Source organism: Phytopseudomonas straminea, assembly GCF_900112645.1.
GTDB lineage: Bacteria > Pseudomonadota > Gammaproteobacteria > Pseudomonadales > Pseudomonadaceae > Aquipseudomonas > Aquipseudomonas straminea.
In genome coordinates this window covers 115028-217057 of sequence record NZ_FOMO01000007.1, presented here as the reverse complement: position 1 = coordinate 217057, position 102030 = coordinate 115028, and the positions used below count along the sequence as shown (strand labels likewise).

At 63.0% G+C, this 102030-nt stretch carries 98 protein-coding genes (1 of these 98 running past the window's edge); 43 read left to right on the top strand and 55 right to left on the bottom strand.

Features of this window, described 5'->3' with window-relative positions; all coding sequences use genetic code 11:
• The 4 genes from BM279_RS17850 to eutC all read left to right on the top strand — a co-directional run.
• The coding region (locus BM279_RS17850; protein WP_143103613.1) for an aldehyde dehydrogenase family protein at nt 1-672 on the top strand (672 nt) is incomplete at its 5' end.
• 79 nt (nt 673-751) lie between these two features.
• The gene (gene eat, locus BM279_RS17845; protein WP_093505904.1) at nt 752-2197 is read left to right on the top strand and encodes an ethanolamine permease; all 1446 of its coding nucleotides are present in this window, start codon (nt 752-754) and stop codon (nt 2195-2197) included.
• 48 nt (nt 2198-2245) lie between these two features.
• Entirely contained in the window at nt 2246-3640 is a 1395-nt protein-coding gene (locus tag BM279_RS17840) for an ethanolamine ammonia-lyase subunit EutB (protein WP_013790186.1), read from the top strand.
• A 9-nt stretch (nt 3641-3649) separates the two neighbouring features.
• Nucleotides 3650-4459 carry an ethanolamine ammonia-lyase subunit EutC gene (gene eutC, locus BM279_RS17835; RefSeq protein WP_093505902.1) on the top strand — a complete coding sequence of 270 codons (810 nt, stop codon included), beginning with the start codon at nt 3650-3652 and terminating at the stop codon, nt 4457-4459.
• Nucleotides 4460-4645: 186 nt separating this feature from the next.
• Here the strand turns inward: eutC and BM279_RS17830 are convergent, their stop codons facing one another.
• From BM279_RS17830 to BM279_RS17810, 5 genes are all read right to left on the bottom strand, one after another.
• The gene (locus tag BM279_RS17830) at nt 4646-5581 is read right to left on the bottom strand and encodes a glutathione S-transferase family protein (RefSeq protein ID WP_093505899.1); all 936 of its coding nucleotides are present in this window, start codon (nt 5579-5581) and stop codon (nt 4646-4648) included.
• A gap of 52 nt (nt 5582-5633) precedes the next feature.
• Nucleotides 5634-5948: a GIY-YIG nuclease family protein gene (locus tag BM279_RS17825; protein WP_013790183.1), complete on the bottom strand. Its 315-nt coding sequence runs from the start codon at nt 5946-5948 to the stop codon at nt 5634-5636.
• 7 nt (nt 5949-5955) lie between these two features.
• Nucleotides 5956-6666, bottom strand: a complete 711-nt coding sequence (gene pcsA / locus BM279_RS17820) for a phosphatidylcholine synthase (RefSeq protein ID WP_013790182.1) — start codon at nt 6664-6666, stop codon at nt 5956-5958.
• 104 nt (nt 6667-6770) lie between these two features.
• Nucleotides 6771-7277 (bottom strand): nuclear transport factor 2 family protein, encoded by a 507-nt coding sequence (locus tag BM279_RS17815; RefSeq protein ID WP_013790181.1) that lies wholly within the window; start codon nt 7275-7277, stop codon nt 6771-6773.
• A gap of 67 nt (nt 7278-7344) precedes the next feature.
• Complete coding sequence (locus BM279_RS17810) at nt 7345-8289, bottom strand: LysR family transcriptional regulator (RefSeq protein WP_093505897.1); 945 nt, start codon at nt 8287-8289, stop codon at nt 7345-7347.
• A gap of 121 nt (nt 8290-8410) precedes the next feature.
• On the opposite strand from BM279_RS17810, the gene BM279_RS17805 reads away from it, so the two are divergent.
• From BM279_RS17805 to mmsB, 3 genes are read left to right on the top strand one after another with little or no spacing between them, the layout of a single operon-like run.
• Complete coding sequence (locus tag BM279_RS17805; RefSeq protein ID WP_093505895.1) at nt 8411-9763, top strand: MFS transporter; 1353 nt, start codon at nt 8411-8413, stop codon at nt 9761-9763.
• Nucleotides 9764-9782: 19 nt separating this feature from the next.
• Nucleotides 9783-11279: a CoA-acylating methylmalonate-semialdehyde dehydrogenase gene (locus BM279_RS17800; protein ID WP_093505893.1), complete on the top strand. Its 1497-nt coding sequence runs from the start codon at nt 9783-9785 to the stop codon at nt 11277-11279.
• Between the two features lie 10 nt (nt 11280-11289).
• The gene (gene mmsB, locus BM279_RS17795; RefSeq protein WP_093505890.1) at nt 11290-12186 is read left to right on the top strand and encodes a 3-hydroxyisobutyrate dehydrogenase; all 897 of its coding nucleotides are present in this window, start codon (nt 11290-11292) and stop codon (nt 12184-12186) included.
• Nucleotides 12187-12314: 128 nt separating this feature from the next.
• On the opposite strand, the gene BM279_RS17790 is transcribed toward mmsB, so the two are convergent.
• The 4 genes from BM279_RS17790 to BM279_RS17775 all read right to left on the bottom strand — a co-directional run bounded on the left by BM279_RS17790 (nt 12315) and on the right by BM279_RS17775 (nt 16457).
• Nucleotides 12315-13076, bottom strand: a complete 762-nt coding sequence (locus BM279_RS17790) for an amino acid ABC transporter ATP-binding protein (RefSeq protein WP_013790176.1) — start codon at nt 13074-13076, stop codon at nt 12315-12317.
• An 11-nt stretch (nt 13077-13087) separates the two neighbouring features.
• Nucleotides 13088-14185 (bottom strand): amino acid ABC transporter permease, encoded by a 1098-nt coding sequence (locus BM279_RS17785; protein ID WP_093505889.1) that lies wholly within the window; start codon nt 14183-14185, stop codon nt 13088-13090.
• 12 nt (nt 14186-14197) lie between these two features.
• On the bottom strand, nt 14198-15364 hold the full coding sequence (locus BM279_RS17780; RefSeq protein ID WP_093505887.1) for an amino acid ABC transporter permease: 1167 nt from the start codon (nt 15362-15364) through the stop codon (nt 14198-14200).
• Nucleotides 15365-15428: 64 nt separating this feature from the next.
• Nucleotides 15429-16457, bottom strand: coding sequence for an amino acid ABC transporter substrate-binding protein (locus BM279_RS17775; protein WP_093505885.1), 1029 nt, complete (start codon nt 16455-16457; stop codon nt 15429-15431).
• A 481-nt stretch (nt 16458-16938) separates the two neighbouring features.
• Between BM279_RS17775 and BM279_RS17770 the strand changes: the two genes are divergently transcribed.
• The 5 genes from BM279_RS17770 (at nt 16939) to BM279_RS17750 (ending at nt 22599) form a co-directional block, all read left to right on the top strand.
• Nucleotides 16939-17592 carry an alpha/beta hydrolase gene (locus BM279_RS17770; protein WP_093505883.1) on the top strand — a complete coding sequence of 218 codons (654 nt, stop codon included), beginning with the start codon at nt 16939-16941 and terminating at the stop codon, nt 17590-17592.
• A 206-nt stretch (nt 17593-17798) separates the two neighbouring features.
• A complete protein-coding gene (locus BM279_RS17765; RefSeq protein ID WP_093505881.1) occupies nt 17799-18737 on the top strand; it encodes a GGDEF domain-containing protein in 939 nt (312 codons plus the stop codon).
• A gap of 54 nt (nt 18738-18791) precedes the next feature.
• The gene (locus BM279_RS17760; RefSeq protein ID WP_093505879.1) at nt 18792-19955 is read left to right on the top strand and encodes a dipeptidase; all 1164 of its coding nucleotides are present in this window, start codon (nt 18792-18794) and stop codon (nt 19953-19955) included.
• Between the two features lie 101 nt (nt 19956-20056).
• Nucleotides 20057-21481: an ATP-dependent RNA helicase RhlB gene (rhlB, locus tag BM279_RS17755; protein ID WP_093505919.1), complete on the top strand. Its 1425-nt coding sequence runs from the start codon at nt 20057-20059 to the stop codon at nt 21479-21481.
• A 77-nt stretch (nt 21482-21558) separates the two neighbouring features.
• Nucleotides 21559-22599, top strand: coding sequence for a DUF2157 domain-containing protein (locus BM279_RS17750; RefSeq protein WP_093505877.1), 1041 nt, complete (start codon nt 21559-21561; stop codon nt 22597-22599).
• Nucleotides 22600-22883: 284 nt separating this feature from the next.
• Here the strand turns inward: BM279_RS17750 and BM279_RS17745 are convergent, their stop codons facing one another.
• The 8 genes from BM279_RS17745 to bacA form a co-directional block, all read right to left on the bottom strand.
• On the bottom strand, nt 22884-23570 hold the full coding sequence (locus BM279_RS17745) for a phospholipase D-like domain-containing protein (RefSeq protein WP_093505875.1): 687 nt from the start codon (nt 23568-23570) through the stop codon (nt 22884-22886).
• Nucleotides 23571-23572: 2 nt separating this feature from the next.
• Entirely contained in the window at nt 23573-24151 is a 579-nt protein-coding gene (locus tag BM279_RS17740) for a rhomboid family intramembrane serine protease (RefSeq protein WP_244154181.1), read from the bottom strand.
• Nucleotides 24148-29382, bottom strand: a complete 5235-nt coding sequence (locus tag BM279_RS17735) for a DNA repair ATPase (RefSeq protein ID WP_093505873.1) — start codon at nt 29380-29382, stop codon at nt 24148-24150. The genes BM279_RS17740 and BM279_RS17735 overlap by 4 nt, the downstream gene beginning before the upstream one ends.
• Before the next feature lie 75 nt (nt 29383-29457).
• Nucleotides 29458-29697 carry a hypothetical protein gene (locus tag BM279_RS17730; RefSeq protein WP_027905948.1) on the bottom strand — a complete coding sequence of 80 codons (240 nt, stop codon included), beginning with the start codon at nt 29695-29697 and terminating at the stop codon, nt 29458-29460.
• Nucleotides 29698-29808: 111 nt separating this feature from the next.
• Complete coding sequence (locus BM279_RS17725) at nt 29809-31860, bottom strand: flotillin family protein (RefSeq protein WP_093505871.1); 2052 nt, start codon at nt 31858-31860, stop codon at nt 29809-29811.
• Between the two features lie 38 nt (nt 31861-31898).
• Nucleotides 31899-32525 carry an OB-fold-containig protein gene (locus BM279_RS17720; RefSeq protein ID WP_093505869.1) on the bottom strand — a complete coding sequence of 209 codons (627 nt, stop codon included), beginning with the start codon at nt 32523-32525 and terminating at the stop codon, nt 31899-31901.
• A gap of 72 nt (nt 32526-32597) precedes the next feature.
• A complete protein-coding gene (locus BM279_RS17715; RefSeq protein ID WP_093505867.1) occupies nt 32598-33293 on the bottom strand; it encodes a PspA/IM30 family protein in 696 nt (231 codons plus the stop codon).
• A 12-nt stretch (nt 33294-33305) separates the two neighbouring features.
• Nucleotides 33306-33920 carry a biofilm formation regulator BacA gene (bacA, locus tag BM279_RS17710; RefSeq protein ID WP_093505865.1) on the bottom strand — a complete coding sequence of 205 codons (615 nt, stop codon included), beginning with the start codon at nt 33918-33920 and terminating at the stop codon, nt 33306-33308.
• A gap of 263 nt (nt 33921-34183) precedes the next feature.
• On the opposite strand from bacA, the gene BM279_RS17705 reads away from it, so the two are divergent.
• Nucleotides 34184-34906 carry an endonuclease gene (locus tag BM279_RS17705; protein WP_093505862.1) on the top strand — a complete coding sequence of 241 codons (723 nt, stop codon included), beginning with the start codon at nt 34184-34186 and terminating at the stop codon, nt 34904-34906.
• A 196-nt stretch (nt 34907-35102) separates the two neighbouring features.
• Here the strand turns inward: BM279_RS17705 and thrC are convergent, their stop codons facing one another.
• From thrC to ffh, 9 genes are all read right to left on the bottom strand, one after another.
• Entirely contained in the window at nt 35103-36512 is a 1410-nt protein-coding gene (gene thrC / locus BM279_RS17700; protein WP_093505860.1) for a threonine synthase, read from the bottom strand.
• A 60-nt stretch (nt 36513-36572) separates the two neighbouring features.
• On the bottom strand, nt 36573-37877 hold the full coding sequence (locus BM279_RS17695) for a homoserine dehydrogenase (protein ID WP_093505858.1): 1305 nt from the start codon (nt 37875-37877) through the stop codon (nt 36573-36575).
• Between the two features lie 114 nt (nt 37878-37991).
• Nucleotides 37992-38717, bottom strand: coding sequence for a thioredoxin fold domain-containing protein (locus BM279_RS17690; protein WP_093505856.1), 726 nt, complete (start codon nt 38715-38717; stop codon nt 37992-37994).
• Between the two features lie 108 nt (nt 38718-38825).
• The gene (gene xerD, locus BM279_RS17685) at nt 38826-39722 is read right to left on the bottom strand and encodes a site-specific tyrosine recombinase XerD (protein ID WP_093505854.1); all 897 of its coding nucleotides are present in this window, start codon (nt 39720-39722) and stop codon (nt 38826-38828) included.
• A gap of 162 nt (nt 39723-39884) precedes the next feature.
• Nucleotides 39885-40235, bottom strand: coding sequence for a 50S ribosomal protein L19 (gene rplS, locus BM279_RS17680; protein ID WP_013790154.1), 351 nt, complete (start codon nt 40233-40235; stop codon nt 39885-39887).
• A 40-nt stretch (nt 40236-40275) separates the two neighbouring features.
• The gene (trmD, locus tag BM279_RS17675) at nt 40276-41028 is read right to left on the bottom strand and encodes a tRNA (guanosine(37)-N1)-methyltransferase TrmD (RefSeq protein WP_093505851.1); all 753 of its coding nucleotides are present in this window, start codon (nt 41026-41028) and stop codon (nt 40276-40278) included.
• Between the two features lie 4 nt (nt 41029-41032).
• Nucleotides 41033-41569, bottom strand: a complete 537-nt coding sequence (gene rimM / locus BM279_RS17670) for a ribosome maturation factor RimM (RefSeq protein WP_093505849.1) — start codon at nt 41567-41569, stop codon at nt 41033-41035.
• A gap of 9 nt (nt 41570-41578) precedes the next feature.
• Nucleotides 41579-41830 (bottom strand): 30S ribosomal protein S16, encoded by a 252-nt coding sequence (rpsP, locus tag BM279_RS17665; RefSeq protein WP_009403592.1) that lies wholly within the window; start codon nt 41828-41830, stop codon nt 41579-41581.
• A 143-nt stretch (nt 41831-41973) separates the two neighbouring features.
• Nucleotides 41974-43350, bottom strand: a complete 1377-nt coding sequence (ffh, locus tag BM279_RS17660) for a signal recognition particle protein (protein ID WP_093505847.1) — start codon at nt 43348-43350, stop codon at nt 41974-41976.
• 193 nt (nt 43351-43543) lie between these two features.
• On the opposite strand from ffh, the gene BM279_RS17655 reads away from it, so the two are divergent.
• Both BM279_RS17655 and BM279_RS17650 read left to right on the top strand, forming a co-directional pair.
• The gene (locus BM279_RS17655; RefSeq protein WP_013790150.1) at nt 43544-44344 is read left to right on the top strand and encodes a cytochrome C assembly family protein; all 801 of its coding nucleotides are present in this window, start codon (nt 43544-43546) and stop codon (nt 44342-44344) included.
• A gap of 3 nt (nt 44345-44347) precedes the next feature.
• Nucleotides 44348-45601, top strand: coding sequence for an HlyC/CorC family transporter (locus BM279_RS17650; protein ID WP_093505845.1), 1254 nt, complete (start codon nt 44348-44350; stop codon nt 45599-45601).
• Nucleotides 45602-45836: 235 nt separating this feature from the next.
• Here BM279_RS17650 and purT read toward each other — a convergent pair whose 3' ends face one another.
• On the bottom strand, nt 45837-47018 hold the full coding sequence (purT, locus tag BM279_RS17640) for a formate-dependent phosphoribosylglycinamide formyltransferase (protein WP_093505842.1): 1182 nt from the start codon (nt 47016-47018) through the stop codon (nt 45837-45839).
• A 235-nt stretch (nt 47019-47253) separates the two neighbouring features.
• Here purT and BM279_RS23435 point away from each other — a divergent pair, with 235 nt between their 5' ends.
• Nucleotides 47254-47418 (top strand): hypothetical protein, encoded by a 165-nt coding sequence (locus tag BM279_RS23435; protein ID WP_167363165.1) that lies wholly within the window; start codon nt 47254-47256, stop codon nt 47416-47418.
• A 7-nt stretch (nt 47419-47425) separates the two neighbouring features.
• Here the strand turns inward: BM279_RS23435 and moaE are convergent, their stop codons facing one another.
• The 4 genes from moaE to BM279_RS17620 all read right to left on the bottom strand — a co-directional run bounded on the left by moaE (nt 47426) and on the right by BM279_RS17620 (nt 50107).
• Nucleotides 47426-47884, bottom strand: a complete 459-nt coding sequence (gene moaE, locus BM279_RS17635) for a molybdopterin synthase catalytic subunit MoaE (protein ID WP_093505840.1) — start codon at nt 47882-47884, stop codon at nt 47426-47428.
• 1 nt (nt 47885) lies between these two features.
• On the bottom strand, nt 47886-48128 hold the full coding sequence (locus BM279_RS17630) for a MoaD/ThiS family protein (RefSeq protein WP_093505838.1): 243 nt from the start codon (nt 48126-48128) through the stop codon (nt 47886-47888).
• Entirely contained in the window at nt 48125-48604 is a 480-nt protein-coding gene (moaC, locus tag BM279_RS17625; protein ID WP_075931723.1) for a cyclic pyranopterin monophosphate synthase MoaC, read from the bottom strand. Before moaC ends, BM279_RS17630 begins: the two co-directional genes overlap by 4 nt.
• Before the next feature lie 111 nt (nt 48605-48715).
• Nucleotides 48716-50107, bottom strand: a complete 1392-nt coding sequence (locus BM279_RS17620; RefSeq protein ID WP_027905963.1) for a PhoH family protein — start codon at nt 50105-50107, stop codon at nt 48716-48718.
• A gap of 386 nt (nt 50108-50493) precedes the next feature.
• Here BM279_RS17620 and yaaA point away from each other — a divergent pair, with 386 nt between their 5' ends.
• From yaaA to BM279_RS17585, 7 genes are all read left to right on the top strand, one after another.
• The gene (gene yaaA / locus BM279_RS17615) at nt 50494-51273 is read left to right on the top strand and encodes a peroxide stress protein YaaA (protein WP_093505836.1); all 780 of its coding nucleotides are present in this window, start codon (nt 50494-50496) and stop codon (nt 51271-51273) included.
• 136 nt (nt 51274-51409) lie between these two features.
• Nucleotides 51410-51874 (top strand): multidrug transporter, encoded by a 465-nt coding sequence (locus BM279_RS17610; RefSeq protein ID WP_093505834.1) that lies wholly within the window; start codon nt 51410-51412, stop codon nt 51872-51874.
• Nucleotides 51875-51918: 44 nt separating this feature from the next.
• Nucleotides 51919-52749, top strand: coding sequence for an SDR family oxidoreductase (locus tag BM279_RS17605; RefSeq protein WP_093505832.1), 831 nt, complete (start codon nt 51919-51921; stop codon nt 52747-52749).
• Between the two features lie 57 nt (nt 52750-52806).
• On the top strand, nt 52807-53193 hold the full coding sequence (locus BM279_RS17600) for an ABZJ_00895 family protein (protein ID WP_093505830.1): 387 nt from the start codon (nt 52807-52809) through the stop codon (nt 53191-53193).
• 66 nt (nt 53194-53259) lie between these two features.
• Entirely contained in the window at nt 53260-54672 is a 1413-nt protein-coding gene (locus BM279_RS17595; RefSeq protein ID WP_093505828.1) for a GGDEF domain-containing protein, read from the top strand.
• A 63-nt stretch (nt 54673-54735) separates the two neighbouring features.
• The gene (locus tag BM279_RS17590) at nt 54736-54981 is read left to right on the top strand and encodes a hypothetical protein (RefSeq protein ID WP_093505826.1); all 246 of its coding nucleotides are present in this window, start codon (nt 54736-54738) and stop codon (nt 54979-54981) included.
• Between the two features lie 108 nt (nt 54982-55089).
• Nucleotides 55090-57723, top strand: coding sequence for a DEAD/DEAH box helicase (locus BM279_RS17585; RefSeq protein WP_093505824.1), 2634 nt, complete (start codon nt 55090-55092; stop codon nt 57721-57723).
• Between the two features lie 6 nt (nt 57724-57729).
• Here the strand turns inward: BM279_RS17585 and BM279_RS17580 are convergent, their stop codons facing one another.
• On the bottom strand, nt 57730-58203 hold the full coding sequence (locus tag BM279_RS17580; RefSeq protein WP_093505822.1) for a phosphate-starvation-inducible protein PsiE: 474 nt from the start codon (nt 58201-58203) through the stop codon (nt 57730-57732).
• Between the two features lie 252 nt (nt 58204-58455).
• Between BM279_RS17580 and BM279_RS17575 the strand changes: the two genes are divergently transcribed.
• The 5 genes from BM279_RS17575 to gcvT all read left to right on the top strand — a co-directional run bounded on the left by BM279_RS17575 (nt 58456) and on the right by gcvT (nt 64374).
• Nucleotides 58456-58719: a YebG family protein gene (locus BM279_RS17575; RefSeq protein ID WP_093505820.1), complete on the top strand. Its 264-nt coding sequence runs from the start codon at nt 58456-58458 to the stop codon at nt 58717-58719.
• A gap of 94 nt (nt 58720-58813) precedes the next feature.
• Nucleotides 58814-59617, top strand: coding sequence for a SirB1 family protein (locus BM279_RS17570; protein WP_093505818.1), 804 nt, complete (start codon nt 58814-58816; stop codon nt 59615-59617).
• Between the two features lie 292 nt (nt 59618-59909).
• The gene (gene gcvH / locus BM279_RS17565; RefSeq protein ID WP_013790132.1) at nt 59910-60293 is read left to right on the top strand and encodes a glycine cleavage system protein GcvH; all 384 of its coding nucleotides are present in this window, start codon (nt 59910-59912) and stop codon (nt 60291-60293) included.
• Nucleotides 60294-60302: 9 nt separating this feature from the next.
• The gene (gene gcvP, locus BM279_RS17560; protein ID WP_093505816.1) at nt 60303-63155 is read left to right on the top strand and encodes an aminomethyl-transferring glycine dehydrogenase; all 2853 of its coding nucleotides are present in this window, start codon (nt 60303-60305) and stop codon (nt 63153-63155) included.
• A gap of 97 nt (nt 63156-63252) precedes the next feature.
• Nucleotides 63253-64374 (top strand): glycine cleavage system aminomethyltransferase GcvT, encoded by a 1122-nt coding sequence (gcvT, locus tag BM279_RS17555; RefSeq protein ID WP_093505814.1) that lies wholly within the window; start codon nt 63253-63255, stop codon nt 64372-64374.
• A gap of 32 nt (nt 64375-64406) precedes the next feature.
• Here the strand turns inward: gcvT and BM279_RS17550 are convergent, their stop codons facing one another.
• Nucleotides 64407-64763, bottom strand: a complete 357-nt coding sequence (locus BM279_RS17550) for a 5-carboxymethyl-2-hydroxymuconate Delta-isomerase (protein ID WP_093505812.1) — start codon at nt 64761-64763, stop codon at nt 64407-64409.
• A 531-nt stretch (nt 64764-65294) separates the two neighbouring features.
• On the opposite strand from BM279_RS17550, the gene BM279_RS17545 reads away from it, so the two are divergent.
• The gene (locus tag BM279_RS17545; protein ID WP_093505810.1) at nt 65295-66572 is read left to right on the top strand and encodes an OprD family porin; all 1278 of its coding nucleotides are present in this window, start codon (nt 65295-65297) and stop codon (nt 66570-66572) included.
• A gap of 148 nt (nt 66573-66720) precedes the next feature.
• On the top strand, nt 66721-67659 hold the full coding sequence (locus BM279_RS17540; protein ID WP_093505808.1) for a class I SAM-dependent methyltransferase: 939 nt from the start codon (nt 66721-66723) through the stop codon (nt 67657-67659).
• Here the strand turns inward: BM279_RS17540 and BM279_RS17535 are convergent.
• The 8 genes from BM279_RS17535 to BM279_RS17500 all read right to left on the bottom strand — a co-directional run bounded on the left by BM279_RS17535 (nt 67646) and on the right by BM279_RS17500 (nt 74299).
• A complete protein-coding gene (locus BM279_RS17535) occupies nt 67646-68038 on the bottom strand; it encodes a 3-phosphoshikimate 1-carboxyvinyltransferase (RefSeq protein WP_093505806.1) in 393 nt (130 codons plus the stop codon). The two genes, BM279_RS17540 and BM279_RS17535, sit on opposite strands and share 14 nt — an antisense overlap.
• Before the next feature lie 103 nt (nt 68039-68141).
• Nucleotides 68142-69086 carry a heme o synthase gene (gene cyoE, locus BM279_RS17530; protein WP_208604546.1) on the bottom strand — a complete coding sequence of 315 codons (945 nt, stop codon included), beginning with the start codon at nt 69084-69086 and terminating at the stop codon, nt 68142-68144.
• Nucleotides 69087-69097: 11 nt separating this feature from the next.
• Nucleotides 69098-69430, bottom strand: coding sequence for a cytochrome o ubiquinol oxidase subunit IV (locus tag BM279_RS17525; protein ID WP_013790124.1), 333 nt, complete (start codon nt 69428-69430; stop codon nt 69098-69100).
• Nucleotides 69430-70053 carry a cytochrome o ubiquinol oxidase subunit III gene (gene cyoC / locus BM279_RS17520; protein ID WP_093505804.1) on the bottom strand — a complete coding sequence of 208 codons (624 nt, stop codon included), beginning with the start codon at nt 70051-70053 and terminating at the stop codon, nt 69430-69432. Before cyoC ends, BM279_RS17525 begins: the two co-directional genes overlap by 1 nt.
• Before the next feature lie 3 nt (nt 70054-70056).
• Nucleotides 70057-72030, bottom strand: coding sequence for a cytochrome o ubiquinol oxidase subunit I (cyoB, locus tag BM279_RS17515; protein WP_093505802.1), 1974 nt, complete (start codon nt 72028-72030; stop codon nt 70057-70059).
• Between the two features lie 3 nt (nt 72031-72033).
• Nucleotides 72034-72930 (bottom strand): ubiquinol oxidase subunit II, encoded by an 897-nt coding sequence (cyoA, locus tag BM279_RS17510; protein ID WP_093505800.1) that lies wholly within the window; start codon nt 72928-72930, stop codon nt 72034-72036.
• A gap of 455 nt (nt 72931-73385) precedes the next feature.
• Nucleotides 73386-73997, bottom strand: a complete 612-nt coding sequence (locus BM279_RS17505; RefSeq protein WP_093505798.1) for a DUF6436 domain-containing protein — start codon at nt 73995-73997, stop codon at nt 73386-73388.
• Nucleotides 73994-74299, bottom strand: coding sequence for a hypothetical protein (locus BM279_RS17500; RefSeq protein ID WP_093505796.1), 306 nt, complete (start codon nt 74297-74299; stop codon nt 73994-73996). Before BM279_RS17500 ends, BM279_RS17505 begins: the two co-directional genes overlap by 4 nt.
• Nucleotides 74300-74730: 431 nt before the next feature.
• On the opposite strand from BM279_RS17500, the gene BM279_RS17495 reads away from it, so the two are divergent.
• Nucleotides 74731-75342 (top strand): Yip1 family protein, encoded by a 612-nt coding sequence (locus BM279_RS17495; protein ID WP_178109882.1) that lies wholly within the window; start codon nt 74731-74733, stop codon nt 75340-75342.
• Nucleotides 75343-75399: 57 nt separating this feature from the next.
• Here BM279_RS17495 and BM279_RS17490 read toward each other — a convergent pair whose 3' ends face one another.
• From BM279_RS17490 to BM279_RS17480, 3 genes are read right to left on the bottom strand one after another with little or no spacing between them, the layout of a single operon-like run.
• Nucleotides 75400-76740: a glutamine synthetase family protein gene (locus BM279_RS17490; protein WP_093505794.1), complete on the bottom strand. Its 1341-nt coding sequence runs from the start codon at nt 76738-76740 to the stop codon at nt 75400-75402.
• Nucleotides 76741-76760: 20 nt separating this feature from the next.
• Nucleotides 76761-77318, bottom strand: a complete 558-nt coding sequence (locus BM279_RS17485) for a helix-turn-helix domain-containing protein (RefSeq protein WP_093505912.1) — start codon at nt 77316-77318, stop codon at nt 76761-76763.
• 14 nt (nt 77319-77332) lie between these two features.
• The gene (locus BM279_RS17480; protein WP_093505792.1) at nt 77333-78622 is read right to left on the bottom strand and encodes an NAD(P)/FAD-dependent oxidoreductase; all 1290 of its coding nucleotides are present in this window, start codon (nt 78620-78622) and stop codon (nt 77333-77335) included.
• Nucleotides 78623-78801: 179 nt separating this feature from the next.
• Between BM279_RS17480 and BM279_RS17475 the strand changes: the two genes are divergently transcribed.
• Together BM279_RS17475 and BM279_RS17470 are read left to right on the top strand one after the other, a co-directional pair.
• Complete coding sequence (locus BM279_RS17475; protein WP_093505790.1) at nt 78802-79359, top strand: tetratricopeptide repeat protein; 558 nt, start codon at nt 78802-78804, stop codon at nt 79357-79359.
• A gap of 32 nt (nt 79360-79391) precedes the next feature.
• Nucleotides 79392-79931, top strand: coding sequence for an RNA 2'-phosphotransferase (locus BM279_RS17470; RefSeq protein ID WP_093505788.1), 540 nt, complete (start codon nt 79392-79394; stop codon nt 79929-79931).
• Nucleotides 79932-79936: 5 nt separating this feature from the next.
• Here the strand turns inward: BM279_RS17470 and BM279_RS17465 are convergent, their stop codons facing one another.
• The 3 genes from BM279_RS17465 to BM279_RS17455 form a co-directional block, all read right to left on the bottom strand.
• Nucleotides 79937-81253: an aspartate aminotransferase family protein gene (locus BM279_RS17465; protein WP_093505786.1), complete on the bottom strand. Its 1317-nt coding sequence runs from the start codon at nt 81251-81253 to the stop codon at nt 79937-79939.
• Nucleotides 81250-82317: a phosphotransferase gene (locus BM279_RS17460; protein WP_093505784.1), complete on the bottom strand. Its 1068-nt coding sequence runs from the start codon at nt 82315-82317 to the stop codon at nt 81250-81252. Before BM279_RS17460 ends, BM279_RS17465 begins: the two co-directional genes overlap by 4 nt.
• Before the next feature lie 140 nt (nt 82318-82457).
• Nucleotides 82458-83489 carry an ABC transporter substrate-binding protein gene (locus BM279_RS17455; RefSeq protein ID WP_093505782.1) on the bottom strand — a complete coding sequence of 344 codons (1032 nt, stop codon included), beginning with the start codon at nt 83487-83489 and terminating at the stop codon, nt 82458-82460.
• Between the two features lie 261 nt (nt 83490-83750).
• On the opposite strand from BM279_RS17455, the gene BM279_RS17450 reads away from it, so the two are divergent.
• Together BM279_RS17450 and BM279_RS17445 are read left to right on the top strand one after the other, a co-directional pair.
• On the top strand, nt 83751-84485 hold the full coding sequence (locus tag BM279_RS17450) for an SDR family NAD(P)-dependent oxidoreductase (protein WP_093505780.1): 735 nt from the start codon (nt 83751-83753) through the stop codon (nt 84483-84485).
• Between the two features lie 48 nt (nt 84486-84533).
• Nucleotides 84534-85211 carry a GntR family transcriptional regulator gene (locus BM279_RS17445; RefSeq protein WP_093505778.1) on the top strand — a complete coding sequence of 226 codons (678 nt, stop codon included), beginning with the start codon at nt 84534-84536 and terminating at the stop codon, nt 85209-85211.
• A gap of 111 nt (nt 85212-85322) precedes the next feature.
• Here BM279_RS17445 and BM279_RS17440 read toward each other — a convergent pair whose 3' ends face one another.
• From BM279_RS17440 to kdgD (BM279_RS17415), 6 genes are all read right to left on the bottom strand, one after another.
• Nucleotides 85323-86252, bottom strand: a complete 930-nt coding sequence (locus tag BM279_RS17440) for a 2-hydroxyacid dehydrogenase (RefSeq protein ID WP_093505776.1) — start codon at nt 86250-86252, stop codon at nt 85323-85325.
• Between the two features lie 91 nt (nt 86253-86343).
• Nucleotides 86344-87900, bottom strand: a complete 1557-nt coding sequence (garD, locus tag BM279_RS17435) for a galactarate dehydratase (RefSeq protein WP_093505774.1) — start codon at nt 87898-87900, stop codon at nt 86344-86346.
• A 71-nt stretch (nt 87901-87971) separates the two neighbouring features.
• The gene (locus BM279_RS17430) at nt 87972-89324 is read right to left on the bottom strand and encodes an MFS transporter (RefSeq protein WP_093505772.1); all 1353 of its coding nucleotides are present in this window, start codon (nt 89322-89324) and stop codon (nt 87972-87974) included.
• Nucleotides 89325-89722: 398 nt separating this feature from the next.
• Nucleotides 89723-90763, bottom strand: coding sequence for a LacI family DNA-binding transcriptional regulator (locus BM279_RS17425; protein WP_093505770.1), 1041 nt, complete (start codon nt 90761-90763; stop codon nt 89723-89725).
• 232 nt (nt 90764-90995) lie between these two features.
• Nucleotides 90996-91907 carry a 5-dehydro-4-deoxyglucarate dehydratase gene (gene kdgD, locus BM279_RS17420; protein ID WP_093505768.1) on the bottom strand — a complete coding sequence of 304 codons (912 nt, stop codon included), beginning with the start codon at nt 91905-91907 and terminating at the stop codon, nt 90996-90998.
• A 443-nt stretch (nt 91908-92350) separates the two neighbouring features.
• A complete protein-coding gene (gene kdgD, locus BM279_RS17415) occupies nt 92351-93262 on the bottom strand; it encodes a 5-dehydro-4-deoxyglucarate dehydratase (RefSeq protein WP_093505766.1) in 912 nt (303 codons plus the stop codon).
• Between the two features lie 370 nt (nt 93263-93632).
• Between kdgD (BM279_RS17415) and BM279_RS17410 the strand changes: the two genes are divergently transcribed.
• From BM279_RS17410 to BM279_RS17385, 6 genes are all read left to right on the top strand, one after another.
• Entirely contained in the window at nt 93633-94460 is an 828-nt protein-coding gene (locus BM279_RS17410) for an NAD-dependent epimerase/dehydratase family protein (RefSeq protein ID WP_093505764.1), read from the top strand.
• 47 nt (nt 94461-94507) lie between these two features.
• Nucleotides 94508-95395 carry an SMP-30/gluconolactonase/LRE family protein gene (locus BM279_RS17405; RefSeq protein ID WP_093505910.1) on the top strand — a complete coding sequence of 296 codons (888 nt, stop codon included), beginning with the start codon at nt 94508-94510 and terminating at the stop codon, nt 95393-95395.
• A gap of 80 nt (nt 95396-95475) precedes the next feature.
• Complete coding sequence (locus tag BM279_RS17400; protein ID WP_093505762.1) at nt 95476-96450, top strand: TRAP transporter substrate-binding protein; 975 nt, start codon at nt 95476-95478, stop codon at nt 96448-96450.
• A 68-nt stretch (nt 96451-96518) separates the two neighbouring features.
• Nucleotides 96519-97046: a TRAP transporter small permease gene (locus tag BM279_RS17395; protein ID WP_093505760.1), complete on the top strand. Its 528-nt coding sequence runs from the start codon at nt 96519-96521 to the stop codon at nt 97044-97046.
• The gene (locus BM279_RS17390; RefSeq protein WP_093505757.1) at nt 97046-98326 is read left to right on the top strand and encodes a TRAP transporter large permease; all 1281 of its coding nucleotides are present in this window, start codon (nt 97046-97048) and stop codon (nt 98324-98326) included. The genes BM279_RS17395 and BM279_RS17390 overlap by 1 nt, the downstream gene beginning before the upstream one ends.
• Nucleotides 98327-98444: 118 nt before the next feature.
• A complete protein-coding gene (locus BM279_RS17385; RefSeq protein ID WP_093505755.1) occupies nt 98445-99356 on the top strand; it encodes an EamA family transporter in 912 nt (303 codons plus the stop codon).
• A 110-nt stretch (nt 99357-99466) separates the two neighbouring features.
• Here the strand turns inward: BM279_RS17385 and BM279_RS17380 are convergent, their stop codons facing one another.
• Nucleotides 99467-100222, bottom strand: coding sequence for a FadR/GntR family transcriptional regulator (locus tag BM279_RS17380; protein WP_093505753.1), 756 nt, complete (start codon nt 100220-100222; stop codon nt 99467-99469).
• 115 nt (nt 100223-100337) lie between these two features.
• Between BM279_RS17380 and BM279_RS17375 the strand changes: the two genes are divergently transcribed.
• Complete coding sequence (locus BM279_RS17375) at nt 100338-101207, top strand: aldose 1-epimerase (RefSeq protein ID WP_093505751.1); 870 nt, start codon at nt 100338-100340, stop codon at nt 101205-101207.
• 209 nt (nt 101208-101416) lie between these two features.
• The gene (locus BM279_RS17370; RefSeq protein WP_027906000.1) at nt 101417-101635 is read left to right on the top strand and encodes a hypothetical protein; all 219 of its coding nucleotides are present in this window, start codon (nt 101417-101419) and stop codon (nt 101633-101635) included.
• Between the two features lie 51 nt (nt 101636-101686).
• Here the strand turns inward: BM279_RS17370 and BM279_RS17365 are convergent, their stop codons facing one another.
• On the bottom strand, nt 101687-102030 hold the end of the coding sequence (locus BM279_RS17365) for a helicase HerA-like domain-containing protein (protein WP_093505749.1). The gene runs 1138 nt beyond the window's last position; only the last 344 of its 1482 coding nucleotides appear in the window; its start codon lies beyond the right edge, outside the window; the stop codon is at nt 101687-101689.

The following is a 102030-nucleotide window of genomic DNA, read 5'->3' as shown; positions in this document are numbered from 1 at the left end:
GAGAAGGCGGCCGAAGGCCTGGTGCTGGCCTTCTTCAACCAGGGAGAGGTGTGCACCTGCCCGTCGCGGGCGCTGGTGCAGGAGTCGATCTTCGAGCCGTTCATGAACGAGGTGATGAAGAAGATCAAATCGATCAAGCGCGGCAACCCGCTGGACACCGACACCATGGTCGGCGCCCAGGCCTCGCAGCAGCAGTACGACAAGATCCTCAGCTACCTGGAGATCGCCCAGCAGGAAGGCGCCGAGCTGCTCGCCGGCGGCGCCACCGAGAAGCTGGAGGGCGACCTGGCAGGCGGTTATTACATCCAGCCGACCCTGCTCAAGGGCACCAACAAAATGCGCGTATTCCAGGAAGAAATCTTCGGCCCGGTGGTGGGCGTGACCACCTTCAAGGACGAAGCCGAAGCCCTGGCCATCGCCAACGACACCGAGTTCGGCCTGGGCGCCGGCGTGTGGACGCGCGACATCAACCGCGCCTACCGTATGGGCCGCGGCATCAAGGCCGGGCGCGTGTGGACCAACTGCTACCACCTGTACCCGGCGCACGCTGCCTTTGGCGGCTATAAAAAGTCCGGGGTCGGGCGCGAAACCCACAAGATGATGCTCGACCACTACCAGCAGACCAAGAACCTGCTGATCAGCTACGACATCAACCCGCTGGGCTTCTTCTGAAACTGCCAATTTGCCAATTGAACGCAGCCAACTAAAACGACGCCCCGCCGCCTGCGGCGGGGCGTGAAGGAGTCCCAACATGTCCAAAGAGACAATCGCCACACCCTCGCACGGCGGTGTGGAAACCGAAGCGGTCAGCGCCGACTACTTCGCCAACCGGCAACTGAAACAGGGCGCCGCCGGCTGGATCCTGTTGATCGGCCTGGGCGTGGCCTACGTGATCTCCGGTGACTACGCCGGCTGGAACTTCGGCCTAGCCCAGGGCGGCTGGGGCGGCATGTTCATCGCCACGCTGCTGATGGCGACCATGTACCTGTGCATGTGTTTCTCGCTGGCCGAACTGTCGTCGATGATCCCCACCGCCGGCGGTGGCTACGGTTTCACCCGCACCGCCTTCGGACCCTGGGGCGGCTTTTTGACCGGTACGGCGATCCTCATCGAGTACGCCATCGCGCCGGCGGCCATCGCCTGTTTTATCGGTGCCTACTGCGAGTCGCTGTTCGGCGTCGGCGGCTGGATCATCTACCTGGTGTTCTACGTGGTGTTCATCGGCATCCACATCCTCGGTGCCGGCGAGGCGCTGAAGCTGATGTTCGCCATCACCGCCGTCGCCGCCATCGCCCTGGGCGTGTACATCGTCGCCATGGCGCCGCACTTCCAGGTCGCCAACCTGTTCGACATTCCCGCCACCGACGCCAAGGGCGCCAGCAGCTTCCTGCCCTTCGGCTACCTGGGCATCTGGGCCGCCCTGCCCTACGGCATCTGGTTCTTCCTGGCGGTCGAAGGCGTGCCGCTGGCTGCCGAGGAAACCAAGGATCCCAAGCGCGACCTGCCACGCGGCCTGATCGGCGCGGTGCTGGTGCTGCTGGTGTTCGCCGGGCTGATTCTGCTGGTCGGCCCAGGCGCCGCCGGTGCCCAGTCGCTGGTGGCCTCGGGTAACCCGCTGGTGGAATCGCTGGTCAAGGTCTACGGCGGCTCCACCTGGATGAGCCAGTTCGTCAATCTGGTTGGCCTGGCCGGTCTGATCGCCAGCTTCTTCTCGATCATCTACGCCTACTCGCGGCAGATCTTCGCCCTGTCGCGCGCCGGCTACCTGCCACGCAGTCTGTCGCTGACCAACCGCAACAAGGCGCCGGTCATGGCCCTGATCGTCCCGGGCATCATCGGCTTCGGCCTGTCGCTGACCGGCCAGGGTGACCTGCTGATTCTGGTCGCGGTATTCGGCGCCACGCTGTCCTACGTACTGATGATGGCGGCGCACATCACCCTGCGCAGCCGTCGTCCCGACATGCCGCGCCCCTATCGCACTCCCGGTGGCGTGCTGACCTCGTCGGTGGCTCTGGTGCTGGCAGCGGTAGCGCTGGTGGCCTGCTTCCTAGTCGACCTGCGGGTCGTGATCGGCGCGGCAGTCATCTACGCTCTGTTCATTGCCTACTTCGCGCTGTACAGCCGCCACCACCTGGTGTCCGGCACGCCGGAGGAAGAGTTCGCGGCAATTCAGGCTGCCGAGCAGTCACTGCGTTAACCCCTTGCAGCGGCCGCTGAAAAGCGGCCGCGACAGGAGACATGATTCATGGCTGGATTCACTCACACCATCGCCCACATGACCTGGCGCTTCGACAGCCTGCGCGAGCTGATGGCCAAGGCCAGCCCGGCCCGCTCCGGTGATTACCTGGCCGAGGTCGCCGCGCAGAGCGACGCCGAGCGTGCCGCGGCGCAGATGGCCCTGGCTGACGTGCCGCTGGAGCACTTCCTGCAGGAAGCGGTGATTCCCTATGAACAGGACGAAGTCACCCGGCTGATCGTCGACACCCATGATGCCGACGCCTTCGCCCCGGTCAGCCACCTGACGGTGGGCGGGCTGCGCGACTGGCTGCTCAGCGATGCCGCCGACGAAACCAGCCTGACCGCCCTGGCACCGGGGCTGACCCCGGAAATGGCCGCGGCGGTATCGAAGATCATGCGCGTGCAAGATCTGGTGCTGGTTGCCCAGAAGACCCGAGTGGTCACCAAATTCCGCAACACCATGGGCCTGCGCGGGCGGATGTCCACGCGCCTGCAGCCCAACCACCCGACCGACGATCCGGCGGGCATCGCCGCCAGCATCCTCGACGGCCTGCTCTACGGTAACGGCGATGCGATGATCGGCATCAACCCGGCCACCGATAGCGCCAGCTCGATCCGCGCGCTGGTGGACATGCTCGACGCGATCATCCAGCGCTACGAGATCCCCACCCAATCCTGCGTGCTGACCCACGTCACCAGCTCCATCGCCGCCATCGAGCGCGGTGCTCCGCTGGACCTGGTGTTCCAGTCGATCGCCGGCACCGAGGCGGCCAACGCCAGCTTCGGCGTGACCCTCAAGGTGCTGCAGGAAGGCTACGAAGCCGGCCTGAGCCTCAAGCGCGGCACCCTGGGCAACAACCTCATGTATTTCGAGACCGGCCAGGGCAGCGCGCTGTCGGCCAACGCCAACCATGGCGTCGACCAGCAGACCTGCGAAACCCGCGCCTACGCCGTGGCCCGGCACTTCAACCCGTTTCTGGTCAACACCGTGGTCGGCTTCATCGGCCCGGAATACCTCTACAACGGCAAGCAGATCATCCGCGCCGGCCTGGAAGATCACTTCTGCGGCAAGCTGCTCGGCGTGCCCATGGGCTGCGACATCTGCTACACCAACCACGCCGAGGCCGATCAGGACGACATGGACACCCTGCTGACCCTGCTCGGCACGGCCGGCATCAACTTCATCATGGGCATCCCCGGCTCGGATGACGTGATGCTCAACTACCAGACCACGTCGTTCCACGACGCCCTGTACGCGCGCAAGGTGCTCGGCCTGCATGCGGCGCCGGAGTTCGAAGCCTGGCTGGCGCGCATGGGCATCTTCCAGCAACAGGGCGGCCGCCTGCATATGGGTAACGAGCTGCCGCCGGCATTTCGCCAGGCCCTGGCGCAACTGGCTTGAGAGGTCGCCATGTCCGATAAATCCCCCGCTACGCCCAACCCCTGGCAGCATCTGCGCCAGCTGACCCCGGCGCGTATCGCCCTGGGCCGCGCCGGCACCAGCCTGCCTACCGCCGCGCAACTGGATTTCCAGTTCGCCCACGCCCAGGCCCGCGATGCCGTGCACCTGCCCTTCGACCATGAAGGCCTGTGTGAAGAACTGCAGGGCCGCGGCCTGGATACCCTGCTACTGCACAGCGCCGCGGCGGACCGGCACACCTACCTGCAGCGCCCGGACCTTGGCCGGCGCCTGGACGAAGAATCCGCCAACGCCCTGGACGACTACGCCAAGGAAAACGGCCGCGGCTATGACCTGGCCATCGTCATCGCCGATGGCCTGTCTTCCCTGGCCGTGCGCCGTCACAGCCTGCCATTTCTGGAAAAGCTGCTGGAGCAAATCACCGAGGAAGGTTGGAAACTGGCGCCTATCAGCCTGGTACAACAGGGCCGGGTCGCCGTCGCCGACGAGGTGGGCGAACGGCTGGGCGCCAAGATGACGGTGATCCTGATCGGCGAACGCCCAGGGCTCAGCTCACCGGACAGCCTGGGCCTGTACTTCACCTATGCACCGCGGGTCGGCCTCAATGACGCCTACCGCAACTGCATCTCCAACGTGCGGCTGGAAGGCCTGAGCTACGGCATGGCGACCTTCCGATTGCTGTACCTGATGCGCGAGGCCTGCCGCCGCCAGCTGTCGGGCGTGGATCTGAAGGACGAAGCCGAAGTGCCGACTCTGGAAGACGCAGGGCCGGGGAATTTTTTGTTGCCGGATCAGCGATGAAGCAATAGGTCGTAGCCGTAGGATGGGTCGGGCCGCGTAGGTGAAACCCATCGGCGATTGATGGGTTTCACCCATCCTACGCGGCCCGCCCCATCCTACGGCCTGTCCCCAAACCTCTCGCGGCTAAAGCCGCTCCCACGCCTGGTGCCTTTGTGGGAGCGGCTTTAGCCGCGATCTTTATCGAACTCAATGTGCCTCGATACGAAAGCCCAGCCTCGGAAAGTGCACATGCACGACGCCGGCGCGATCATCTTCGCGGCGCAGGATCAGCTCCTCGGCGCCGGCGAATAGCAGCTCACCCTCGACTGCCTCTAGGCCATAATCGATAGCCGAAACGGCCACCCGCTGTCCGGCCTTGAAACCGTTCGGATCGGCGAACGCTTCTTCGGGCAGCGCCGCAGGTGTGGCGGCGCGCGCGACCTCGACGGCTGCTTCACTGCTCAGGTCCTGCGGGTTGCCGTGCCCGAACGAGAGCACGCGCTCCAGCCAGGCGACTACCGCCGGGTAGCCATCGACCAGCGGTGATGTCACCGGGGTGGCGCGCAGGAACCATAGTGGATGCGCCATGGCGATATCGGCCAGGCTCGCCTCGCCAAACAGGAAATCACCGCCGCTGGCCTCCAGTTGCGCCTGCAGGCGGGTCATGAAGCCAGGCCACTGGTGCTTGGCCTGCTCGGCCGGCAGGCGGGTAGCCTGGCCGCCCGAGAACAGCTTGCTGCGGTCGGCGATGAAGGTCTGCAAGAATTCCGGCGGCGCCTTGGCGAACCGCACAGCGATGGATTCGGGCTGGAACACCAGGCTGACCGCATGCTGGAACACCACCGAGTCGGCCCACTGGGCGAAGGCGGCGACGGCGAAGGCCTGCTTGCCGGGCAGCAATGCCGGCTGCGGCTGGTGCGCCTCGAGGCGGCGGGCGATCAGGGCGGTATCGCAGTAGATATCGGCGCCGATCTGCAGCACCGGTGTCTTGCGGTAGCCGCCAGTGAGGGCGGTGAGGTCCGGCTTGGGCATCACCGGCGGAATCTGCACCGAGCGCCAGGCCAGGTTCTTGAAGCCCATCAGCAGACGCGCCTTCTCGGCGAAGGGCGATGTGGGGTAATGGTGCAGGATCAGATCAGACATGGAAGCCTCCGGGAACGGATGAGCGCCCAGCTTAACTCAGCTCCCCACAGCGTTAGATAGATTCCAGCGGGGCTGATGGCAGCTCATCAAGCACATGCATCAGGCTGCCGGTGGCCACCAGGGCCTCCTTGGCGCCCTTGCCGAGACGCTTGATCGCCCGTTCGCGGCGCAGGGCGTCGCCCTTGCCCGGGCAGCTTTCGCTGTAGACCAGGGCCACCGCCGGGCTGGAGAAGAAGAACCGCGCGCCCTTGCCGCTCTGATGCTGGGCGAAGCGCCGCTGTGGATCATCACTGATGCCGCAGTAGAGCGCGCCATTGGCGGCGCGCACGAGGTAGACGAACCAGGGTTTATCGGCGCTGACGCTCATCACGCGGTCAGGCGAACCACTCGCGGGCCGAACGCCACACGCACATGCCCACGAAGTAGGCCGAGGACAGGCCCCACAGCACCAGCAGCCACACCGGCTGAGCGGGGAACTGCATGATCAGGCCAGCGCAGGCGAACATCCACACCATGGTCACGGCGATGTTGATGGGCATGAACTGCTTGACCCGGAACGGGTGCAGGAACTTCATGCGGGTCAGGGTCAGGCCGGCCAGCACCATGATCACCGCAAAGGTGACCCAGGGCTCGAAGTCCAGCAGGTAGAGATACACCACCACCACGTTCCAGGCGGCAGGGAAGCCGACGAAGTAGTTGTCCTTGCTCTTCATGTTGACGTTACAGAAGCAGAACAGCGACGACAGCAGGATCACGCCCACCGACAGCAGCAGCGTGTACTCGGGCAGCGGAATAAAGCGATAGACGAAGATCGCCGGGATGAATACGTAGGTGAGGTAGTCGATCACCAGGTCGAGGGTGGAACCATCGAAATGCGGCAGCACCACCTTCACGTCGTACTTGCGCGCCAGGGTGCCGTCCAGGCCGTCGACCAGCAGCGCCAGCCCCAGCCACAGCAGGCAGCTTTCCGCCCGCCCCTCGATCAGCGCGAGCAGCGCCAGCATACCGAGGATGACTCCGCTCGCGGTTACCGCGTGCACGCTCCAGGCCTTGGCTTTACGGGGGGATACGGACATAACACTCATGATCGAAATACTCTGGCGGACGGGCTTTCACACGATGAATCAGGCCTTTACATGCACCTTGCCATTCATCGCTGAAGTTCTGACCGGAGAGCGTACCACTCCGTTCAGCCGCGCGCTGCTCCGCCGTGCTGCCCGTCGGACGCACGGGCGGCCTGGAACTGCCGCAAGCCGCCTCGCGCCTGCTTGCGCACGGTGTTCTTGAGCAGCGGCGTCCAGCCAATCAGCATGCCCTGAAAGCCCAGCGCCTGAGCGGCCCAGCGCCACATGTCGAAGCGGTCGCGGTGCTCGACGATAAGCCCATCGCGAATCACGAACGATGCGTCGATGCGATTGACCACGGTGCGCCCAGTCTGGGTGAACAGGTAGGTGGCCACCCATTTGGCGCTGCCGCCAGTGGCGTCGCCCTGCACGTCGCTGAAGGTCAGGGAGAATTTCTTGGCCCGTGAGGTGAGCATGCGCCACATGTCGCGGGCATCCTCGCCGTTCAGCTCGCCAAAAGCCGGATCGCTGAAACGTACGTCCGGCGCGTAGCAACGCGCCATCTCCTCGGCATCGAGGCGCTGGAACGCCTGGTAGAAACGGGTGATCAGTTGGGCATTTTCTGTGGACATGGCATGGCCTCCTGGCAGTGGGCGCAAGTATCGCCCGAGCCGCACGTGACTGCCATGGGCAAATGAGTCACACAAACACCATCTCGCCAGCATCACCAAGCAGAAACGCGCGGTTGCGCTCGGCGCAGGCACGCAGGTAATCGGCCACCAGGGTGATGCGTTTGAGCTTGCGCAGGTCCTCCCGGTAGTACAGCCAGAACTGGCGGATCACCTTCACCTCATCCGGCAGCACCTCGACCAGCCGTGCATCCGGGCCTGCCAGAAAGCACGGCAGAATCGCCAGCGCCCGCCCCTGCAAGGCGGCCTGATACTGGGCCACGACACTGGTGCTGCGCAGCGTGCTGCTGGCATTGGGCACGATGCCTTCCAGGTAGAGCAGCTCCGGACTGAATGCCAGGTCATCGACGTAGGTGATGAACGAATGCTGGCCCAGATCCTCCACCTGTCGGATCGGCGGGAGGCGCTGCAGGTATTCGGGCGTTGCGTAGAGCTTCAGGGCGTAGTCGCACAGCCGGGAGCAGACGTAGGGCCCGCGTTCGGGGCGCTCCAGGGTGATGGCGATGTCCGCCTCACGGCGCGACAGGCTGATGAAATGCGGCACCGGCAACAGGTCGATGGCGATGTTCGGATAGATGTCCTGAAAGCCGCCAAGCTGCGGCGCCACGAAATAGCTGCCGAAGCCCTCGGTCGAGCCGATGCGCACGTGGCCCGAGAGCGCCAGGCTGGCGCCCGACACCTGTTCGCAGGCCGTCTGCAGGGTGCTTTCCAGGGTCTCGGCATAGCCCAGCAAGTGCTGCCCCTCCGTAGTCAGCACGAAACCACTGGCACGCGAGCGCTCGAACAACAGGGTGCCGAGGGCCTTTTCCAGCGCGCCGATACGCCTCGACACCGTGGTGTAGTCCACGCCCAGGCGCCGTGCGGCGCTGCTGGCGGTTCGGGTACGGGCGACTTCGAGAAAGAACTTGAGGTCGTCCCAGTTCATCTGGCCGGCCGACATCATGCTTTTTTGCATAACGAACCTGTCTTTTTAGGTGCTGAAACAGAAAGTTTGCATACCTATACTCCAGACACGCAGCGCCCACCAGCTGCTCACAGTTCCAAGTTCCTACGACAAAAACAAAAGCAGGCAACTCATGAACGACTCACATGCTCAAGGGCCGGCTGCCGGCCGCAAGCACTACCGTATCGCTGGTCTGGCCAGCATGGCGGGTACCACCATCGAGTGGTACGACTTCTTTCTCTACGGCACCGCCGCCGCGCTGGTCTTCAACAAGCTGTTCTTCCCCACCCTCGACCCGATCACCGGCGTACTGGCGGCCTTCGCCACCTATGCCGTCGGTTTCATCGGTCGGCCCCTGGGCGGCATTCTGTTCGGCCACTTCGGTGACCGCATCGGCCGCAAGTCGATGCTCATGCTCACCCTGATGATGATGGGCATCCCGACCATCGCCATCGGCCTCTTGCCCACTTACGAGCAGATCGGCTACTGGGCCGCGGCGCTGCTGGTGGTCATGCGCTTTCTGCAGGGCATGGCCGTGGGTGGCGAATGGGGCGGCGCGGTGCTGATGGCCGTCGAGCATGCGCCAGAAGGCAAGAAGGGCTTCTACGGCAGCCTGCCACAGACCGGCGTCGGCGCCGGCCTGGTGCTCTCCACCCTGGCCATGGGCGCGGTCGCCACGCTGCCCGAAGAGCAGATGCTCGCCTGGGGCTGGCGCCTGCCGTTCCTGGCCAGCGTGTTGCTGCTGGCGCTGGGCTGGCTGATTCGCGTCAAGGTCGCCGAGTCGCCGGACTTCGAGAAGCTCAAGCAGCAGGACCGCCGCGTACGTCTGCCGCTGCTGGAAGTGGTGCGCAATCACCCGCGTGCCACCCTGACCATCATCGGCGCGCGCACGGCCGAGAACGCCTGGTTCTACATGGCGGTCACCTTCGCCCTCGCCTACGCCGCCAACCAGTTGCAGATTCCCCGGGCCGACGTGCTGCATGCCATTACCGCCGGCGCCGCGCTGTCACTGGCGACCATGCCGTTCTGCGGCTGGCTGTCCGATCGCGTCGGCCAGAAGCGCCTGTACTTCACCGGGCTCTTGTTGCTGTGCGCCTTCGTCTACCCGTTCTTCGCCATGCTCGGTACCCGTGAGCCGCTGCTGGTGTGGTGGGCGATGGTGCTGGCGGTGGGCGTGGTGTTCCCGATCCTCTACGCACCGGAATCCCTATTGTTCGCTCGCCAGTTCCCGGCGGAAATCCGCTACAGCGGCATCTCGCTGTCGGTGCAGTTGGCCGGCGTGCTCGGCGGGGGCTTCGCGCCGATGATCGCCACCAGCCTGCTGGCCGCTGCCGATGGCAGCCCGCGCTACGTGATCGCCTACCTGATCGGCATGGGCCTGGTCGCACTGGGCTGCACCGCCCTGATGCGCAGCGACCCGCCCCGCCAACCTATCGCCAGCGCCGCGCTGGATACCGCACGTCCCGCGCCTTTGCGCGCCCGTTGATTGAAGAAAGGACTGAACCATGACCGATACCGTGAAACTGCTCATCAACGGCGAATTCGTCGAGTCACGCACCCAGCAGTGGCGCGACGTCATCAACCCGGCCACCCAGGAAGTGCTGGCTCGGGTGCCCCTGGCCACCGCCGAGGAGATCGACGCCGCGGTGGCCAGCGCCAGCCAGGCCTTCAAGACCTGGCGCAAGACGCCGGTCGGCGCCCGCGCGCGGATCTTCCTCAAGTACCAGCAACTGATCCGCGAAAACATGAAAGAGCTGGCGGCCATTCTCACCGCAGAACAGGGCAAGACCCTCGCCGACGCCGAGGGCGACGTGTTCCGCGGCCTGGAAGTGGTCGAACACGCCGCTGGCATCGGTAACCTGCAACTCGGCGAGCTGGCCAACAACGTGGCCGGCGGCGTCGATACCTACACCCTGCTGCAGCCGTTGGGCGTGTGCGCCGGCATCACCCCGTTCAACTTCCCGGCGATGATCCCGCTGTGGATGTTCCCGATGGCCATCGCCACCGGTAACACCTTCGTGCTCAAGCCCTCCGAGCAGGACCCGATGGTGACCATGCGCCTGTGCGAACTGGCCCTGGAAGCCGGGGTGCCGCCGGGCGTGCTCAACGTGGTGCACGGCGCCGAGGACGCAGTGAACGCGATCTGCGATCACCCGGACATCAAGGCGGTGTCCTTCGTCGGCTCGACCCGCGTCGGCACCCACGTCTACAACCGCGCCAGCCAGGCCGGCAAGCGCGTGCAGTGCATGATGGGCGCCAAGAACCACGCCATCGTGCTGCCCGATGCGCACAAGGAACAGACCCTCAACAACCTCGCCGGCGCCGCATTCGGCGCCGCCGGGCAACGCTGCATGGCCCTGTCGGTGGTGATTCTGGTCGGTGAAGCCCAGGGCTGGCTGCCGGACCTGGTGGCCAAGGCCGAATCGCTCAAGGTCGGCAGCGGTGTGGAAAACGGCACCGATGTCGGCCCGCTGATTTCCTGCGCGGCGCTGGACCGGGTCAGCAGCCTGATCGAACGCGGCGCCAGCGAAGGCGCGCGCCTGGTGCTCGACGGCCGTAACCCGGCAGTGACGGGCTTCGAGCGCGGCAACTTCGTCGGCCCGACCATCTTCGACGCGGTAACGCCGCAGATGAGCATCTACCGAGAGGAAATCTTCGGCCCGGTGCTGTGCGTGATGCACGCCGCAACCCTGGATGAGGCCATCGCGCTGATCAATGCCAACCCCAATGGCAACGGCACGGCGATCTTCACCCGCTCCGGCGCCGCCGCCCGGCACTTCCAGGAGGAGATCGACGTTGGCCAGGTAGGCATCAACGTGCCGATTCCAGTGCCGGTGCCGATGTTTTCCTTCACCGGTTCGCGGGCGTCCAAGCTCGGCGACTTGGGCCCGTACGGCAAGCAGGTGGTGCAGTTCTATACCCAGACCAAAACCGTGACCCAGCGCTGGTTCGACGAGAGCGATGTCGGCGGCGCAGTAAACACCACCATCACCCTGAAGTGAGGCGACGACCATGAATATCGGATTCATCGGCCTGGGCAACATGGGCGCACCCATGGCCCACAACCTGCTCAAGGCAGGCCATGCGTTGCGCGTCTTCGACCTGTCTACCGGCGCCGTCGCGGCCCTGGTGGACGCAGGTGCCAAGGGTGCCGACAGCGCCAGCGGCGTGCTGCAGGATGCCGAGATCGTCATCACCATGCTGCCGGCCTCGGCCCATGTGAAAGCGGTCTACCTCGGCGATGACGGCCTGCTGGCCAACGTGAAGCCCGGGGTGCTGCTGATCGACTCCTCGACCATCGACCCGCTGTCTGCACGGGAGGTCGCCGAGGCAGCGGTTGCCCACGGTAACCCGATGCTCGATGCGCCGGTGTCTGGCGGCACGGGTGGCGCGGCTGCCGGCACCCTGACCTTCATGGTCGGCGGCGCCGAGACGGACTTCGCCAAGGCCCAGCCGATCCTCGCAGCCATGGGCCGCAACATCGTGCACTGTGGCGGCAGCAGTAACGGACAGGTGGCCAAGGTGGCCAACAACATGCTCCTCGGCATTTCCATGATCGGCGTCGCCGAAGCGATGGCGCTGGGGGTGTCACTGGGCATCGACGCCAAGGTACTGGCGAACATCATCAATACCTCCAGCGGGCGCTGCTGGAGCTCGGACACCAACAACCCCTACCCCGGCGTGCTCGACAACGTGCCGGCCTCGCGGGGTTACAGCGGCGGCTTCGGCACCGACCTGATGCTCAAGGACCTGGGCCTGGCCACCGAGGCGGCGCGGCAGATCAAACAGCCGGTGATACTCGGCGCCCTCGCTCAACAGCTCTATCAACGCTTCAGTAGCGACGGGCACGGCGGGCTGGATTTCTCGGCGATCATCACCAGCTATCTGAAGCCCCAGGACAAATCGTGAGGCTCAGGAGCCAACAAGCAAAACCTGCTTCTCACCCATAAAAAAACGCCGGGGCTGATGCCCCGGCGTTCTTTCATCGGCGTTTCGGTCATTGCGCAGACAAATGCCCGCGCCCTGCCCGCCCGTTCTCAGTGCAGGATCTGCCCCAGGAACAGCTTGGTACGCTCGTTCTGCGGGTTGTCGAAGAAGGCGTTCGGCTCGGCCTGTTCGACGATCTCACCCTTGTCCATGAAAATCACGCGGTCGGCCACGGTGCGGGCGAAGCCCATTTCGTGGGTTACGCAGAGCATGGTCATGCCGTCCTGAGCCAGACCGATCATGGTGTCGAGTACTTCCTTGACCATTTCCGGGTCGAGTGCCGACGTCGGCTCGTCAAACAGCATGATCTTGGGCTTCATGCACAGGGCGCGGGCGATGGCCACACGCTGCTGCTGACCACCGGACAGCTGACCCGGGTACTTGTGGGCCTGCTCTGGAATGCGTACGCGCTCCAGGTAGTGCATGGCGATTTCCTCGGCCTTGCGCTTGGGCATCTTGCGAACCCACATCGGCGCCAGGATGCAGTTCTGCAGCACGGTCAGGTGCGGGAACAGGTTGAAGTGCTGGAACACCATGCCCACTTCGCGGCGCACGGTCTCGATGTCCTTCAGATCACGGGTCAGCTCGGTGCCATCGACCACGATGCGACCGGCCTGGTGTTCTTCCAGGCGGTTGATGCAGCGGATGGTGGTCGACTTGCCCGAACCCGACGGGCCGCACAGCACGATACGCTCGCCCTGACGCACATCCAGGTTGATGTCCTTGAGAACGTGGAACTGGCCGTACCACTTGTTCACGCCCTGCAGCTGAATAATCGGCTCAGCGCTGGGTTGCTTGTTTGCTTCGCTCATCTAAGTGACTCCTAACGCTTGTGGCCAGTGTCCAGCTTCCGCTCCAGATGGAGGGAATAGCGGGACATACCGAAACAGAAAATCCAGAAAATCAGGGCGGCGAACACATAGCCCTCGGTCGCCATACCCAGCCACGCCGGGTCGGCAGCCGCCTGTTTGACGCTGTTGAGCAGGTCGAACAGGCCGATGATGATCACCAGGCTAGTGTCCTTGAACAGGGCGATGAAGGTGTTGACGATACCCGGGATCACAAGCTTGAGCGCTTGCGGCAGGATCACCAGACCCATCATCCGCCAGTAGCCCAGGCCCATGGCGCCGGCCGCTTCGTATTGCCCCTTGGGAATCGCCTGCAGGCCACCGCGTACCACTTCGGCGATATAGGCCGACTGGAACAGGATGACGCCGATCAGCGCACGCATCAGCTTGTCGAAGCTCATGCCTTCGGGCAGGAACAGCGGCAGCATCACCGAGGACATGAACAGCACGGTGATCAGCGGCACACCACGCCAGAACTCGATGAAGGTCACGCAGACCACCTTCACCGCCGGCAGGTTGGAACGACGCCCCAGCGCCAGCAGGATACCCAGCGGCAACGCACCGGCGATGCCGACGGCAGCGATCACCAGGGTCAGCATCAGGCCGCCCCAACGGCTTGTCGGCACGGTATCCAGGCCGAACACACCACCGTGCAGCAGGCACCAGGCAACGATCGGGTAGATAACCAGGAAGGCGATGCCGTAGACAGCCTTGCGCGGGAACTTGGAGATGAACAGCGGCGCGGCGCCAACGATAGCCAGCACGGCGGTCAGGTCCACGCGCCAGCGCAGTTCGCTGGGGTAGAAGCCGTACATGAACTGGCTGAAGCGCGACTGGATAAACACCCAGCAGGCGCCCTCCTTAGTGCAGTCGGCTCGGGTGGTGCCGACCCAGTTGGCGTCGAAGATCGCCCACTTGAGCAGCGGCGGCACCATCAGCCAGACGAGGTAGATCGCGAACAGGGTCAGCAGCGTGTTGAGCCAGCTGGAGAACAGATTGCTGCGCATCCAGGCGACCGCGCCAACGCTGGCGCTGGGTGGCGGCAGATCCGGTTTGAAAGTATGAGTGCTCATTGCGCTAGGTCCTCACCGCTCGATCAGCGCGATGCGCTTGTTGTACCAGTTCATCAGCAGGGAAATGCTGATACTGATCGCCAGGTAGACGCTCATGGTGATGGCGATCACCTCGATGGCCTGGCCTGTCTGGTTGAGTACGGTACCGGCAAACAGCGACACCATGTCCGGGTAGCCGATACCTGCGGCCAGGGACGAGTTCTTCGCCAGGTTCAGGTACTGGCTAGTCAGCGGCGGAATGATCACGCGCATGGCTTGCGGGATGATCACTTTGCGCAGCGTCGGGCCTGGGCGCAGGCCCAGGGAGCGGGCAGCTTCGGTCTGGCCGTGGCTGACCGAGTTGATCCCGGAACGCACGTTTTCGGCGATGAAGGCGGCAGTGTAGACAGTCAGCGCCAGCAGTTCGGGAATCATCACCCAGCCGCCGACGAAGTTGAAGCCTTTGAGCTCCGGCACCGTCCAGTGCAGCGGGCTGCCGAAGATCAGCGCAACCAGGGTGGGGATGACGATAGCCATGCCCAGGCCGACCCAGAACTTGTGGAACGGCTGGCCGGTGGCTTCGAAGCGCTTGTTGGCCCAGCGGGTCATCATCACGATGGCCACGATGGTAACGACCACGCCGACCACGAATGGCCAGAATGCACCGGTCGCCTCGGCTGCCGGCATGTTCAGACCGCGGTTGCTGAGGAAGAAGCTGTCGCCCAGGTTGATGCTGGCACGCGGGCCGGGCAGCGGCAGCAGCACGGCGAAGTACCAGAAGAGAATCTGCAGCAACGGTGGAATGTTGCGGAAGACTTCGATGTAGACGGTCGCCAGCTTGTTGATCATCCAGTTCGGCGACAGGCGCGCGACACCGATGATGAAGCCGAGGATGGTGGCCAGCACGATGCCGATGAACGAAACCAGCAGGGTGTTGAGCAGGCCGATGACGAAGACGCGGGCATAGCTGTCCGCTTCGGTGTAGCTGATCAGGTGTTGGGCGATGCCGAAGCCGGCACTGCGCTCGAGGAAGTCGAAACCCGAGGTGATACCCCGGTGTTGCAGGTTGGTCTGTGTATTGCTGAACAAGAACCAGCCCATTGCGACCACGGCCACAACGGTAATGATCTGGAATAGCCAGGCACGCACACGTGGATCGCTAAGGGAGAACCCCTGCGGTGCGCCAATGTTTTTCTGCATGGGAATGCCCCAGGTATAACGGAACGAAAATCGCCCGGCAGTGCACTGCCGGGCGACAGGTCAATCAACGCACTGGAGGAGCGTAGTGCAGACCGCCTTTGTTCCACAGAGCGTTGAGGCCACGCTCGATTTTCAGCTCGCTGCCCTTGCCGATGTTGCGCTCGAACACTTCGCCGTAGTTACCGACCTGCTTGACGATCTGGACGACCCAGTCTTTCGGCAGCTTCAGGTCTTTACCGTACTCACCGTCGGCACCCAGCATACGGGCAACGTCAGGGTTCTTGGTTTCCTTGGCCAGGGCTTCGACGTTCTTGGAGTCGACACCCAGCTCTTCGGCGTTGAGCATGGCGAACAGGGTCCACTTGACGATAGCCATCCAGTCTTCGTCGCCACGACGAACCAGCGGGCCCAGCGGCTCCTTGGAGATCACTTCCGGCAATACAACCCAGTCATCCGGGGAGCCCAGCTTGATGCGCTGTGCGTACAGCTGCGACTGGTCGGAGGTCAGCACGTCGCAACGGCCGGCTTCCAGCGACTTGGCGCTCTCGTCGGAGGTGTCGAAGGTGATCGGGGTGTATTTCAGGCCGTTCGAACGGAAGTAGTCGGAGACGTTCAGCTCGGTGGTGGTGCCTGCCTGGATACAGATGGTCGCGCCATCCAGTTCCTTGGCGCTGGCAACGCCCAGCTTCTTGTTCACCAGGAAGCCGATGCCGTCGTAGTAGGTCACGCCGGTGAACACCAGGCCCATGCCGCCGTCGCGGGAGCTGGTCCAGGTGGTGTTGCGCGACAGGACGTCGACTTCGCCGGACTGAATGGCGGTGAAACGCTCTTTGGCGGTCAGCGGGCTGTATTTGACCTTGCTGGCGTCGCCCAGAACTGCTGCGGCCACACCGCGGCAGATGTCGACGTCGATGCCCTGGTAGTTACCCTTTGCATCCGGCACCGAGAAACCCGGCAGGCCGTCACTGACGCCACACTGTACAAAGCCCTTCTTTTTCACTGCGTCCAGGGTAGCACCGGCGTGAGCCATGCCTGCTGCGCCCAGAACGGCGGCGGCGGTCAACATCGCCAGGGTGGTTTTAACCATCTTCATTGAACATTCTCCGGTTCTTGTGTTGTGTTGGAGTCTCAGCCTGATCGCCGTACCCTTTTGGGGCATGTCGTCACTATTGGCAGCAACAGTGTAGACCGGTGGTCAGACCTGGGCGCCAGTACCGTGACCCATTCGAGAGCAGGTCAACGATGCTTGCACCAGTCCGTTGGTGAACGGGCCCGAGACGGATCGCAAATTTGCATATCGACGAGCATGCAGCGCCCGACGAACCTTTTGGAAACCCCATCAAATTGGCTTTCCCCGTCTGCTCCGCGGCCCAGCGCGGTGTTACCACACTGGCCCGACGACATCAGTCCAATGCTCTATAGCAAAGGCCATACCAGCCACCGTTTTTCGCCGCGAGTTAGGCAGGTCAAGGGGGCAAAGTTGTAATCTTGCGACATCTAGTTCATGGATCAGTACAGTGACAAAAAACAGTCACGCACCAAAGTAACGCACTAGCCCCAAATTGGAGCACCACATGGATACCACATTGATACTGCAGCCCCCACTTCCCGCCGACGCCTGTGTCATATGGCTGCACGGTCTGGGTGCAGACCGTTTCGACTTCCAGCCGGTCGCCGAGGCTCTGCAACGCTCGCTGCGCACCACCCGCTTCGTGCTCCCCCAGGCCCCCACCCGCCCGGTAACCATCAACGGTGGCTGGGAGATGCCCAGCTGGTACGACATTCTGGCCATGAGCCCTGCAAGGGCCATCGACCGCGAGCAGCTCGAGCAGTCGGCCCAGCAGGTCATCGATCTGATCGAGGCACAGCGCGGTGACGGCATCGACCCGGCGCGCATCTTTCTGGCTGGTTTTTCCCAGGGCGGCGCCGTGGTGCTGCACACCGCCTTCCTACGCTGGCAAGGTCCGCTGGGCGGCGTGCTAGCGCTTTCGACCTATTCGCCGACCTTCTCAGACGAGGTGCAATTGAGTGAAATCCAGCGCGACATTCCAGTCTATTGTCTGCACGGCAATCAGGACGGCGTGGTACTGCCGAGTATGGGTCGTGCAGCCCACGACTGGCTGCGAAGCCAAGGTGTCAGAGTGGCCTGGCAGGAATACCCCATGGCCCATGAAGTGTTACCGCAAGAGGTGCGGGATATCGGCGCCTGGCTCGCCGAGCGTCTATAAAGAGGGTTCTGGCGGCGCGGCTGTGATGCCCTTCACAGTCCCCGCGCCGCCGGTCGTCGGCACGACGCAAGACGATTGTCAGCCTGCCTGGCGGCGGATACTGTCTGGGAAATGAGGCTCGTTCGTCGATCACGAACGCGGTCATCGACCCATGGGAGCGTTGGCGATGTCGATCGTTAAGCGTTTCACGCAAGGATGCTGATGCCATGAAGGCGGCACACTGGCAAACCGACCTGCAGCAGCTTCGCCAGCTGCGCCTGTTCGACAATGTCGCACTGGGCAGCCTCAATCGCTTGCTTGATGCCTTCCGCCCGTGCGAGCTGGAGGCGGCCGAAGTGCTGCTCTCGCCGTTCGACCGCAACCAGTACCTTTATATAGTCGTCACTGGCAGCCTCAAGGTGTACCTGGGTTCGCTCGACAACCAACCGGTCACCACCCTGGGGCCGGGCGACTGCGCCGGCGAGATCAGCTTTCTCGACAACGAACACCCCAGCGCCTACGTGGTGGCCAACGAGCCCAGCAGCGTACTGCGCCTGCACCGCGACGCGGTCACCTCGCTCTTCCAGCAATCGCCACAGATGATGCACAACCTGCTCAAGGTGCTCTGCGACCGCGTGCGCCAGGGCAACCGGCAGCTGATCAACAGTGAACAGAACGCCAATGTCGACAAACTCACCGGCGCCTTCAACCGCCGCTGGCTGGAGCACGTGTTCGAGCGCGAGCGTGCCCGCTGCCTGATCGACAAGCAGCCGCTTTGCCTGCTGATGCTCGATGTCGACCACTTCAAGGACTACAACGACCAGCACGGCCATCTGGCCGGTGACTACGCGCTGTGCCTGGTCGCCCACACCCTGCGCCGCCAGCTACGGGCCCGCGACAGCCTGGTGCGTTATGGCGGCGAGGAGTTCGTGGTGCTGCTGCCCGAGCTGGCGCTGCAGCAGGCCGCCGATGTGGCCGAGCGCCTGCGTGAGAGCCTGGAGCGTATCGGCTCCTTCTATTCACCGCTGGGCGCCCAGCCGGGTGTGACCATTTCCCTGGGCCTGGCGCAGATGAATGCCCGCGATGGCCTGGCCGGCCTGATCGCCCGGGCCGACAAGGCCCTGTACAAGGCCAAGAACAGTGGCCGTAACCGGCTCTGTCATTGAACTGCCGTGAGCGCGTGACAAGCTGACGGTAACGTTTTTTTCTGGAAAGCACCTATGCGCAAGCGCCTGCTTATCGTCCCGATTGTTCTGGGCCTTGTCGCCGCGGTGTTCTTCACCCTGCCCAGGGTGCTCGACCGGCGCATGAACAGCGTCGAATCCCCGGCCCCTTATCCGGCCGGTGAAGCAGCCACGCGCCTGCACCACACACTGTTCATCGCCGACCTGCACGATGATGCCCTGCTCTGGGAACGCGACCTACTCAAGCGCTACAGCTACGGCCACTCGGACCTGCCGCGCATGCTCGACGGGCGCGTCGGGTTGCAGGTGTTTTCCACCGTCACCAAATCGCCCCGCGGGCTGAACTACGAAAGCAACGGCGCCGACAGCGACACCATCACCCTGCTCGCCATGGCCCAGCGCTGGCCACGGGCGACCTGGAACAGCCTGCTCGAGCGCGCGTTGTACCAGGCTGAAAAACTTCACGAGGCGGCTGCCGGCAGCGACGGCCGGATGCTACAGATCCGCACGCGCAAGGATCTGAGGAATTTTCTGCAGGCCTGGAAGCAGGACCCGCAGCGCGTCGCCACGTTGCTTGCTACCGAAGGCCTGCACCCGCTGGAAGGCAAGCTGGAAAACCTGGATCGCCTCTACGATGCCGGCTTTCGCATGGCTGGCCTGACCCACTTCTTCGACAACGAGGTCGGCGGCTCGGCCCATGGCCTGAGCAAGGGCGGGCTGACGCCGTTCGGCCGTCAGGTCATCGCGCGTCTGGAAGAGAAGTCCATGCTGATCGACCTGGCCCACGCCTCGCGCCCGCTGATGGACGACGTGCTGGCCATGGCCACTCGCCCAGTGCTGGTGTCCCACGGCGGCGTCGAAGGCACCTGCCCGGGCACCCGCAACCTCAGCGACCGGCATATACGCGCTATTGCCACCACCGGCGGGGTGATCGGCATCGGTTACTGGGACACGGCGGTGTGCGCCACCTCGGTGGCGGCCATCGTCAAGGCGATCCGCTACACGGCCGACCTGGTGGGCGTCGAGCACGTGGCCCTGGGGTCGGACTTCAACGGCACTATTCATGCGCCCTTCGACGTCACCGGCCTGGCCCAGCTGACCGAAGGCCTGCTCGGCGCCGGTTTCAGCCGCGCCGACATCGCCGCGATCATGGGCGGCAACGTCCAGCGCCTGCTGCTCGCCAGCCTGCCCGCGAACTGATCGACAGCCGCGCATGACGCCAGTGGCAGAGTACTTCGCCCTGCCCGCGTCTTGCTTTACACTGGCTGGCGTTCATTCCTTAATCAATCGACGAGATGACCGTGCTCAAAGCACTCAAAAAAATATTCGGTAAAGCCGAAAATGAGCCACACAGCTCAGTCTCCCCGAGCCTCGAGGCCACTGCGCCTCCCGCCGCCGCTCCCCGCGAGGAGCGCCAGCCGCGCCCGCCGCAAGAAGCCGCCAGCGCCGAGCAGAAGCCCCAGAGCAAACCCGCCAAGCCGCGCCGTGAACGTGCGCCCAAGCCGGTCGATACCTGGAAGCTCGAGGATTTCCATGTCGAACCGGCGCCCGGCAAGACCCGCTTCCACGATTTCAAGCTGTCTCCGGAACTGATGCACGCCATCCACGACCTGGGCTTTCCGTACTGCACGCCGATCCAGGCCGGTGTACTGGGCTATACGCTCAAGGGCCAGGACGCCATTGGCCGCGCCCAGACCGGCACCGGCAAGACCGCCGCCTTCCTGATATCGATCATCACTCAGCTGCAGCAGACCCCGCCGCCCAAGGATCGCTACATGGGCGAGCCGCGCGCGCTGATCATCGCGCCGACCCGCGAGCTGGTGGTGCAGATCGCCAACGACGCCAAGGAGCTGACCAAGTACAGCGGCCTCAACGTGATGAGCTTCGTCGGCGGCATGGACTTCGACAAGCAGCTCAAGCAGCTGGAATCGCGCTTCTGCGACATCCTGGTAGCCACACCAGGCCGCCTGCTGGACTTCAACCAGCGCGGTGAAGTGCACTTGGACATGGTCGAGGTGATGGTGCTCGACGAAGCCGACCGCATGCTCGACATGGGCTTCATCCCCCAGGTTCGCCAGATCATCCGCCAGACCCCGATGAAGGGCGAGCGCCAGACCCTGCTGTTCTCCGCCACCTTCACCGAAGACGTGATGAACCTGGCCAAGCAGTGGACCACCAACCCGGCCATCGTCGAGATCGAGCCGGAAAACGTCGCCAGCGACACCGTCGAACAGCACGTTTACGCCGTCGCCTCGGCGGACAAGTACAAGCTGCTCTACAACCTGATCGCCCAGAACGACTGGACTCGCGTGATGGTGTTCGCCAACCGCAAGGACGAGGTGCGCCGTATCGAAGAACGCCTGACCCGTGACGGCATCAGCGCGGTGCAGATGTCCGGCGACATTCCCCAACACAAGCGTATTCGCGCCCTGGAAGGTTTTCGCGAAGGCAAGATCCGCGTCATGGTCGCCACCGACGTGGCCGGCCGCGGCATCCATGTCGACGGTATCAGCCACGTGATCAACTTCACCCTGCCGGAAGACCCGGACGACTACGTGCACCGCATCGGCCGTACCGGCCGCGCCGGCACCAGTGGCACCTCGATCAGTTTTGCCGGCGAGGACGACGCCTTCGCCCTGCCACCGATCGAAGAGCTGATCGGCCGCAAGATCCAGTGCGAGATGCCACCGGACGAGCTGCTCAAGGCCGTACCGCGCAAGCATTGATCGACTACGCCCAGGCGCAACGCCTGGGCGCGCCGCTGCGACTTCAAGCAGCGGCACCAAGACAGGACGTCCACCCCATGAAGCTGACCATAGATTCCAATGACCTCAGCCGCGCCGTACAAGCCGGCGTCCTGCAACCCGGCCAGGATCAGGCCCTGCTGGCCTTTCTGCAGCAGACGCCCACTGAGCGCCCCAACTTCCAGCTCTCCCATATCGCCTATTACTTCGGCGCCCTGCTGATCATGGGCGCCATGGGCTGGCTGCTCACAGAAGCCTGGATGAACATCGGGGACCTGGCGCTGCTGGTGATCAGCACGGCTTACCTGCTGCTGTTCCTGCTCTGCGGGCGCAGCCTATGGCGCCGCGGCCAGCCGATTCCCGGCGGCCTGCTCGGTGCCGTGGCAGTGAGCCTCACGCCACTGGTGGTGTTCGCCGGGCAACGGCTGTTCAGCATCTGGCCCCTGGACGACACACAGTCGGACTACGTCGACTACTACCGCTACGTGCAGGGCGGCTGGCTGGTCATGGAAGTGGCGACGGTGCTGGTCGGTCTGCTGGTACTGCGCCTGCTGCCCTTCCCGTTCATCGTCATGCCGATTGCCGTGGCGCTGTGGTTCATGTCCATGGACCTGAGCGAGCTGCTGCATGGCGAATACTTCAGCTGGGAGCAGCGCCGCGAGGTGTCGCTGTGGTTCGGCCTGGTGATTCTGCTCGCCAGCCTGCTGGTGGACGGCCGCAGCAAGCGTGATTACGCCTTCTGGGGTTACCTGGCCGGGCTGACAGCGTTCTGGGGCGGCCTGAGCCTGATGGACAGCGGCAGCGAACTGGGCAAGGCGCTGTACTGCCTGATCAACCTGGGCCTGATCGGTCTGTCGATATTGCTGCGACGCCCGCTGTTCATGGTCTTCGGCGCGCTGGGCGTGGCCGGCTATCTGGGCTACCTGGCCCACGACGTGTTCGAGGATTCGCTGCTGTTCCCGGTGGTGGTCAGCCTGATCGGCCTTGGCGTAATGGGCCTCGGCCTGCTCTACCAGAAGCGCCGAGAGGCGATGAGCGAGGCGTTGCGCCGGCAGCTACCAGCGAGTCTCCTGGCATTTCTGCCGGCGCTGCGGCGCTAGGGTCTGTTACCGTTTCAGCGCGAGCCGCGTTGCCGCGAGAAATGGCCTCCGGTTAGGCGCAGGACGCAGGGAATGGTTGCTCCCTTGCCAAGTCCTGCAACGACAGCGGAGGCCATTTCCCGCGCAACCTAGGCGGCCCCACCCGAAGGGCCGGGCCAGTTTTGTGCGATGCGGCGTTACTCGATGGCTCATTTGGCCCGCCAAACTTCGCATCTCGTGCCTTGCCTCGCACAAAAACTGGCTCCGGCGCGGCCGTGCGTGAAACGGGAACAGACCCTAGGCCGTCAATTCGGTCGGTAGCGCGCCCAAAGCATCTCGAACTCGCGGCGGTACTCGGCGACCAGATGCGGATCGTCGGTCACCAGCAGGTTCTCCTCGTTGCTGGTACTGGCGCTGCGCGTCCAGTTGAAGCTGCCATTGAGCAGCAGGCGACCGTCGAACAGCGCGAACTTGTGGTGCATGTGAAACGGGCTGTTGTCGATACGCAGCGGCACGCCGGCATCGATCAGTTGCTGGATGTCGCTACCGACGTCGAAGCGCTTTTCGCTGTCGCTGATGATGCGCACGGCCAGCCCGCGGCGGTGCACGGCGATCAGCTCGTCGCTGAGCTGGTCGTCGGAGATGGTGAATACGCATACATCCACCGACTCCCGGGCGTTGCGGCACAGGTCGCGGATGCGCTGGCGGCAGCTTTCGCCGGGACTGAAATGCGCACTGCTCTGGCCACGCATCGGTGAGCAGCGCACCTCCAACGTCTTGATCACCTGCTCCAGCCATTTCAGGGCCGACACGGCGTTGTCCGGGTCGGTGATCAGTTCGCGCACCAGATCGAAGGCGCGGTTGCGCATGTAGCGCACCTGGTCGGGCGTCAGGTCGTTGCCCAGTTCGCGCAGTTCGTCGCGCTCCTCATTGCTGAGCCTGAGGTCGACGAGGCTGTCACGCAGGTGCTGGTCGAGGCGATTGAAATCCATTTTTAACCCTGTCGAGTCCGTTTTCGAGTGCGACGTTTCTGGCCGCCGCGTTGCCATGAGGCGTACAGGCCGCCGCACAGTGCGCCGGCCAGGTGGTATTCGAACGAAACGCCCTGCTGGGGCAGCAGACCGTAGAAAAAACCGCCGTACAGCAGCAGAGCCAGGGCCGCCAGCAGCAGGTCAGCGAAGCTGCGGCGAAACCAGGCGCGGCCCAGCAACAGCCCCCACAAACCGAACAGCCAGCCGCTGGAGCCGACATGGATGCCGGTGCGCCCGAACAGCCAGACCAGCACGCCACTGACGACGATGATGAACAGGCTGGCGCGGATGAATTCGGCCCGCGACTCCAGCAGCGCCAAGGCGCCGAGCACCATGAAGCCGCTGAGGTTGCCGAACAGGTGCAGCCAGCTGCCGTGCAACCAGGGCGCCAGGGCGATGCCCGGCAGGGCCTGCACTTCGCGCGGAATCAGCCCGAAGCGGTTGAGGCTGTAGCCGTCCAGGCTGTTGATCAATTGCAGCACGACCATCACCGCAGCGATGCCGAACAGCAGCTTCAGGCGCGGCAACAGCCAGAGCGTCACGGCGCCTCGCCGCTCTGCCCCATCATCCGGGCGATCTCACGCAGTTGCTGGGCCATGTCGCCCATGCGCTTGTGCGTCCCCAGGTCGATGTCGATCTTCTTGTCCATGGCGTTGATCAGCGGCAGCACGCCGTCCTGCAGGCCATCGGCCAGGCGTTCCAGCAGTGCCTGGATGCCAGGCTGCGGCGCGGCCTGGACGGCCACCTCGACCCTGGGCGGCACTTCGCGCAGCCGTTCCAGGCCGGCCAGCAGCTCCTGCCAGGGCACGGCGGCAACCGCTGGCGCCGTCGGCTCGCTGCGGGCCAGGCCGCGCACGCCCTCGACCAGGTCGTTGAGCTGCGCCACCACACGGGCGCCGACGTCCGAGTCGCTGCCGCCCATGGCCTTGTTGCGCATGAAGTCGCGCTTGATCTGCGTCCACCGCTCCAGTTGCTCGGGCGTCTGGTTGCCACGCAGCTCGGCGAGCTTGAGCAGGTTTTCCTCGGCCCCGGTGGTGAGCAGCTGAGACTCGCCCTGATAGTGGTCGGCAATCAATTGCAGCAACTCGGCGTCGTTCATCACCGCGCTGATCTTCTCGGCCATCTTGTTCATGTTGCGGTAGCTGCCCTGCAGCTTGAACGGCGGCTCGGTGCGGTAGTTGTCGGCCTGGGCGGCGCTGACGATGTACTGCTGGTTGACCCGGCCGACCACGTCACGCACCTGCATCAGGCGCTGCAGGGTGGCGACGATCTCGTTGATCTCGGCACCGCTGTAGCTGTGCGACAGCTCGTTGGCGGAGAACGGCTTGCCCTCGGCCTTGGCGACGAAGCGGTAGACGTCGGCCATGTCGCGGGTGGCCAGGGGCGCCAGCACCGGGTTGGAGGTCAGGCCGTTCTCGATGTAGGAGAGCGCGAAGGCTTCCTGCATGCCGCCCAGGGTATCGCCCAGGTTGTAGATGTCGGCGCGGTTGGCGAGCATGTCGGGGATCTTGAACACGTCGCCGGACTCGGTGTACGGGTTGCCGCTCATCACCACGCAGAACTTCTTGCCGCGCATGTCGTAGGTCTTGGTCTTGCCCTTCCACACGCCTTCGATACGCCGCGTGCCGTCGCACAGGGAGATGAATTTCTGCAGGAATTCGGGGTGGGTGTGCTGGATGTCATCGACATAGAGCATCACGTTGTTACCCATTTCCAGCGCCAGGTTGAGCTTTTCCAGCTCCTGGCGCGAGGTGGCGTCCGGCGCTTGGGCAGGGTCGATGGAGCGCACCTCGTGGCCGAGGGCCGGGCCGTTGATCTTCATGAAGATCAGCCCCAGGCGGTGAGCCACGTACTCCATCAGCGTGGTCTTGCCGTAGCCAGGCGGCGAGATGAGCATCAGCAGGCCCATCAGGTCGGTGCGCTTGTTCTCCCCGGCGGTGCCCATCTGCTTGGCCAGGTTGTCGCCGATGAAGCCCAGGTACACGTCGTTGATCAGCTTGTTACGCACGAACGATGACAGCGGCCGCGGCTTGAACTCGCTCAGGCGCAGCGCCGTGCGCTCACGGTTGACCACCTCCTGGCGCAGGTTCTGGTAACGCTGCAACTCGGGCAGGAAGGCCTCGCGGTGATGGCGCAGGCGCTGGAAGAAATCGTGCAGGGCGAAACTCAGGGTGCCGTCCTGGATGCGTGGGTGGTCGCCCAGCAGCCCCTCGACGCGCACTTGCAGATCGGCCTCGGTGACGCGCTGCGGCAGGTCGCTGTCGATCAGGCCCAGGGCCACAGCCTCCGGCACGTAGGCCATAAGGTGCTCCTGGCCCTGCTGCGCGCAGTAGGCCTGCAGCCAGTTCTCGGCCAGCGCCCAACGCTGATCCGGACGCCCGCGCAGGCGTTCCTGGGCCTGCACGTAGCCCTGCCACATATGGGCGGCCTCCAGGTGCCGGCGCAGGCCATCGAACAGGTCGCGGGCGTACTTGCTGACCACGAACTCGATGCGTGGCGCGGCCAGCTCCTCGACCAGGTATTCGGCCGCCTCGCGCTGCAGCGCAGCGTCGAACGGCATCGGGTGGCGGACGAGAAAACCGTGCAGCGCCTTGAGCACTTCCTCGCGTAGCTGGCGGATGCCGTCGTCGCGGCCGAACAGTTGGCGGATGTTGGCGCAGGTGCGCGCCCGCTCCGGCCAGTGGGCGGCCTCCACGTCTTCGCGCCAGCGGTTCCAGAAGAACAGCGACAGGCCGCGGGCCCGTGGCGAATAGGTCAGCAGGCCAGCCGCCTCGCGCAGCGCCAGCAGACGCAGCAGGATGGCCATGGCGTCCTGGTCGTGGATGCCCTTCTGGTAACCCTCCTTGTAACGTGGCGCAGCGAATTCACGGATGCGCTTGATCAGCTCGTCGGGCTGGCTCATGTGCGCCTTGAGCTGATCCAGGCTAAGGCCGTCGGTATTGTTCACCGCCGCGTCGAGCACCAGGCCCGCCAGGTACTCGCCGCGGTACAGCGCGGCCGACTCGGACTCCAGGCTGACCTGCCAGTAATCACGCAGGCCATAGAGTTCGCCATCGTGCAGCGGCTCGAGAAAGTCGGTGCCGGTCAGGTGCAGGAACAGCCCGTCGCCACGCGGCAGCAGGGTCAGGTCGAGCTCCTGGGTGTTGACCGCGAAACGGTGGCGCGGCCCCAGCTTGATGACGTCGCCGCCGGCCTCGAACAGCTCGCTCTTGTCGCGCAGCGCGCGCACGGCCTGGTCGCGAGCGGCCTTGAGGCGCGCCTCGACGTCATCGGCCTTGACGCTGTCCTTGAGCTCACGCAGGCGCTCGGCCAGTTCGCGCAGCTTGAGGATCAGCGGGTCGGCGGCGAAGAAGGCGTTGAGTTCCTGGGCCTCGGTGAACTTGGCGGTACGCCGGCCGAGGCTGTCGAGGATCCGCCGCGCAGCGTCGAGCAGGCCCTGGGCCTTGCGTTGACGCTCGTCGAGCAGGCTCTGCTTGTGCGCCTCGAAGGTTTCCAGCAGCTCCTCGCGCTTGGCAAGGATGTCACCGAGAAACTGTTCGTGATCGCCGAACTGGCTTTCCAGCTCCTCGAGCTGCACCAACAGGCGCGACAGCTGCTCGTCGCATTTTTCCGGGTCCTGGGCCAGCGCCAGGGCGTTGGTGATGCTCTGGCTGAACAGTTTGAACTGGGCACCGAACTGCGCCACCGTCTCGGCCGACCCCAGGCCCTTGCGGCGCTGCTCGGCGCGCGCCTTGGCCTGATTGAGCTTGGCGTATACCTCGGAAATGGCATCGACGATGCGCGTGCGCTCGGTGGCGTCGTCGATCTGCAACGAGGCCATCAATCCGGAGAGCATGTCCAGGTTACCGGCCATCTCGTTGAGGCCGGCCAGCGGCTCGGCCAGTTGCGCGACGCTCTCGGCCTTCTGCGCCTGCTCGTCGAACACCTGCAGATCGTGGTGATAGGGCTGCAGCGCAGCATCACCGGCGAGAAAGCGCGAGGTGGCTGCGGCAGTCTGGTCGCGGGTTTCGAGCAACGCGGTTTCCATGGCATCGATGCGCGCCACGTCGATGTAGCGGTAGTCACGGATAGTCAGCAGTTGGCCACGCTGGGCGGTGATCGCGTTGAGGGCGTCGACGTATTGCTCGACCTTGTCCCAGGTGTCCGACCTCACGCTCTCGAGCAGCGACTTCTGGCGGCTTTCGGCGTCGGCCATGGCCGCGGCGGACTGCTGGCGAATGCTCTCGACCTTCTCGAATTCGTCGAGCACCAGCTCGCCGGTGGCGGCGATCTCGCGCAGCAGCGGCGCCAGCTCGGCGCACTGCGGGTCGCTCAGCCAATGATAGATGTCGAACAGCCGGCGGGTGTTCTGGCACAGCAGGCTATAGCGCGCCACCGACACTTTGCGGCTGTCGATTTCGCGGCTGAGGTTGAACAGGTCGGACACCCCGCGCACCAGTTCGGCATTGCCGATGCGCCCGAAGAAGCCGCTGCGCGCCGGCTGGCGGGCGGCGAATTCCTCGCTCTCGAACGGCGTCTGCCAGACCTGCATGGGGTGAATCCGCGTGGGCTCGTCACCTTCGGCGGAGAAGATCACCATGCGCCCATCTTCCAGGCGCGCGTAACCGTGGCCGAAGATCGGGTTCTGCAACTGGCGGGTGACCATGTTGTAGGTCAGCAGCACCGCCCGGCCTTCGCCGGGGTGGTAGAAGATGTATTGCACGTCTTCGCCGTTGGGCGAGCGCACCGAGCGTTTGAAGCGCATGCCGGCCATCGACTGCTCGAAGGTCTTGTGCTCGCCGTTCTGCAGGTAGTAGCCGCCGGGAAAGATGATGCCGTGGTCTTCGGGCAGCTGCACGCAGGCCAGGCCGATGGCGTCGATACGCTCGACCTTGCGGGTCAGGCGGTTGAACACCAAGTAGCGCCACTGCTCCTCGCGGTACGGCAGCACCTTGAGCAGGATCAGGCTGCCCAGGGCGGCGTATTCGATCTGCGCATCGTCCAGCGACTGGGTCTTGTCCATCACCTCTTCGCGGTAGATGCCCTGGCCGCTTTCGGTGTTGTTCTCGACCTTGATGGTCAGGTCGCCGCCGACCGTCTCGACGAATACCGTGTCGAGGATGTTCAGGTGCGGATGGCGGCCGTTGACCGTCATCTCGCGGGTGGTTTTCTGCCACTCGAAATCGAACGGCGCCGGCAGCGCGATATCGCGCTCGCCGCGGTTGTCGATGTAGCGCACGTCCTTGCCGTCGAGCGACAGCGACCAGCGGAACACGCGGATGTCGGTGATCCGCTCGCCGATCTGGAAGCTGGCCAGCAGCTTGCCGTCGCGAATCGCCAGCTGCAGCAGCCGGGTGTTCTTGTAGTAGGTGTACAGCTCGTTGAAGTCGTTGACGAAGCCGCTCTGGCTCAGGAAGGTGCCGTCCAGGGCGACCGCTCCGGCTTCATAGCCCTCGCTGCCCTCGACCAGGCGATAGAGGGAGAACACGTCGGCGACCGAGGTTTCCTTCTTCAGGCCCATGAACACGTTGTAGCCGAACAGCAGCCAGTCGCCGACCTGCACGATGTCGCGGGCGATGCAGTTGTTCTCGGTACGGATACGCACCCGCCCGATCACTTCCATCTGGCTGCTGCCGAACTCCTGCAGGCGCTGCTCGTTGAGCGCTTCGGTGCTCTGGCGCAGGCGCAGGCCTTGCTCCTGCAGGCGTTTGTGCAGCACCTCGTAGGCGCCGCCTTCGGCCACGGCCTTGTCGAGAATGTCCTGCTGGGTGTTTTCGGCTTGGGCGTCCGACATCATGGTCTTCCTGAATCTGCGCGGTCTGCAAGCAAGGCCCCGTCATGGGCGGGGCCGAAAAAAATGAGGCGGTGCTCAGGCACCGATCTTGCGGGCGATCTCGGCGAGCTTCTCGCGCATCGCGGCGTCGAGCTCCTCGGGTTTGATACGGGCGATGATGCGCGTCAGTACGCGGATCTCGTCGTCATCGATCACGCCGTCACGCTCGGCGATTTCCAGCAGCGAGCCCAGTTCGGCGGCGTCCAGGCGGCCGTCATCGGCAAAGCACTGGATGCTGCGAAAGGTCATTTCCAGGTGATCTCTAGATTGCGACATGCCACTTTCCTTGTCATTGAGGCAGGCCATGACGGCCTGAATGCGCGCAGCTGTTGCGCGCCTGATCCGTGACCGGCGCCAGCCCGCACAGGCTGGCACCGGCATTCAGACTTACACCGCGTCCGCGTCGCCTACCGCTGCCGGCTTGGCTTCAGTGGCGCGGCCCTGCAGCAGACGCGCAAGCACGTCCTGCACCACCGGGCTCTTGCCGACCACGCCCTCGATGGCCTTGCCGACCGACAGGGACTTGGCGAACGAGTTGAAGAAGTCGCCTTCGCCGCCGACGATCTCGATCTTCGCCTTGGCCAGCGCGGTGGCCAGTACCTCGGCCTGGTCCTTGGCGATTTCCTTGTTGGCAGCAATCGCGGCCATGGCCTCCTCGAAGCTCTTCTCCAACTGCATGCGGAACTCTTCGTGCTGGCGAGCATTGTCGCTGAGCGCGTCGAGAGCACCGAACTTCTTGCCCAGACCTTCTGCCTCGGCGTTCAGACGCTCCAGCAGCACCTGCGCTTCGGCCATGCCCAGATCCTGGGTCGCCTTGGCCTTGGCAGTACCGAGCTGCTCTTCGCCACGTGCCTGGGCGCCGAGCTTCTCTTCCAACACCTTGGCGTCGGCCAGACCGTCTTTTTCCTTGGCGGCCGCCTGCGCTTCGACCACGCGGGCCTGGGCCAGACCTTTCTCCTGCTCGCCCTTGGCTTCCGCGATCAGACGCTCGGCCTGCACGCGAGCCTCGGCCAGACCTTCCTTCTCTTTCGCCGCAGCGGTGACTTCACGCACACGCGCATCGGCCAGGCCAGGCGCAGCGCGCTCGGCTTCGATGCCTTCGGCCAGTTTCTTCTTGGCCTCGGCACTCTTGGCCGCGGCTTCCAGCTCGGCCTGGGCGAGGTTGTTGATTTCTACCGCCTTGTGCTTGGAACGGGTTTCGTCGGCTTCGGCCTGTTTGACCTGGCGCACCAGCTCCTGCTCGGCTTCGGCCTGAGCGTTGAGCACGGTGACCTGCTTCAGGCGCTCGGCTTCGGAGACTTCGCGTACTTCCTTGATGCGCTCTTCTTCCTGGGCGACGGTCTTTTCCACCGCCACGCGCTCGCGCACCACGCTGGCGATGTTCTTGCGTTCTTCTTCGAGCGCCTTTTCCTTCTCGATGCGCTGCAGCTCGACCTCGCGCTCGCGGGCTACCACTTCCAGATCCTTGGCGCGGGTGACCTTCTCGACCTCGATGACCACCGCGCGCTGGCGGTTCTGCTGGGCCACTTCCACTTCACGCTGGTGATTCTCGGCGCGGATGTCCAGCTCCTGCTGGGTCTGGATACGCGCCTGCTCGGCCTTCAGGCGCTCTTCTTCGCGCACCTTGAGGGTTTCCGCTTCCTCGCGGGCGCGAATGGTCTCCACCTCGCGCTTCTGGCGCGCTTCGGCATCGGCCTGCTGACGCTCCAGGGCCAGGGTCGCCTCACGGGTTTCGACGTTCTTCTTCTTGATCGCCAGCTCTTCGTTGCGCTCCAGGTCATTGGTGATGACGTTCTGCGCGGCGGTCAGCTCGGTGATCTTGCGGATACCTTCGGCATCGAGAATGTTGCTTGGGTCCAGCGAGGCCTTGGAGGTCTGCTCCAGGTAGTCGATGGCCACGTCTTCGAGTACGTAACCGTTGAGGTCGTTGCCGATCACCTCGACAATGCGGTCGCGGAAATCCTGGCGGTTCTCGAACAGCTGCACAAAGTCGAACTGCTTGCCGACGGTCTTCAGGGCTTCGGAGAACTTGGCGTTGAACAGCTCGTTGACCGCCGCACGGTCAGAGGCGCGTTCCACGCCGATGGCCTTGGCAACCTTGAGCACGTCTTCTTGGGTCTCGTTGACGCGCAGGTAGAAGGCCACGGTGATGTCGGCGCGCATGTTGTCGCGGCAGATCAGCCCGTCCTTGGCGCGGCGGTCGACTTCCAGGGTGATCAGGGAGATCTTCATGAACTCCTTGAGGTGGATGACCGGGTACACCAGCGCACCGGTGAAATGCACCTTGGGCGTCGACGACATGTCGTTGACGATCAGTGCCGTACCCTGGGGAACCTTGATGTAGAAGGCCTTGAACAGCGCCAGCAGGCCGACGATCAGCAGGGCGACCAGGCCAACCCCGACCAGCACGGGGATCAACGACGGGGGAAGGTTGTACATTGCACTCAATCTCCTTTGAGACAGACGGAACCGCCGGTTCAGATGCCGCGGAACTCATCCTCGGTTATCACCCGGTAGGCGTGCTGCGCCTCCAGGTATTCCAGTAAAACGACACGATCGCCACGCTTGAAACCCAGTTGCTCGTCGGCGCGCACACGCAGGATCAGCCCGGCGCCACCGTCTTCCAGCACTGCTTCGCCATGGCTGGCGGTCACCCGCCCGCTGCGCACCACGGCGGTCTGGCCGAGCACGCTCTTGCTGCTGGTCACTTCCAGCTTGAGAAACAACGGGCGCAGCGGCGCGCACAACAGCCGGGTAGGTGCCACGGCGAGCAGCAGCGCCAGCACCGCGACCGCCAGGCCCAGCGGGTAACGCAGCCACTCGAGCGGCAAAAGGCCGAGCAGCCAGAGGTCGGCGAAATAGCTGATGAACCAGGCGAAGAAAGACAACAGCGTCAGCACCAGGGTCAGCGGTACTTCACGCAGTTTGAGCTTGGACAGGAGCGCTGCCGCCGGGCCTTCCAGGGCGGAATCGGCCTCGATGTCGAGCACGTCGATCTCGATCAGGCCGAACGCGACGATGAGCCAGTACACCACCGCTAGGCACAGCAGAAAGGTGAAGATGACCGTCGGGAACGCCAACGAGACCTGCAGGAAGATTTCCATGGTTTCCTATCCCTGAAAACATGGCGGAGCCTGTTGGCTCCACCATCGATGACGCTACGGGCCAGCCTGTGATCAGGGCTTGGCTTTGTCCTTCAGACGCGCCAGCACGCTGTCGGCACTACTCTTGTCGGCGACGATACCGGCAGCGCGCAGCTTGGCGTCCAGCGACTCGTCGAGGTTGGAGGCTTCGGCCAGCTCGGCAGCCGCCTCCATCTTCGCTGCACGCTCGGCCTGCTGCTGCTTGATGCGCTCCAGCGACTCGACCGCAGTGTGCAACTTGGCCTGGGAGCCGCCGTAACGCTGGGCCACGGCCATCTGAGCCTTCTGCACGCTTTCGGTGGCCTTGACGGTATCGACCTGTTGTTTCAGGCGTTTGATGTTGGCTTCCGCCTGGCTCACTGCGGCGCGTAGCTGCGCCACGCTGGCGGCATAGGCATCGGCCTGCTCGCGCTCGCTGCCCAGTTCGATTTCCAGGTTGGCGATCTTGCCGGCCACTTCGGCAGCCAGGTCTTCCTTGCCACCTTCCAGGGCCTTGACCGCGTACTGCTCATACTCGGCGATCTTGGCGGCAGACTTGCTGGCGCGCTCGGCGGCCAGCTTCTGCTTGGCCATAATCTCGGCCAACGCCTCCTTGGATTTGCGCAGCTCGACGTCAGCGTCGCGGATTTCCTGATCGAGAATGCGCAGCGCCTGGCCATCGACCAGCGCTTCACCCATTTCATTGGCACCGCCGCGCAGCGCCGTCAGCAATTTGCTCCAGACGTTCATGGGCATGTCTCCTTATGCACTGGCCTTGAGGAAGTCTTCGTAGGCTTCGGTCGCTTTGATGACGTTGTCCGCCAGCGTTTCGATCTCCAGTACCACGTTGGGCAGGATCGACGAGGCGCTGAGCGCACCGAACATGGTGTAGCAGGCCTGACCGTCCGGCAGGGTTTCCAGCCCGACGCAGGACAGCGGGAACAGCTTGTGGCTGCGCAGCACTTCTTCGTTGAAGGCGGCGGCATCGCGCACGTCGCTGGCCGGCCAGAGCAGCGCCTCGACCACGATCTGGTCGCCGAACACAGCGATGAACAGCGGCAGATCGCCGTATTCCTTCATGGTCACGTGCAGACTGGCGTCGGCACCCTGGATCAGCTCGACGGCCGCGCGGCCATCGGCAAACGGCTCTGTCGCCGACAGCGCATCGAACAACGTTTGTGCAGTCCAAACCTGAGGCATGCTCACCCCCTCCTCCATTGAAGCCAGCTCCGGCTGGGGCTGGCGCAGTTTCCTTTCGACCGCCGAGAGCCTCTGGGCATGCTCGGGTAGAATCCAGACCTCCTTCTTCACCAACCCCTGCTCGCGCAGACGCTGACGGAAAAGACGCTGGTAGTGCGCAGATGATTTGTTTTCCATGTGGCGCAGCCTAGAACATCACATGTGATAACTCAATACATCACATGTAATTTATTCGAGAGCTGTGATCGGGGTCTTGCGGGCCCAGGCACCGATGGCCTGAAAGAGGGAGTCAGCCGCAGAACTTTAGCCGAGAAAATGGGACAAATTCGCCGACTGCGTCGCATAGCGAAGGGATTGAATCCTAGATAGACGCCATCAATGGGCCAGCCTTGGCAAACCACAATGAGCCGGTATGATGCGGCACTTTTTAGGAAAGCCGCATGTCGTTTCGCAGCCTTCTCACCCTGCTGTGCCTCACCCTCTGCACCTCACTGCAAGCCGCCCCGCCGCAAAATTTCACTCAAGCCAAGAAGATCGGCTGGACGCTCTATGAGCGCCAGTCGGTGGAGTTCTATTGCGGCTGCAGCTTCAAAGGCAACCGCGTGGATCTGAAAAGCTGCGGCTACACACCACGCAAGAATGCCAACCGCGCGGCACGCATCGAATGGGAACATATCGTCCCGGCCTGGCAGATCGGCCATCAGCGCCAATGCTGGCAGCACGGCGGGCGCAAGAACTGCAGCAAGAACGACAGTGTCTACCGCCGCGCCGAAGCCGACCTGCACAACCTGGTGCCGGCGATTGGTGAGGTCAATGGCGACCGCAGCAACTATGACTTCGGCTGGCTGCCGCAAAAGCCCAACCAGTACGGCGCCTGCCCCACGGTAGTCGACTTCAAGGCGCGCAAGGTGATGCCGCGCCAGCAGGTACGCGGCATGATCGCCCGCACCTATCTGTACATGAGCGACCGCTACCAGTTGCGTCTATCCAAGCAGAACCGCCAGCTGTTCAACGCCTGGAACAAGACCTATCCCGCCGAGCAGTGGGAGCGCCAACGCAACCAACTGGTCGGCTGCGTGATGGGCTGGGGCAACCCCTATGTCGGGCAATTGGATAAACGACTTTGCCAGCAGGCGCGAATTGCGGCGGTCAATCGGCGGTAGCGCCTGGAGGCAGACGCGCTCTGGTGGATTGGTGGGCTAAAGCCCACTCTACTTCCCGATAGCTACAGACCAGCCTTTGTGGGAGCGCGCCATGCGCGCGAATCGCGGGCATGAACCAGGCGCCCCCGACCACTTCCCCAAACACAAAAGGCCGGCACCTCTCGGTGACAGGCCTTTCGCTTCGCAGCGCCTTCGCTTACAGCGGCTTGCCGCGATTACCATGTGCCGCCACGAATTGCTGCACGGTTGGCAAGTCGTTAGCAAGCACGGTGCAACGCTCTTCGCGCTCGAACAGATCGGCCAGGTGCGCCGGCAAGGCTGGCGACAGATCCACGGCGGACTTCTCGATGGCCTCCGGGAACTTCACCGGATGGGCCGTGCCCAGCACCACCATCGGCACCGACAGGCTGCGACGGCACTCGCGAGCAGCACGCACACCGATGGCGGTGTGCGGGTCGAGCAGCTCACCGGTGGCGGCGTATACCTCAGCAATAGTCTGGCAGGTCTGCTCATCGCTCACGGCGAGGGAATCGAACAGCTTGCGCGCCTCGGTCCAGCGGTCGTCTTCGACGGTGAACCCGCCGGTCTGGCGGAATTCGGTCATCAGCGCGGCGATCGACGGGCCGTTGCGACCGTGCAGGTCGAACAGCAGACGCTCGAAGTTCGACGAGACCATGATGTCCATCGACGGCGACAGGGTCGGGTACAGCTCGCCCTTGGCGTACTGATTGCCGCTCATGAAGCGGTGCAGGATGTCGTTGCGGTTGGTGGCGACGATCAGCTGGCTGACCGGCAGGCCCATGTTGCGGGCGAGATAGCCGGCAAAGATGTCGCCGAAGTTGCCGGTCGGCACCGAGAAGGCCACCGAACGCGCCGGACCGCCGAGCTGCAGGGCCGCGTGGAAGTAGTAGACGATCTGGGCCATGATCCGCGCCCAGTTGATCGAGTTGACCGCCACCAGGCGCGTACCCTTGAGGAAACCCTGGTCGGCGAAGCTGGCCTTGACCATCTCCTGACAGTCGTCGAAGTTGCCCTCGATGGCGATGTTGTGGATGTTGTCGCCGAGAATGGTGGTCATCTGCCGGCGCTGCACTTCGGACACCCGGTTGTGCGGGTGCATGATGAAGATGTCCACGTTCTCGCAAGCCTTGCAGCCTTCGATGGCAGCCGAGCCGGTGTCACCACTGGTGGCACCCATGATCACCACGCGCTCGTTGCGCTTGGCCAGCACGTAGTCGAGCAGGCGACCGAGCAGCTGCAGAGCGAAATCCTTGAACGCCAGTGTCGGGCCATGGAACAGCTCGAGCACCCACTCGTTGCCACCCAGCTGACGCAGCGGCGCCACGGCCGAGTGCTCGAACACGCCGTAGGTGTCTTCGAGGATCTTCTTGAAGTCGGCATCCGGAATGCTGCCGGTCACGAACGGGCGCATCACCCGGAAGGCCAGCTCGTGATAAGGCAGGCCCGCCCAGGAGGCGATCTCTTCCTGACTGAAGCGTGGCAGGTTTTCCGGCACGTACAGGCCGCCATCAGTGGCCAGGCCGGCCAGCAGGACGTCTTCGAAATTCAGGGCCGGTGCCTGGCCGCGAGTGCTGATATAGCGCATGGTCTGCAAACCTTCGGTTTGGGGCGTCGCGCCGCGAGCAGGTCGCGGCGCGCGACGAAATTAGCTGAGTTGTTCGACGCGGATGCGCACCACGTTGCCGACGACGTCGGCCAGCGCTTCCAGGGCAGAAATGGCGTCGTTCATGCGCTGCTCGGCAACGCGATGAGTGACCAGGATCATCGGCACCAGGCCGTCTTGCTCCTCGACTTCCTTCTGCATGATCGATTCGATGTTGATGCCGCGCTCCGACAGGATACTCGCCACCTGGGCCAGCACACCCGGGCGATCCTTGGCCTGGATGCGCAGGTAGTAGGCGCTCTCGCAGGCGGTGATCGACAGGATCGGGTGGTCGGACAACGAATCCGGCTGGAAGGCCAGGTGCGGCACGCGGTTGGTCGGGTCGGTGGTCAGTGCACGCACCACGTCGACCAGATCGGCCACCACGGCCGAAGCGGTCGCTTCCATGCCAGCACCCGCGCCGTAGAACAGGGTGCTGCCAGCAGCGTCACCATTGACCATCACCGCGTTCATCACGCCATTGACGTTGGCGATCAGACGGTCGGCCGGGATCAGCGTCGGGTGCACGCGCAGCTCGATGCCGGCGTCGGTACGGCGCGCCACACCCAGGTGCTTGATGCGATAGCCCAGCGCCTCGGCGTAGTTCACGTCGGCAGTGGTCAGCTTGGTGATGCCTTCGGTGTAGGCCTTGTCGAACTGCAGCGGAATGCCGAACGCGATGGACGCCAGGATGGTCAATTTGTGGGCCGCGTCGATGCCTTCGACGTCGAAGGTCGGATCGGCTTCGGCGTAACCCAGGGCCTGGGCTTCGGCCAGCACGTCTTCGAAGGTACGCCCCTTCTCGCGCATCTCGCTGAGGATGAAGTTGCCGGTGCCGTTGATGATACCGGCCAGCCAGTTGATACGGTTGGCCGACAGGCCTTCGCGGATCGCCTTGATCACGGGGATGCCACCAGCCACCGCCGCCTCGAACGCGACGATCACGCCCTTCTCGCGGGCGCGAGCGAAGATCTCGTTGCCATGCACGGCGATCAGCGCCTTGTTGGCGGTGACCACGTGCTTGCCATTCTCGATGGCCTTGAGGACCAGCTCACGGGCAACGCTGTAGCCGCCGATGAGCTCCACGACGATATCGATCTCGGGGTTGCTGGCCACCGCGAAGACATCGTCGGTCATGGTAATACCGGTCGACTGGTACTGGGGCTTGGGTGTGCGGGTGGCAATCTGCGCCACCTCGATGCCACGCCCGGCACGACGCGCGATTTCCTCGGCGTTGCGCTTGAGCACATTCACGGTACCGCCACCGACGGTACCCAGCCCACAGATGCCTACTTTGACCGGATTCACACTAGACTCCCCAACTGCACTGCGTAAAACGGCCGACGCGGGCGCCAGCCGTGGAAAAAGAGCCGCACATTACGAAGCGGCCAAGGGATAGTCAATCGACTACCCCAGTTCGAATCACTTGGCTTCCAGGGCCAGCTTCGCCAGCTGCGCGGCGGGCTGGTAACCGGGGATCATCTTGCCGTTCTCAAGAATGATCGCCGGCGTGCCGTTGACGCCGATCGCCTGCCCTAGCTGGTACTCCTGCGCTACCGGATTGTCGCAGCTGACCTGGGGAATCGACTCACGCGCCTTGGCCTTGTTCATCGCGGCCTGGCGGTCCTTGGAACACCACACACTAGCCAGATCCTTGGCACCCTTGCTGCCCATCCCCTGACGCGGGAAGGCCAGGTAACGCACCTCGACGCCAAGCTTGTTCAGCTCGCCAACTTCGCTGTGCAGCTTCTGGCAATAGGCGCAGTCGGTGTCGGTAAATACGGTGATATGGGTTTTCGGCTCTTTCGGCGCGAACACCACCATGTCCTTGGCCGGAATGGCGTTGATCTGCTTGGCGATGGCCTTGCTTTCCTCTGCTTCGGTCAGGTTGATGGCCTGGCCATCCTTGAACTGAAACAGGTAGCCCTGCATCACGAACTGCCCATCGGCACTGGCGTAAAGCTGGCGACCACCCTTGAGCTGAACCTGATAAACGCCGGGCATCGGGCTCTCGGCAATGGTTTCGATCGGCAGATCGGGCTGGATGGAAAGCAGGTTCTTGCGGATCGCCTGATCCGGGTCGGCTGCATGGCCGAGGGTGCTGACCAGGCCGAGAGCCATGGCCGCGACGATGCGGGTCACACGCATGAAAACTCCTATCGAGCGACGGGGTGACAGGGAAAGCACAGAGACTACCATAACCGGCGCCCCAGGCTGCGCCCGGCAGACGCAAAGCGCCAACTGGCGCCAGCCGATTCAGCCACGCGGATGGTGCTGAGCATGCAACGCCTGCAAGCGCGCGCGGGCGATGTGGGTGTAGATCTGCGTGGTGGACAGATCACTGTGACCCAGCAGCATCTGCACCACGCGCAGGTCAGCGCCGTGGTTGAGCAGATGAGTCGCGAAGGCATGACGCAAAGTGTGCGGCGACAGCGACTTGGCGATCCCCGCCACCTGGGCGTGATGCTTGATGCGGTGCCAGAAGGTTTGCCGGGTCATCTGCTCGCCACGCAGGCTCGGGAATAGCACGTCCGCGGGCCGACCAGCCAGCAGCGCAGGCCGTGCCTCACGACAATAGCGCTCGACCCAGCCGATGGCTTCCTCCCCCATGGGCACCAGGCGCTCCTTGCTGCCCTTGCCGAACACCCGTAGCACGCCCTGGCGAAGATTGACCTGCTCGAGCGTCAGCCCGACCAGCTCGCTGACCCGCAGACCACAGGCATACAGCACCTCGAGCATGGCGCGATCACGCAGGCCGATGGGATCATCCAGATCCGGCGCGGCCAGCAGCGCCTCGACATCCGCCTCGGACAGCGACTTGGGCAGCGGCCGGCCAAGCTGCGGCATGTCGACCTGCAGCGTGGGATCGGTGTCGATGATGCCCTCGCGCAGCAGGAAGCGGTAGAAGCCGCGCATGCCGGAAATCAGCCGCGCCGTGGAGCGCGCCTTGTAGCCTTCATTCATGCGCCAGGCCAGATGATCGAGCAGCACCTCGCGGCCCACCGCCTGCAGCTCGACATCGCGGGCCTGCAGCCAGCCGTTGAGCAGCGCCAAATCACTGCGATAGGCCGACTGAGTATGGGCGGACAGGCCCTTCTCCAGCCACAAAGCCTCGATGAAACGCTCGATCAATGGATGGCCGACAGCGGACATGGGGTCAGATCTGCACTACGCAAAGAATTCATTATCAACACAATCAAAAGCAGATACTGCACTGCTTTTGTGGGAGCGGGCTTGCGAAACGGCTGCCAGCCCACCAAACGCCAGAAACGAAAAAAGCAGCCGAGGCTGCTTTTTTCGAGGGGGAAAGCTGGATTAAACCAGTTTTTCCTTGATGCGCGCTGCCTTGCCGGACAGGTCGCGCAGATAGTACAGCTTGGCTTTGCGAACATCACCGCGACGCTTGACGGCCAGGCTGTCGACCAGCGGGCTGTAGGTCTGGAAAGTACGCTCAACGCCAACGCCGCTGGAGATCTTGCGCACGGTGAAGGCGCTGTTCAGACCACGGTTACGCTTGGCGATTACCACACCCTCGAACGCCTGCAGACGCTGGCGGTCACCTTCCTTTACTTTCACCTGAACGACTACGGTGTCGCCCGGGGCAAAGGTCGGGATCTCTTTGCTCATCTGCTCAGCTTCGAGTTGCTGAATGATTTTGTTGGTCATGCTGCGCTCCTAAGACGGGCCGTCAGGCCGGCCATCGATATTAGTTATCGTCCCGCTGGCGGATGTATTCCTCCAGCAGCTTCTTCTCTTCTCCAGAAAGCGAGCGGCTATCCAGAAGATCGACACGGCGTTCCCAGGTGCGCCCCAGGGACTGCTGCAAACGCCAGCGCCGGATGTGTTCGTGGTTGCCGCCAAGCAGCACCTGCGGAACACGTTTATCCGCATACACCTCCGGACGGGTGTAGTGCGGGCAGTCGAGCAAGCCATCCGTGAAGGAGTCTTCCTCGGCCGAATCTGCATGACCTAATGCACCAGGCAATAGGCGCGTTACCGCATCGATCAGCACCATGGCCGGCAGCTCACCGCCGGACAGGACGTAGTCGCCGATCGACCATTCCTCATCGACGTGGGTTTCGATGAAACGTTCGTCGATGCCTTCGTAGCGGCCAGCAATGAGAATCAAACGCTCCTCTTTCGCCAGCTCGCGTACCGCCGCCTGCGTCAGCTTGCGGCCCTGCGGCGAGAGATAAATCACCTTCGCCGGTACGTCGCTGGCCTGCCTGGCATCAACCAGAGCATCTTCCAGCGGCTTGATCTTCATCACCATGCCGGGACCACCACCGAAGGGGCGGTCGTCAACGGTGTGATGACGATCCGTGGTATAGCTGCGCGGATTCCAGCAGGTCAGCTGCAACAGCTCCTGCTTTACCGCACGACTGGTGATGCCGTAATCGCTGATGGCGGCGAACATTTCCGGGAACAGCGTAATCACATCGACGCGCAAGCTCGGCATGGCGTCAGAAATCCGCGTCCCACTCGACCTGCATCTCGCCAGCTTCGAGATTGATCGACAACACGCACTGCTGCGTATACGGCAGCAAACGCTCACGATCATCGAGACTGTCAGCGCAGGGCTTGACCACCATCACGTCATTGGCACCGGTCTCGAACAGATGATCGACCTTGCCGAGCAGTTGCCCCGCCTGATCGATGACCTTCAGACCTTCCAGCTGATACCAGTAGAACTCGCCGTCATCGAGCTCCGGCAGCTGGCTCCTGGGTACGCAGATCTCGAAGCCCGCGTAGGTACGCGCCACTTCACGATCCTCGAGCCCTTTGAGCCTGGCGACCAGAACCTTGCCCTGCAAGCGTCCACCAGCCAGTTCAACCTGTTTCACCTCGCCATCGCGCCGCAGCGTCCAGCGAGGGTAATCGAGCACGTTATCCAGGGGATCGGTAAAGGAATACACCTTTATCTCACCCTTGACGCCATGCACCGAGACTATCTTGCCAAGAACCAGAAGATCCTCGGCGGGGGCCGGCGTCGTGCTCATAAGAAGTGCTTAGGCAGCAGCCTTGGCAGCTTCTTTCAGCAGCTGAGCAACGCGCTCAGACGGCTGGGCGCCCTGGCTCAGCCAGTAAGTAGCGCGCTCTTGATTCACGGACAGCTTGACTTCAGCACCCGAGGCGATCGGATTGAAGAAACCGATACGCTCTACGAAGCGACCGTCGCGCGCATTGCGGCTGTTGGTCACGGTGAGGTGGTAGAAGGGGCGCTTTTTGGAGCCGCCGCGAGCGAGACGAATAGTTACCATGTGAACATCGTTCCTGTAGTCGGTGCTAACTTGAGGCACACATCAAAAATGGGCCTAGGCCCGAAAGGCCGCATATTCTAAGGATTATGCGGCTGTTTGCAAATCTCTTTTTCCACAGGCCGCCAGGCGGCCTGCCAGAGCCATCAGAACTTCGGCATGCCGCCGCCAGGCATCATGCTGCCCATGCCGCGCATCATCTTGGCCATGCCGCCTTTGGCACTGAATTTCTTCATCATCTTCTGCATCTGCTTGTGCTGCTTGATCAGCCGACCGATGTCCTGCACCTGAGTGCCAGAACCCATGGCGATGCGGCGCTTGCGCGAGCCGCTGATGATGTCGGGGTCGCGGCGCTCGGCAGGCGTCATCGAGTTGATGATCGCCTCCATCTGCTTGAACTGCTTTTCTGCCGCGCCCTGGGCATTGCCCATCTGCGCCAGGTTGACGCCACCCATCTGCGGCAGCTTGTCCATCAGGCCGCCGAGGCCGCCCATACTTTTCATCTGCACGAGCTGGTCGCGGAAGTCCTCGAGGTCGAAACCCTTGCCCTTCTTGAGCTTCTTGGTGAGCTTCTCGGCCTTCTCGCGGTCGAGGGTCTGCTCGGCCTGTTCGATCAGGCTGAGCACATCGCCCATGCCGAGGATGCGCGAGGCGATTCGCTCGGGGTGAAACGGCTCGAGCGCTTCACTCTTCTCGCCCATACCGATGAACTTGATCGGCTTGCCAGTGATGGCGCGCACCGATAGCGCGGCACCGCCACGGGCGTCACCGTCGACCTTGGTGAGCACCACGCCGGTAAGCGGCAGCGCATCGTTGAAGGCCTTGGCGGTGTTGGCGGCGTCCTGACCGGTCATGGCGTCGACCACGAACAGGGTCTCCACCGGATTGACCGCGGCATGCAGCGCCTGGATCTCGGCCATCATCTCGGCATCGACGGCCAGACGACCGGCGGTGTCGACCAGCACCACGTCGATGTACTTGAGCTTGGCCTCACGGATCGCCGCTTCGGCGATGGCCACCGGCTTCTGGGTAATGTCGGAAGGGAAGAAGGTCACGCCCAGGTCATTGGCCAGGGTTTCCAGCTGCTTGATGGCCGCCGGACGGTAGACGTCCGCCGACACCACCATCACGCTCTTCTTCTTGCGCTCCTTGAGCAGGCGCGCCAGCTTGCCCACGGTGGTGGTCTTACCAGCACCTTGCAGACCGGCCATCAGCACCACCGCCGGCGGCGTGGTGCTCAGGTCGAGGTCTTCGTTGGCGGCGCCCATGAGGCTTTCCAGCTCCAGGCGCACGATCTTCACGAACGCCTGGCCCGGAGTCAGGCTCTTGGACACCTCGGTGCCGACCGCGCGCTCCTTGACGCGAGCAACGAAATCCTTGACCACGGGCAGCGCCACGTCGGCCTCGAGCAACGCCATGCGCACTTCGCGCAGGGTGTCCTTGATGTTGTCCTCGGTCAGCTTGGCCTTGCCAGTGACGCTGCGCAGAGTCTGCGAGAGGCGATCGGTTAAATTTTCGAACATGCGCGTTCCTTTCGGGCCGTCTGGCCGGGATGGGCTGGCAGCAAACGGCGGATTATAACGAAGACCGCGACGCTTTCGAGGCTTGTTTGTCGGTGCGCCTGCGACATATGAGAGCGGATACCGCTTGCAGTCTTTTTGCGACAACGGTTGTGTGCCACACTCAGCGCCTTTCCGGCCCTGTCATCGCCTATCTATGCACCCTCTGTTACCCAGCCTCGCCGCCGCCGTTCTCTACTTTGGCGCTGCCTGCTATCAAGGCCTGCATCTGGCCCGCCGCAGCCAGCCCAGCCAACCCGTGTTGCTGCTGGTGGGCGTGATCGCCCTGCTGTTTCACGGTGGCAGCCTGTACATGCAGATGCACGATGTCGCCGGCCTGAACCTGGACTTCTTCAATTCCTCCAGTCTGATCGCCTTTACGGTGATTGCGCTGATCCTGCTGGCCTGCCAGCGCATGCCGGTGCACAACCTGCTGCTGTTCCTGTTTCCGCTCGGCGGGCTGACGGTGCTGTGCGCGCAGTTCATGCCCAGCGGCACCAGCCAGCCGATCGAGGAAGGCCCTGGCATACTCGCCCACATTCTGCTGTCCATCGTGGCCTACGGCCTGTTGACCATCGCCATGTTCCAGTCGCTATTGCTACTGGTGCAGGACCGGCAGCTCAAGAACAAGCATCCCTCCGGGCTGATCCGCAACTTCCCACCCCTGCAGACCATGGAAAGCCTGCTGTTCGGCTTCCTGTGGAGCGGCTGGGCGCTGCTGTCACTGTCGCTGCTCTCCGGCGCGGTGTTCATCGACAACCTGTTCACTCAGCACCTGGTGCACAAGACCATCCTGTCGTGCTTCGCCTGGGTAGTGTTCGCTGTACTGCTTTGGGGCCGCCACCAGCTCGGCTGGCGCGGCCACAAGGCGATCCGCTGGACGCTGGCCGGTTTCTGTCTGCTGATGCTGGCCTTCTTCGGCAGCAAGCTGGTTCGTGAATTCATCCTGCACATCTGAGCCGTGAACACACCCTCACCGCTTTTCCAGCTCGCCCTGCTGCTCACCCTGCTGGCCTGCGCGACCTTTTTCATCTGCGCACGTACCGTGCTATTCGGTCTCAACCGCTATCGGCTGCGCTACCGGGCGCGCCAGGGCCATCGCGCCGCTGCCCGGCTGATCGCCCTGCTCGACCAGCCACAACGGCTGTCGGCGACCCTGCGCATCGGCACCATTTGCAGCACCATGGCCGCCTCGGTCGCTGCCACCTTGCTGGCCTTGCGCCACGGTGCGCCCGGTAATCTGGCGCCATCGCCGTTCGTTCTGACGCTGGCCGTGCTGATGCTGGCCCATCCGTTCGGTCGCCTGCTGGCCATCCTGCCGCCGCCGCTGTTCGCCTACCCAGCAAGCTATCCGCTGACCCTGGTCAGCCTGGCGCTGTCCCCGTTCACCCACCTGCTGATGACCATCGGCCAGGGTCTGCGCCGGCGAATAGGCAAGGCAGATCAGAGCGCCGCACCCGATGATGCACCGAGCCTCACCGAGCTGCGCGACGCGCTGCAGGCCGACGACCTGCCGCTGCCCGCCGAGCGACGCGCCATGCTGCTGGGCGTGCTGGAGCTGGACAAGGTCAGCGTCGAGGACGTGATGATTCCGCGCCACGAGGTCACCGGCATCGATCTGCAGGGCAGCACGCCGCTGCTCGAGCAGATTCGCAGCGCCTCGCACACTCGTCTGCCGGTGTACCGCAACGGCCTCAACCAGACCGAAGGCATCTTGCACATGCGCCGCCTGGCCGGGTGTAGCGAGCTGGATGAAGCGGCCTTGCTGCAGGCCTGCGACGCCGCGTACTTCGTGCCCGAAGGCACCACGCTGGCGAACCAGCTGGTCAACTTCCAGCAGCACAAGTACCGCACTGCCGTAGTGGTCGACGAATACGGCGAGGCCATGGGCATCGTCACCGTCGAAGACATTCTCGAAGAGATCGTCGGCGACCTGAGTTCGGTGGAAACCGCACACCCACGCGAATTTTATCCGCTGGGCGACGGCACCTGGTCGATCCAGGGCAGCGCCTATCTGCGTGAAGTGAACCGGGCACTAGGCTGGCACCTACCGGTCGATGGACCGAAGACGGTCAACGGCCTGGTGACCGAAGTGCTGGAAAACATTCCTGACTGCGCGGTTTGTATGCAGGTGAGTCGCTACCGGCTGGAGATCGTCCAGTCCAGCGGCAGCCGCGTGCTGGAAGTGCGGGCCTGGGAGGCCCAACAGCACTGAGGCATGGCAAGCGGCACAACGCCGCTGGTACTTATAAAGCCGCTCACGATCTTTCGTATCCGAGAATTCGTATTCCCATTGATCGACGACAACGAATGAAACGCGAGCGTTAGCGTACTACCTGTGGGAACGGGCGGGGACGCCCAGTCCATGCCCGTGACTTTTCGCGGGCATGGCCCGCTCCCACAGTTAGTGCAGCATGCCCACGTCAGCTGCGGGCATCGTTCCAAAAAGGTTACAGCTCCACCTTGACCGCCTGCGCCGACCGCAGCGCCTTGGCGCGGGCTGCGTCCAGAGACTCGTCGCGCGCCAGTGCAACGCCCATGCGGCGCTGGCCGCTGACTTCCGGCTTGCCGAACAGACGCAGGGCGGTGTCCGGCTCGGTGAGCGCGGCGCCGAGGCTGCCGAAGCTGACCTGCTTGGACTCGCCTTCGACCAGAATCACTGCCGAGGCGGACGGGCCGAACTGGCGGATCGCTGGGATCGGCAGGCCAAGAATAGCGCGGGCATGCAGGGCGAATTCGGACAAATCCTGAGAGATCAGGGTGACCAGGCCGGTGTCGTGCGGGCGCGGCGATATCTCGCAGAACCACACCTGATCGCCCTTGACGAACAGCTCGACGCCAAACAGGCCGCGACCACCCAGCGAGCCAGTAACGGCCAGAGCGATACGCTCGGCCTCGGCACGGGCGGCCTCGCTCATCGCCTGAGGCTGCCAGGACTCTTGGTAATCGCCCTTTTCCTGACGATGGCCGACAGGCGCGCAAAAGGTGGTGCCGCCGACGTGGCGCACGGTCAGCAGGGTGATTTCGTAGTCGAAGTCGATGAAACCTTCGACGATCACCCGGCCCTTGCCGGCACGGCCACCGGCCTGGGCGTAGTCCCAGGCTTTCTGTACGTCATCGGCGCCCTTGAGCACCGACTGGCCCTTGCCGGACGAGCTCATGATCGGCTTGACCACGCACGGGAAGCCAATGGCGCTCACCGCTGCCTGGAACTCCTCGAAGGAGTCCGCGAACTTATAGGGCGAGGTCGGCAGGCCGAGTTCTTCGGCGGCCAGGCGACGGATGCCTTCCCGGTTCATGGTCAGCTGCGCGGCGCGGGCGCTGGGGATCACGGTGTAGCCTTCGTTTTCCAGCTCGACCAGCGTGGCGGTGGCGATCGCCTCGATCTCCGGCACGATGTAGTGCGGCTTCTCCTGCTCGATCACTGCACGCAGCGCGGCGCCGTCGAGCATGTTGATCACGTGGCTGCGATGCGCCACCTGCATGGCCGGCGCGTTGGCGTAGCGATCGACGGCGATCACTTCCACGCCTAGGCGTTGCAGCTCGATGACCACTTCCTTGCCGAGCTCGCCCGAGCCACACAGCAACACGCGGGTCGCGCTGGGCGACAGGGGGGTTCCGATACGGGGCATAACAGGATCCTTGGGTAGCAGGAGAATTCAGTCGGCGATTTTAATCACGCCCGGCCGCGACGGCGACCAAAATCGGCGAACGTGATTTTTATCGCGGCCAGGCTGCGCATTATTGATGCCACGAATTGCCCTGAATCAGCCCCACCACACGCGCCCTCGACTACGCTGGATATGTAGGCCGCCGCACGGCAGCGGCGCAGCTCATGGCACGCGACACTTGCGAGGAGGCTTCGCCATGGACGCTTTTCACATCATGATCGTCCTGCTGATCAGCGGCTTTCTGCTGCTGGGTATCGGCTTCAATAACCGCGAACAGGAATGGGGCATCTGGCTGACCGGGCTGGGCGCGCTGTCGATGTTCGCGCCACTGTACTTCAAGGTCTTTATCGAGTTCGGCTGAGCCGCTTTCAGCTTTCGGCCTGCCAACGCCGGGCGGATGCCTGGTCGCTCTCGCGGCCCTCGACCCAGCGCGGGCCGCTGGGGGTGTCCTCCTTTTTCCAGAACGGCGCACGGGTTTTCAGGTAATCCATGATGAACTCGCAGGCCTGAAAGGCCGCCTGGCGGTGAGCGCTGGCCACGCCGACGAAAACGATTGGCTCGCCCGGCTCCAGCCGCCCGACGCGGTGGATCACCTCGACGCCCAGCAATGGCCAGCGCTCGCGGGCCTGGCTCTCGATGCCAGCCAGGGCCTTTTCGGTCATACCGGGGAAATGCTCGAGAAACATGCCGGCCACGTCCTGGCCGTCATTGAAATCACGCACGTAGCCGACGAAGCACGCCACGGCGCCGACGCCGGCGTTGGCGGCATGCACGGCGTTGGTTTCCAAGCCGGGATCGAAAACGGCCTGCTGGACGCGAACTGCCATCTCAGCCTCCGGTGACCGTGGGGAAGAACGCCACTGCATCCCCGTCGACCAGCGCCTCACTCAACGCGCAGAGTTCTTCGTTGCGGGCGCACATCAGGCCGCGCTCGGCGAGCACCTCCCAGGCGCCGCCGCGGGCCAGCAGGTGCAGGCGCAATTCATCGAGGGTCGCGAAATCGCCCGGTAGCTCCTCGGCATCCAGCCCCAGGGTTTCGCGATAACGGGCGAAATACTGCACGTGGATCATCGCTCGCCCTCGCCTGCCAGGAAGTGGCCGCTCTTGCCACCGAGTTTTTCCAGCAGGCGCACCTGCTCGATGATCATGCCGCGATCCACCGCCTTGCACATGTCATAGATGGTCAGCGCCGCGACACTGGCGGCGGTCAGCGCTTCCATCTCCACGCCGGTCTGGCCGGTGAGTTTGCAGCGCGCGCGGATCAGTACGGCGTCGTCGCCATCGGCCCGCAGCTCGACCTTGACGCTGGTGAGCATCAGCGGATGACACAACGGAATCAGATCGGACGTCTTTTTCGCGGCCTGGATGCCGGCGATACGCGCCACGGCGAAGACATCGCCCTTGGGGTGCTCACCGTCGACGATCATCTGCAGCGTGGTGGGCAGCATGCGCACCCGGGCCTCGGCCACGGCCTCACGCACGGTCTGCGCCTTGTCGCTGACGTCGACCATATTGGCGCGCCCCTGGGAGTCGAGATGGGTCAGCACGGACAATCTCCAAGTAGAAAACCTGGCGATTGTAGGCCCCGCACCGGCCCCTGCAAACCATGCGCGCCGCAATGAATGCCCGGAGCCGCCAGGCGGCTCCGGGGCGAGGGGTTACATGTGGCTTTCGGCGTACTCGGCGAGGATCGAGCGCGGCACGCCCTGCAGGGTGATGTGCACACCGTGCTCGAAGCCCTTGAAGCGCTCGGTGAGGTAGGTCAGCCCCGAGCTGGGCGCCGAAAGGTACGGCGTATCGATCTGCGCCAGGTTGCCCAGGCAGATCACCTTGGAGCCATTGCCGGCACGGGTGATGATGGTCTTCATCTGGTGCGGGGTGAGGTTCTGGCATTCGTCGATCAGGATCAGGCTCTGCTGGAAGCTGCGCCCGCGAATGTAGTTCAGGGATTTGAACTGCAGGGGCACCTTTTGCAGGATGTAGTCGACGCTGCCATGGGTGTTCTCGTCATCCATGTGCAGGGCTTCGAGGTTGTCGGTGATGGCGCCCAGCCAGGGCTCCATCTTCTCGGCCTCGGTGCCGGGCAGAAAGCCGATTTCCTGGTCCAGGCCCTGTACCGAACGGGTGGCGATGATGCGCCGGTAGCGCTTGCTGACCATGGTCTGTTCGATGGCCGCCGCCAGCGCCAGGATGGTCTTGCCCGAGCCGGCGGCGCCGGTCAGGTTGACCAGGTGAATGTCCGGGTCGAGCAGCGCGTAGAGCGCCAGCGCCTGGTGGATGTCCCTCGGTTTGAGCCCCCAGGCCTCCTGATGCAGCAGCGGCTCCTGGTGCAGATCGAGAATCAGCAGCTCGTTGCCCTCGACCTCCTTGACCCAGCCGACGAAGCCCTGCTCGTCGATGATGAATTCATTGACGTTGACCGCCGGCAAGTCTTCGCTGAGCTGCACGCGGTGCCAGGTACGCCCATGACCCTGGCGGGTATCGACCTTGGCGACGCGATCCCAGAAGGCACCCTCGACGTCGTGGTAACCCTTGGACAGCAGCGAGATGTCGTCGACCAGTTGGTCGGTGTGGTAATCCTCGGAATCCAGCCCGCAGCCACGCGCCTTCAGGCGCATGTTGATGTCCTTGGTCACCAGCACCACGGACATGCCCGGGCGCCGTGACTTTAGCTCCACCAGCTGGTTGATGATCTTGTTGTCGTTGAGGTCTTCCGGCAGCCAGGTGACCGGCGCCGCACTCTTGCTCATAAGAATCGACAGAAAACCGCAGGGGCCGCTCTTGTCGCGCTGGATCGGCACCCCGTGCTCGACCTCCTCGGGGGTGGCTCCATCGAGAATCTTGTCAATCAGGCGGATGGCTTGCCGGCATTCAGCGGCGACGCCCTGTTTGCCGGTTTTCAGCTTGTCGAGTTCCTCCAGCACCGTCATCGGGATGGCGACGTGGTGTTCCTGGAAATTGAGCAGCGCGTTGGGATCGTGAATCAGGACATTGGTGTCGAGGGCGTACAAGGTTGGGGCGGTGGGCTTGATGCGTCCGTGGTCATCCATACTCGTCACCTCTTGTCGGATCCAGCGACGGAATGCCAGGACGGCGCTCCGCCACACAGGACCACCGACTCCCGATCAGGAGCGCCGCAAACGGATGAGGGCCGAGGGCCGCCACCTGTCTGCAGGGTTCGGCGGTCTTTCAAGGCGTGGTCTGCACGGGCCGGCCTTCATGCCCGGTTCGTCGCAAACCACAGTTCGTTGATACTCCAAAAAATGTGACAGGCAAATGATCTTTTCAGTTTTTTTATTTTTATTTGTCGGTTGGACGAATGACCTTGGCAGCGGCACTTATCGCCCACTAGAGTCATGAGTCCAGCCTGCTGCCTTGCTCCACGCGGGCCCTGCCGAATCGGCTAGAATCGCCGCTCCGCCGAAGGAGACGACTCATGCTGATGGTGATTTCCCCCGCCAAGACCCTGGACTACGAAAGCGCACCGGTCACTTCGCGCTTTACCCAGCCCGAATTTCTCGACCATTCCCAGGAACTGGTCACCCAGCTGCGCGACTTCACGCCGGCGCAGATCGCCGAGTTGATGCACCTCTCCGACAAACTGGCCGGCCTCAACGCAGCGCGCTTCGGCAGCTGGACGCCGGACTTCACGCCAGAGAACGCCAAGCAGGCGCTGCTGGCCTTCAAGGGCGACGTGTACACCGGGCTGGACGCGGAAAGCTTCAGCGAGGCCGACTTCGATTTCGCCCAGCAGCACTTGCGCATGCTCTCCGGCCTGTACGGGCTGCTGCGCCCGCTGGACCTGATGATGCCCTACCGCCTGGAAATGGGTACCAAGCTGGCCAACGCCCGCGGCAAGGACCTCTACGCGTTTTGGGGCGAGCCCATCAGCGAATGGCTGAATCAGGCGCTGGCCGCCCAGGGCGACGACGTGCTGCTCAACCTGGCATCCAATGAATACTTCGGGGCGGTCAAGCGCAAGGTGCTGAAAGCGCGAATCCTCGACACCGAATTCAAGGACCTGAAGAACGGTCAGTACAAGATCATCAGCTTCTACGCCAAGAAAGCCCGCGGTCTGATGGCCCGCCACGTGATCAAGGAACGCGTGACCGATCCAAAGCACCTCAAGGATTTCAACGACCAGGGCTACCGCTTCTCGGCAAAGGATTCGAGCGCCGACAAGCTGGTGTTCCTGCGCGACCACGCGCCGGAGTGAAGGCCCAGGCGCTTCAGCATGAGTTGCATGGCGGCGAGAAACAGCCCCTGGCGAAACATCCACCAACCCCTGGGCGGGTGCCGAGCCCATCGGCCTTGTGTAGGATTGGCAGACACTCGACATTCAAGGTCCAGCCATGATTTTCGGCGCGATTCTGGTTCTCAGCTGGTTCATTCTGCTGATCCGCTACCCGGCCAAGGCCCTGCCTATTTCACTGGCGGCGCTGGCCGGGCTGGGCATGGTGGCGAGCTGGGTGCTGTGGCAGGAAAACCGTGAGAATCGCAACCTGGCTCACCTGGAATTGCGCCTGAGCTACGCCCCCGAACGCTGCCCCGCTGACCGCCCACTGGAGCTGTACCTGCACAACGGCAGCGACGCCGCACTGCAGGAACTGCATTGGCAGGTCAGCGCCTACCGGCCAGGTGACAGTGTCAACCTGGCGCAGCGCCTGTACGAGACGCCGCGCTACAGCGGCCCCGGCGAGCTGCTACCCGGTGCCGACTGGCAAAGCTGCCTGCCGCTGCCTACGCTGCGCAGCGGCTACCGCGCCAGTACCCTGGAATTCCGCGCCGAGCAGTTGCAGGGCACCTTCAGTCGTTAGCCGCCCTTTCACGATCCACACAACAACAATCACAAGGATTACCCATGAGTCACCCTAGGGTTCTGATCACTGGCTGCTCCAGCGGCATTGGCCGGGCACTGGCCGACACCTTCGCGCAACAGGGGTATGAGGTCTGGGCAAGCGCCCGCAAGCGCGAAGACGTGGCGCGCCTGAGCGAAGCAGGGTTCAACGCCGTGCAGCTGGACGTCAACGATGCAGCCGCGGTCGAGCAGCTGGCCGCCACGCTCAAGGAACGCATCGGCGGGCTCGACGTGCTGATCAACAATGCCGGCTACGGCGCCATGGGCCCACTGCTCGACGGCGGCGCTGCCGCCATGCGCGCGCAGTTCGAAACCAACGTGTTCTCCCTGGTCAACGTGACCCGCGCGCTGTTTCCGCTACTGCGCCAGAACAAGGGTTTGGTGATCAATATCGGCAGTGTTTCCGCCGTACTGGTGACACCGTTCGCCGGCGCTTATTGCGCCTCAAAGGCTGCGGTGCATGCTTTGAGCGACGCACTGCGGCTGGAGCTGGCGCCATTTGGCGTCGGTGTGATGGAAGTGCAGCCGGGTGCGATCGAATCCAGCTTCGGCACCCACGCCAGTCGCCAGGCCGAACAACTGATCGGCGAGCAGTCGCCATGGTGGCCGATGCGTGACGGCATTCGCGCCCGCGCCATCGCCTCGCAAGACAATCCGACACCGGCCAGCCACGTGGCGCGCAACGTATACGCTGCCGTGGCCAGTGCCAAGCGTCCAAGGGTATTGCGCCTGGGCAATGGCAGCCGCGCCCTGCCGCTGCTCTCGGCGCTGCTGCCAGGCGCCCTGCTCGACCGCGTGCTGAGCCGCCGCTTCGGCCTGGATCGCCGCTTGTAGAACCTGAATTCACAGGCGAGACTCCAAGCATCATCGCCACCGCCGAGCCCTGTCGCCATGCCGCCTTCCCAACAGCCCGTCGCCATGCTGCGTTACGCCCTCATCGGTGTGGCGGCGGCCGTGGTGCTCAATGTGCTGCTGCGCAGCTTCGTCAAACTTGGTGGCGTGCTGGCGACCCTGGTGATCGCCGCCAGCATCGCAGCACTGATGGCACTTGTATTCGCCTGGCGCCAACGCCGCCCGCCAACCCGCGGGGAACGGCGGCGCCTGGTGTGGCTGTACGGTGGCATCCTCGCCCTGCTGTATGCCTTACTGCTGACCATGATGAGCCTACAGGACGAGCCCAGCCCCATGGGCGTACTGCTCTTCATCCTGCATTACCTGGCCTATCCGTTGCTCGCGCAAATGTTGTTCTCGGAGCGCATCTTCAAACGGACTTCCTGACCAGCTGACTCCTGTCGGCCAATCGCTGCTCTACACTCGATAACAACCATAGGGAATGGAACGTCGATGAGAAGCAGCCGGCACATCAAGACTCAGGAACGACGCATCATCGTGGTACTGCTCGTGGCGTTGCTGAGCGTGCAGGTGGTCATCTACCTGGTGAGCGCTCGCACCAACCGCAGCATCGTCGAAGAAACCATCAGCAAAAGCCTGCAGACCACCACCCAGGTGGTCGACGAGTTATTGGAACTGCGCCAGCGCCAACTGACTCAGGGCGCTGCTGTGCTGGCCGCTGACTATGGCCTCAAGGAAGCCATCGCCACCGCTGAGCGCTCGACCATCGAATCCATGCTGAGCAACCACAGCAAGCGCCTGAAGGCCGACATCGCTCTGCTCAATACGCTCGACCGCCAGCTGATTGCCAGTGTGCCCAAGGAACTGCAACAGGCCGACATTGCCCCGCTACTCAAGGCCGCTGCACAGGCGGGCAGCCCGGGCGCGCAACCGGTGAGCCTGCTGCGCAGTCAAAGCGGTGTGCTTTACCAGCTGATCCACCGCGTGGTGAACATGCCTACGCCCCAGGCTGAACTGACTCTGGGTTTCGCCATTAACACCGAGTTGGCTGAAGCGCTCAAGCAGACCACCGATACCGAGTTCGTATTCCTGTCACGCGGCCAGGACGGCGCCTGGCAACTGCACGGCAATACCCTTGAAAGCAGCTTCGAGCGCTTGCTGAGCAACCCCGCGGCGCTGGTCGACGGGGCCGAGTGGACACTGCAGGACGAGAACGACGAGTACCTGATGCGCTCGGTGGCGCTGCACAATTTCAATGCCCAGAAGGCCAGCGAAGTACTGCTGATCGCAGGCAAATCACTGAACCAGCACATGGCTGCCTACGAGCGTATCGAACGTTTCCAGCGCTATCTGCTGCTAGCCAGCCTGGCGCTGTCTGCCCTGGTAGTGGCGCTGATCGGCCGGCACCTGCTGCGGCCGCTTGACACCCTGGCCCATCAGGACCCGCTAACCGAGTTGCCGAATCGCCGGGTATTCGACCTGAGCGTCACCAATGCGTTGACCAAGGGGCGCTCGGCGTCCTTCGCGCTGATGATGATCGACCTGGATCACTTCAAGCAGATCAACGACCGCTTTGGCCACGCTGCGGGCGACGAGGTACTCAAAGTCAGCGCCCGCCGGCTACGCGGCCTGCTACGCAGCATCGACGTACCGGCACGTCTTGGCGGTGACGAGTTCGCCGTGCTGCTGCCCGGTCTGGATAGGGCAGCAGCCATTCGCCTGGGCCAGCGCATAGAAGAAGAACTGAGCGATCCCATCGTATTCAATGGCCAAAATCTACAGGTGGGTGTCAGCCTCGGTATCGCCATCGCACCGACGGACGGCACTACGGCCAGCGAACTGCTGCGCATGGCCGACGCCGAAATGTACGCTGACAAGGCACAGCGCGAGAGCAATCCGATCTGAAAGGTCGAACGTCCGCGTCCGGGCAAGGGTCGCTACTGAGTACTCTCAGTTTGCGGATGCCTTATGGAATACCTCGACTGGCTGCAATGGCCGGCCATGCTGATCACCGTCATCGCTGCCTGGCTGGTCGCCTCCAAGCAGCGCCACCGCCGTAATCTGGGCTTCTGGGTGTTCATGGCCAGCAACCTCTTGTGGATCATCTGGGGGCTCTACAGCCACGCCTACGCATTGATTGTGCTGCAGTTGTGCCTGGGCGCGATGAACATTCGTGGCGCTCTCAAGACCGAGACGCCTGCCGAACGCGCCTGAGCCAGCTAGGGTCTGCCATTGCCCGACAAGCTGTGAGACCATCGGCGGCTTGCCATCGTTTTCACAGTGCCATGCCGAACCTAGTCTTGTCCCCAGAGAGCTCGTCTGATGCCTGACATCCTGCACCTGCAGCAGGCCGACTGGCGCGGCGATTTCGATGAAGGCGCGCTGCGCCGTGGCCAGGATTACGCCACACGCGGCCTGAGTCGTCTGCTCAGCCTCAAGGATCACAGCCTGCTCGCAAGTTGCCTGGGCAGCGGCGAGCGCCCCTACCAGCAGCGCATCACCCTGCACGCCTACGGCAAGGGCTGGGGTGTGACCGGCCATTGCAGCTGCCCGGTGGGCTTCAACTGCAAGCACGTGGCGGCTGCTCTGCTCACCCTGGAAGCACGGCAGCGCTCAGGCGATGATCTCGGCACCCTGATCGTCACCGAAAAGCCGGTGGATGAAACCGTGCTGGACCACGTGCAGCCGCAGCCGGTCCTGACCCTGGGTAGCCACGTGCGCGTGCATTTCGATGCGCGCAAGGGCCGCATGCTGGAGCAGACCCAGCACCGCGCCGCCCTGGCCTTCGACTACCAGGGCAACAGCGCGGTCGGTAAAACGGCCAAGGATCTGCTGGTACGCCTTGGGCCCAATCGCCAGCTGCGCATCACCCGCGACACGGCTCGGGAAACCGAGCTACGGCGCCGCCTGGAGGCTGCCGGTCTGCGTATCGCCCTGCGGCAGAGCGAAGCCCTGGCCCAGCACCCAGGCGAGCATTTCGAATTGCAGGGTGACGCCGCCTGGCTGACCTTCATGCAGCAGCAGGTACCGGCGCTACGCGACGAAGGTTGGCGCGTCGAGATCCAGCCGGATTTTCAGTACAACCTGGCCGAGATCGACGACTGGTACGCCGATGTCGACGAGATGCCCGAACAGGGCTGGTTCGACCTGGAGCTGGGCATCGAGGTGGAAGGCCAGCGCATCAGCCTGCTGCCCGTGTTGCTGCAGGCCATCCGCCGCTCGCCCTGGCTGCTTTCCGGTGATGCCCTGGCCCAACGCAATGATGAGGAACTGCTGCTGGTCAGCCTGCCCCACAGCCAGCGCCGCGTGGCCCTGCCCTACGCACGCCTGAAACCCTTGCTGGCCGCACTGGGTGAGCTGTTCATTGGCGATGCCGACGAGATTGGCACCCGCGTGCGCCTGGCGCGGGCCGATGCCGCGCGCCTCAATACCCTGCAACAGGGCCCCACCCTGAACTGGCAGGGCGGTATCGAGCTGCGCGAGTTCGCCCGGCGCCTGCAGCACACCACCCAACAGCAAGTGAGCGCACCCGCCGACCTCGCCGCGCAGCTGCGCCCCTATCAATTACAGGGCCTGGGCTGGATGCAGGCGCTGGGCGAGCTGGAAGTCGGCGGCGTGCTGGCCGACGACATGGGTCTGGGCAAAACCCTGCAGACCCTGGCGCACATTCTCCTGGAGAAGCAGAACGGTCGCCTCAAGCAGCCGGCGCTGATCGTCATGCCCACCAGCCTGATCCCCAACTGGCAGGACGAGGCCGCGCGTTTCGCGCCGACCCTCAAGGTGCTGGCCCTGCACGGTGCAAAGCGGCGTAGCCAGTTCAAGCTGATCGGCGAGCACGATGTGGTGCTCACTACCTATGCCCTGCTGCCCCGCGATCTCAAGACGTTGTCCGCACAGCGCTTCCACCTGCTGATTCTCGACGAAGCCCAGAGCATCAAGAACCCGCGCAGCAAGGCCGCCCTCGCTGCCGGCCAGATCAACGCCCGCCAGCGCCTGTGCCTGAGCGGCACGCCACTGGAAAACAACCTGGGCGAGCTGTGGTCGCTGTTCAACTTCCTGATGCCGGGTTGGCTCGGCGACGCCAAGCGCTTTACCCGCGATTACCGCACGCCCATCGAAAAGCACGGCAGCGAGCAGCGCCTGGCGCACCTGCGTGGGCGCATCAAGCCGTTCGTGCTACGCCGCAAGAAGGAACAGGTCGCCCGCGAACTGCCACCTAAAACCGAAATCATCCAGTGGGTGGAGCTGACGCCGGCCCAGCGTGACCGCTACGAGATCCTGCGCCTGGCCATGGACCGCAAGGTACGCGAGGAGATCATCCGCCAGGGCCTGGCGCGCAGCCAGATCGTCATACTCGAAGCGCTGTTGCGTCTGCGCCAGGTCTGTTGCGACCTGCGCCTGCTCGACGAGACACCAGCCGAACTGACCAGCAGCGACTCCGGCAAGCTCAGCAGCCTGCTGGACATGCTCGAAGCACTGATCGGCGAAGGCCGCCGCGTGCTGCTGTTCTCCCAGTTCACCTCGATGCTGGCGCTGATCGAAAGCGAGCTGCAGGCGCGCAACATCGGCTATGCCAAACTGACCGGCAGCACCCGGGACCGGCGCACACCCGTAGAGCAGTTCCAGGCTGGGCAATTCCCGGTCTTCCTGATCAGCCTCAAGGCCGGCGGCGCAGGCCTGAACCTGACTGCTGCCGACACCGTGATCCACTTCGATCCCTGGTGGAACCCGGCGGCCGAAGCCCAGGCCAGCGACCGCGCCTACCGCATCGGCCAGGACAAACCGGTGTTCGTCTACAAGCTGATCGCCCGCGGCAGCGTGGAAGAAAAGATCCAGCAGTTACAGCAGGCCAAGGCGAGCCTGGCCCACGGCCTGCTTGAAGAAGGCGGCAGCCAGAGCAGCTGGCAGCTCAATGAAGACGACTTGCAGGCGCTGTTCGCGCCCCTGGCCGACTGAGCGCCATCAGCGCTCGGAGTAGTTGTCGCCCACCACTTCGCCGGTCGAGTCGATGGCCTTGCTGGACGGAAACTTGTAGGACGCGAAACGCACCGCCAGCACCGACAGTGCCAGGAAGAAGATGCCGCCGCACAGGTACAGCAGGCCAATGTCCGGCGCCTTGTGATGGGATACGTCGCCGATCAGGTAACGGGTCAGCGCGGTGATGGCGATGTACAGCAGAAAGCGGATCGGCAAATGGTTGGTCTTGAAATAGATGCCGACCATCGCCCCCAGCTCCAGATAGATGAACAGCAGCAGGATGTCGTCCACGCTGGCACTGCCCTTTTCCACCATGCCTAGAAATGCGCCGACCGAGGCCCAGGCGGTCGCCGCTCCGATGGCGAACAGCCCCAGGTAATGAAAGCCCTCGACGAATAGATTACCGATCGAATTCGCGCCCTTGTGCATCCGCTTGCGGCTATCGTCGACCCACTTCATGGCATTCCCCTTTCAGATTGATACAGCCTGGCGCCGATGATGGCGCGCCCGCGTGACATTCCCATGCAGGAACAAGACCAGCGAGGCGGCTGCGCTGGCAAACAGAAGCGCCAGAACATGGGAAAGGCACATGGGATGGCGAATCTCGCGGCCAGGTTTACGCTGTTCAAACGCAGCGCAGTCGAGTAAGCTCGCCACAACTGTATGCATGAACAGTATTTTTAATTATCAGCGAAGGCGTAGAGGTGATGAATGGCCGTCGAAGTGGTGTACCGCAGCAGTCGCGACCCGGAGCGTTTGTTTATGGATAAGGCCGAAGCAGATCGTCACGACAAGATGCTGGAGCTGGCCGAGCTGCTCAGCGATGTACTGCAGAAGGCGGTGCCGTCGCTCAGCGAAGACCAAGGCGAGGAGCTGGGGATCTACATGGCCAGAAATCGCGACGTGTTCGCCAAGGCGTTCAAGAATCAGCCCGATGCCCTCGGCGAACTGGGCAGCCTGCCGGAAACAGAGTGACCGCCAGGCTGCGCCGTTAACATCTCTTCGCTTTTCCGGGCTGGACGGCCGGCGCGCGCACAGCTAAAACAGGCACATCCCCCGGGAGGTGTCCATGAGCGCGCGCGATCACTGCCTTGCCTGTCTGAACGCCGAACAGCCGGCGTTTTTCGAAGCCGCACTCTGGGTCGCTGCCGAGCACGATCCGGCGGTGGAGCCCCAGCAGCTCCTGCGCGAGCTCGAGCACCTCAAGCATCAGGTCGACTCCGGCCTGCCCAACTTCCCGCCCCAGGAACTGGCGCAGCCCTTGTTGCGCCGCCTCAGTGACCTGCATTTCTATGACGATGACGACAGCCCGGTACGCCCACAAGCCGCCTTGCTGCACAAGGTGCTGCAACGACGCCGCGGCCAGCCGCTGAGCATCGCGCTGATCGCCCTGGAACTGGCGCGTCGGCTGAATATCCCGCTGCAGGGCGTCGGGTTTCCCGGCTACTTTCTGCTGCGTGTGCCTGGCGCCGACCACCTGCTCGACCCCTGCGGCGGGCGACGACTGTACACCCGCGACTGCCGCGAGTTACTGCTGCGCTACCTCGGCCCCCATGCCCAGCTGAGCGCCGAACATATGGCGAGCTGCGACGCCCGCGGCATGATCCTGCGCCTGTCGCGCAACTTGCGCCATTTGCACGCCCAGGCAGAGGACTACATCAGTGCTTTGAAGGATGCCGAGCGGGTGCTGCAACTGGCCGCGCCAAACGTTAACGACCACCTGGCCAGGGCCGAGCTTTATCGCCACCTAGATTGCTCCCAAGCTGAACGCTTCGATGTGCAGCGGGCCCTGCTGCTGTGCGAAGACCCCGCCCAACGGCTGAAACTCGGGGATCGGCTGCGCCAATCCAGTGCGCAACCCGCGCTGCACTGAGCCCGACACATCACCGAGAGCGGCCATCGGCCAACAAGTGTATTGATTTAAATACACCGTATTCAATACGACACAGGCATAACCAACCACGACATTCCCAAGCCCGTAGCGGGCTTAAGGATATGGCGTGGCGCTTCTGTATTGAATTCAATACAAATTACCTGATCAGACAATGCAAAAATATATAAGTAATTGATTTGTAACGATTATTTTATATGGCACCGACCTTGCTAATCAGCTTCCAATCACCGCGCCCACGCAGATGGGCACAGAGTCCAACAAGGGAGTCCCCATGAGCGAATTGCGTTTCACCGTCGAGCACGAATGGCTGCGTCAGGAGGCCGATGGCCTGGTCACAGTAGGGATCACCGCCTACGCTCAAGACGCACTGGGCGACGTGGTATTCGTGCAGTTGCCCGAGCTGCAGGCCTATGCCGCCGGCGACGAGGTGGCGGTGCTGGAGTCCGTGAAGGCTGCCAGCAACATCGGCATGCCGCTGGACGGCGAAGTGGTCGAAGTGAACCCGGATCTCGAGGCCAGCCCCGAACTGGTCAATGCCGAGCCTTTGGGCCAGGGCTGGTTCTTCCGCTTCCGCCCAGCTGATGCCGGCGCCCTGGCCGGCCTGCTCGATCAGGATGCCTACGAGCGCCTGCTCAACGCCAAAGCCGACGCGTGAGATAAAGCCATGACTGATTTGACCACCCGCAACGAATTCATCGCCCGCCACATCGGTCCGCGCGATCAAGACACCGCCGCCATGCTGGAAACCCTGGGTTACAGCGACCTGGAAGCGCTGACCGCCAGCGTCATCCCGGGCAGCATCAAGGGCACCAGCGTGCTGCCGGCCGGCGACGGCCAGAGCGAAGCCGATGCCCTGGCCGCCATCAAGGCCATCGCTAGCAAGAACAAGCTGTTTCGCAACTATATCGGCCAGGGTTACTACGGCACCCATACGCCGTCGCCCATCCTGCGCAACCTGCTGGAAAACCCGGCTTGGTACACCGCCTACACCCCCTACCAGCCAGAAATTTCCCAGGGCCGCCTGGAGTCGCTGCTGAACTTCCAGACCCTGATCAGCGACCTCACCGGCCTGGCGATCGCCAACGCCTCGCTGCTTGACGAGGGCACCGCTGCCGCCGAGGCCATGACCTTCTGCAAGCGCCTGTCGAAGAACAAGGCCGCCAACGCCTTCTTCGCCTCCCGGCATTGCCACCCGCAGACCCTCGACGTGCTGCGCACCCGCGCCGAACCCCTGGGCATCGAAGTGGTGGTGGGTGACGAAGCCGCCATCAGTGACGCCAGTGCCTTCTTCGGCGCCCTGCTGCAATACCCGGCGAGCAATGGCGACATCTTCGACTACCGCGAAGTGGTCGAGCGCTTCCACGCTGCCAATGCCCTGGTCGCCGTTGCCGCCGACCTGCTGGCCCTGACCCTGCTGCAGGCGCCTGGCGAATTCGGCGCCGACGTTGCCCTGGGCAGTGCTCAACGCTTCGGCGTGCCACTGGGCTTCGGCGGCCCGCACGCGGCTTACTTCGCCACCCGTGACGCGTTCAAGCGCGACATGCCGGGGCGCCTGGTTGGCATGTCGGTAGACCGCTTCGGTAACCCGGCCCTGCGCCTGGCCATGCAGACCCGCGAACAGCACATCCGCCGCGAGAAGGCCACCAGCAACATCTGCACCGCCCAGGTGCTGCTCGCCAACATCGCCGCCATGTACGCCGTGTACCACGGCCCACAGGGGCTGACGCGAATTGCCCAGCGCGTCCACCAGTTGACCGTGATTTTCGCCCGCGGCGTGCAGAGCCTTGGCCTTGCTGTCGAGCAGCAGGCGTTCTTCGATACCGTCACTCTGCGTACCGGCGCGCAGACCGCAGCACTGCACAGCAAAGCTCGCGCCGCCAGCATCAACCTGCGTGAAGTGGATGCCGAGCGTCTCGGCCTGTCGTTCGATGAAACCACTACCCAGGCGGATATCGAGCAACTCTGGTCGCTGCTGGCAGACGGCAAGCCAACGCCGGATTTCGCTGCGCTGGCCACCCAGGGCGACAGCAGCCTGCCCGCCGGACAATTGCGCCAATCGGCGATTCTCGAACACCCGGTGTTCAATCGCTACCACTCGGAAACCGAGCTGATGCGCTACCTGCGCAAGCTCGCCGACAAGGACTTGGCGCTGGATCGCAGCATGATCCCGCTGGGCTCCTGCACCATGAAGCTCAACGCGGCCAGCGAGATGATCCCCGTCACTTGGGCCGAGTTCGGCAACCTGCATCCTTTCGCGCCTGCCGAACAGAGCGCCGGTTACCAGCAACTGACCGACGAACTGGAAGCCATGCTCTGCGCCGCCACCGGTTACGACGCCGTGTCGCTGCAACCCAACGCCGGCTCCCAGGGTGAATACGCCGGCCTGCTGGCGATTCGCGCTTATCACCACAGCCGCGGCGACGACAAACGCGACATCTGCCTGATCCCGCAATCGGCCCACGGCACCAACCCGGCCACCGCACACATGGCCGGCATGCGCGTGGTGGTGACCGCCTGCGACGCCCGCGGCAACGTCGACATCGATGACCTGCGCGCCAAGGCCGAGCAGCATCGTGACCAGCTAGCCGCAATCATGATCACCTACCCGTCGACCCACGGCGTGTTCGAGGAAGGCATTCGCGAGATCTGCGCCATCGTCCATGACAACGGCGGCCAGGTGTATATCGACGGCGCCAACATGAACGCCATGGTTGGCCTCTGCGCCCCGGGCAAGTTCGGCGGCGACGTCTCGCACCTGAACCTGCACAAGACCTTCTGCATTCCCCACGGCGGCGGCGGCCCGGGCGTCGGCCCGATTGGCGTGAAGGCCCACCTGGCGCCGTTCCTGCCCGGCCATGGCCACATGGCCCGCAAGGAAGGTGCCGTCAGTGCCGCGCCGTTCGGCAGCGCCAGCATACTGCCGATCACCTGGATGTACATCCGCATGATGGGTGGCACCGGCCTGCGCCTGGCGTCGCAGATGGCGATCCTCAACGCCAACTACATCGCCCGCCGTCTTGAGGAGCACTACCCGGTGCTGTACAGCGGTGAAGGCGGCCTGGTGGCCCACGAATGCATCCTCGACCTGCGCCCGCTGAAAGACAGCAGCGGTATTAGCGTCGACGACGTGGCCAAGCGCCTGATCGACTTCGGCTTCCACGCCCCGACCATGTCCTTCCCGGTGGCCGGCACGCTGATGATCGAGCCGACCGAGAGCGAGTCCAAAGAAGAGCTGGATCGTTTCTGCGACGCCATGATCGCCATTCGCGAAGAAATTCGCGCAGTCGAGCGCGGCCAGTTGAATGCCGACGACAACCCGCTGAAAAACGCCCCACACACCGCCGCCGAACTGGTGGGTGAATGGACGCACCCGTACAGCCGCGAACAGGCGGTCTACCCGACCCGCAGCCTGGTCGACGGCAAGTACTGGCCGCCCGTGGGCCGCGTCGACAACGTGTTCGGCGACCGCAACCTGGTCTGCGCCTGCCCGCCCATCGAGGCCTATCAGGACGCCTGATCCCGCCCCGGCTGCCGACTCGCTCGGCAGCCGCCTCCTCTTCCACGATGCCCGCGCGCTGTCGCGGGCCGCTCACAGCCTCTTACAGGAGAGCGCCATGACCACTGAAATCCTGGCGAAAACCCCACTCCATGCTCTGCACCTGGAACTCGGCGCACGCATGGTGCCGTTCGCCGGCTATGACATGCCGGTGCAGTACCCGCTCGGCGTGATGAAGGAACACCTGCATACCCGTGAAGCCGCCGGCCTGTTCGACGTTTCGCACATGGGGCAGATCATCCTGCGTGGCGCCGGTGCAGCCAAAGCGCTGGAGAGCCTGGTGCCGGTGGATATCATCGACCTGCCGGTCGGCATGCAACGCTATGCCATGTTCACGGATGAAAACGGCGGCATCCTCGACGACCTGATGGTCGCCAACCTGGGCGATGACACCTTGTTCCTGGTGGTCAACGCCGCCTGCAAGCATCAGGATCTGATGCACCTGCAACAGCGCATCGCCAACCAGTGCCAGGTCGAGTCGCGCTTCGAGCGTGCCCTGCTCGCCCTGCAAGGCCCCAAGGCAGTCGAGGTGCTGACCCGCCTGGCGCCGGAAGTCGCCAAAATGACCTTCATGCAGTTCAAGCCCGTGCGCCTGCTCGGCGTCGATTGCTATGTGAGCCGCTCCGGCTACACCGGCGAGGATGGTTTCGAGATTTCCGTACCTGCCAGTCACGCCGAAGCACTGGCGCGCAGCCTGCTGGCCGAGCCGGAGGTGCTGCCCATCGGCCTTGGCGCTCGAGACTCCCTGCGCCTGGAAGCCGGCCTGTGCCTCTACGGCCACGACATGAGCGCCGACACCACGCCCATCGAAGCCAGCCTGCTGTGGGCGATATCCAAGGCACGCCGTACCGACGGCGCGCGCCCCGGCGGCTTTCCGGGCGCGGAGCGGATCTTCGCCCAGCAGCGCGATGGCGTCGCTCGCAAGCGCGTCGGCCTGCTACCCCAGGAGCGTACGCCAGTACGCGAAGGTGCCGAGCTGGTGAATGCCGAGGGCGAAGTCATCGGCCAGGTATGCAGTGGCGGCTTCGGCCCGAGCCTGGGCGCTCCACTGGCCATGGGTTACGTGCCGAGCAGCCATGTCGCCGTGGATAGCGAGGTATGGGCACTGGTGCGCGGCAAGCGCGTCGCCATGAAGGTCGCCAAAACGCCGTTCGTGGTCCAGCGTTACTACCGCGGTTAAGGCTTCGAGGGCGGCGCGCTGCCGCCCTTTTCTCAGTCGGCCTCCAGGCAACTGCGTCGATTGCTGAACACCTCGCGGCGTATATCACGCACATCCACCGACAGGCTCTGAACATCCGGCAGACACTCCAGCAGCGCACGCACGATGGCCATCGACAGCGCTTTCTTCTGCTCGTCCGTACGACCGGCGAGCAGATAGAAGATCACGTGCAGGAAATCCTCCTCGCTGCCGCCGACCGTGAAGTGATCGTAAAGGCTTAGCCGCACCTTCACCTCGCCTTCCTTGAACAAACCGCTGCCCATGGCGGCCGCGTGAACCCTCGTTACCAGTTCTATACCGTCCACGGCTTGCAGCAGGGAGCGGGAACCTTCGATCAGGCAATGTGGCATGGCATTTCTCTTGTTTTGATATTGTCATCCGTTATCGCACAACACAGACGAGCTGGCGAGGCCACGCCCCCACTGCTCCTAAAACATTGCGAACGGGCCTTGCAGAGTACCCTGCCATAACCTGAAAGCCTCTATTCACTAGGCATTGGCTATAGGTGCAGGGTAACGAAACAGCGCACGCGGAAATATCAGGTGATCTTTTCATCAGCTTGCGTTGACAAGCAGATTGGGAGCTGTCGATAATCGCCGCCAATGTTGTATGACAACAAGCCTTATAAAAACAAAAAAGGTCGCACCATGAAGCCAGTCTTCACGTCACCTGCATATCCTCTTCCGGGCAACCGCGCCCGACCCGTCGCATTCATCTCGTTACCTGCGCGCTACCTATTCGCCGATGGCTAGGGCCTGAGGCAGAGCCCTGCGTGATCGCGCAGGGCTGCGCCCTGTAAAGGGCATTTCATACCGACCTCACGGCATGTCGATCAACGACTGGCAGAGGACGGCTGTTAAAAAACCGGGAGCACAACAATAATGACCGCACGCAAACTCATCTCGCTGGGCCTGATCGGGGCCGGAACCATGGCCCTGGCCGTGCCGTTCGCCGCCCATGCCGAAGGCTTCGTAGACGATGCCAAGGTGTCGCTGAACCTGCGCAACTACTACTTCAACCGTAACTACCTCAACGGTACCGACCCGGTCATCAATGGCGAGCGCCAAGGTCAGGCAGAGGGCTGGACGCAGAGCTTCATTCTCGATGCTCGCTCCGGCTACACCGCTGGCACCGTAGGCTTCGGCATCGACGTGCTGGGCCTCTACTCGGTCAAGCTGGACGGCAATGCCAATACCAGCAACAGCGGCCTGCTGCCAGAGCATGGCCCAGCTGGCAATCGCAACGTCCCTGACGACTTTGGGCGTACCGCTGTAGCCGCAAAGGCCAAGATATCCAAAACCGAACTCAAGGTCGGCGAGTGGTTCGCAGTGCTGCCGATCCTGCGCGCCGACGATGGCCGCTCGCTACCGCAAACCTTTAAAGGCGCTCAGATCACCTCCAATGAGATCGATGGCCTGACCCTGTATGGCGGTCGTTTCAACGGTAACAGCCAGCGTAATGACGCCAGCATGGAGCGTATGTCCTTCACCAATGGAACCCGCTTCGACAGCAGCGCGTTCAACTTCGGCGGTGGCGAATACAAATTCAACGGCAACAACACACTGGTCGGCCTGTGGCACGCACGCCTGGAAGACGTGTACCAACAGAGCTATGTGCAGCTCACTCACAGCCAGCCAGTCGGTGACTGGGTGCTCGGTGCCAACCTCGGCTATGTGACAGGCAAGGAAGAAGGCTCGGCCAAAGCCGGCGATCTGGATAACAAGGTCTATCAGGGCGCCCTGTCGGCCAAGCGCGGCAACAACACCTTCCTCGTGGGTTATCAGCGCCTCAGCGGTGACACCAAGTTCATGCGTGTAGACGGCGCCAGCGGCGGTACGCTGGTCAACGACGGCTTCACCACCAGCTTCGACAGCCCTGAAGAGCGCTCCTGGCAGGTTCGTCACGATTACAACTTCGCTGGTCTGGGCATCCCTGGCCTGGTGCTGATGAACCGTTACATGAGTGGCTCGAACATTCACACCTCTGGTCGCAGCGATGCTGAAGAGTGGGCACGCGAATCCGAACTGGCTTACACCGTGCAGGATGGCACCTTCAAGAACCTGAGCATCCGCTGGCGTAACTCCAGCGTCCGCCGCGATGTCGGCCAGGACGCCAGTGAGAACCGCCTGATCTTCAACTACCCGTTGTCGATCCTGTAACACGCATATCGCATCGCTGAACTCCAGTGGCATATCTTGCCCGTCCTAGTGACGGGCTTTTTTATGCCCCGCGAAACGCCCTTGCTCATAAGCTGCAGACGTCTTTGGTTTACACTGCCGCGCCGCGCCTGCCGATAGCTCCACGCCCATGAATGCCACCCAAATCACTCTGCTACGCCAACACCTGACTAACACTCTGATCACCCCACCAAGTGAAACACGCCGCCTGTTTCACGGTCGTGGCCGTTGCTGGGAGGGGCTCGAACACATCACGGTCGACTGGCTGCAAGGCATCGTGCTGGTGTGCCTGTTTCGCGAGCCGCCGGATGATCAGCTAAAAGCCCTGCAGGCCATGCTGCAGCAACTGATCGAGTCGGATGAGTGGCAAGGCAGCGGCGCCCACAGCCTCTTCCTGCAACAGCGCTACCTGCCCGACAGCCCGATACAGTGTCTGGTTGGCGAGCTGCCCGAAGAGTGGATTATCGAAGAAGACGGCCTGCGCTACCTGCTCGACCTGGGCCGCAAGCAGAACACTGGCCTGTTTCTCGATATGCGCCTGGGACGGCGTTGGGTGCGGGATAACGCTAAGGACCAACGGGTGCTCAACCTGTTCGCCTACACCTGCGGCTTTTCGATCGCTGCGCTGGCTGGCGATGCCGAGCATGTGGTCAACCTGGACATGGCCAAGGCGGCCCTGGCCCGCGGCCGTGAAAACCACCGCCTCAACGAGCATGACCTGAGCAAGGTGAGCTTTCTCGGCCACGAGCTGTTCAAGTCGTGGGGCAAGGTGAAGCGCCATGGCCCGTACGACCTGATCATCATCGACCCGCCCTCCTTCCAGAAAGGCAGCTTCGCCCTGACCCGCGACTACCAGAAGATCCTGCGCCGGCTGCCCGAACTGCTCAGCCCTGAAGGCTCGGTACTGGCCTGCGTCAACGACCCGGATATCGACAGCGACTTCCTGATCAAGGGCATGGCCAGCGAAGCGCCTGAGTTGCACTTCGAGCGCCGCCTGGACAACCCGCCGGAATTTCCCGACGTGAGCCCTGAAGGCGGGCTCAAGGTGTTGCTGTTCAGGCGCGGTTGAACCAGTCCCAAAGCCCCAGGGAGAAGTTGGAAAACAGGTTGATGCCTAGTGCGGACTTGATCAGGTAGAGGAACAGCAGGCCAATCGCCAGGGAGACCATCAGGAACAGGCTCATGCCCAGCGCCTTGGCGGTCAGCGATAGCTCCTGCTGAGCGCGCGTCAGGTCACGGCGGTTGCGACCGGCCAGAAACACGAAGTAGTAGCGCCAGCGCCATATCCTCAATGTCCCGCGCAGGTCGACGGGGTGGCTGCCCCACTGCCGTGCACCGAAGGCCACTTTGAGCGCGGCGAGCTGCTCAGCGCTGAAGGAGTCGCGCAGGTCTTCAGGCAAGCGCTCCTTGAGGCCGATGATGAAAGCGTCTTTATCGTTCACGGTCATGTTTTCCACTCTCAGAATTCGGCGTACATAGATTATCAGCGCCTAACGAAAACGGGCCCCGTCACCAGTGATGACGGGGCCCGCCTGATTCGCTCGTCAAGGCTCAGCGCGAGGCAAATGCCGCACAGAAACCACTGACGTTGTCGACGCCGCAGATGTGATTGACCGAGGTCATCAGCATCTGGCTCGGCGTGGCCTGGAAGTCCACCGACATCATCACGCTCAGAGCGGTGATGGTGACGATGGAGAACACGAACAGCTTGCGTGCCCAGACCTTGTCATCGACGGCCTTGTAACCCGACACCCCCATCCACAACCAGTAGGCACCGCTGACTGCCGCTACCACGAAGTAGCTGTAGCCGGCATAACCACTGATGGTCAGCATCAGGGTGGCGACCAGGAACGCGGCGATGTACAGGACGATGCTGCGCTTGGCAGCAGGAACGCCCTTGATCACGGGCAACACCGGAATGTTGGCGGCCTGGTAGTCGTTGAAACGAAAGATGGCGATAGCGTACGAGTGGGGCATCTGCCAGAGGCTGAAGATCAGCAGCAGAATGGCTGCCCCCATGTCGAACTCGTTGCTTACAGCGCAATAGCCCACAACAGGCGGAGCGGCGCCCGACAGACTGCCAACCAGGGTTCCATAAACCGAATTGCGCTTGAGGTACAGGCTGTACAGCCCGACGTAGACGACGAAGCCCATGAGGACCAAGGCGACTGCAAGCAGATTCGTGGCTTTATAGAGCAAGGCAACGCCTGCAATCCCGAGGATGCAGGCGTAAACGATGGCATGAGTCGGCGGAACCAGGCCTTTTACCAGCACCCTGTTCTTGGTCCGCTCCATCTTTTCATCGATGTCCATATCGATGTAGTTGTTGAACACGCAACCGGAAGCAATCACCAGAGCGACGCCGAATGCTGTTGCCAGGAACAGCATCAGGTCGATATCCCCCTTCGAAGCCAGGAAGAAACCACCGGCCACGGAAATCATGTTCCCGAAGACGATGCCCGGCTTGGTCAGGAGCAGGTATTGCTTGAACATCAGGCTGCTCTCTTTTAATTGGCCATCATGTAGTAGTGCATGCTCCAGATGATCCAGATGGAGAGCGCTACGACGATGATGGTGATCAGGATGGTGAACACGAAAGCAACCGTGTTCCAACGCTGAGCGGACGAAGTGTTCATGTGCAGGAAGTACACCAAGTGCACATAGATCTGCACGACCGCGAACGCGACGATGGTGAACAGCGTGGCCGCTTTCGACATGACGGGGTTCATCACGATCGCGAACGGGATCACGGTGAGGATCACCGACAGCACGAAGCCGACGACGTAATCCTTGGTGCTGCCATGGCTTGCGCCAGCGGCAGAGTGGTGATCATGAGCCATTACAGAGCCCCCATCAGGTAAACAACGGTAAACACGCAGATCCAGACCACATCGAGGAAGTGCCAGAACAGGCTCAGGCAGCTCAGGCGCGTCTGGGTGACCGGAGTCAGGCCACGGCTGGCGACCTGGTGCATCATCACGGCCATCCACAACAGGCCGGCACTGACGTGCAGACCATGGGTGCCGACCAGCGTGAAGAATGCCGACCAGTAGGCGCTGACCTGTGGCGCGGCGCCTTCATGGATCAGGTGGTGGAACTCGTACAGCTCGATCGAGATGAACACCAGGCCGAACAGGAAGGTCGCGGCGAGCCAGGACAACACTTTGCCCTTGTCGCCACGGTACATGGCCAGCATGGCCATGCCGTAGGTGATACTGGAGAACAACAGGGCGAAGGTTTCGACCAGAACCAGCTTCAGGTCGATCAGATCCTTCGGAGTAGGCCCGCCGGCGTACGCGGTGCTGAGCACCGCGAAGCCTGCAAAGATACTCGCGAACAGGATGCAGTCGGTCATCAGGTAAATCCAGAACCCGAAGACCTTCATTTCACCCGCGTCGTGGTGATGCTCGTGCTCATGATCATCGTCATGAGCGGCGTGGTTGCTCAAAACTTCACTGGACATGGTTTACGCCTGCTTAGCCTTTGCTTGAATGTGTGCATTCTCGATGCGCTCGATCTCATCGGGCTGCACGTAGTAATCGACGTCTGTGTTGTAGCTGTTGCGAATCAGAACGGCGAAAGTACCTACGAAGCTCAATGCAGCCAGCCACCAGATATGCCAGATCAGGGCGAAGCCGAAGGCCAGCGCGCCAATGGACATGATCAAGCCAACGCCGGTGTTCTTCGGCATGTGGATCGGAGAGTACTTGCTAGGCGCAGGCTTGAGGCCGTCACGCTTCTGCTCGTGGAACTCGTCGATACGGTCAGCATGCGGAGTAACGGCGAAGTTGTAGAACGGAGGTGGCGAGGAAGTCGACCACTCCAGGGTACGGGCGTCCCACGGGTCGCCAGTCACGTCGGCCAGTTCCTTGCGCTTGATGATCGACACAGCGAACTGGATCAGGGTGCACAGGATACCGATACCGATCAGCACGGCGCCGAAAACGGCCACGTACAGCCACGGTTCCCACTCAGGGTTGGTGGTGCTGTTCAGGCGACGGGTCATGCCCATGAAGCCCAGTACGTACAGCGGCATGAAGGCGAAGTAGAAGCCGACGATCCAGAACCAGAAGGACGCCTTGCCCCAGCCTTCGTGCAGTTTGAAGCCGAACGCTTTCGGGAACCAGAAGGTGATACCGGCCATATAGCCGAATACCGCACCGCCGATGATCACGTTGTGGAAGTGGGCGATCAGGAACAGGCTGTTGTGCAGCAGGAAGTCAGCACCCGGAACGGCCAGCAGTACGCCGGTCATACCACCGATGGAGAAGGTGATGATGAAGCCCAGGGTCCAGAGGATCGGCGAAGTGAACTCCAGACGACCGCGGTACATGGTGAACAGCCAGGTGAAGATCTTCACACCGGTCGGAATGGCGATAATCATCGTCGCGATACCGAAGAAGGCGTTGACGCTGGCGCCAGAACCCATGGTGAAGAAGTGGTGCAGCCATACCACGAACGACAGTACGGTGATCGCCACGGTAGCCCAGACCATCGAGGCGTAACCGAACAGACGCTTGCGTGCGAACACTGCAGTGACTTCGGAGAACACACCGAAAGCCGGCAGGATCAGGATGTACACCTCAGGGTGGCCCCAGGCCCACAGGAGGTTGACGTACATCATCGGGTTGCCACCTGCTTCGTTGGTGAAGAAGTGGAAATCCAGGTAACGGTCCAGAGTCAGCATGCCGAGTACGGCTGTCAGGATCGGGAACGCGCCGCAGATGATCACGCTGGTGCACAGGATGGTCCAGGTGAAGATCGGCATTTTCATCAGGGTCATGCCAGGGGCACGCATCTTGATGATGGTCACGAAGAAGTTGACACCGGTGAGCAGCGTACCGATACCAGATATCTGCAGCGCCCATATGTAGTAGTCGACCCCGACCCCCGGACTGTACTCGATCCCCGACAATGGCGGATATGCGACCCAGCCGGTCATGGCGAACTCACCCACGAACAGGGAGATGTTGGTCAGCAGCACGCCAACCACGAACAGCCAGAAGCTCAGCGAGTTCAGGAACGGGAAGGCAACGTCGCGCGCACCGATCTGCAGCGGCGTGACGATGTTCATCAGACCGACCACCAGTGGCATGGCCACGAAGAAGATCATGATCGTACCGTGAGCGGTGAAGATCTGATCATAGTGGTGCGGTGGCAGATAGCCTTCGGAGCCACCCGTGGCGATCGCCAGCTGGGTACGCATCATGATTGCGTCAGCGAAGCCACGCAGCAGCATGACCAGGGCGACGAGAATGTACATCACGCCGATTTTCTTGTGGTCGACCGAGGTCAGCCACTCGTGCCACAGGTAGCCCCACTTCTTGAAGTAGGTCAGGGCACCGACCAGCCCGAGACCACCCAGAACCACCGCAATCATGGTGACTACAAGGATGGGCTCGTGCAGGGGTATTGCATCTAGTGTCAGCTTTCCGAACATCGTTTATTCCTCCGCACCTGAAGCGTGCGCGGCTTCGCTCACAGGGTTGCTCTTGTAATCGATGTACTGGCCGAGGATCTGCCGGAACAGACCTGGCTGAGCATTGAAGTACTCGACTGGGTTGTTTTCACTCGGTTTGGCGAGCATCTGATAGCTGCCGTTGAAGTCCAGAGTGTTGGGCGACTGCTTGGCCTTGGCGACCCACTGGTCGAACTCTTCCTGGCTGGTCGCATGGGTCTGGAACTTCATGCCGGAGAAACCGTGACCGCTGTAGTTACCGGACAGGCCGAAGAACTCACCCTCTTCGTTGGCGATCAGGTGCAGTTGGGTGCGCATACCGCCCATGGCGTAGACCATGCCGCCGAGCTGCGGGATGAAGAAGGTGTTCATCACGGTCTGCGAAGTGATCTGGAAGCTGATCGGCGTGTTGGCCGGGATGTACAGCTCATTGACCGAAGCGACACCTTGCTCCGGGTAGATGAATAGCCATTTCCAGTCCAGCGAAACCACTTCAACGGTCAGCGGCTTGTTCTCGTGCTCAAGGGGCTTGTAGGGGTCGAGCGAGTGGGTGGTCTTCCAGGTGATCACCGCCAGCACGATGATGATCACGCAAGGGACGCCCCAGACGATGGCCTCGATCTTGTGCGAGTGAGCCCACTCAGGCGCGTAGGTCGCGTCCTTGTTCGAGGAGCGATAGCGCCAGGCGAACAGAATGGTCATGAAAATGACGGGTACCACCACGATCAGCATCAGCAGAGTGGCGGTAATGATCAGGTTGCGCTGCTCAATGCCGATTTGGCCTTTCGAATCGAAAAGAACCCAGTCGCAGCCACTCAGGGAGACGGCCACGACAATCGTCAGAAGCGTGCGGAACAAGCGGTGGTACTTCTCTTCTCTCATTTCACGACCTTCAGCAAAGTGATATCCCACATAGCGTTCTGTTCAGCCTGACGACGCCCAATACAGCAGGGCATGCCAGGAAAACGATGCGCCGAGGCACCGAAATCGTTTCAGCTTCGAAACTACTAAACGGAGGGGGCGACATTTTCGGTTACGCGGCCGAAAAAACCAACCGCATAACGACGATGGGCCTACAAATAGTCGGGGTGTACTAGCCGCCCCGCCCTGCCCCGACCCTGCCAAACCAGCCGCAATCCAGCAGCTGGCAACAGCTCGCTCAACTCGCAAAGCCCCACATGATCACCGCTACAGCCAGAGAGCGAGAGATCGCCTAGAGGCCGAGCGCGAATTACCGGAAGCGTTGCGATATATAATAGTGGCTCATATCGGCGCATTTGCGCGTCAATATGTCGCACAGCAGTAACCCCAAAAAAACTATGGATTACTGCGATGAATCAAGAATCCTCTTTCGCCTGCCAGTCGCAGTAGCACCCCACCGCCATGGTGTTGGCCGCCGAGACGCTGCGGTTGGCCGACAGCGCGTCGAGAATCGGCTCGACGAAACTGTTCGATGAGTTGCACACCAGCCCCTCGCTGTACGGGCCAGCATAGGCCAGGTTGCCCTTCTGATCCCAGATGGCGATGGCCGGGCTGGCCGGAATCGATTCCATGCCTTCGATGGATTCCAGAGGCGTCAGCTTGCCGCGCAGAAACGGCAGCATCTCGCCTTTGCTGCCCGGCTTCTGCACGCTGTAGAACTCGACGCCGGAAAACCGGTACAGGCCGATCAGGTAATTGAGGTGAGCGTCGGTTTCCTTGTGGCAGGGGCATTGCGGGTCCCAGAAGTGCACCACACGAATCTTGCCCGGCCCAGCCAGCTCAGCGGGCAGCTTGAGGCCGCCGCCCTGGAAGAACACCGCCTGCTGCTCCTGATCACCAAAAGGCCGCAGGTACGATACCCCGAAGCGGCTCCACGCCCAGGCCGCCATGGCTACGACGATGACCAGCGCCACCAGACACAGGCTCAACAAGAAGCGCTTGGACGGTGCGGCCTGCTCCTGACTCATCGCTCGGAATCCTGCCCGTACTTGATGCGGAACTGCTTTTCCATTTCCTTGCAGCTGTCGGTGGCAAAAGCACGGGAGGTGGGCGTGGCCGACGGGTCGTTGGCCTTGACCCAGCAGGCCTGAATGGCGCGCTGTTCGTTGGCCTGCACGTCAGCCGTCTGCTCACGGGTGATGGCATAGATGATGATGCCGAACACCAGCACGATAAAACCCAGGCCCAGCAGGGTCAGCCACAGACAACCACCGCGCTTGCCGCTGTCCAACTGCTCGGGGGATCGATTAAGTGCCTTGTCGTCGCTCATGTTCTAGCCCTGCCTGAGAGGGTGCGCAACATAGCATTTTTGCCCATCCCGAGGCAGAGGCCAAAAAGCACATATAAAAAATACGGGAATAGCCCTCCCCTGCCTTTTCAGCCCGCCAGACCGGCGGATGCAGGTTTTCTGGCGCTAGTGGCAGGCCGGCTTTAGTCGAGTCTCGACATACCCCGTTACGAGGCGTTGCCGCTTGTCCGTGAGCACCGCTGTGCGCCTCCAGCCGGGGCATGGGACCGCAACATGGCGTTCCATGAACAGGCGGCATACATGGAGGCGGCGAATTTCTGGTCAAACCTATTGCGGTGATCTTCACTCATACCTGTGAGGGCTGAATTGAATGGCAATTGCCGCACAATCCAGGCTGATCAGCTCTCGGATATCTCATGCCGGCGCGATGCTGGAGCCAGAGGAGAAGAGTCATGATCAATCACATTTGGGGGTTGCTGTCCAATCCGGGCCGCGAGTGGCGCAACATCGACCGGGAAAGGGAAAGCATCACCAACCTTTATGCACGACACGTTCTGCTGATGGCACTCATCCCCGTCGTCAGCGCTTTCATCGGTACCACCCAGATCGGCTGGCAACTGGGCGGTGATGCGTACCAGGTGGCGGTACCGACCGCGGCAGTGCTGGGCATCGTGTTCTACATCCTGATGCTGATCGGCGTGGCGATCATGGGTAACGTCATCCACTGGATGTCCGACTCCTTCGCCAGCCGCCCGAGCCGCAGCCGCTGCATCATCTTCGCCGGCTATGTGGCCACGCCACTGTTCATCGCCGGCATCGCGCTGCTCTATCCGAAAGCCTGGCTACTGCTGATTGTTGGCATCATCGCCCTGGCGTACAGCGCACGCCTGCTCTACGTGGGCATGCCGGCGTTCCTGCGCATCCCGGTCAACGAGGGGCTGACCATCTCCGGCGGCACCCTGGCCATCGGCGTGCTGGTACTGGAACTGTTGCTGGCCCTGACCGTGGCGCTGTGGGGCCTGGGCTTCAATGACTATGCGGTGAGCTGGTCACTGTTCCGCTAACCCACTGCTCCATAGAAAAACCCGCCATTGGCGGGTTTTTCTATTTATGCACGTACATCATAGGAACCAGCGGTACTCGCGGGCATTGATATGCTCCATGAACGCCAGATGATCCTGGCGCTTGTTCTCGCAGTAGACCATCACGAACTCCTCGCCCAGCCCGGCATTTACTGCTGGGTGATGACGCATCTGCGCCACCGCGCCAAGCATGTCCATGGGAAAGTCGATACCGCTCTGACGATTCTTGTTCAGCGGCTCGATGGGCTCGGCGCGCTGTTCCAGGCCATGCTCCATGGCCGAAAGGATGGCCGCCAGCACCAGGTATGGGTTGGCATCGGCTCCGGCCAGGCGATGCTCGATGCGCAGGTTGCGGGCGTCGGAGTCGGGAATTCGCACGCAGGCATCGCGATCCTCGTAACCCCAGCTGGCACGGCTGGCGGCGTTCACCCGCGAGCCGTAGCGGCGATAGGCGTTGTGGTGCGGCGCGAAAATCGGCATGCAGTGCGGCAGCCAGTCCAGGCAACCGGCCACGGCGTGGCGCAGCGGCTGGCCATCATCCGGCGCCAGCAGGTTATCGCCTTGCCCGTCATATAGACTCACGTGCACGTGCATGCCGCTACCCGGCGCATCCAGGTAAGGCTTACTCATGAAGCTCGCCCGATGACCATGCTTGAGCGCCACGCCGCGGGTCAGACGGGTGAACAATGCCGCCCAGTCGGCCGCCTGCAGGCCATCCTCGCAATGGCCGAAATTGATCTCGAACTGCCCGGGGCCGATCTCTGCGGTGATTACGTTGGCGTCGATGCCCTGCTCATTGGCCACCTCGACGATCTCGTGCAGCACCGGGGAGAACCGCGACAGACGCTCGATATGCAGGTTGGGCTGGTCGTCCTCGTCGCCGCACAACGGGTCGCGGGGGAATTGCGGCAAACCGTCCTTCAGCGCCCGGTCGAACAGATAGAACTCCAGCTCGAAAGCCACCACCGGATGAATGCCCTTGGCCGCCAGGCGCGCCAGCACGCGGGCCAGCACTTCCCGGGGCTCGAACTCGATGGGCGATTCGGTGCCGTCCGAGCTGATCAGCATCTGCCCCAGAGGCTGCTGCTCCCACCGCACGGGTTTCAGCGTGCCGGGAATCAGCCGCCGCGTGGCATCCGGGTCACCGTCATTGAAGCAATAGTCGCCGATCTCGTGCAGGCCGCCCTGGGCACCCAGCAGTACGCAGTTCTGCGGCAGCTTGAGCAGGCTGCCAGCGGCGACCTTCTCGAGCATGTCGATGGGGTAGCGCTTGCCGTAGAAATGCCCGGGGATGTCCAGACAGATCAGATCGACATAACGCACGTCGGGGTATGCGGCGCGAAAGGCGCGGACTTCGTCGGACAGGCTGGTGAAGGTCATGTGTGATTTCCCGTGTCCGCCTAGCGGAACACCCAGAGTACCCGTGCGGGCTGGTCGGTAAGGTTGGCGTAGCGAAACTGGCTGTGCGGCGGTAGCTGAAAGCTATCATTGGGGCCGAGGGTCACCGGCTCAGGCTGATCGTCCAGCCAGATGCTCAGCTGGCCTTCGAGCACGAAGCCGCCCTGCTCCGAGCTGTCGGTCAGGTGACCCTCGCCGCTGGTGGCGCCAGGCGCCAGGTGGCTTTCCAGCATGGAGAAGCCGGCTGACATGTTTGGCGAGGCCAGCACGTCGGTGATGCCGCCGGCGTAATAAAGGGTGCGACGCTCGCCCGGGCGGGTAACCCAGGGCAACTCACGCGGTTTTTCCAGGCTGTAGAAATAGGTGGTCGACACGCCCAGGGTTTCGCTGATGGCGGTCAGGTCCGCCACGGTCGGCTTGGACAGGCCGCGCTCGACCTGGGACAGGAAGCCCACCGAGCGCCCGATGCGCGCGGCCAGCTCGCCGAGCGTGAGGTTCTTGTGCTTGCGCAGGTCGCGGATCAGGATCGCGAGGCCTTCGATTTCTTCCTGCATGTCCATGCCGGTCGAGCCCTTCATAAAAAGTCACGCAGCCGATACCAGGCCTTGCCTGCGGCCTCCAGCGGCGCCGCCAGCCAGGTGCCGCCGGGAAAACGCGGGTTGCCGATGCGCTGGTAGAGCGCCAGCAACTGGTCATCGCCGGCAATCGAATCGGTCACCGCCCGTGCCGCAGCCAGGGTCGGCAGCACGCCGTGGCCGGAGAACCCCTGCAGCCAGTAGCGCTGGCCGCTGCGCCCGACATCCGGGGTGCGCTTCATGGTGACGTCGATATGCCCGCCCCAGCCGTATTCGATGGCCACGCCCTTGAGCTGGGGAAATACGCGCTCCAGATACGGGCGGGTCGCCGCGGGCACGTCTTTCGGCAAGCCGCCGAGATAGGTGCAGCCACCGCCGAACAACAGGCGGTTGTCCGGGGTCAGGCGCAAGTAATCGGGAACGAACTGGTTGTCGATCACGCAGCTGTTCTGCGGCAGCAGCGAACGCGCCAATTGTGGGTCGAGCGCTTGGGTGGCCACCTGATAGGAGCCGACCGGCAGCACGCGCCGGGATAGCGACTCGTCCAGCGTGTCGAGGTAGGCATTGCAGGCCAGAACCAATACATCAGCGCGCACCTCGCCATGCGCGGTGCGCACGCGGTAGCCTCCCGGCAGCGATTCGTAGGCCAGGGCTCTGGTCTGCTCGTAGATACGGCTGCCGGCCTTCTCGATAGCCGCCGCCAACCCCTGGGCCAGCTTGAGCGGGTCGAGGTGGGCGCCCCTGGCGTCATGCAGCGCCGCCACGTAACGCGGGCTGTCGATCCATTCGCGCAGCTCCGCGCCTTCGATCAGCCGCAGGTCGTGGTAGCCCCATTTGTGCAGCGCCTCATGCTGCGCCTCACGAAGCTGCCCGACCCGGCGCGGCAGTACCGCCGTCCACAGGCTGCCAACACGGTAATCCACCTCGAAACCATGGCGCGCTGGCAACTCGCGAAGCTCATCGGCGGCCCAGCACATGCTGTCCCACAGCTGGCGGGCAGCGTCGAGGCCAAGGGCCTTTTCCAACGGCGGCATATCGCACGACCAACCCAGCAGCGCCTGCCCACCGTTGCGCCCCGAGGCCGCCCAGGCGACGCGGCTGGCCTCCAGCACGATCACCCGTTTGCCGGCCTCCGCCAGGCGCAGGGCACAATGCAAACCGCTGAAGCCGCCTCCGACGACCACCACGTCGCAGTCCAGGTCCTCTTCGAGGCGAGCACGCTCGGGGATAGGGCCGGGATAACAGCCTGCATAGTAGGTGGCGAGATGGCGAGGGGACTGCCGGAACATGGAGTGAAATTATCGAGCGATTATTTCATGAAAAAATACACGATTAATTTCACACAACCAAGCAGCATCGTTCACCGGCAGGCGAACGGTTTGCCGACCAGCAGGTCGAACCTCGACAATAATCGCAGCACCGACGGCTCTCGACATGAGACGCAAGCCGTCCTTCCCGGAGCCCAAGCATGACCCGACTGTCCGTATTCACCACGCCGTTGCTGCTCGCCAGCGTTCTCGCCCTGCTCGCCGGTTGCGTCAACCGCCACCAGCCCCAGGCGCCTGCGCACCAGAACCCAACAGGCGCGGCGTCCCCCGAGCAGCAGGCCGCCGAAGGTGACTTCCAGCGCCTGACCGCCCTGGCACAACGTGGCGACCTGGACAGCCAGTTCAAACTGGGCAGTTTCTATTTCGTCGGCAAGCCGCAGAAGGATCTCAAGCAGGCCGAGTACTGGTGGAAACAGGCAGCCGACCGCGGCCACGCCGAGGCCGCCGTCAGCCTGGCTTACCTCTACACTGGCCGGGACAACCCGGAATTTCGCAACCCGCCCGCCATGCTCAAGTATCTGAACCAATCCGCCAGCAGCGGCAACCCCATGGCGCAGCATATTCTCGGCAACCTTTACATGCGCGGCATCGACGGCGTTCAGCGCGACCCAGACCAGGCCCGCCGCCTGTTTCAGAGTGCCTGCAAACAGAACTATGCGGCCAGTTGCAAGGCCTTGGATAGCAAACCCGGCGCCTGAGCCCCGTTTTATGACATGGACGTAATTAAAAGATGAGCCGCGACGAAACCAGCAAATTCCTCAGCTACGTGCTGCGTCATGAGCCCCAAGCCATAGGTCTGCAGCTCGATAGCGAAGGCTGGGCCGACATCGACGCACTGATCGAGGGTGCCGCCCGCAGCGGTCGCGCGCTGGATATCGAAACCATCGAAGACGTGGTTGCCAGCAGCGACAAGAAGCGCTTCAGCCTGTCCGCTGACGGCTGCAGGATCCGCGCTGCGCAAGGTCATTCGACCGCTCAGGTGCAGCTCCAGCACGTACGGAAACAGCCACCCGAGCGCCTCTACCACGGCACCGCCAGTCGCTTTCTGGAGTCCATCGAAGGCCAGGGCCTGATCGCCGGAGCGCGCCATCATGTGCACCTGTCTCGGGATATGGAAACTGCCCTGCAGGTCGGTCAACGCTACGGTAGCCCGGTGATTCTCGAAGTCGACGCGCTGCGCATGCACGCGCAGGGCTTCATGTTCTTCCAGGCCGACAACGGCGTCTGGCTGACCGAGGCGGTGCCCGCCGAATTCCTTCGGCGGGCCTGAGCGGCTCACACCAAGGTCTGCAAGGCCTCATCCAATGCATCGATCAACAGATCCGCATGCGTCTGCTCGAATGCCAGCAAAGGCCGAATCTTCAGGATGTTCTCCAGCGGCCCGGCTGCGCTGATCAGCACGCCGCCCTCGCGCATGCCGTTGACCACCCGCTTGGCCTGCTCGGCCGCCGGCGCCTTGCTGGCCCGATCACTGACCAGTTCGACGCCGATGAACATCCCCGCTCCGCGCACATCGCCAATCAGTTCGTGGCACCCGGCCAGACGGCTTATGCCGGCCAGCAGGTAGTCGCCGATCCGTGCCGAGCGCTGCAACAGGCCCTCGTCGCGGATCACGTCGAGCACGGCCTGGCCGGCGGCGCAGGACACCGGGTTACCGCCAAAAGTGTTGAAGTAGCGCATGCTGCGACCAAAGGGCTCGAGCACCTCGGGGCGCACCACCACGCCGGCGATGGGCTGGCCGTTGCCCATCGGTTTGCCGAGGCTGACCAGATCCGGCTGCACGCCGTGGCGCTGGAAGCCCCACATATGCGAGCCGGTGCGAGCGAAGCCACTCTGCACTTCATCGGCGATGTACAGCAGCCCCTCTGCCTGGGCGACCGCGACCGCTTCGGCGATACAGCCTTCGGGCCCTGCGAAGATGCCATCGCTGGCGAAGATGCCGTCGACCAGCAGCGCCGCCGGCTTGATGCCGTGGGCGCGCAGATCGGCGATGGCGGCACGCACGTCTTGGGCGAACAGCTTGCCCGCCTCGGGCCCGAGGCGATAGACATCCGGAGCGCGCACGGTACGGGCATGGGCAGGAAGCTGGATACTGGCGCCTAGCGATGGCGACAGCGCGGAAATATCGCCGGTCACCCCGTGGTAGGCGAAACGGGTGATGATCACTCCGGTGCCGCCGGTGTAATGGCGGGCGATGCGCAACGCCAGGTCATTGGCCTCGCTGCCCGTGCAGGTGAACATCACCTGCTCGAGCCCGGCCGGGAAGGTCGCCAGCAATTGCTCGGCATAATCGAGAATGCCTTCCTGCAGGTATCGGGTGTGGGTATTGAGCACCGCGGCCTGCTCGGCAATCGCCTGCACCACCCGCGGGTGACAATGGCCGATGGAAGCCACGTTGTTGTAGGCGTCCAGGTAGCGACGGCCCGCCGCGTCGAAAAGCCATACGCCCTCGCCGCGCACTGTGTGCAGCGGACGCTCGTAGAACAATCGGTAGGCCGGGCCGAGCAGCCGCTTGCGGCGCTCGATGAGGCTGCGCTCCTTTTCAGTCAGCCGTTCGGCATCCGCCGCGCTGAACCCGTTGATCATGTTCATGGCTGCAAGGCTCCCCGGCAGGCTTGATGGATTCGTTGGCGCACCCGCGCCGGTTCGATGGCCGCCAGCCCGCGCAGGCTGGCGCTGGCCTGAGGCACGTTGCGCAGGATGTAGTCGCGATTTTCCGGGTGCAGGCTGGCTCGCCAGGCGGTGATGGCGATGGTCATCACCAGCCGCGTGGCGATCAACTCGCCGAGAATATCCAGCTCGTCTTCCTGCAATGGGTTGCCACGATGATAGGCGGCCACGAAGTCCAGCGCTGGCGCCAGCACGTCCCCCCCGCGGCCCAGTTGATAGGCCGCCGCCACGCCGACCTCGTTGATCAACGGCGCCTCGACCATATCGCCGAAATCGAGAATGTTCAGCACACGCTCCGGCTGCTGCCGGTCGACGATGACATTGTGAGGGTTGAGATCGTTGTGGATCACCTGACGGCGCAACGTCGGATAACGCGGCAACGCCCGCGTTTCGAAGGCATCCAGCGCCTCGCCCACCAGCGCGCGCAACGGCTGGTCATCGATATGCGCCAGCAGTGGCCGCAGCCGGGCGGCTTGCTGCATGTCCCAAAGCAGCTCGTGCCCCCCTGCCGGATGTCGGAAGTCGGCCAGCGCCCTGTCGAGCCGCGCCATGGCGTCGCCCAGGTTCTGGCGCAGTAAGACGCTGCACGCGCTGACCTGATGCAGAGGCAGGCCTTCGACGAACGACAGCAGACGCACCAGCATGGTCTGGCCATCGATATCGACGGCGGCCTGGTAGCGACCGTCACGCGCGGCATACACACGCTGCACCGGCAGCTCGGGATCGGCGCGCTGGATCTGCAGCAGCGCCTGGTTCTGGAAATCCACCACCTGCGGATTTTCCAGCGGATGGGAAATCTTCAGCAGATAGGACGTATCGTCCGCACAGGCGAGCTGGAAATTCAGGTCGCGTTCACCGGCCAACGGGCGAACGCTGCCCAGCACACCAAAGCTTTCGCTGGCGATGATACCGGCGCGCACCGCGCTGACCTGCGCCGGCTGCGCCTGCAGTAAGGGATCATGCACAACCTGGGTATTCAGCGACACATCGATACACTCCGCCAGGATCTGGCCATCGTTAAATTCATGTACTGCCTGTTGTCACAAGGGCAGCCCCAGGGAGCGAACCGGCCATGCCGTAATCAGCGGGCATGGCCCGCTGCCACTCCTGGGGCCTGTTACCTCTTTTATTTGCTGGCCCAGGCGTTGAAACGCTGCTCCAGGTCTTCGCCATGGTCGATCCAGAACTCGATATCCATTGCGCGGGCGTGCTTGAGGTTCTGCGGCGCCGTCGGCAGGCTGCCCTGTATGGCCGGGTCGATCAGCACCATGGTGTGGGTATTGGTCGGGCCATAGGGAATGCCCTCGGCATAGACCTTCTGCAACTCGGGCGTACTGGCCATGGCGATGAACTTCTCGGCCAGTCCCTTGTTCTTGCTGCCCTTGACGATGGCCCAGTGATCGAGGTCGTAAAGGCTGCCATTCCATTGCATGACGAAGTCGCGGCCCTCCTTCTGTGCGGTGGTCACGCGGCCGTTGTAGGCCGAGGTCATCACCACGTCACCGGCGGCCAGCCATTGCAGCGGCTGCGCGCCGGCTTCCCACCACTGGATGTTGGGCTTGAGCTGATCGAGCTTGCGGAACGCCCGCTCGACGCCTTCTTCGGTGCCCAGCACCTTGTACAGATCGGCCTGCGCCACGCCGTCGGCAAGCAGGGCGAACTCCAGAGTGAACTTGGCGCCGCGGCGCAGGCCGCGCTTGCCCGGGAATTTCTGCACATCCCAGAAATCCGCCCAGCCCGTGGGGGCGCCCTTGAGCTTGCTGCTGTCGTAGGTCAGCACCGTCGACCAGATGAAGATCCCGGCGCCGCAATCGCTCACCGCTTCGGGAATGAAATCCTCACGCTTGCCGATCTTCGCCCAGTCCAGCGGCTCGAACAGCCCTTCACTGCAACCACGGATCAGTTCCGGGGTCTCCACTTCAACGACGTCCCAGGAAACCTGCCCGGTGTCGGCCATGACCTTGATCTTGGCCATCTCGCCGTTGTACGCGGACGCTTCGATGCGCACCTTCTCGCGCGCCTCGAAGGGTTTGTAGAACGCGGTTTCCTGAACCACCTTGTTGTCACCGCCAAAGGAAACCACGGCGAGTTTGTCAGCCGCTTGCAACGTGGCGGCGCTGCAGGTGAAGGCGATCAGTAGTGCGGTTTTCTTGAACATTGAGGGTTGCTCCTGGCAGAGCCGGGGCTCTGGTTGGGTAAGGGCAGCTTCAAGGAAGAAACACCGGTGCTTTACCGACAAGAACCACTGGCACGGCGCTGAAGAGCTGAGCAGATCCACCAGGCCATCTATTTGTTGTTATTGGCGTACACGGCAACATCATTAAAGCACTCAGAAAAATATGATGCATCATATTTTTCATTGAGCGATGATTTGCCCAGCTACAGTGCTTGCGCAAGCCCACTCCTGCGGAGATATGCCATGAGCGATCAGAAAACCCTGCTGCTGACCGGCGCCAGCCGCGGCATCGGCCATGCGACGGTCAAACACTTCAACGCGGCGGGCTGGCGCATCTTCACCGCCTCGCGTCATGACTGGGTCAGCGAATGCCCCTGGGCCGAGGGCAAGCTCAACCATATTCACCTGGACCTCGAGGACATCGAGCACTTGCAGGAGAGCCTGCCGCTGATCCGCGAGAAGCTCGGCGGGCGGCTGGATGCACTGGTCAACAACGCCGGCGTGTCGCCCAAAGGCAGCAAGGGCGAGCGCCTGGGCGTGCTGGGCAGTGACTACGCCATCTGGACCCAGGTGTTCAACGTCAACCTGTTTTCCACCGCCCTGCTCGCCCGCGGGCTGTTCGAGGAACTGAAGGCGGCCCAGGGCAGCATCATCAACGTCACCTCCATCGCCGGGTCACGGGTGCATCCTTTCGCCGGTTCCGCCTACGCCGCCTCCAAGGCGGGGCTGGCGGCACTGACCCGCGAGATGGCCCACGAATTCGGCTGCCACGGGGTGCGCGTCAACGCCATCGCGCCGGGCGAAATCGATACCTCGATCCTTTCGTCAGGTACCGAGCAGATCGTCGAGCGCGACATTCCCATGCATCGCCTGGGCAAACCCGAGGAAGTCGCCTCGCTGGTGTATTTTCTCTGCACGTCCGGGGCGACTTACGTCAATGGCGCAGAAATTCACGTCAACGGTGGCCAGCACGTGTGAGGCGCCGCACGGTAGAATCACCTGGCCTGCGCCCTGGAAGTCACCACCATGAAATACCCCATCGACGGTCTCAGCCACACCTACCTGGGTAGTGGCGTTTATGCCTTGCTGCGCGAGGCCTTGATCACCGGCCGTTTCCAGCCGGACGACCGCCTACGCATCCGCGACCTGGCCGAGCAGTTGGGTACCAGCGTCACGCCGGTACGCGATGCGATCCTGCAGTTGGCGAAGGAAAAGGCGCTGATCCTGAAGACCCCGCGCGACATCCGCGTGCCGGTACTGAGCCAGGCGCAATACGCAGAAATCCGCAACATCCGCCTGGCGCTCGAAGGCCTGGCCGCCGAAACCGCAGCCGCCAAGGTGAGCGCTGAACAGTTGCAGATGCTCGAGCGCAATATCCGCGACAACCTGAAAGCCGTGCACGACGGCGACCTGATCGCGGCACTGAAGCTCAATCAGGCGTTCCACTTCGCCCTGGCCGAAATCGCCGATATGCCACTGCTGCGCGATGTGCTCGACAGCCTGTGGATGCGCACCGGCCCGTTGATCGCCCTGGCCTATGGCGACTTCAACGAGCGCATGGCGATCGAGCATCACTGGGAGGTTTTCCATGCCCTGCAGAAGGGTGATGGCGAGGCGGCACGCCAGGCTATCTGCACCGACATTCTCGATGGCAATCAGCTGATGACGGCGTTCATTGCAAAGCGTGAGGCCACGGTGGCTTAGAGAACCGGTGCGCTTGTGGCGCACCGGGTGTTGCTCGAGGGTAGAAACCGCGTTCGGGCTTGTGGCCCGGCGCGTATAAGCGAAAGTCGCCTGCGCGGCTCGCCTATTCGGTCAGAGCGGGGTGATTAGCTCACCGCGCTCAATAAAGGCATCGAGATTATCGAATACCAGGTTCTCCATGGCCAGACGGGTTTCCTCGGTGGCGCTGCCCACGTGGGGCAACAGCACCACATTAGGCATGGCGAACAGCGCCTCGGGCACCCGCGGCTCGTCCTCGAAGACGTCCAGCCCTGCGCCGCCGAGCGTGCCGGCCTGCAGTGCGGCGACCAGCGCCTGCTCGTCCACCACACTACCGCGGGAGATGTTGACCAGAATGCCTTCAGCACCCAGGGCGGCGAGCACCTCGGCGTCGATCAGGTGATGGGTGGACGCACCGCCCGGGCAGGCCAGCACCAGAAAGTCGGCCCAGCTTGCCAGTGCCTTGAGGTCGGCCTCGTAACCGTAATCGGTGCTCGGGTCAGGCCGGCGGTTGTGGTAGCGGATGTCCAGGTCGAACCCCGCGGCGCGCTTGGCGATTTCCTTGCCGATCCGCCCGAAGCCGACGATGCCCAGCTTCTTGCCACTGACCTTGCGGGTCAGCGGGTACTGGCCCTTGAACCATTTACCCTGGCGCACGTGCTGGTCGGAGGCGGCGAACTGCCGAGCGGTGTCGATCACCAGGCCAATGGCCGTGTCGGCGACGCATTCGTTTAGCACGTCCGGCGTGGTGCTGATGACGATGCCACGGGCCTTGGCCTTATCAACGGCAATCGAATCATGGCCAACGCCGAAACTGCAGATGGCCTTGAGGTTGGGCATCTGCGCCAGTTGCTCGGCCGAGCAGCCGTAGCGCGCCGAGGTCACGACGATATCGATCTCGGCGCCGCGTTCGGCGATGAAATCCTTCTGCTCCCACAGGCGGATCAGTTGATAGTCACGCTGCAGGCGCTCATTGAAACGCGGCGGGAAACGGCCAACCTGAAGCACGGTGGGGCGACTCATGCTGCTCTCCTGTGATGGGTTCGAAGCGCGGATGATACCTGCCACGAAGCATACAAGCGCGCCGCGGCAGACATCTGTGTCCGGTTATCGGTTACGTGACCGGAGCGGGATTGAACAGCACCAGATCGTTATGCAGGCGATGCTTCTCGGCCCAGGTCTGCTGCTTGCCGCTGGCGATGTCCAGGTAGAGCTGGAAGATGTGCCAGCCCATTTCCTCGAGGCTCATGCGCCCCGAGGTGATCTGCCCGGCGTCGACGTCGATCAGGTCCGGCCAGCGTTCGGCCAGCTGGGTGCGGGTAGCCACCTTGATCACCGGCACCATGGACAAGCCGTAGGGCGTGCCGCGGCCGGTGGTGAAGATATGCAGGTTCATGCCGGCGGCCAGTTGCAGGGTGCCGCAGATGAAATCGCTGGCCGGGGTGGCGCAGAACCAAAGGCCCTTGCCGCGAATCCGCTCGCCGGGCGAGACCACGCCGACGATCGGGCTGTTGCCGGACTTGGCGATTGAGCCCATTGCCTTCTCGACGATGTTGTTGAGGCCGCCCTTCTTGTTGCCCGGCGTGGTGTTGGCGCTGCGATCGGCCATGCCACGCTCCAGATAACGGTCGTACCAGTCCATCTCGCGGATCAGCGCATCGGCGACTTCGACGCTGGCGGCGCGCGGGGTCAGCAGATGAATGCCGTCACGCACCTCGGTGTTCTCGGAGAACATCACGGTGGCGCCGGCCCGTACCAGCAGGTCGGCCGCCACGCCCAGCGCCGGGTTGGCGGTAATGCCGGAGAAGGCGTCGCTGCCGCCGCACTGCATGCCGACCACCAGCTCGGACGCCGGCACGGTTTCACGGCGACGCTGGTCGAGCACCTTCAGGCGGTCCTCGATCATGCCCATGATCTGTTCGATCATGCCGGCGAAACCGGTGCCCGAATCCTGCAGACGGAACAGCCATTCTTCCTCGTCCTGACCACAGGTCAGGGCGTCGCCGTCCATCAACTGGTTAGCTTGCAGCTTCTCGCAACCGAGGCTGATCACCAGCGCCTGGCCACCCAGGTTGGGGTTGCGGCTGATGTTGTAGAGGGTGCGGATCGGCACCACGGCGTCCGGTGCGTTGATCGCCACGCCGCAGCCGTAGCTGTGCGACAGCGGCACCACGTCGTCGACGTTCGGGTACTTGGGCAGGATTTCCTTGCGCACGCGCTCGACGCAATGGTCGAGCACACCGACCACGCACTGCACCGTGGTGGTCACGCCAAGGATGTTGCGCGTGCCGACGGTGCCGTCGGCATTGCGGAAACCTTCGAAGGTGTAGCCCTCTAGCGGCTCAGGCGCTGGTGCCTTGATGGTCGCCTTGGGCAGGTTGTCCAGCACCGGTGGCTCGGGCATGCGCAGCACCTGCTCGGTCACCCAGCTACCAGCGTCGATGGGCTTGAGCGCATAGCCGATCACCTCGCCATAACGCACCACGGTGCCGCCTTCGGGGATCGCCACCAGCGATACCTTATGGCTCTGCGGAATGCCTTCCAGCGCCTGCAGGCCATCGGCAAACTGACCGCCCGCGGCGACGCCCTGCTCGTTGACCACCACCCCGACGTTGTCGTCGGGGTGCAGGCGGATATAACGCGGAGAGTTCTGATGTTGAATGAGGTCCATGGAGGCTAATCCTTTTTATAGTTCTCTAGCTGATGCAGCCGGCCTGCCGGGCAGGCACGGCTGCACGAGATTCAGGTGGCCGCGGCCGGCGCAGGTTGCTCACCAATCGCCTGACCGTGTTCGTCCTTGAGCACCACGCGCTGGATGCGCCCGACGATGAACACGTAACTGAACACCGCGACCAGGGCGTTGGCGCCAACGTAAACCAGTGCCCACTTGAACGAGCCGGTGGCGCTGATGATGTAGCCGATGACGATGGGCGTGGTGATCGAGGCGATGTTGCCGAAGGTGTTGAACAGGCCGCCGGACAGGCCCGCGATCTGCTTGGGCGAGGTGTCCGAGACCACCGCCCAGCCGAGGGCGCCAAGACCTTTGCCGAAGAAGGCCAAGGTCATGAAACCGACCACCATCCATTCGGCCGATACGTAGTTGCACAGCACCATGCTGGTCGACAGCATCAGGCCGCAGACGATGGGCAGCTTGCGCGCCAGAGTCAGGCTATTGCCACGGCGCAGCAGCCAGTCGGAGATCACCCCGCCGAGCACGCCGCCGACGAAACCCATGATCGCCGGCAAGGAGGCGATGAAGCCGGCCTTGAGGATGGTCATGCCACGCTCCTGCACCAGGTAAACCGGGAACCAGGTGAGGAAGAAGTAGGTGATGGCGTTGATGCAGTACTGGCCCAGGTACACGCCGACCATCATGCGGTTGGTCAGCAATTGGGTGATGTAGTGCCACTTCGGCCCGCCGCTGCCCTTGGCCTGATCCATGTCGACCAGGCCGCCATTGCTGGCGATGTGTTCGACCTCTGCAGCGCTGATGCGCGGGTGTTCCTTGGGGTTGTAGATGGTCTTCATCCAGATACCGGCAAAGACAATGCCCAGCACGCCCATGACCACGAACACGTGCTCCCAGCCGAACGAATAGACGATCCAGCCCATCAGCGGCGCGAACAGCGCGGTGGCGAAGTACTGCGCCGAGTTGAAGATCGCCGATGCGGTGCCGCGCTCGGCCGTCGGGAACCAGGCCGCGACGATACGGGCGTTACCCGGGAACGATGGCGCTTCGGCGAAGCCGACCATGAAACGCAGCACGAACAGGGTCACCACCGCCCAGGCCACCGGCATCATGCCGACGAAGCCCTGCAGCAGGGTGAACAGCGACCAGATGAAGATGCCAGCGGCATATACGCGCTTGGAGCCGAAGCGGTCGAGCAGCCAGCCACCCGGAATCTGCCCGATCACGTAGGCCCAACCGAAGGCGGAGAAGATGTAACCGAGGGTCACCGCATCGATACCCAGATCCTTCTGCATGCTGGAGCCGGCGATAGAAATGGTGGCGCGGTCGGCGTAGTTGATGGTGGTGACCAGAAACAGCATCAGCAGTATCAGGTAACGGACGTGGGTTTTCTTTGTGTCTCCCATGGAGATCTCACCTCAATGTTATTTTTATTGCTGACAGGCGCGTGCGAACACGCCAGCCGCCCAAGGGCGGGGTCATGAAGTTTGAAAACGGAGTTGTATCTGGCCGGCTAGCCCGTGGCAGGAGCCGTCGCGACACCTGGGTAAGGTCTCGGGACATTGGTTGCGGGCAAGGACAGGCTGCCCTGGTAAGGGCATGGAAGGGACGTGCGGATACTGTTGTTCACGCTTTATTATCCTTATCGCTGAAGGTGCCCTACCCGCCGAACCGCAATCGATGATTGCGCAATCAATCCAGCAAAGAGCGAGGCACGAACCAGTTCGCTACAAGCGATGACTTTACTATGATTGCGCAATCATTCAAGCCATTTCACGACCAGTCGTCAGTTGTCCGATAAGAATCAGGTGGTTTGCCGCTCGACCAGGGTGAAACCCGTATCCAGACGCACAGGTGTCGATTCACCTTCGTCACGAAACCGCTGTAGCAGGGCCTTGGCCACTTCCTTGCCCATGCGCCCACCATCGACGCTGACGGTCGACAGAGCCGGGTGGAGATGCGCCGCGCTGGACAGATCCCCGAACCCCATCACTGCCAGTTGCCCTGGCACCTCGATACCGCGACTCGCCGCCTCGGCGAGGATGCCTTGAGCCACGGTGTCGGAACTGCAGACGATCACCTGCGGCGCATGCCCCTCGGCGAGCAACTGGCTCAGCCCTTGACGGCCGCTGTGCAAGGTGGCCGGTGCGGCAAGCACCGCCATGGGCACCTCGTAGATGCCCAGGGATTTGAGCTGATCGACCACGCTGGCGCTGCGCTTGAGCGCCCGGGAATCGTCGACCGAAACGATGGCGAAACGGCGGTAGCCCTTGCCGTGCAGGTGATCGGCAATCGCCTGGCCGACCTGGGTGTGAGAAAAGCCCACCTGCATGTCGATGGGCGATGCGCCCAGGTCCCACGCCTCGACCACCGGAATGCCCGCTGCCTGCAGACGCAGCCGGCTCTCTTCGGTGTGCAGGGTGCCGGTCAGCACGATACCGTCCGGTCGCCGGCCGAGCACGGCACCGAGCAGGCGCTCCTCCTGCTCGGCGGAATAGCCGGTGAGGCCGATCATGGTCTGGTAGCCGGCGGCTGTCAGATGATCCATCAGCGACTGCACCGTTTCGGCGAAGATCGAGTGGGCGATGGTCGGCACGAAGATCGCCACCAGCCGGCTCTTGTTCGAGGCCAGGCCGCCGGCCAGCATGTTCGGCACGTAACCGGTGACCCGCACAGCTTCGAGGACTTTCTTGCGGGCATCCTCGCTGACCACCTCGGGGCGGTTCAGCGCACGCGACACGGTGATCGGCGACACGCCGGCCACCTTGGCTACGTCGACCAGCGTCACGCTCGAACCCTTGCTCAGTGGCGTGGAAGATGAAACGCGAGAGGATTTCTTTGCCATGACGGGCCGCAGCTGCGTGGATGATCCCCCATCTTAACCAGCCGCTCAGACGGCAACCAGAGAGCGGCGGTAATAGGGTGTGTAGGGTGCGTCCCATCAGCCCATCGCGGGTATGGCCCGCTCCCACAAGCGCTCAGCTTTTCGCCCCGGGTGATAAACCAGAGTCCGCCCTACCCCACAATGCAAAAAGGCCACCGTAAACAGTGGCCTTTTGGGCAACGAGCGCCGGAGCTTACTGAGCGCCCTGGGCGTCGATCAGTGCCGCCAGTTTCTCGTACTCCTCCGGCAGCAGCTCGGTCAGCGGTGCGCGAACCGGGCCGGCGTCGTAACCGGCGATCTTGGCGCCGGCCTTGACGATGCTCACCGCGTAACCGGATTTGCGGTTACGGATGTCCAAGTACGGCAGGAAGAAGTCGTCGATGATCTTGCCGACGGTGGCGTGATCTTCGCGGGCGATGGCATGGTAGAAGTCCATCGCGGTTTTCGGGATGAAGTTGAACACCGCCGAGGAATAAACCGGCACGCCCAGGGCCTTGTAAGCCGCAGCGTAGACTTCGGCGGTCGGCAGGCCGCCCAGGTAGGTCAGACGCTCGCCCAGACGGCGACGGATGGAAACCATCAGCTCGATATCGCCCAGGCCGTCCTTGTAGCCAATCAGGTTCGGGCAACGCTCGGCCAGTTGCTCGAGCAGATCGGCGTTCAAACGGCAGACGTTACGGTTGTAGACCACCACACCGATCTTCACCGATTTGCATACCTGCTCGACGTGAGCCGCGACGCCTTCCTGGGACGCTTCGGTCAGATAGTGCGGCAGCAGCAGCAGCCCCTTGGCGCCCAGGCGCTCGGCTTCCTGAGCGTACTGGATGGCCTGGCGGGTCGAGCCACCAACGCCGGCGAGGATAGGCACGCTCTTGGCGCAGGTGTCGACGGCAGTCTTGATGACGGACGAATACTCATCAGCCGCCAAAGAGAAGAACTCACCAGTACCGCCGGCAGCGAACAGCGCGGAAGCACCATAGGGCGCCAGCCACTCCAGACGACGGACATAGCCGGCCGGATTGAATTCGCCGGCGGCGTCGAAGTCGGTCAGCGGGAACGACAGCAGGCCGGAGGAGAGGACGGTTTTTAGTTCTTGTGGAGTCATTCTTCTTACACCCTTGGAGAAAACGTTGGGGGTCGTTAGCGACCAGATGAAGTCATACGTTATCGTACAACTATAAAAAAGCCAAGACTATCGATACCGGTTTTTACAATTGCACGGATTATTGGAATGCGCTGAAGGATTGGTAGGCCGCAGAATTCCAAGTTCTTATGGGAGCGCGTCGTGCGCGCTCGCTCTCAAGCAAACCTGCAGCTGCCAATCATGGAAATCGAGTTGTGCCAAGGAATGTAACCACCCATCGAATCGCGTCGCAGGCATGACCAACTCCCACAACGGTGAACAGCCTATCGGTTGGTAGGTGGGGCGAGTCGTGGAATGAGACGTCTCGCCTTTTATGAGCTGGCTGTCCCATTCGCAGCTCCCCTACCCCACAATGCAAAAAGGCCGCTGTAAAAGCGGCCTTTTCGAGAGACAGGGTCAGACGCTTATTGCGCGCCTTGCTTCTTGATCAGTGCAGCCAGCTTCTCGTACTCGTCCGGCAGCAGGTCGGTCAGCGGGGCACGAACCGGGCCTGCGTCGTAACCGGAGATTTTGGCGCCGGCCTTGACGATGCTCACTGCATAGCCAGCCTTGCGATTACGGATGTCCAGGTACGGCAGGAAGAAGTCATCGATGATTTTGGCGACGGTGGCGTGATCGTCCTTGGCGATGGCGTGGTAGAAATCCATCGCGGTTTTCGGGATGAAGTTGAACACCGCCGACGAGTACACCGGCACGCCCAGGGCCTTGTAGGCCGCAGCGTAGACTTCAGCGGTCGGCAGGCCGCCCAGGTAGCTGAAGCGGTCGCCCAGGCGACGACGAATCGACACCATCAGCTCGATATCGCCCAGACCATCCTTGTAACCGATCAGGTTCGGGCAACGCTCGGCCAACTGCTCGAGCAGAGTGGCGTTAAGGCGGCAGACGTTGCGGTTGTAGACAACCACACCGATCTTTACCGACTTACAGACTTGCTCGACGTGAGCGGCAACACCTTCCTGGGACGCCTCGGTCAGGTAGTGCGGCAGCAGCAGCAGGCCCTTGGCGCCCAGGCGCTCGGCTTCCTGCGCATACTGGATAGCCTGGCGGGTCGAACCGCCGACGCCGGCGAGGATTGGTACGCTGGTCGCGCAGGTATCGACGGCCGTCTTGATGATCGACGAGTACTCGTCAGCGGCCAGGGAGAAGAACTCGCCAGTGCCGCCAGCAGCAAACAGCGCGGTGGCGCCGTACGGAGCCAGCCACTCAAGGCGGCGCACGTAGCCTTGCGGATTGAATTCGCCTTGGGCATCGAAATCGGTCAGTGGGAAAGACAGCAGACCGGAGGAGAGGACGGATTTTAATTCTTGTGGGGTCATTTCTTCGAATACCTGTAGCGCATGGAGAAAAAGAGGCAGCCGCTGGCTGTAGAGATACGTTATCGTACGACAAATACTAAAACCATCCCCTTTTTGATCTTTTGCGCGTGGTTGTCGCCTGAATGAAAGCAACTGGCAACAGAGGTGCGGCCTCAATGCAGCATGACCCGGCAGTCAAAAACTGGCTACAGCCTGCTCGGCAAACCAATCACAACCGCGCAACAGATGGCGCCTTTGCACTGCCGGACGGATTGCAGAGGTTTTTTGATGTGTCGCGTTGACAGCACAATCGGAGGCTGTTGATAATCCTCTCACGTCATACGACAACCGATAACAAGCTCTCCATAAAAACAAACTCGAGACCGCTTTGATGACTACCACCTCCAACGCGCAACCGCCCTTCCATCGCCTGCTGCTCACCGGTGCAGCAGGCGGACTGGGCAAGGTACTGCGCGAGCGCCTGCAGCCCCTGACTAAGATTTTGCGCCTTTCCGACATCGCCGAAATGGCGCCGGCAGAAGGCCCGCACATCGAAGTACAGGTCTGCGACCTGGCCGACAAGCAGGCCGTCCATCAGTTGGTCGAAGGCGTTGACGCCATCCTGCACTTCGGTGGCGTATCGGTAGAGCGTCCGTTCGAGGAAATTCTCGGCCCGAACATCGCCGGCGTATTCCATATCTACGAAGCTGCGCGTCGCCACGGCGTCAAACGCGTCATCTTCGCCAGTTCCAACCATGTCATCGGCTTCCACAAGCAGACCGAGACCTTGGACGCCAACTGCCCTCGCCGCCCGGACGGCTACTACGGCCTATCCAAGTCCTACGGCGAAGACATGGCCAGCTTCTACTTCGATCGCTACGGCATCGAGACTGTAAGCATCCGCATCGGCTCCTCGTTCACCGAGCCGCTGAACCGCCGCATGATGAGTACTTGGCTCAGCTACGACGACCTGGTCCAGCTGATCGAGCGTAGCCTCATCACCCCGAACGTCGGCCATACCGTGGTCTACGGAGCCTCCGCGAACAAGAATGTGTGGTGGGACAACCGCTATGCCGCACACCTGGGTTTCGAGCCCAAGGACACTTCCGAAGTGTTTCGCGACAAGGTCGAGGCCCAGCCGCCGATGGCCACCAATGATCCGAACGCCATTTACCAAGGTGGTGCCTTCACCGCAGCAGGCCCATTCGGCGACGACTGAGCCAAAAGGCTTACGTCGATAACAATAACAAGAGGTCGGACATGCCCATGCAAGCCGAACTGATTCTCGATGCGCGCAACTCCGTAGGCGAAAGCCCGGTATGGAGTGCGCGTGACCAGGCCCTTTACTGGGCCGACATCCCCAACAAACGCCTGTATCGCTGGAATCTGGCAGACGCCGCCACGCAAAGTTGGGAAGCCGACGAGATGCTCGCCTGTATCGCCCAGCGCGCCGATGGCAAGTGGGTGGCCGGAATGGAAAGCGGCATCTTCCAGCTCAGCGCCGATGACGACGGCCGCCTGCGTGGCGAACGCCTGATCGGTGTCAGCCATGCCCGCGACAACATGCGCTTCAACGACGGTCGCTGCGACCGCCAGGGGCGCTTCTGGACCGGCACCATGTTGATGGATATGGCTGCAGGCGCCCGCGTCGGCGCCCTGTATCGCTACGACGGCGCCGGGCAAAGCACCCTGCCCGTGCTGCTCGACGACCTGATCGTGCCCAACGGGCTGGGCTTCAGCCCGGACGGGCGCACCATGTACCTCTCCGACTCGCACCCTTCAGTGCAGGCTATCTGGGCCTTCGATTACGACATCGACAGCGGCACGCCACATAACCGCCGCCTGTTCGTCGACATGAACGACTACCCCGGCCGCCCCGACGGCGCCGCGGTGGATGCCGATGGCTGCTACTGGATCTGCGGCAACGATGCCGGCCTGATTCACCGCTTCACCCCGGCCGGTCGCCTCGACCGTTCGCTGGAAGTACCGGTGAAGAAGCCGACCATGTGCGCCTTTGGCGGCGCCAACCTGGATACCCTGTTCGTCACCTCGATCCGCCCCGGCGGCGACTTGGACGATCAGCCACTGGCCGGCGGCGTATTCGCCCTGCAACCCGGCGTACGCGGCCTGGCGGAGACCCCATTCGGCAACTGAATACCCCGCGCTCGTGTCACTGACGTGCGCGCAAACGCGACACAACGCTTCACACCAACAACAACAACACGGAGCTTCACATGAACTTCAAGCGCAAGTTACTGATCGCCGCACTCCCTCTGGCCATGGGTCTGTCCACCCTGGTTCAGGCCGACATGACCCTGAAGATCGCCGAAATCCACCCAGCCGGTTACCCGACCGTGGTGGCCATGGAAAACCTCGGCAAGAAACTCGATACCGCCACCAATGGCGAGATCAAGTCGCGCATGTTCGCCGGCGGCGTACTGGGTTCCGAGAAGGAAGTGATCGAACAGACCCAGATCGGCGCCGTACAGCTGACCCGCGTCAGCCTGGGCTCGGTCGGCTCGGTGGTTCCGGCCACCAACGTCTTCAACATGCCGTTCGTGTTCCGCGACATCGACCACATGCGCAAAGTCGTGGACGGTGAAATCGGCCAGGAAATCCTCGACTCCATCACCAACTCCGACTTCAACATGGTCGGCCTGGCGTGGATGGAAGCCGGCAGCCGCAGCCTCTACACCAAGAAGCCGGTGCGCAAGATCGAAGACCTCAAGGGCATGAAGATCCGTGTGATCGGCAACCCGCTGTTCATCGACACCCTCAACGCCATGGGCGGCAACGGCATCGCCATGGACACCGGTGAAATCTTCAGCGCCCTGCAGAGCGGTGTGATCGACGGCGCCGAGAACAACTCGCCGACCCTGCTCGAGCACAACCACTTCCGCGTGGCCAAGTACTACACCCAGACCCACCACCTGATCCTGCCTGAGCCGCTGCTGATGTCCAAGACCACCTGGGAAAAGCTGACCCCCGAGCAGCAGACCCTGGTCAAGAAACTGGCCAAGGAAGCCCAGCTGGAAGAGCGTGATCTGTGGGTCGCCAAGGAAAACGCCTCCAACGAGAAGCTCAAGGCCGAAGGCGTCGAGTTCATCGAAGTCGACACCAAGCCTTTCTACGACGCGACCGCTCCGGTACGTGAGAAGTACGGTGCTCAGTTCGCCGACCTGATCAAGCGCATCGAAGCCGTCAAGTAATCCCTCGCGCACGCGTAACGCGTAAGGAGTCGGCGTTCTGCCGGCTCCACACCTTCCGGTGAAGTCACATGAAAAATCTGGTTCTGGGCGTCAATGACGCCATTTATCGTGCCTGCATCATCGTCACCAGCCTGGCGATCGTGATCATGGCCACGATCATCCCCTGGGGCGTCTTCAGCCGTTACGTGCTGGGGCAAGGATTGGGCTGGCCCGAGCCCATCTCCGTCATGCTGATGGTGGTGTTCACTTTTATCGGTGCCGCTGCCAGCTACCGCGCCGGGGCTCACATGGCTGTGACCTCACTGACCGATCGCCTGCCGACCCTCGTGCAGCCGCTGATCACTCTTTTCGTGCGCCTGGCCATGGGGGCCATCGCACTGTTCATGCTGATCTGGGGCTACAAGCTGTGCATGGCCACCTGGAACCAATTCCTCAGCACCCTGCCTTCGGTGCGCGTCGGCATCAGCTACATGCCGATTCCCGTAGGCGGTTTCATCACCCTGCTGTTCGTGATCGAGCAGTTGCTCTATGGCGACCAGCACAAACGCCGCGTCGTCAACTTCGAAGCCGCTGAAGAAGCCAAGGAGGCCGTGTAATGGACGCCGCCATTCTCGTAGGCAGTTTCCTTGCCCTGATCCTTTTGCGCGTTCCGGTCGCCTATGCGCTCGGCATGTCCGCCCTGATCGGTGCCTGGTACATCGACATCCCGCTCCAGGCGATCATGATCCAGATCGCTGGTGGGGTGAACAAGTTCTCCCTGCTGGCCATTCCGTTCTTCGTGCTGGCCGGTGCGATCATGGCCGAAGGCGGCATGGCGCGTCGCCTGGTGGCGTTCGCTGGCGTGCTGGTCGGTTTCGTGCGCGGCGGCCTGTCGCTGGTGAACATCACCGCTTCGACCTTCTTCGGCGCCATCTCCGGCTCCTCCCTGGCCGACACCGCCTCGGTAGGTTCGGTGCTGATCCCGGAAATGGAAAAGAAAGGCTACCCGCGTGAATTCGCCACCGCCGTGACCGTTTCCGGTTCGGTGCAGGCGCTGCTCACCCCGCCCAGCCACAACTCGGTGATCTACTCCCTGGCCGCTGGCGGCACGGTGTCCATCGCCGCGCTGTTCATGGCCGGTATAGGCCCGGGCCTGCTGATGAGCGCCACCATGGCCGCCCTGTGCCTGTGGTTCGCCAAGAAGCGTAACTACCCGAAAGGCGAAGTGATCCCGCTGCGTCAGGCGATCAAGATCTGCGTCGAAGCCCTGTGGGGCATGATGACCATGTTCATCATCCTGGGCGGCATCCTCTCCGGCGTGTTTACTGCCACCGAATCGGCTGCCGTGGCGGTGATCTGGGCATTCTTCGTGACCATGTTCATCTACCGCGACTACAAGTGGCGTGAACTGCCGAAGATGCTGCACCGCACCGTACGCACGCTGTCGATCGTGATGATCCTCATCTCCTTCGCGGCCGCGTTCGGCTACATCATGACCCTGATGCAGATCCCGACCAAAATCACCACCGCGTTCCTGACCCTGTCGGATAACCGCTACGTGATCCTGATGTGCGTGAACATCATGCTGCTGGCCCTGGGCACGCTGATGGACATGGCGCCGCTGATCCTGATCCTGACCCCGATCCTGCTGCCGGTGGTCACCTCCTTCGGCGTCGATCCGGTGCACTTCGGCATGATCATGCTGGTCAACCTGGGTATCGGCCTGATCACCCCGCCGGTTGGCGCGGTGCTGTTCGTCGGCGCGGCCATTGGCAAGGTGACCATCGAGAACACCGTGAAGGCGTTGCTGCCATTCTACCTGGCCCTGTTCATGGTGCTGATGGCAGTGACCTACGTGCCGGCCATCTCGCTGTGGCTGCCTAGCGTCGTACTCTGATACCGCTCCACCCGCGGCGGGTCGCGTGCACAACGCGATCCGCCGTTTTTTTTAGCGCAGCGAGAACGGTACAAACCGTCAGGCGCTCAAGGCTTAACTGGATACGGAAATTGTATTTATGACTGCCCCTGCCCTGTTTCCCCGCCACATCGCCGTGATGATCCTGGCGTTGCTGGCCTGCTCCTTCGCCGGCAACCACATTGCCGCGCGTATCGCCTTCGACAACCAGACCGGCCTGCTGTTGGCGATTCTCTGCCGCTCCGGCGTGACCATGCTGGTGCTGCTCGGCATCGTGCTGTGGCAACGCCAGGCCCTGCAGATGCCGCCTGGTGCCTGGCGCTGGCAGCTGCTGCTAGGCCTGTTGATCGCCACCCAGAGTATCTGCCTGTATACCGCCGTGGCACGTATTCCGGTGGCCCTGGCGCTGCTGATCGGCAACACCTTCCCGATCCTGCTCGCCCTGCTCACCTGGGCACTGGGCGGCTCGGCGCCCACCCGCCGCACGGTGATGCTGATGGGACTGATCCTCACCGGTCTGGTCTTCGCCCTGGACCTACCGGCGCGCCTGAACGCCAGCGAGCAGGCAGGCCCAGAGTGGCTCCTCGGCGTGAGCGCTTCGTTCCTGGCCGCCTGCGTGTTCGCCTGCGCGCTGTGGATCACCGATCACAAGCTCTCCAGCCTGCGCGGCTCGGTGCGCAGCATGCTCACCCTGATGATCGTATTCAGCAGCATGGTGGTGGCCGGCAGCGCCGATCTGATCCCCGGCGGCATGAACCTGCCCACCAACGGCACCGGCTGGACTGCCCTCGGCGCCCTGGTGCTGCTTTACGGCATCGCCTTCTGCATGCTGTTCGTCACCGTGCCGCGCCTGAACATGGCCAAGAACGCCCCGGTGATGAACATGGAGCCCATCGCCACGCTGCTGTTCGGCTGGCTGCTGCTGGATCAGGTATTGAGCGGTATGCAGATGATCGGCGGCGCAATCGTGCTGACGGGCATCGTGCTGCTGACTTATCGCAAGGATGCTTAAGCAGTCTCTCACGACAGGCTGCGCGTCGATCCTGCAGAAATGAAAAAGGGCCTGGGTGCTGGTCTACGGAAGTAGACTCAGCGCCCAGGCCCTTTGCCGGCCTCGTGGTTTCAGGCCTGCTTGGCGGCCACTTCGGCCGACTCGTGGGCCTGACGCAGGCGCTCTCGGCTGTTGGTCAGGTGCAGGCGCATGGCTGCACGGGCGGCATCGGAATCCTGGCGGGCGATGGCTTCGAAGATCTGCTCGTGCTCACGCTCCAGGCGCGCCATGTAGTGGGCATGGTCGTCGTGGGCGATACCGGCGGAATTGAGGCGCGTGCGCGGAATGATGCTGGTGCCCAGGTGGCTCATGATATCGGTGAAGTAGCGATTGCCCGTGGCATGGGCGATCTGCAGGTGAAACTGGAAATCCGAAGACACCGCATCGCTTTCATGGGCCGCGCCCTCGTTCAGCGCATCCAACGCCTGGCGCATGGCGGCCAGTTGCTCGGGAGTACGGCGTTGTGCAGCCAGGCCCGCCGACTCGACTTCCAGGCTGATACGCAGTTCGAGCACGGCCAGCACTTCGCGCAGGGTGACGATGGTCGCCGGATCGATGCGGAAAACGCCGGGGCTGGGCGTGTCCAGCACGAAGGTGCCGATACCGTGGCGGGTTTCCACCAGGCCGGACGCCTGCAGACGCGACAGCGCTTCACGCACCACGGTGCGGCTCACGCCCTGCTCTTCCATGATCGCCGACTCGGTCGGCAACTTTTCACCACGCTTGATCACCCCGTCGCGAATGCGCTGGGACAGCTCTGCGACCAGCTCCTGTGCCAGGCTTCGATGCTTGCGCCGCGCACGTGGCTGCGTGTTCTGAGTTTCCATAAGGATGTCGTTATCGTCTGGGTGGCCAGAGCGCATCATATATCAGAGAGTTGTATGATGACACGTTCTTCGTTTATCTCCGCCTAACGGCGCGTTAACTGCACAGGTACTGCCCATGTCGCTCGACACTCTGCACCTGCAAGACGGTATCACCCAGCTGACCCTGACGCCTAGCATCGGTGGCGCAATTGCCAACTGGTCGGTCATCGCCACCGCCCAGCCGCTGCTGCGCCACGCCGACGAACAGGCGCTCGCCGCCGGCACTCCACGTCTGCTCGGCTGCTACCCGCTCGCGCCCTGGTCCAACCGCATCACCGAAGGCGGTTTCGACAACCCCGAAGGCTGGCTGGCCCTCGCTGCCAATGCCGACAACTCGCCCCTGCCGATCCATGGCAGCGCCTGGCAGCAGCCCTGGCAAGTCATCGAGCACAGTGAGCGTGCAGCGCTGCTGCGCCTGGACAGCCAGACTCCATTTGCCTTTACCGCCGAGCAGCGCTTCGAGCTCAACGATGGTCGTCTGACGATTCACCTGCAGGTTACCCATCGCGGCGAAGCACCAATCTGGCACGGTCTGGGCCTGCACCCGTACTTCCCGCGTACGCCCCACACGCGCCTGCAGGCCGCGGCCGCGCAAGTCTGGCACTGCGACGCCAACAGTCTGCCCACAGGTCTGGACGATCTGCCGCATCACTGGGATTTCACCGCGGAGCGCGAATTGCCGGCCGTGCATACCGACAATGCCTTTATCGGCTGGAACGGCCAGGCGCGGATCATCGAACCGCAAGCCGGCTACAGCCTGGAGATCGGCAGCGATCAGGGCATCTATCTGCTTTTCTGCCCGGAAGGTAAACCCTTTTTCTGCTTCGAACCGGTCAGCCACCCTGTCAACGCCCATCACCTGCCCGGCAAACCGGGCCTGGTGCTGCTGAACCAGAATCAGCGCATTGGCCTGACCTTTACCTTGCAGTACCGGCCCCTGAACTGAGCCGGGCAGTTCACGTCGTGGGGCCGCCGTGCTGGACTTTCCGCGCGGGTTGATGATAATCACCCGCCTGCCCTGGGTTCGGTCGCATCTGCGAATAACCTGAACTATCGAAAGGGTATAGGCTTCATAAAGATGTGGCGACCGTACCAGTGAGACCGCTCGGTCTTACGTTGTTGCCCATCTCTCTATTGGAAACCATGGGTACTATCGTGACGAAAGACGAACTGCGCGCCGAACTCGAGCGCCAGGCGCAGCGTTACAAGGATGTATACGGCGGTGAAGTGATCACCTACGCCGCCCAACCGGATCCGGAACGCAAGCCGTGGCGCAAGAAGGCCAGCCTGCTCGACCAGGCCTTCGACAAAGAAATCGAAAAGATCGAAAAAGATCTGTCCAGCAAAGCCGAGGCCAGAGCCGAAAGCGCCTGAGACTGAAGAGCGCCGGCGACTGTGCACAAGCGCACGCCGGCGTGGCACTTTCTAACGCCGCTTGGACTTGCCGCCAAGCAATGACCCCATCAAGCCCCTGACCAGTTGCCGCCCGAGCTGAGTGGCTGCCTGACGCATGGCGCTCTTCAACGCCTGGCTCGCCAGACCGCCCAGGTATTCGCCAGCGCTGCCGACCGTGGATGAATCCTGTTTGGCCGGCGGTGCAGCGTTCTGGCTGGCCTGGGCTGCACGCGCGGTTAGAATCTCGTAGGCCGACTCCCGATCAAAAGGTCTGTCATAACGCCCGGCCAATGGCGATTGGCGAATCAACGCAGCGCGTTCACCTTCGGACAGCGGGCCGATACGTGATTGCGGCGGCGCGATGGCCACACGCT

Bases quoted from the DNA above. Each gene is read 5' to 3' on its own strand.
- thrC (WP_093505860.1), bottom strand. From the start codon at position 36,512: ATGCGCTATATCAGCACTCGCGGCCAGGCACCGGCCCTGAATTTCGAA.
- BM279_RS17600 (WP_093505830.1), top strand. From the start codon at position 52,807: ATGCCGCCTTCCCAACAGCCCGTCGCCATGCTGCGTTACGCCCTCATC.
- BM279_RS17705 (WP_093505862.1), top strand. From the start codon at position 34,184: ATGTCGTTTCGCAGCCTTCTCACCCTGCTGTGCCTCACCCTCTGCACC.
- BM279_RS17475 (WP_093505790.1), top strand. From the start codon at position 78,802: ATGACCCGACTGTCCGTATTCACCACGCCGTTGCTGCTCGCCAGCGTT.
- BM279_RS17410 (WP_093505764.1), top strand. From the start codon at position 93,633: ATGACTACCACCTCCAACGCGCAACCGCCCTTCCATCGCCTGCTGCTC.
- BM279_RS17445 (WP_093505778.1), top strand. From the start codon at position 84,534: ATGAAATACCCCATCGACGGTCTCAGCCACACCTACCTGGGTAGTGGC.
- cyoA (WP_093505800.1), bottom strand. From the start codon at position 72,930: ATGAGAGAAGAGAAGTACCACCGCTTGTTCCGCACGCTTCTGACGATT.
- BM279_RS17760 (WP_093505879.1), top strand. From the start codon at position 18,792: ATGCGCAAGCGCCTGCTTATCGTCCCGATTGTTCTGGGCCTTGTCGCC.
- BM279_RS17805 (WP_093505895.1), top strand. From the start codon at position 8,411: ATGAACGACTCACATGCTCAAGGGCCGGCTGCCGGCCGCAAGCACTAC.
- BM279_RS17545 (WP_093505810.1), top strand. From the start codon at position 65,295: ATGACCGCACGCAAACTCATCTCGCTGGGCCTGATCGGGGCCGGAACC.
- BM279_RS17385 (WP_093505755.1), top strand. From the start codon at position 98,445: ATGACTGCCCCTGCCCTGTTTCCCCGCCACATCGCCGTGATGATCCTG.
- BM279_RS17595 (WP_093505828.1), top strand. From the start codon at position 53,260: ATGAGAAGCAGCCGGCACATCAAGACTCAGGAACGACGCATCATCGTG.
- BM279_RS17440 (WP_093505776.1), bottom strand. From the start codon at position 86,252: ATGAGTCGCCCCACCGTGCTTCAGGTTGGCCGTTTCCCGCCGCGTTTC.
- BM279_RS17500 (WP_093505796.1), bottom strand. From the start codon at position 74,299: ATGAGCGACGACAAGGCACTTAATCGATCCCCCGAGCAGTTGGACAGC.
- BM279_RS17390 (WP_093505757.1), top strand. From the start codon at position 97,046: ATGGACGCCGCCATTCTCGTAGGCAGTTTCCTTGCCCTGATCCTTTTG.
- eutC (WP_093505902.1), top strand. From the start codon at position 3,650: ATGTCCGATAAATCCCCCGCTACGCCCAACCCCTGGCAGCATCTGCGC.
- BM279_RS17620 (WP_027905963.1), bottom strand. From the start codon at position 50,107: ATGGATGACCACGGACGCATCAAGCCCACCGCCCCAACCTTGTACGCC.
- BM279_RS17770 (WP_093505883.1), top strand. From the start codon at position 16,939: ATGGATACCACATTGATACTGCAGCCCCCACTTCCCGCCGACGCCTGT.
- cyoB (WP_093505802.1), bottom strand. From the start codon at position 72,030: ATGTTCGGAAAGCTGACACTAGATGCAATACCCCTGCACGAGCCCATC.
- rimM (WP_093505849.1), bottom strand. From the start codon at position 41,569: ATGAGCACGACGCCGGCCCCCGCCGAGGATCTTCTGGTTCTTGGCAAG.
- ffh (WP_093505847.1), bottom strand. From the start codon at position 43,350: ATGTTCGAAAATTTAACCGATCGCCTCTCGCAGACTCTGCGCAGCGTC.
- BM279_RS17815 (WP_013790181.1), bottom strand. From the start codon at position 7,277: ATGTCCACAGAAAATGCCCAACTGATCACCCGTTTCTACCAGGCGTTC.
- BM279_RS17730 (WP_027905948.1), bottom strand. From the start codon at position 29,697: ATGTCGCAATCTAGAGATCACCTGGAAATGACCTTTCGCAGCATCCAG.
- BM279_RS17585 (WP_093505824.1), top strand. From the start codon at position 55,090: ATGCCTGACATCCTGCACCTGCAGCAGGCCGACTGGCGCGGCGATTTC.
- BM279_RS17750 (WP_093505877.1), top strand. From the start codon at position 21,559: ATGAAGCTGACCATAGATTCCAATGACCTCAGCCGCGCCGTACAAGCC.
- BM279_RS17810 (WP_093505897.1), bottom strand. From the start codon at position 8,289: ATGCAAAAAAGCATGATGTCGGCCGGCCAGATGAACTGGGACGACCTC.
- mmsB (WP_093505890.1), top strand. From the start codon at position 11,290: ATGAATATCGGATTCATCGGCCTGGGCAACATGGGCGCACCCATGGCC.
- BM279_RS17380 (WP_093505753.1), bottom strand. From the start codon at position 100,222: ATGGAAACTCAGAACACGCAGCCACGTGCGCGGCGCAAGCATCGAAGC.
- BM279_RS17495 (WP_178109882.1), top strand. From the start codon at position 74,731: ATGATCAATCACATTTGGGGGTTGCTGTCCAATCCGGGCCGCGAGTGG.
- kdgD (WP_093505768.1), bottom strand. From the start codon at position 91,907: ATGACTCCACAAGAACTAAAAACCGTCCTCTCCTCCGGCCTGCTGTCG.
- BM279_RS17765 (WP_093505881.1), top strand. From the start codon at position 17,799: ATGAAGGCGGCACACTGGCAAACCGACCTGCAGCAGCTTCGCCAGCTG.
- BM279_RS23435 (WP_167363165.1), top strand. From the start codon at position 47,254: ATGGACGCTTTTCACATCATGATCGTCCTGCTGATCAGCGGCTTTCTG.
- BM279_RS17525 (WP_013790124.1), bottom strand. From the start codon at position 69,430: ATGGCTCATGATCACCACTCTGCCGCTGGCGCAAGCCATGGCAGCACC.
- BM279_RS17485 (WP_093505912.1), bottom strand. From the start codon at position 77,318: ATGGACATGCAGGAAGAAATCGAAGGCCTCGCGATCCTGATCCGCGAC.
- BM279_RS17605 (WP_093505832.1), top strand. From the start codon at position 51,919: ATGAGTCACCCTAGGGTTCTGATCACTGGCTGCTCCAGCGGCATTGGC.
- yaaA (WP_093505836.1), top strand. From the start codon at position 50,494: ATGCTGATGGTGATTTCCCCCGCCAAGACCCTGGACTACGAAAGCGCA.
- BM279_RS17375 (WP_093505751.1), top strand. From the start codon at position 100,338: ATGTCGCTCGACACTCTGCACCTGCAAGACGGTATCACCCAGCTGACC.
- BM279_RS17775 (WP_093505885.1), bottom strand. From the start codon at position 16,457: ATGAAGATGGTTAAAACCACCCTGGCGATGTTGACCGCCGCCGCCGTT.
- BM279_RS17720 (WP_093505869.1), bottom strand. From the start codon at position 32,525: ATGGAAATCTTCCTGCAGGTCTCGTTGGCGTTCCCGACGGTCATCTTC.
- gcvT (WP_093505814.1), top strand. From the start codon at position 63,253: ATGACCACTGAAATCCTGGCGAAAACCCCACTCCATGCTCTGCACCTG.
- BM279_RS17470 (WP_093505788.1), top strand. From the start codon at position 79,392: ATGAGCCGCGACGAAACCAGCAAATTCCTCAGCTACGTGCTGCGTCAT.
- BM279_RS17540 (WP_093505808.1), top strand. From the start codon at position 66,721: ATGAATGCCACCCAAATCACTCTGCTACGCCAACACCTGACTAACACT.
- BM279_RS17535 (WP_093505806.1), bottom strand. From the start codon at position 68,038: ATGACCGTGAACGATAAAGACGCTTTCATCATCGGCCTCAAGGAGCGC.
- BM279_RS17800 (WP_093505893.1), top strand. From the start codon at position 9,783: ATGACCGATACCGTGAAACTGCTCATCAACGGCGAATTCGTCGAGTCA.
- BM279_RS17785 (WP_093505889.1), bottom strand. From the start codon at position 14,185: ATGAGCACTCATACTTTCAAACCGGATCTGCCGCCACCCAGCGCCAGC.
- BM279_RS17480 (WP_093505792.1), bottom strand. From the start codon at position 78,622: ATGTTCCGGCAGTCCCCTCGCCATCTCGCCACCTACTATGCAGGCTGT.
- gcvP (WP_093505816.1), top strand. From the start codon at position 60,303: ATGACTGATTTGACCACCCGCAACGAATTCATCGCCCGCCACATCGGT.
- BM279_RS17490 (WP_093505794.1), bottom strand. From the start codon at position 76,740: ATGACCTTCACCAGCCTGTCCGACGAAGTCCGCGCCTTTCGCGCCGCA.
- BM279_RS17465 (WP_093505786.1), bottom strand. From the start codon at position 81,253: ATGAACATGATCAACGGGTTCAGCGCGGCGGATGCCGAACGGCTGACT.
- rpsP (WP_009403592.1), bottom strand. From the start codon at position 41,830: ATGGTAACTATTCGTCTCGCTCGCGGCGGCTCCAAAAAGCGCCCCTTC.
- trmD (WP_093505851.1), bottom strand. From the start codon at position 41,028: ATGCCGAGCTTGCGCGTCGATGTGATTACGCTGTTCCCGGAAATGTTC.
- BM279_RS17400 (WP_093505762.1), top strand. From the start codon at position 95,476: ATGAACTTCAAGCGCAAGTTACTGATCGCCGCACTCCCTCTGGCCATG.
- xerD (WP_093505854.1), bottom strand. From the start codon at position 39,722: ATGTCCGCTGTCGGCCATCCATTGATCGAGCGTTTCATCGAGGCTTTG.
- BM279_RS17725 (WP_093505871.1), bottom strand. From the start codon at position 31,860: ATGTACAACCTTCCCCCGTCGTTGATCCCCGTGCTGGTCGGGGTTGGC.
- BM279_RS17735 (WP_093505873.1), bottom strand. From the start codon at position 29,382: ATGTCGGACGCCCAAGCCGAAAACACCCAGCAGGACATTCTCGACAAG.
- kdgD (WP_093505766.1), bottom strand. From the start codon at position 93,262: ATGACCCCACAAGAATTAAAATCCGTCCTCTCCTCCGGTCTGCTGTCT.
- BM279_RS17745 (WP_093505875.1), bottom strand. From the start codon at position 23,570: ATGGATTTCAATCGCCTCGACCAGCACCTGCGTGACAGCCTCGTCGAC.
- BM279_RS17715 (WP_093505867.1), bottom strand. From the start codon at position 33,293: ATGAACGTCTGGAGCAAATTGCTGACGGCGCTGCGCGGCGGTGCCAAT.
- BM279_RS17780 (WP_093505887.1), bottom strand. From the start codon at position 15,364: ATGCAGAAAAACATTGGCGCACCGCAGGGGTTCTCCCTTAGCGATCCA.
- BM279_RS17570 (WP_093505818.1), top strand. From the start codon at position 58,814: ATGAGCGCGCGCGATCACTGCCTTGCCTGTCTGAACGCCGAACAGCCG.
- purT (WP_093505842.1), bottom strand. From the start codon at position 47,018: ATGCCCCGTATCGGAACCCCCCTGTCGCCCAGCGCGACCCGCGTGTTG.
- BM279_RS17575 (WP_093505820.1), top strand. From the start codon at position 58,456: ATGGCCGTCGAAGTGGTGTACCGCAGCAGTCGCGACCCGGAGCGTTTG.
- BM279_RS17425 (WP_093505770.1), bottom strand. From the start codon at position 90,763: ATGGCAAAGAAATCCTCTCGCGTTTCATCTTCCACGCCACTGAGCAAG.
- BM279_RS17450 (WP_093505780.1), top strand. From the start codon at position 83,751: ATGAGCGATCAGAAAACCCTGCTGCTGACCGGCGCCAGCCGCGGCATC.
- BM279_RS17590 (WP_093505826.1), top strand. From the start codon at position 54,736: ATGGAATACCTCGACTGGCTGCAATGGCCGGCCATGCTGATCACCGTC.
- BM279_RS17430 (WP_093505772.1), bottom strand. From the start codon at position 89,324: ATGGGAGACACAAAGAAAACCCACGTCCGTTACCTGATACTGCTGATG.
- bacA (WP_093505865.1), bottom strand. From the start codon at position 33,920: ATGGAAAACAAATCATCTGCGCACTACCAGCGTCTTTTCCGTCAGCGT.
- BM279_RS17630 (WP_093505838.1), bottom strand. From the start codon at position 48,128: ATGATCCACGTGCAGTATTTCGCCCGTTATCGCGAAACCCTGGGGCTG.
- BM279_RS17455 (WP_093505782.1), bottom strand. From the start codon at position 83,489: ATGTTCAAGAAAACCGCACTACTGATCGCCTTCACCTGCAGCGCCGCC.
- BM279_RS17830 (WP_093505899.1), bottom strand. From the start codon at position 5,581: ATGTCTGATCTGATCCTGCACCATTACCCCACATCGCCCTTCGCCGAG.
- BM279_RS17690 (WP_093505856.1), bottom strand. From the start codon at position 38,717: ATGCGTGTGACCCGCATCGTCGCGGCCATGGCTCTCGGCCTGGTCAGC.
- rplS (WP_013790154.1), bottom strand. From the start codon at position 40,235: ATGACCAACAAAATCATTCAGCAACTCGAAGCTGAGCAGATGAGCAAA.
- BM279_RS17825 (WP_013790183.1), bottom strand. From the start codon at position 5,948: ATGAGCGTCAGCGCCGATAAACCCTGGTTCGTCTACCTCGTGCGCGCC.
- BM279_RS17550 (WP_093505812.1), bottom strand. From the start codon at position 64,763: ATGCCACATTGCCTGATCGAAGGTTCCCGCTCCCTGCTGCAAGCCGTG.
- BM279_RS17840 (WP_013790186.1), top strand. From the start codon at position 2,246: ATGGCTGGATTCACTCACACCATCGCCCACATGACCTGGCGCTTCGAC.
- garD (WP_093505774.1), bottom strand. From the start codon at position 87,900: ATGGACCTCATTCAACATCAGAACTCTCCGCGTTATATCCGCCTGCAC.
- pcsA (WP_013790182.1), bottom strand. From the start codon at position 6,666: ATGAGTGTTATGTCCGTATCCCCCCGTAAAGCCAAGGCCTGGAGCGTG.
- BM279_RS17580 (WP_093505822.1), bottom strand. From the start codon at position 58,203: ATGAAGTGGGTCGACGATAGCCGCAAGCGGATGCACAAGGGCGCGAAT.
- BM279_RS17395 (WP_093505760.1), top strand. From the start codon at position 96,519: ATGAAAAATCTGGTTCTGGGCGTCAATGACGCCATTTATCGTGCCTGC.
- cyoC (WP_093505804.1), bottom strand. From the start codon at position 70,053: ATGTCCAGTGAAGTTTTGAGCAACCACGCCGCTCATGACGATGATCAT.
- moaE (WP_093505840.1), bottom strand. From the start codon at position 47,884: ATGGCAGTTCGCGTCCAGCAGGCCGTTTTCGATCCCGGCTTGGAAACC.
- BM279_RS17405 (WP_093505910.1), top strand. From the start codon at position 94,508: ATGCAAGCCGAACTGATTCTCGATGCGCGCAACTCCGTAGGCGAAAGC.
- gcvH (WP_013790132.1), top strand. From the start codon at position 59,910: ATGAGCGAATTGCGTTTCACCGTCGAGCACGAATGGCTGCGTCAGGAG.
- eat (WP_093505904.1), top strand. From the start codon at position 752: ATGTCCAAAGAGACAATCGCCACACCCTCGCACGGCGGTGTGGAAACC.
- BM279_RS17505 (WP_093505798.1), bottom strand. From the start codon at position 73,997: ATGAGTCAGGAGCAGGCCGCACCGTCCAAGCGCTTCTTGTTGAGCCTG.
- BM279_RS17790 (WP_013790176.1), bottom strand. From the start codon at position 13,076: ATGAGCGAAGCAAACAAGCAACCCAGCGCTGAGCCGATTATTCAGCTG.
- BM279_RS17610 (WP_093505834.1), top strand. From the start codon at position 51,410: ATGATTTTCGGCGCGATTCTGGTTCTCAGCTGGTTCATTCTGCTGATC.
- BM279_RS17655 (WP_013790150.1), top strand. From the start codon at position 43,544: ATGCACCCTCTGTTACCCAGCCTCGCCGCCGCCGTTCTCTACTTTGGC.